Source organism: Neobacillus camarae (genome assembly GCF_054950115.1).
The window spans coordinates 55,900-162,500 of record NZ_JBUCKX010000004.1 but is presented as its reverse complement, the minus strand read 5'-3'; the positions used below and the strand labels follow the sequence as shown (position 1 = coordinate 162,500).

General features: G+C 44.7%; 81 protein-coding genes, 39 tRNA genes, 10 rRNA genes and 1 other annotated feature (2 of these 131 only partly in view). Of the genes, 25 read left to right on the top strand and 105 right to left on the bottom strand.

The genetic code is table 11. From position 1 onward, the window contains the following. The 11 genes from ACY8D0_RS22205 to ACY8D0_RS22155 all read right to left on the bottom strand — a co-directional run. Window positions 1-1,363, bottom strand: a 16S ribosomal RNA gene (locus ACY8D0_RS22205); it reaches 188 nt to the left of the window's first position. A gap of 110 nt (window positions 1,364-1,473) precedes the next feature. Further along, a tRNA-Gly gene (locus tag ACY8D0_RS22200) sits at window positions 1,474-1,547 on the bottom strand. 14 nt (window positions 1,548-1,561) lie between these two features. Further along, window positions 1,562-1,638, bottom strand: a tRNA-Pro gene (locus ACY8D0_RS22195). Window positions 1,639-1,642: 4 nt separating this feature from the next. Further along, a tRNA-Arg gene (locus ACY8D0_RS22190) sits at window positions 1,643-1,719 on the bottom strand. Between the two features lie 59 nt (window positions 1,720-1,778). Then, window positions 1,779-1,865, bottom strand: a tRNA-Leu gene (locus ACY8D0_RS22185). A gap of 61 nt (window positions 1,866-1,926) precedes the next feature. Further along, window positions 1,927-2,011 (bottom strand) — tRNA-Leu (locus ACY8D0_RS22180). 8 nt (window positions 2,012-2,019) lie between these two features. After that, window positions 2,020-2,094, bottom strand: a tRNA-Gln gene (locus ACY8D0_RS22175). A 61-nt stretch (window positions 2,095-2,155) separates the two neighbouring features. Then, window positions 2,156-2,227: transfer RNA gene (locus ACY8D0_RS22170), tRNA-Glu, on the bottom strand. A gap of 5 nt (window positions 2,228-2,232) precedes the next feature. After that, window positions 2,233-2,323 (bottom strand) — tRNA-Ser (locus ACY8D0_RS22165). A gap of 4 nt (window positions 2,324-2,327) precedes the next feature. Next, window positions 2,328-2,402: transfer RNA gene (locus tag ACY8D0_RS22160), tRNA-Asn, on the bottom strand. 112 nt (window positions 2,403-2,514) lie between these two features. After that, entirely contained in the window at window positions 2,515-2,985 is a 471-nt protein-coding gene (locus ACY8D0_RS22155) for a SprT family protein (protein ID WP_462412657.1), read from the bottom strand. A gap of 101 nt (window positions 2,986-3,086) precedes the next feature. On the opposite strand from ACY8D0_RS22155, the gene cmpA reads away from it, so the two are divergent. Beyond that, window positions 3,087-3,200 (top strand): cortex morphogenetic protein CmpA, encoded by a 114-nt coding sequence (gene cmpA, locus ACY8D0_RS22150; RefSeq protein ID WP_154663445.1) that lies wholly within the window; start codon window positions 3,087-3,089, stop codon window positions 3,198-3,200. Window positions 3,201-3,514: 314 nt separating this feature from the next. On the opposite strand, the gene ACY8D0_RS22145 is transcribed toward cmpA, so the two are convergent. The 6 genes from ACY8D0_RS22145 to acpS form a co-directional block, all read right to left on the bottom strand. Beyond that, entirely contained in the window at window positions 3,515-5,689 is a 2,175-nt protein-coding gene (locus ACY8D0_RS22145) for a Tex family protein (RefSeq protein WP_462412656.1), read from the bottom strand. Window positions 5,690-5,987: 298 nt separating this feature from the next. Then, the gene (locus ACY8D0_RS22140; protein ID WP_042454575.1) at window positions 5,988-6,338 is read right to left on the bottom strand and encodes a type II toxin-antitoxin system PemK/MazF family toxin; all 351 of its coding nucleotides are present in this window, start codon (window positions 6,336-6,338) and stop codon (window positions 5,988-5,990) included. Window positions 6,339-6,342: 4 nt separating this feature from the next. Next, window positions 6,343-6,624, bottom strand: a complete 282-nt coding sequence (locus ACY8D0_RS22135; protein WP_042454585.1) for a CopG family ribbon-helix-helix protein — start codon at window positions 6,622-6,624, stop codon at window positions 6,343-6,345. A gap of 196 nt (window positions 6,625-6,820) precedes the next feature. Next, window positions 6,821-7,978 (bottom strand): alanine racemase, encoded by a 1,158-nt coding sequence (alr, locus tag ACY8D0_RS22130; protein WP_462412655.1) that lies wholly within the window; start codon window positions 7,976-7,978, stop codon window positions 6,821-6,823. Window positions 7,979-8,102: 124 nt separating this feature from the next. Then, window positions 8,103-9,119, bottom strand: a complete 1,017-nt coding sequence (locus ACY8D0_RS22125; RefSeq protein ID WP_462412654.1) for a LolA family protein — start codon at window positions 9,117-9,119, stop codon at window positions 8,103-8,105. Between the two features lie 155 nt (window positions 9,120-9,274). Next, complete coding sequence (acpS, locus tag ACY8D0_RS22120) at window positions 9,275-9,631, bottom strand: holo-ACP synthase (RefSeq protein ID WP_462412653.1); 357 nt, start codon at window positions 9,629-9,631, stop codon at window positions 9,275-9,277. Between the two features lie 168 nt (window positions 9,632-9,799). Between acpS and ACY8D0_RS22115 the strand changes: the two genes are divergently transcribed. Next, window positions 9,800-10,528, top strand: coding sequence for a rhomboid family intramembrane serine protease (locus tag ACY8D0_RS22115; RefSeq protein WP_462412652.1), 729 nt, complete (start codon window positions 9,800-9,802; stop codon window positions 10,526-10,528). A gap of 26 nt (window positions 10,529-10,554) precedes the next feature. Here ACY8D0_RS22115 and uvsE read toward each other — a convergent pair whose 3' ends face one another. The 5 genes from uvsE to ACY8D0_RS22090 all read right to left on the bottom strand — a co-directional run bounded on the left by uvsE (window position 10,555) and on the right by ACY8D0_RS22090 (window position 16,786). Further along, on the bottom strand, window positions 10,555-11,517 hold the full coding sequence (gene uvsE, locus ACY8D0_RS22110) for a UV DNA damage repair endonuclease UvsE (RefSeq protein WP_462412651.1): 963 nt from the start codon (window positions 11,515-11,517) through the stop codon (window positions 10,555-10,557). Between the two features lie 252 nt (window positions 11,518-11,769). Further along, window positions 11,770-13,254, bottom strand: a complete 1,485-nt coding sequence (locus ACY8D0_RS22105) for a degradosome RNA helicase CshA (protein WP_462412650.1) — start codon at window positions 13,252-13,254, stop codon at window positions 11,770-11,772. 197 nt (window positions 13,255-13,451) lie between these two features. Next, complete coding sequence (locus tag ACY8D0_RS22100) at window positions 13,452-14,141, bottom strand: alpha/beta hydrolase (protein ID WP_462412649.1); 690 nt, start codon at window positions 14,139-14,141, stop codon at window positions 13,452-13,454. A 15-nt stretch (window positions 14,142-14,156) separates the two neighbouring features. After that, complete coding sequence (locus tag ACY8D0_RS22095) at window positions 14,157-15,533, bottom strand: UDP-N-acetylmuramoyl-tripeptide--D-alanyl-D-alanine ligase (RefSeq protein ID WP_462412648.1); 1,377 nt, start codon at window positions 15,531-15,533, stop codon at window positions 14,157-14,159. A 173-nt stretch (window positions 15,534-15,706) separates the two neighbouring features. Next, entirely contained in the window at window positions 15,707-16,786 is a 1,080-nt protein-coding gene (locus tag ACY8D0_RS22090; RefSeq protein ID WP_462412647.1) for a D-alanine--D-alanine ligase, read from the bottom strand. Window positions 16,787-16,987: 201 nt separating this feature from the next. Here ACY8D0_RS22090 and ACY8D0_RS22085 point away from each other — a divergent pair, with 201 nt between their 5' ends. Further along, window positions 16,988-17,656, top strand: a complete 669-nt coding sequence (locus ACY8D0_RS22085) for a HoxN/HupN/NixA family nickel/cobalt transporter (RefSeq protein ID WP_462412646.1) — start codon at window positions 16,988-16,990, stop codon at window positions 17,654-17,656. A 205-nt stretch (window positions 17,657-17,861) separates the two neighbouring features. Here ACY8D0_RS22085 and ACY8D0_RS22080 read toward each other — a convergent pair whose 3' ends face one another. Then, on the bottom strand, window positions 17,862-18,638 hold the full coding sequence (locus ACY8D0_RS22080; RefSeq protein WP_462413152.1) for a hypothetical protein: 777 nt from the start codon (window positions 18,636-18,638) through the stop codon (window positions 17,862-17,864). A 283-nt stretch (window positions 18,639-18,921) separates the two neighbouring features. Between ACY8D0_RS22080 and mgtE the strand changes: the two genes are divergently transcribed. The 3 genes from mgtE to uptA all read left to right on the top strand — a co-directional run bounded on the left by mgtE (window position 18,922) and on the right by uptA (window position 22,292). Next, window positions 18,922-20,280: a magnesium transporter gene (mgtE, locus tag ACY8D0_RS22075; protein ID WP_462412645.1), complete on the top strand. Its 1,359-nt coding sequence runs from the start codon at window positions 18,922-18,924 to the stop codon at window positions 20,278-20,280. 126 nt (window positions 20,281-20,406) lie between these two features. Further along, a complete protein-coding gene (locus ACY8D0_RS22070; protein ID WP_462412644.1) occupies window positions 20,407-21,606 on the top strand; it encodes an FtsW/RodA/SpoVE family cell cycle protein in 1,200 nt (399 codons plus the stop codon). Between the two features lie 92 nt (window positions 21,607-21,698). Further along, window positions 21,699-22,292, top strand: coding sequence for an undecaprenyl phosphate transporter UptA (gene uptA / locus ACY8D0_RS22065; RefSeq protein WP_462412643.1), 594 nt, complete (start codon window positions 21,699-21,701; stop codon window positions 22,290-22,292). A 19-nt stretch (window positions 22,293-22,311) separates the two neighbouring features. Here the strand turns inward: uptA and ACY8D0_RS22060 are convergent, their stop codons facing one another. From ACY8D0_RS22060 to argS, 5 genes are all read right to left on the bottom strand, one after another. After that, window positions 22,312-22,632 carry a hypothetical protein gene (locus ACY8D0_RS22060; protein WP_462412642.1) on the bottom strand — a complete coding sequence of 107 codons (321 nt, stop codon included), beginning with the start codon at window positions 22,630-22,632 and terminating at the stop codon, window positions 22,312-22,314. Between the two features lie 33 nt (window positions 22,633-22,665). Further along, complete coding sequence (locus ACY8D0_RS22055; RefSeq protein ID WP_462412641.1) at window positions 22,666-24,489, bottom strand: APC family permease; 1,824 nt, start codon at window positions 24,487-24,489, stop codon at window positions 22,666-22,668. A 253-nt stretch (window positions 24,490-24,742) separates the two neighbouring features. Next, entirely contained in the window at window positions 24,743-25,924 is a 1,182-nt protein-coding gene (locus ACY8D0_RS22050) for an MFS transporter (RefSeq protein WP_462412640.1), read from the bottom strand. Window positions 25,925-26,011: 87 nt separating this feature from the next. Beyond that, complete coding sequence (locus ACY8D0_RS22045; RefSeq protein ID WP_462412639.1) at window positions 26,012-26,479, bottom strand: DinB family protein; 468 nt, start codon at window positions 26,477-26,479, stop codon at window positions 26,012-26,014. A gap of 70 nt (window positions 26,480-26,549) precedes the next feature. Next, window positions 26,550-28,244 carry an arginine--tRNA ligase gene (gene argS / locus ACY8D0_RS22040; RefSeq protein ID WP_462412638.1) on the bottom strand — a complete coding sequence of 565 codons (1,695 nt, stop codon included), beginning with the start codon at window positions 28,242-28,244 and terminating at the stop codon, window positions 26,550-26,552. A gap of 46 nt (window positions 28,245-28,290) precedes the next feature. Then, window positions 28,291-28,504 (bottom strand) — a binding site (T-box leader). A 105-nt stretch (window positions 28,505-28,609) separates the two neighbouring features. On the opposite strand from argS, the gene ACY8D0_RS22035 reads away from it, so the two are divergent. Both ACY8D0_RS22035 and ACY8D0_RS22030 read left to right on the top strand, forming a co-directional pair. Further along, window positions 28,610-28,861, top strand: coding sequence for an alpha/beta-type small acid-soluble spore protein (locus ACY8D0_RS22035; RefSeq protein ID WP_462412637.1), 252 nt, complete (start codon window positions 28,610-28,612; stop codon window positions 28,859-28,861). A gap of 267 nt (window positions 28,862-29,128) precedes the next feature. Continuing rightward, window positions 29,129-29,488, top strand: a complete 360-nt coding sequence (locus ACY8D0_RS22030) for a hypothetical protein (protein ID WP_462412636.1) — start codon at window positions 29,129-29,131, stop codon at window positions 29,486-29,488. Between the two features lie 42 nt (window positions 29,489-29,530). Here ACY8D0_RS22030 and ACY8D0_RS22025 read toward each other — a convergent pair whose 3' ends face one another. From ACY8D0_RS22025 to ACY8D0_RS21990, 8 genes are all read right to left on the bottom strand, one after another. Continuing rightward, window positions 29,531-30,094, bottom strand: coding sequence for a TetR/AcrR family transcriptional regulator (locus ACY8D0_RS22025; protein WP_462412635.1), 564 nt, complete (start codon window positions 30,092-30,094; stop codon window positions 29,531-29,533). A gap of 153 nt (window positions 30,095-30,247) precedes the next feature. Further along, window positions 30,248-30,706, bottom strand: coding sequence for a (2Fe-2S)-binding protein (locus tag ACY8D0_RS22020; RefSeq protein ID WP_462413151.1), 459 nt, complete (start codon window positions 30,704-30,706; stop codon window positions 30,248-30,250). Window positions 30,707-30,720: 14 nt separating this feature from the next. After that, window positions 30,721-31,554 carry an FAD binding domain-containing protein gene (locus ACY8D0_RS22015; protein WP_462412634.1) on the bottom strand — a complete coding sequence of 278 codons (834 nt, stop codon included), beginning with the start codon at window positions 31,552-31,554 and terminating at the stop codon, window positions 30,721-30,723. After that, complete coding sequence (locus tag ACY8D0_RS22010) at window positions 31,555-33,873, bottom strand: xanthine dehydrogenase family protein molybdopterin-binding subunit (RefSeq protein ID WP_462412633.1); 2,319 nt, start codon at window positions 33,871-33,873, stop codon at window positions 31,555-31,557. A gap of 412 nt (window positions 33,874-34,285) precedes the next feature. Beyond that, complete coding sequence (locus ACY8D0_RS22005) at window positions 34,286-34,798, bottom strand: DUF3189 family protein (RefSeq protein WP_462412632.1); 513 nt, start codon at window positions 34,796-34,798, stop codon at window positions 34,286-34,288. Window positions 34,799-34,931: 133 nt separating this feature from the next. Beyond that, a complete protein-coding gene (locus tag ACY8D0_RS22000) occupies window positions 34,932-35,240 on the bottom strand; it encodes a hypothetical protein (RefSeq protein ID WP_462412631.1) in 309 nt (102 codons plus the stop codon). Next, window positions 35,225-36,241: an anti-sigma factor gene (locus ACY8D0_RS21995; RefSeq protein ID WP_462412630.1), complete on the bottom strand. Its 1,017-nt coding sequence runs from the start codon at window positions 36,239-36,241 to the stop codon at window positions 35,225-35,227. Before ACY8D0_RS21995 ends, ACY8D0_RS22000 begins: the two co-directional genes overlap by 16 nt. Further along, entirely contained in the window at window positions 36,234-36,731 is a 498-nt protein-coding gene (locus ACY8D0_RS21990; protein ID WP_462412629.1) for a sigma-70 family RNA polymerase sigma factor, read from the bottom strand. Before ACY8D0_RS21990 ends, ACY8D0_RS21995 begins: the two co-directional genes overlap by 8 nt. 287 nt (window positions 36,732-37,018) lie before the next feature. Between ACY8D0_RS21990 and ACY8D0_RS21985 the strand changes: the two genes are divergently transcribed. Beyond that, complete coding sequence (locus tag ACY8D0_RS21985) at window positions 37,019-37,474, top strand: hypothetical protein (protein ID WP_462412628.1); 456 nt, start codon at window positions 37,019-37,021, stop codon at window positions 37,472-37,474. A 135-nt stretch (window positions 37,475-37,609) separates the two neighbouring features. Here the strand turns inward: ACY8D0_RS21985 and ACY8D0_RS21980 are convergent, their stop codons facing one another. After that, on the bottom strand, window positions 37,610-38,983 hold the full coding sequence (locus ACY8D0_RS21980; protein WP_462412627.1) for a chloride channel protein: 1,374 nt from the start codon (window positions 38,981-38,983) through the stop codon (window positions 37,610-37,612). Between the two features lie 451 nt (window positions 38,984-39,434). Here ACY8D0_RS21980 and ACY8D0_RS21975 point away from each other — a divergent pair, with 451 nt between their 5' ends. From ACY8D0_RS21975 to ACY8D0_RS21965, 3 genes are read left to right on the top strand one after another with little or no spacing between them, the layout of a single operon-like run. Next, complete coding sequence (locus ACY8D0_RS21975) at window positions 39,435-40,355, top strand: selenium metabolism-associated LysR family transcriptional regulator (RefSeq protein WP_462412626.1); 921 nt, start codon at window positions 39,435-39,437, stop codon at window positions 40,353-40,355. Further along, window positions 40,342-40,917, top strand: a complete 576-nt coding sequence (locus ACY8D0_RS21970) for a CD3073 family putative ECF transporter S component (RefSeq protein WP_462412625.1) — start codon at window positions 40,342-40,344, stop codon at window positions 40,915-40,917. Before ACY8D0_RS21975 ends, ACY8D0_RS21970 begins: the two co-directional genes overlap by 14 nt. Then, complete coding sequence (locus tag ACY8D0_RS21965; protein WP_462412624.1) at window positions 40,907-41,371, top strand: CD3072 family TudS-related putative desulfidase; 465 nt, start codon at window positions 40,907-40,909, stop codon at window positions 41,369-41,371. The genes ACY8D0_RS21970 and ACY8D0_RS21965 overlap by 11 nt, the downstream gene beginning before the upstream one ends. A 66-nt stretch (window positions 41,372-41,437) precedes the next feature. On the opposite strand, the gene ACY8D0_RS21960 is transcribed toward ACY8D0_RS21965, so the two are convergent. Next, window positions 41,438-42,628, bottom strand: a complete 1,191-nt coding sequence (locus ACY8D0_RS21960) for a M14 family metallopeptidase (protein ID WP_462412623.1) — start codon at window positions 42,626-42,628, stop codon at window positions 41,438-41,440. Window positions 42,629-42,891: 263 nt separating this feature from the next. After that, a complete protein-coding gene (locus tag ACY8D0_RS21955; RefSeq protein WP_462412622.1) occupies window positions 42,892-43,440 on the bottom strand; it encodes a DJ-1/PfpI family protein in 549 nt (182 codons plus the stop codon). Window positions 43,441-43,622: 182 nt separating this feature from the next. On the opposite strand from ACY8D0_RS21955, the gene ACY8D0_RS21950 reads away from it, so the two are divergent. Beyond that, window positions 43,623-44,486, top strand: coding sequence for an alpha/beta hydrolase (locus tag ACY8D0_RS21950; RefSeq protein ID WP_462412621.1), 864 nt, complete (start codon window positions 43,623-43,625; stop codon window positions 44,484-44,486). An 82-nt stretch (window positions 44,487-44,568) separates the two neighbouring features. On the opposite strand, the gene ACY8D0_RS21945 is transcribed toward ACY8D0_RS21950, so the two are convergent. Then, window positions 44,569-45,435, bottom strand: a complete 867-nt coding sequence (locus ACY8D0_RS21945) for an EamA family transporter (protein ID WP_462412620.1) — start codon at window positions 45,433-45,435, stop codon at window positions 44,569-44,571. A gap of 221 nt (window positions 45,436-45,656) precedes the next feature. On the opposite strand from ACY8D0_RS21945, the gene ACY8D0_RS21940 reads away from it, so the two are divergent. Continuing rightward, window positions 45,657-46,241 carry a DUF421 domain-containing protein gene (locus tag ACY8D0_RS21940; RefSeq protein ID WP_462412619.1) on the top strand — a complete coding sequence of 195 codons (585 nt, stop codon included), beginning with the start codon at window positions 45,657-45,659 and terminating at the stop codon, window positions 46,239-46,241. Between the two features lie 298 nt (window positions 46,242-46,539). Beyond that, window positions 46,540-46,746 carry a hypothetical protein gene (locus ACY8D0_RS21935; RefSeq protein ID WP_462412618.1) on the top strand — a complete coding sequence of 69 codons (207 nt, stop codon included), beginning with the start codon at window positions 46,540-46,542 and terminating at the stop codon, window positions 46,744-46,746. A 69-nt stretch (window positions 46,747-46,815) separates the two neighbouring features. On the opposite strand, the gene glmS is transcribed toward ACY8D0_RS21935, so the two are convergent. The 19 genes from glmS to ACY8D0_RS21840 form a co-directional block, all read right to left on the bottom strand. Continuing rightward, window positions 46,816-48,618, bottom strand: coding sequence for a glutamine--fructose-6-phosphate transaminase (isomerizing) (glmS, locus tag ACY8D0_RS21930; protein WP_462412617.1), 1,803 nt, complete (start codon window positions 48,616-48,618; stop codon window positions 46,816-46,818). 471 nt (window positions 48,619-49,089) lie between these two features. Beyond that, entirely contained in the window at window positions 49,090-50,442 is a 1,353-nt protein-coding gene (glmM, locus tag ACY8D0_RS21925; RefSeq protein WP_462412616.1) for a phosphoglucosamine mutase, read from the bottom strand. A gap of 35 nt (window positions 50,443-50,477) precedes the next feature. Beyond that, the gene (locus ACY8D0_RS21920; RefSeq protein ID WP_462412615.1) at window positions 50,478-51,698 is read right to left on the bottom strand and encodes a CdaR family protein; all 1,221 of its coding nucleotides are present in this window, start codon (window positions 51,696-51,698) and stop codon (window positions 50,478-50,480) included. Further along, the gene (gene cdaA / locus ACY8D0_RS21915; protein ID WP_462412614.1) at window positions 51,691-52,518 is read right to left on the bottom strand and encodes a diadenylate cyclase CdaA; all 828 of its coding nucleotides are present in this window, start codon (window positions 52,516-52,518) and stop codon (window positions 51,691-51,693) included. Before cdaA ends, ACY8D0_RS21920 begins: the two co-directional genes overlap by 8 nt. A gap of 144 nt (window positions 52,519-52,662) precedes the next feature. Beyond that, on the bottom strand, window positions 52,663-53,274 hold the full coding sequence (locus ACY8D0_RS21910; protein ID WP_462412613.1) for a zf-HC2 domain-containing protein: 612 nt from the start codon (window positions 53,272-53,274) through the stop codon (window positions 52,663-52,665). A gap of 19 nt (window positions 53,275-53,293) precedes the next feature. After that, on the bottom strand, window positions 53,294-53,857 hold the full coding sequence (gene sigW / locus ACY8D0_RS21905; protein WP_462412612.1) for an RNA polymerase sigma factor SigW: 564 nt from the start codon (window positions 53,855-53,857) through the stop codon (window positions 53,294-53,296). Between the two features lie 260 nt (window positions 53,858-54,117). Continuing rightward, on the bottom strand, window positions 54,118-55,017 hold the full coding sequence (rocF, locus tag ACY8D0_RS21900; protein ID WP_462412611.1) for an arginase: 900 nt from the start codon (window positions 55,015-55,017) through the stop codon (window positions 54,118-54,120). Between the two features lie 194 nt (window positions 55,018-55,211). Then, window positions 55,212-55,284, bottom strand: a tRNA-Lys gene (locus ACY8D0_RS21895). Window positions 55,285-55,290: 6 nt separating this feature from the next. Then, window positions 55,291-55,365 (bottom strand) — tRNA-Gln (locus tag ACY8D0_RS21890). Window positions 55,366-55,412: 47 nt separating this feature from the next. Further along, window positions 55,413-55,497 (bottom strand) — tRNA-Tyr (locus tag ACY8D0_RS21885). 10 nt (window positions 55,498-55,507) lie between these two features. Continuing rightward, window positions 55,508-55,580: transfer RNA gene (locus ACY8D0_RS21880), tRNA-Thr, on the bottom strand. 10 nt (window positions 55,581-55,590) lie between these two features. Further along, a tRNA-Val gene (locus ACY8D0_RS21875) sits at window positions 55,591-55,666 on the bottom strand. 5 nt (window positions 55,667-55,671) lie between these two features. Continuing rightward, a tRNA-Glu gene (locus tag ACY8D0_RS21870) sits at window positions 55,672-55,746 on the bottom strand. Window positions 55,747-55,765: 19 nt separating this feature from the next. After that, window positions 55,766-55,838: transfer RNA gene (locus ACY8D0_RS21865), tRNA-Thr, on the bottom strand. Between the two features lie 28 nt (window positions 55,839-55,866). After that, a tRNA-Asn gene (locus ACY8D0_RS21860) sits at window positions 55,867-55,941 on the bottom strand. Window positions 55,942-55,969: 28 nt separating this feature from the next. Next, window positions 55,970-56,086, bottom strand: a 5S ribosomal RNA gene (gene rrf / locus ACY8D0_RS21855). A 279-nt stretch (window positions 56,087-56,365) separates the two neighbouring features. Continuing rightward, window positions 56,366-59,303: ribosomal RNA gene (locus ACY8D0_RS21850) — 23S ribosomal RNA — on the bottom strand. Between the two features lie 213 nt (window positions 59,304-59,516). After that, a 16S ribosomal RNA gene (locus ACY8D0_RS21845) occupies window positions 59,517-61,068 on the bottom strand. Together the 16S, 23S and 5S rRNA genes with 8 tRNA genes alongside form the textbook arrangement of a ribosomal RNA operon. Window positions 61,069-61,312: 244 nt before the next feature. Beyond that, window positions 61,313-61,543 (bottom strand): hypothetical protein, encoded by a 231-nt coding sequence (locus tag ACY8D0_RS21840; protein WP_462412610.1) that lies wholly within the window; start codon window positions 61,541-61,543, stop codon window positions 61,313-61,315. A 138-nt stretch (window positions 61,544-61,681) separates the two neighbouring features. On the opposite strand from ACY8D0_RS21840, the gene pdaB reads away from it, so the two are divergent. Beyond that, window positions 61,682-62,434 (top strand): polysaccharide deacetylase family sporulation protein PdaB, encoded by a 753-nt coding sequence (gene pdaB / locus ACY8D0_RS21835; protein WP_462412609.1) that lies wholly within the window; start codon window positions 61,682-61,684, stop codon window positions 62,432-62,434. A 34-nt stretch (window positions 62,435-62,468) separates the two neighbouring features. On the opposite strand, the gene ACY8D0_RS21830 is transcribed toward pdaB, so the two are convergent. Further along, the gene (locus ACY8D0_RS21830) at window positions 62,469-63,146 is read right to left on the bottom strand and encodes a KinB-signaling pathway activation protein (RefSeq protein WP_462412608.1); all 678 of its coding nucleotides are present in this window, start codon (window positions 63,144-63,146) and stop codon (window positions 62,469-62,471) included. 149 nt (window positions 63,147-63,295) lie between these two features. On the opposite strand from ACY8D0_RS21830, the gene gerD reads away from it, so the two are divergent. After that, complete coding sequence (gene gerD / locus ACY8D0_RS21825) at window positions 63,296-63,883, top strand: spore germination lipoprotein GerD (protein ID WP_462412607.1); 588 nt, start codon at window positions 63,296-63,298, stop codon at window positions 63,881-63,883. Window positions 63,884-63,984: 101 nt separating this feature from the next. On the opposite strand, the gene ACY8D0_RS21820 is transcribed toward gerD, so the two are convergent. The 3 genes from ACY8D0_RS21820 to ACY8D0_RS21810 all read right to left on the bottom strand — a co-directional run bounded on the left by ACY8D0_RS21820 (window position 63,985) and on the right by ACY8D0_RS21810 (window position 66,663). Then, on the bottom strand, window positions 63,985-65,034 hold the full coding sequence (locus ACY8D0_RS21820) for an Mrp/NBP35 family ATP-binding protein (protein ID WP_462412606.1): 1,050 nt from the start codon (window positions 65,032-65,034) through the stop codon (window positions 63,985-63,987). Window positions 65,035-65,277: 243 nt separating this feature from the next. Next, on the bottom strand, window positions 65,278-65,994 hold the full coding sequence (cwlD, locus tag ACY8D0_RS21815) for an N-acetylmuramoyl-L-alanine amidase CwlD (protein ID WP_462413150.1): 717 nt from the start codon (window positions 65,992-65,994) through the stop codon (window positions 65,278-65,280). A 225-nt stretch (window positions 65,995-66,219) separates the two neighbouring features. Continuing rightward, window positions 66,220-66,663 (bottom strand): YbaK family protein, encoded by a 444-nt coding sequence (locus ACY8D0_RS21810; RefSeq protein ID WP_462412605.1) that lies wholly within the window; start codon window positions 66,661-66,663, stop codon window positions 66,220-66,222. A 352-nt stretch (window positions 66,664-67,015) separates the two neighbouring features. Between ACY8D0_RS21810 and ACY8D0_RS21805 the strand changes: the two genes are divergently transcribed. Together ACY8D0_RS21805 and ACY8D0_RS21800 are read left to right on the top strand one after the other, a co-directional pair. Beyond that, the gene (locus tag ACY8D0_RS21805) at window positions 67,016-68,416 is read left to right on the top strand and encodes an MFS transporter (RefSeq protein ID WP_462412604.1); all 1,401 of its coding nucleotides are present in this window, start codon (window positions 67,016-67,018) and stop codon (window positions 68,414-68,416) included. Window positions 68,417-68,608: 192 nt separating this feature from the next. Next, a complete protein-coding gene (locus ACY8D0_RS21800) occupies window positions 68,609-69,793 on the top strand; it encodes an ROK family protein (RefSeq protein ID WP_462412603.1) in 1,185 nt (394 codons plus the stop codon). Window positions 69,794-69,867: 74 nt separating this feature from the next. On the opposite strand, the gene ACY8D0_RS21795 is transcribed toward ACY8D0_RS21800, so the two are convergent. The 8 genes from ACY8D0_RS21795 to ACY8D0_RS21760 all read right to left on the bottom strand — a co-directional run bounded on the left by ACY8D0_RS21795 (window position 69,868) and on the right by ACY8D0_RS21760 (window position 80,316). Further along, complete coding sequence (locus ACY8D0_RS21795; protein ID WP_462412602.1) at window positions 69,868-72,177, bottom strand: glycoside hydrolase family 2 protein; 2,310 nt, start codon at window positions 72,175-72,177, stop codon at window positions 69,868-69,870. Between the two features lie 132 nt (window positions 72,178-72,309). Next, window positions 72,310-74,058 carry a glycoside hydrolase family 3 protein gene (locus ACY8D0_RS21790; RefSeq protein ID WP_462412601.1) on the bottom strand — a complete coding sequence of 583 codons (1,749 nt, stop codon included), beginning with the start codon at window positions 74,056-74,058 and terminating at the stop codon, window positions 72,310-72,312. Window positions 74,059-74,073: 15 nt separating this feature from the next. Continuing rightward, window positions 74,074-74,913 carry an HAD family hydrolase gene (locus tag ACY8D0_RS21785; protein ID WP_462412600.1) on the bottom strand — a complete coding sequence of 280 codons (840 nt, stop codon included), beginning with the start codon at window positions 74,911-74,913 and terminating at the stop codon, window positions 74,074-74,076. 109 nt (window positions 74,914-75,022) lie between these two features. Beyond that, window positions 75,023-75,877 (bottom strand): SDR family oxidoreductase, encoded by an 855-nt coding sequence (locus tag ACY8D0_RS21780; protein WP_462412599.1) that lies wholly within the window; start codon window positions 75,875-75,877, stop codon window positions 75,023-75,025. Between the two features lie 25 nt (window positions 75,878-75,902). Next, window positions 75,903-76,949, bottom strand: coding sequence for a mannonate dehydratase (uxuA, locus tag ACY8D0_RS21775; protein WP_462412598.1), 1,047 nt, complete (start codon window positions 76,947-76,949; stop codon window positions 75,903-75,905). 12 nt (window positions 76,950-76,961) lie between these two features. Beyond that, complete coding sequence (gene uxaC / locus ACY8D0_RS21770; RefSeq protein ID WP_462412597.1) at window positions 76,962-78,380, bottom strand: glucuronate isomerase; 1,419 nt, start codon at window positions 78,378-78,380, stop codon at window positions 76,962-76,964. 44 nt (window positions 78,381-78,424) lie between these two features. Continuing rightward, window positions 78,425-79,069 carry a bifunctional 2-keto-4-hydroxyglutarate aldolase/2-keto-3-deoxy-6-phosphogluconate aldolase gene (locus tag ACY8D0_RS21765; protein ID WP_462413149.1) on the bottom strand — a complete coding sequence of 215 codons (645 nt, stop codon included), beginning with the start codon at window positions 79,067-79,069 and terminating at the stop codon, window positions 78,425-78,427. A 533-nt stretch (window positions 79,070-79,602) separates the two neighbouring features. Then, window positions 79,603-80,316, bottom strand: coding sequence for a GntR family transcriptional regulator (locus ACY8D0_RS21760; protein WP_462412596.1), 714 nt, complete (start codon window positions 80,314-80,316; stop codon window positions 79,603-79,605). 307 nt (window positions 80,317-80,623) lie between these two features. Here ACY8D0_RS21760 and ACY8D0_RS21755 point away from each other — a divergent pair, with 307 nt between their 5' ends. From ACY8D0_RS21755 to ACY8D0_RS21735, 5 genes are all read left to right on the top strand, one after another. Further along, window positions 80,624-81,340, top strand: a complete 717-nt coding sequence (locus ACY8D0_RS21755; protein ID WP_462412595.1) for an SDR family NAD(P)-dependent oxidoreductase — start codon at window positions 80,624-80,626, stop codon at window positions 81,338-81,340. Then, complete coding sequence (locus ACY8D0_RS21750) at window positions 81,340-82,356, top strand: S-adenosylmethionine:tRNA ribosyltransferase-isomerase (RefSeq protein ID WP_462412594.1); 1,017 nt, start codon at window positions 81,340-81,342, stop codon at window positions 82,354-82,356. Before ACY8D0_RS21755 ends, ACY8D0_RS21750 begins: the two co-directional genes overlap by 1 nt. A 15-nt stretch (window positions 82,357-82,371) precedes the next feature. Continuing rightward, window positions 82,372-82,716 (top strand): VOC family protein, encoded by a 345-nt coding sequence (locus ACY8D0_RS21745; RefSeq protein WP_462412593.1) that lies wholly within the window; start codon window positions 82,372-82,374, stop codon window positions 82,714-82,716. A 218-nt stretch (window positions 82,717-82,934) separates the two neighbouring features. Next, entirely contained in the window at window positions 82,935-84,047 is a 1,113-nt protein-coding gene (locus tag ACY8D0_RS21740; RefSeq protein WP_462412592.1) for a GAF domain-containing sensor histidine kinase, read from the top strand. A 12-nt stretch (window positions 84,048-84,059) separates the two neighbouring features. Further along, on the top strand, window positions 84,060-84,701 hold the full coding sequence (locus ACY8D0_RS21735) for a response regulator (protein ID WP_462412591.1): 642 nt from the start codon (window positions 84,060-84,062) through the stop codon (window positions 84,699-84,701). 73 nt (window positions 84,702-84,774) lie between these two features. On the opposite strand, the gene ACY8D0_RS21730 is transcribed toward ACY8D0_RS21735, so the two are convergent. The 3 genes from ACY8D0_RS21730 to ACY8D0_RS21720 all read right to left on the bottom strand — a co-directional run bounded on the left by ACY8D0_RS21730 (window position 84,775) and on the right by ACY8D0_RS21720 (window position 89,151). Beyond that, entirely contained in the window at window positions 84,775-85,635 is an 861-nt protein-coding gene (locus ACY8D0_RS21730) for a PRD domain-containing protein (RefSeq protein ID WP_462412590.1), read from the bottom strand. Between the two features lie 211 nt (window positions 85,636-85,846). Beyond that, window positions 85,847-87,250 (bottom strand): glycoside hydrolase family 1 protein, encoded by a 1,404-nt coding sequence (locus tag ACY8D0_RS21725; protein WP_462412589.1) that lies wholly within the window; start codon window positions 87,248-87,250, stop codon window positions 85,847-85,849. An 11-nt stretch (window positions 87,251-87,261) separates the two neighbouring features. Continuing rightward, entirely contained in the window at window positions 87,262-89,151 is a 1,890-nt protein-coding gene (locus ACY8D0_RS21720; protein ID WP_462412588.1) for a beta-glucoside-specific PTS transporter subunit IIABC, read from the bottom strand. Window positions 89,152-89,752: 601 nt separating this feature from the next. Here ACY8D0_RS21720 and ACY8D0_RS21715 point away from each other — a divergent pair. Then, window positions 89,753-90,958 (top strand): MFS transporter, encoded by a 1,206-nt coding sequence (locus ACY8D0_RS21715; protein WP_462412587.1) that lies wholly within the window; start codon window positions 89,753-89,755, stop codon window positions 90,956-90,958. 120 nt (window positions 90,959-91,078) lie between these two features. On the opposite strand, the gene ftsZ is transcribed toward ACY8D0_RS21715, so the two are convergent. The 31 genes from ftsZ to ACY8D0_RS21560 form a co-directional block, all read right to left on the bottom strand. Then, a complete protein-coding gene (ftsZ, locus tag ACY8D0_RS21710) occupies window positions 91,079-92,221 on the bottom strand; it encodes a cell division protein FtsZ (RefSeq protein ID WP_462412586.1) in 1,143 nt (380 codons plus the stop codon). Window positions 92,222-92,480: 259 nt separating this feature from the next. Beyond that, window positions 92,481-93,074 (bottom strand): hypothetical protein, encoded by a 594-nt coding sequence (locus tag ACY8D0_RS21705; RefSeq protein ID WP_462412585.1) that lies wholly within the window; start codon window positions 93,072-93,074, stop codon window positions 92,481-92,483. Window positions 93,075-93,821: 747 nt separating this feature from the next. After that, window positions 93,822-93,891: transfer RNA gene (locus ACY8D0_RS21700), tRNA-Arg, on the bottom strand. A gap of 11 nt (window positions 93,892-93,902) precedes the next feature. Then, window positions 93,903-93,993, bottom strand: a tRNA-Ser gene (locus tag ACY8D0_RS21695). Window positions 93,994-94,002: 9 nt separating this feature from the next. Beyond that, window positions 94,003-94,077 (bottom strand) — tRNA-Asn (locus ACY8D0_RS21690). Between the two features lie 17 nt (window positions 94,078-94,094). Further along, window positions 94,095-94,171, bottom strand: a tRNA-Ile gene (locus ACY8D0_RS21685). Between the two features lie 4 nt (window positions 94,172-94,175). Further along, a tRNA-Gly gene (locus tag ACY8D0_RS21680) sits at window positions 94,176-94,249 on the bottom strand. Window positions 94,250-94,254: 5 nt separating this feature from the next. After that, a tRNA-Cys gene (locus ACY8D0_RS21675) sits at window positions 94,255-94,328 on the bottom strand. 7 nt (window positions 94,329-94,335) lie between these two features. Further along, window positions 94,336-94,410, bottom strand: a tRNA-Gln gene (locus ACY8D0_RS21670). A gap of 16 nt (window positions 94,411-94,426) precedes the next feature. After that, a tRNA-His gene (locus tag ACY8D0_RS21665) sits at window positions 94,427-94,502 on the bottom strand. A 313-nt stretch (window positions 94,503-94,815) separates the two neighbouring features. Next, window positions 94,816-94,892 (bottom strand) — tRNA-Asp (locus ACY8D0_RS21660). Between the two features lie 2 nt (window positions 94,893-94,894). Beyond that, a tRNA-Met gene (locus tag ACY8D0_RS21655) sits at window positions 94,895-94,968 on the bottom strand. Window positions 94,969-94,989: 21 nt separating this feature from the next. Continuing rightward, window positions 94,990-95,082: transfer RNA gene (locus ACY8D0_RS21650), tRNA-Ser, on the bottom strand. A 12-nt stretch (window positions 95,083-95,094) separates the two neighbouring features. After that, window positions 95,095-95,160 (bottom strand) — tRNA-Ile (locus ACY8D0_RS21645). A gap of 28 nt (window positions 95,161-95,188) precedes the next feature. Next, window positions 95,189-95,261, bottom strand: a tRNA-Ala gene (locus ACY8D0_RS21640). 25 nt (window positions 95,262-95,286) lie between these two features. Next, window positions 95,287-95,363 (bottom strand) — tRNA-Pro (locus tag ACY8D0_RS21635). Window positions 95,364-95,369: 6 nt separating this feature from the next. Further along, a tRNA-Arg gene (locus ACY8D0_RS21630) sits at window positions 95,370-95,446 on the bottom strand. 14 nt (window positions 95,447-95,460) lie between these two features. Beyond that, window positions 95,461-95,549, bottom strand: a tRNA-Leu gene (locus tag ACY8D0_RS21625). Between the two features lie 5 nt (window positions 95,550-95,554). After that, window positions 95,555-95,629, bottom strand: a tRNA-Gly gene (locus tag ACY8D0_RS21620). A 35-nt stretch (window positions 95,630-95,664) separates the two neighbouring features. Further along, window positions 95,665-95,749: transfer RNA gene (locus ACY8D0_RS21615), tRNA-Leu, on the bottom strand. Window positions 95,750-95,782: 33 nt separating this feature from the next. Next, window positions 95,783-95,858, bottom strand: a tRNA-Lys gene (locus tag ACY8D0_RS21610). Between the two features lie 20 nt (window positions 95,859-95,878). Then, a tRNA-Thr gene (locus tag ACY8D0_RS21605) sits at window positions 95,879-95,954 on the bottom strand. A gap of 6 nt (window positions 95,955-95,960) precedes the next feature. After that, a tRNA-Val gene (locus ACY8D0_RS21600) sits at window positions 95,961-96,036 on the bottom strand. Between the two features lie 5 nt (window positions 96,037-96,041). After that, window positions 96,042-96,116 (bottom strand) — tRNA-Glu (locus ACY8D0_RS21595). Between the two features lie 43 nt (window positions 96,117-96,159). Then, window positions 96,160-96,276 (bottom strand): 5S ribosomal RNA (rrf, locus tag ACY8D0_RS21590). Window positions 96,277-96,360: 84 nt separating this feature from the next. After that, window positions 96,361-99,286, bottom strand: a 23S ribosomal RNA gene (locus ACY8D0_RS21585). Window positions 99,287-99,452: 166 nt separating this feature from the next. Continuing rightward, a 16S ribosomal RNA gene (locus ACY8D0_RS21580) occupies window positions 99,453-101,006 on the bottom strand. A gap of 305 nt (window positions 101,007-101,311) precedes the next feature. Further along, window positions 101,312-101,428 (bottom strand): 5S ribosomal RNA (rrf, locus tag ACY8D0_RS21575). A gap of 83 nt (window positions 101,429-101,511) precedes the next feature. Continuing rightward, window positions 101,512-104,447, bottom strand: a 23S ribosomal RNA gene (locus ACY8D0_RS21570). 171 nt (window positions 104,448-104,618) lie between these two features. Further along, window positions 104,619-106,163 (bottom strand): 16S ribosomal RNA (locus ACY8D0_RS21565). A gap of 396 nt (window positions 106,164-106,559) precedes the next feature. Next, window positions 106,560-106,601: the final stretch of a hypothetical protein gene (locus ACY8D0_RS21560; protein WP_462412584.1), read on the bottom strand. The gene runs 189 nt beyond the window's last position; only the last 42 of its 231 coding nucleotides appear in the window; the start codon falls outside the window, past its right edge — the gene reads right to left on this strand; it ends in the stop codon at window positions 106,560-106,562.

The following is a 106,601-nucleotide window of genomic DNA, read 5'->3' as shown; positions in this document are numbered from 1 at the left end:
GCGATTACTAGCGATTCCGGCTTCATGCAGGCGAGTTGCAGCCTGCAATCCGAACTGAGAATGGTTTTATGGGATTGGCTTCACCTCGCGGCTTCGCTGCCCTTTGTACCATCCATTGTAGCACGTGTGTAGCCCAGGTCATAAGGGGCATGATGATTTGACGTCATCCCCACCTTCCTCCGGTTTGTCACCGGCAGTCAGATTAGAGTGCCCAACTGAATGCTGGCAACTAATCTCAAGGGTTGCGCTCGTTGCGGGACTTAACCCAACATCTCACGACACGAGCTGACGACAACCATGCACCACCTGTCACTCTGTCCCCCGAAGGGGAAATTCCTATCTCTAGGAGTGTCAGAGGATGTCAAGACCTGGTAAGGTTCTTCGCGTTGCTTCGAATTAAACCACATGCTCCACCGCTTGTGCGGGCCCCCGTCAATTCCTTTGAGTTTCAGCCTTGCGGCCGTACTCCCCAGGCGGAGTGCTTAATGCGTTAGCTGCAGCACTAAAGGGCGGAAACCCTCTAACACTTAGCACTCATCGTTTACGGCGTGGACTACCAGGGTATCTAATCCTGTTTGCTCCCCACGCTTTCGCGCCTCAGCGTCAGTTACAGACCAGAAAGCCGCCTTCGCCACTGGTGTTCCTCCACATCTCTACGCATTTCACCGCTACACGTGGAATTCCGCTTTCCTCTTCTGCACTCAAGTCCCCCAGTTTCCAATGACCCTCCACGGTTGAGCCGTGGGCTTTCACATCAGACTTAAAGGACCGCCTGCGCGCGCTTTACGCCCAATAATTCCGGACAACGCTTGCCACCTACGTATTACCGCGGCTGCTGGCACGTAGTTAGCCGTGGCTTTCTGGTTAGGTACCGTCAAGGTACCGGCAGTTACTCCGATACTTGTTCTTCCCTAACAACAGAGCTTTACGACCCGAAGGCCTTCATCGCTCACGCGGCGTTGCTCCATCAGACTTTCGTCCATTGTGGAAGATTCCCTACTGCTGCCTCCCGTAGGAGTCTGGGCCGTGTCTCAGTCCCAGTGTGGCCGATCACCCTCTCAGGTCGGCTACGCATCGTCGCCTTGGTGAGCCGTTACCTCACCAACTAGCTAATGCGCCGCGGGCCCATCTGTAAGTGTCAGCTAAAAACCGACTTTCAACCTTTCCTCATGTGAGGAAAGAAATTATCCGGTATTAGCATCGGTTTCCCGATGTTATCCCAGTCTTACAGGCAGGTTGCCCACGTGTTACTCACCCGTCCGCCGCTAACCAAAAGGCGCAAGCACCTTAAGATTCGCTCGACTTGCATGTATTAGGCACGCCGCCAGCGTTCGTCCTGAGCCAGGATCAAACTCTCCAAGAAAGTTGATATAGCTCATAAAAGTTAAAACGTTGGCTTCGTTTCGTTAGAAACGAATGTTTATTGTTGACGTATTCGTTTGTTTAGTTTTCAAAGAACAATCATAGTAAATATGGAGCGGGTGATGGGAATCGAACCCACAACAACAGCTTGGAAGGCTGTGGTTTTACCACTAAACTACACCCGCATATAAATTATAAATGGTCGGGAAAACAGGATTCGAACCTGCGACCCCTTGGTCCCAAACCAAGTGCTCTACCAAGCTGAGCTATTTCCCGTTTATGGCGCGCCCGAAAGGAGTCGAACCCATAACCTTCTGATCCGTAGTCAGACGCTCTATCCAATTGAGCTACGGGCGCATCTTATAAAAGCAACTTTTACATCGTATCACATTAAAAGTAGCTTGTCAATACTTTTTTGGTGCGGCCGAGAGGACTTGAACCTCCACGGTGTTGCCACCACTAGGCCCTCAACCTAGCGCGTCTGCCGATTCCGCCACGACCGCATGTTAACAGCAACAGAGATAATCATATCAAATTACCTTGATGGTTTCAACAGGTAATTTTTGGTGCGGGTGAAGGGAGTCGAACCCCCACGCCGTAAGGCGCCAGATCCTAAGTCTGGTGCGTCTGCCAATTCCGCCACACCCGCAAATATAGTGGCTGGGCTAGCAGGATTTGAACCTACGAATGACGGAGTCAAAGTCCGTTGCCTTACCGCTTGGCTATAGCCCAACAAATTTACTTTTTTAGAGAGAAGAAACAGGAAATGAAAAAATTCATTCCCCATCCCTGATGACCCCTACGGGATTCGAACCCGTGTTACCGCCGTGAAAGGGCGGTGTCTTAACCGCTTGACCAAGGGGCCGTTAATGGCGGAGAAGGAGGGATTTGAACCCTCGCGCCGCTCACGCGACCTACACCCTTAGCAGGGGCGCCTCTTCAGCCTCTTGAGTACTTCCCCATTATGGCTCCGCAGGTAGGACTCGAACCTACGACCGATCGGTTAACAGCCGATAGCTCTACCACTGAGCTACTGCGGAATAATTCAATTAAGTCTATCAACAGGTCTATCACCTTGTCGACTCTTTACATTATAATGACCAGCGATAGGAAAGTCAACACGATTTTTAAAGTAAATAAATGGGAGCCTTTTTAAGCTGAGTATTCTTTTGCCAAGACTAATTTACCTCTGCATTTCCCGCAAACATATCGGCCGGTATCAATCTTTCGTTTTCTTTGATAGGCAAGATTACAGTTTGTACATTTGTATATTAAGATTTTAGATGCCCTTCTTTTGTGTTTTTGCTCAGGAAGCTGGTTGCAATACCGGGGGGCCCGCACTCTTTTTAATAAGGTCTTGAAATCAGCATCCCGGTGCTGGTAGCCTCTGCCTTCGAGATGAAGATGATAGTGGCAAAGTTCATGCTTGATGATTCCGATTAATTCCTCTTTTCCCAGCTGCTCCAAATACTTTTTATTGATTTCGATATTATGGGTTCCCAGAAGGTATCTTCCTCCTGTTGACTTTAACCTAGGATTAAAACTGGCCTTATGCTTAAAGGGTTTGCCGAATAGTTCAATGGATATAGCCTCTACCAGCAACTGCAGTTCTTTGTTCTCCATTTTGCCCCTCCCCCGCTTTCTTTGGTGAACGTGACAACCTATTATAGCATATATTGTATATACCCTTATCTGGATTGACTTACTATCAGGGAGGTTTCATTATGCCAACTTGGTTTCAAAACCAAATGAAGAGAGCTTTTTATGAGAAAAACCTCTATCAAATAAAAATGCTGAACCAATGCTGGTTTTTTTACAGAAAAAAACACTGCTCATAGAAAAGCGGAAGCGCCTTGACCAGGGGCGGCAGGCAAGACAAGCCGGCATGAAGGTTGTATTTTAACCTTCCGGACGGATTGGCTTATGACCTGCGCCCCTAGGCGCTGTAGCTGGACCATTCTAGGAAGCAGTGTTTTTTATTCAAAGGCACTGTTAAATAAGTCTGTTGTTTTCCGCTCCAATCAACAGAGTGTAAAAATCAACAATATCGTATAACAAAGCTAATTCAAAAGAGACGAAGTTATAACTTCTACTTTGAGAACAGCTTTTTGGAGGAGGCCATTTTGCGCTGACCAGGTTGCTTACGTTTTTCCTATTCTGACGGAGGCAGCATAGTTAAGGCTACCCGGCCTTTTTTCATGTCAACGGAATCCACCCAAACGGTGACGACGTCCCCGACTGACACAATGTCGAGTGGATGTTTGACAAACCTTTTGCTTAATTTCGAAATATGGACCAAACCATCCTGTTTTACACCGATATCGACGAATGCTCCGAAATCGACGACGTTTCGGACCGTCCCTTGTAATTCCATCCCCGCCTTCAAGTCTTCAAGCTTTAAGACATCTTTCTTCAGCAGAGGCTGCGGCAGTTCATCACGAGGGTCCCGTTCCGGTCTTACCAAAGCATCGACAATATCCTTTAAAGTCAGTTCGCCAATGGACAGCTCTTCCGATACAGTTTTTAGCTCAAGACCGCCTAACGCGGTTTTTAACTCCTCGGTCCCCAAATCCTTCGCTGTAAAGCCCAGGTTGGTCAGTAGTTTTTTTACTTCGTCATAGTTTTCCGGGTGGATTGCCGTGCGGTCAAGCGGCTGTTTGCCGTCCAATACCCGCAAGAATCCAATCGCCTGTTCGTACGTTTTCGCACCAAGCCTTGGCACCTTTTTCAACTGTGCCCGGCTGGTGAACTTTCCTTCTTCTTCCCGCATTTTAACAACATTGTTGGCTGCGGTTTTGGTAAGTCCAGCTACATACTGCAGCAGTGAAGATGAAGCGGTGTTCACATTTACACCGACTTGGTTAACCGCGGTTTCGACCACGAAATGCAGCGATTCAGAAAGCCGTTTTTGTGCGACGTCATGCTGGTATTGACCGACACCGACGGATTTAGGGTCAATTTTCACGAGTTCAGCCAAAGGATCCTGCAGGCGGCGGGCGATGGATACGGCACTTCTTTCTTCTACATGCAGATTCGGAAATTCTTCCCTTGCCAAGTCAGAAGCGGAATAGACACTCGCACCCGCCTCATTGACAATTAGGTAATAGATTTCTTCGTCCATTTCTTTTAAGATGTCCGCCACGAATTGTTCCGTTTCCCTTGAAGCAGTTCCGTTTCCGATCGCAGCCATTTCCACTTTATACTCGCGGAGAATATTGATAAACTTCTGTTTTGCTTCTTTTGTCTTGGATACAGGAGGGTGCGGGTAAATCACGTCGATTTTTAACACCTTTCCTGTTTCATCAACAACTGCCAGCTTACAGCCTGTCCGATAGGCAGGGTCGACTCCGATCACCACTTTGCCCTTTAACGGTGGCTGCAACAAGAGATTCCGCAGGTTTTCCGAGAAGATATGAATGGCCTGTTCTTCGCCTTTTTCGGTCAATTCGTTGCGGATTTCCCGTTCGATTGATGGCTGGATTAATCTCTTATAACTGTCCTCGATGGCTTCTGTTACAATCGGAGCGGCAGGCGAATGTTCCTTGGCAATCCATTTTCTTGATAGATAGTTAAGCACTGTATCTGGATTGACTTTTACAGAAACCCGTAAAATATCTTCCTTTTCGCCACGGTTTAAAGCCAAGATGCGATGGGGAACAATTTTGTTCACAGGCTCTTCGTATTCATAATACATTTCGTATACGTTTTTCTCGTCTTTATCCGCCTCTTTTACTGCAGATACCACAGTGCCTGTTCTAAAAGTCTGCTGGCGGATCCATTTACGCCCTTCGGCATCATCAGAAACCATTTCGGCGATAATGTCCTTTCCGCCTGCTATGACCTCTTCTACGGTTAGGACTTCTTTTTCTTCTGATAAAAATTCCTTTGCTTTTTCAGCCGGGTTATCCGGAGAAAAGGTCAACAGCCACTGGGCGAATGGTTCTAACCCTTTTTCTTTTGCTATCGTTGCTTTTGTGCGGCGTTTTTGCTTATAAGGGCGATATAGGTCCTCTACCTCTTGGAGCTTTTCCGCTTTGGTGATCTCACGTTTGAGTTCCTCAGTCAATTTACCTTGTTCTTCAATAATCCGGAGGACTTCTTCTTTTCGTTGTTCAAGGTTTTGGATATATTGCCAGCGCTCCTGGATATCTCGAATCTGGACTTCATCCAGCGCACCGGTCATTTCCTTGCGGTACCGGGCAATGAACGGAACGGTGTTCCCATCGTTCAATAACCCAATGACATTTTTAACTTGTTTGTATGTAACTGCTAGTTCCGCAGCAATTTTGCTTAATAGTTGGTCGTCTTTTACTAATGTTTCTGTCACAAAAATCCTCCTATTCCTTTTCCTAATTGTATCAATTATCTTAGGAGTTTTCATTGATAAGAATGGTTCATTCCACGGCCCAAGGTTATAGGCCATTTTTCATTTTTTATTCTGTTTTGTCCTTCACCTGGCAAATGATAGACAGTATGAAATGCTCCCTTCAGAATTTGTCCATCTTTGAGCATCCTCATGTAATCTTAATCAATCAAAAGAAAAGGCAAGCTGACAGGAGCTTGCCTTTTGGTCATATGGGCAGAATATGTATGAAAACACGCTCTTCGCCAAGAGCGTGTTTAATTTAAAATTCGATGAGACCTAAACTCACTTGCAAGGCTTCATCCACTCGTTCCATCATTTCGTCATCGAGATGGGTGATTTTATCGGTTAACCGCTGCTTATCAATTGTACGAATCTGCTCCAATAGTATGACTGAATCCCGTTCAAACCCGTAGCGCTTCGCATCAATTTCAACATGAGTAGGGAGCTTTGCTTTTTGAATTTGCGCTGTAATCGCTGCAATGATCACTGTGGGACTAAACCGATTCCCGATGTCGTTTTGGATGACAAGTACTGGCCGGACACCGCCTTGTTCAGAACCAACAACTGGGGATAGGTCCGCAAAATAGACGTCACCACGCTTGACAATCAAAGGATTATCCTCCGCTTACAAGACGTTCCACAGTATGCTCTGCCTCATACTCCGCTTGAAATGATTCTGATGCAATTCTTAAATTGATCTTCGCCATTTCCATGTATCCACGTCTCATGGACTCGCGAATTTGTCTCTTTTTTCGTTCGCGTAAATACATTTTGGTTGCTTGGTAGATAAATTCACTGCGGTTTACATTTTCTTGTTTAACGAAACCATCTAATTCAGTAACAAGATGTTGCGGTAATTTCACTAAGATCTCCGTAGTTGCGCTGGGTTCAGACACAAACATACACCTCCACCATCACTACACACCAATTTTTTTATCTATACCACTTTTTATAATAACACCAATCAAGCCCATTGCATAGACTAATTATCATTCCTATTGTATTATAAGCCAACTAAACAACCTTTTATGCACAAAATCAACCGCAATATCATAAATATGTTAAATAGTGATGATTTAGGTCTTACTGCCATTATAAAAGATAATTTTTTATCTCGACAATTTTTCCGTCACGTTTATAAAGCCTTGGGACACGGTTCGTGATGATACACGGCACTTCATAATTAATCGTATCAAGCTTGGCGGCAATTTCATTCACCGATATCATTTGATCGCCTTGTTTTCCGATTAAGATGACCTCTGTACCAAGAGGAGCTTCCTCGTCCAAATGGACCATGCATTGGTCCATACAGATTCTTCCGACAATCTTAAAACGTTTGCCGCCAATCAGCACTTCCTGGCCTTGGAGCTTGCGGATCCAGCCGTCCGCATAACCTATTGGTACCGTTCCAATCCATTCATCGCCCTTGCTTTCGTAAGTAGCCCCGTAGCTTACTTTATCTCCCGCATGCAGCTTCTTGACATGGACAAGCCTTGATTTTAAGGAAAATGCTTCTCTTAAAGGGAATGGTATTTCCTTCTCCATTTCCGGTGATGGGGTTAACCCGTACATGGCGATTCCAAGCCTTACGGCATTAAAATAAGCCTTCGGGAACCGGATGGCGGCAGCGCTATTGCTTGAATGTATATACCGCGGCCGGCGGGCCAATGCACCGATCATTTCCTCAAACTTGGCCAGCTGCTGCTGAAAATAGGTGGTATCCAATTCATCGGCCGTCGCAAAATGAGTAAACACGCCTTCAAGTTTGAAACGTTCATCCTTCTCAATCAGCCGTTCCACTTCTTGTAATTCTTCTCTGCTCCGGACCCCAATCCGCCCCATACCGGTATCCAGTTTCATGTGGACCTTGAGCCTGTCCTGTGAACCCAAATGGCTTTGGGCTTCCTTGAGCCAATCTATTTGAAACACAGTTAAAGTAATATTCATTTTAGCAGCCATCTTGGCATCGCTGGGCCTTGATGCCCCAAGTATTAAAATGGGAGCTGTGATTCCCTTCTGTCTTAAGGCAATCGCCTCATCCAAAAAGGCAACCGCCAAATATTTGGCTCCGGCCTCCAATGCCGTGTTCGCTACTTGAACATCCCCGTGGCCATAGGCATTCGCTTTTACGACCGCAAATATGTCCACCTCGTTCGGCAGCCGGTTTTTAATAGACATGATATTCTCCTCGATACAATCCAAGTCAATTTCGGCCCATGTATCCCGAAAGAAATACCCTTCGTTTTCCATGATTACACTTCCTATTGAAAAAGTATCTAACGGCTTATATTTTACCATATTAACAGTCAGGATGCTTTTTTCAAAGCAGGCCTAAAAAAACAGGCTCTCCACTTAGAGCCTGTTTAAAGATGATTTATTTTATGGCTTCACCTTGGACCGATTTCGCCACTTCTACCATTTCCTCTTTCGTTAAATTTTTGGAGGCAATCATGTAGTCGACTCCTTCATGCGACCAGGTGAGTGAATGATCCGAGATGGCCCCGATGGTCATGCCGAGATCAACCAGGTCCCCTTCCACGTAGGTCGGATTAGCAGATGCCACTTTGGCTTTAACTTTTTCCTGCACGAGCGTGAAGGATTTTTTGCCCTCATACGTGAGAACAACTCGCTTGCCATCTTCAATCTTGACTTGTTTTTCGCCAATCAGCTTGGCCCCTTCTATTTCTGCGGTTGGGTACTTCACCGTAAACGACTGGTCTTTTTCGCTATTGGCCATGGCAGGCAGGTTCAGCTGGGCACGGGTCATATTCTTTTTCATATCAAAGTCGTCTTTGTCAAAGTTGGTATTAAATTTCACATTGGAAAACTCAACCGTTACCAGCGCATTGCGGTCCGTATCCATCACCTTGACTACAGCCGGTGATAAATCTTTTTTATTTAACTTAATTTCTTGGGTTGGAAGCATGCTATTATTTTGATAGCGGGTTTTGGTTTCAAAAATATAATAATCCTTGGTACTGGAGAACTTGGCCTCTTTATCCGCCGCTATATCCTTGATTAGCGATTCATACAAATAAGCCTGGCTGCTGTTTTGCGGCCAATCACTTTGGAACCTGAAGCTCTTATTAAGGGCGGGTGTCAGGACAAAGACCCCTTCATCATTTCGTAAAATCATCTGGCTTTGGTCTTTTTCGGCATTTTTCAAATTGACCCTATAAAAAGTTGGATCCTTATGCCAGATTTCCACATTGTACACTTGCGAATCTGTTCCCATTTTCAAGGTCATTTTGGCATTCGCTTTATAGCTGGTTAAATCGCCGAGTTTTCCCTCTAACTCCTTGACCACATCTTCTTGTGATTTAGTGCCACAGGCAGCCAGTACAAAGATGACCATCAGCCCTGTAAGAAGCAAAAATAACTTTTTCCTCATTCCTTCAACCCCTTCTTGTCTCATTTCATTTAAGTTTTGGGAAGAGAAAGGCAGGGATCAGGGTTTATATGACCATAGCTGACCTTGTCTCTCCTTTTTCCCTATGAATATATGAGACAACCTTAGGGTTTATGATAAGAGAAAAGCCAAGCTGTCTAAAAATCTTCCATCTCGATGATCACGTGGGCAACGGCATATTCTCTGCTGTGTGAAATCGATAGATGTGCCTGGCCCTCCGGTTTTATAAAAAACGGCTTTCCCGATGGGGCCGTGCCAATTTCGATATCTAAAAAAGAAAGTTCCTTTCCAATACCGGTGCCCGCCGCTTTTGAATAGGCTTCTTTTGCGGCAAATCGGCCTGCCAAAAATTCAACTTGCCGATTGGGAGATAAACCGTCAAATTTTTGTTTTTCATTGAGGGTAAGCACCCGCTCTGCAAATTTGGGCTGCTTTTGAAGCAAATTTTCAACTCTCGAAATTTCAATAATATCGGTGCCAATTCCTTTTATCACAACGAATCTTCCTTCTATTTAAAATTTACCGCGCATAATAGTGTACAGAGAAAAGCGGAAGGCGTCTCGCCGCTGGGCACTGGAGCTGGACCATTCTCAAAGTAATGAAATTAACTAGTGTACAAAACACTATATAAGTCTATGATGAAGTTGAGAGGAGGTTAATCCATGTTTACCAGAACAGAAAGCTTCCGCGAATTTATTCGCTTTTATCCTATCGTTTCGATCATTACAGCGATTCATATTATCCTTTACCTGTGTACCATTCTACCAGTATTTCCAAACTATTGGTTTTACGAAAACCTCTCCGGTGTAAATATTTATATTATGGAGGGGGAATATTGGAGACTCATTACACCGATCTTTATGCACAGCGGCTTTTCACATATGTTGTTTAATAGTATTTCACTTATTTTGTTTGGTCCCGCGCTGGAGCGGTTGCTTTCCGGCGGCCGATTTTTATTCATTTATCTTATTTCAGGATTTATCGCCAATGTGGCCACCCTGTTACTGGAACCGTTAACGTATACGCATGTGGGCTCAAGCGGTGCGATTTTTGGATTGTTCGGATATTATTTGGCGGTTATCATCTTCCGGAAGCATCTGCTTTCCAAGCAAAACTCGCAAATTATCATGACCCTTTGCGCCATTAGCTTGATAATGACCTTTTTGGAGCCAAACATTAATATCACGGCCCATATCTTCGGGCTGCTGGGCGGCTTTTTACTAGGGGCGATTCCTTATTATAATAAAAAAGATGTCACCGATACTTTTCAAGGAGTGGCCGGATGGGCAAAAAGCCGGAGGGGGAACCTTTCCACCCATTCGCCGATTAGAATCCTGATTTGGGGATTCATTATCCTGATTAGCATTATTGGGCTGCTAAGCCGTTTTTAAGGGATGTTGACCACAACATCCCTTTTTTATATTATCTCAAAACTGGATTGGTCCATTTTCCGGAGATTCGGCTCCGCCTGCAAATCGCGGGAAAGCTGAAACAGGGCCCCGTCCTTTTGTTTCGCTTCAATCATGCAGTGAATTTCCGGTACCGTCCCTTTGATTTCCTGCAGAAAGTTCAGGAACATTTGCGGGTCCACGTGGTCGGCATGGGCACGGAAATCATGGTCGGAGCGCGGGCTGGAGATATGCATTTTGATAGGCAGTTTTGAATGGGCCCATGTTGCTTTGACCCTGTCCCAATCCTCCTGCCAATCCGGCTCTTCATGATTGGCCAAATGGTGATGGTAATCAAACACCATCGGAACCCCCAGCTTTTCGCAAAGGTATAAGGTTTCTTTTACCGTAAAGGTGGTGTCATCGTTTTCCAGCATAATCATTTTTTGGATGGATGCCGGGACGAACGCCCAGTTATGAATAAACTGCTCCAACGCCTTTTCCTTATCATCATAACCTCCCCCAACATGTAGAACGCAGCGGTGTTCCGGATCAATATCCATTCCTTTGAGAAGATGCTGGTGCATCTGCAAGGTCTTTAAGCTGTTTTTTAATATTTCTTTATCCGGCGAGTTGAGCACCACAAAGTGGTCGGGATGGAAGTCCACCCGCATGGGATGCTCCTTTAGATAATCCCCTATCCGTTTGAGCGGTTCTTTTAGTGCCTCCATATAATCCCAGTCTGGTAATTCCGGATGGTTGGCCAGCGGGATCAGCCGGGAACTGAACCGAAAAAAATGGATTTCATTGGCGACATTATGTTTTAGGAGCCTAAGGCAATTGTCGAGGTTGGATTCAGCAACCCGTGCCAATTTGCGGATTGCGGCTTCCCGATCCTTGATTCGGCTGAACTGGGCAAAGGTCATGGTCTGCGAAGGCGATGCATTCTGCAGCTCCATGCTCATGGCCACATAGCCAAGACGAACAATCATGAAAATTCACTTCCAAAGCTTGCAATTTTTATCTATTATTCCCTTGTTTCGGGAAAACCCATCCCATCTATTAACGAAGGATCATGAACAGTTTTTTACATAAATTTAGGGATTCGGAATATTTTATTTGTGAATTTCCCAGTTTTATTTTTCGAACCCATCCATCCAATGCCTGAAATGAACGGCACGGCACGCCACGCCTAATGGCAAAAAAAGCATGGATGCGTCATCCATGCTTTTTTCTATATATGATTAATGATTAAAGCTTCTAGATTTACCGCCAGATCTTTTGTCTCCGTTTCTGGAGGATTTGACTGGTGCTTTTTTGCGGCGGTCAGAGTTGTATCCGCGTGAATCGTCTCTGCGGCGGCGGTCGTTTCGGTCATACGGCTTTCTTTCCCGTTTCGACGGAAGCGGTGCCTCCTCTGTCAACTTGACAGGAGTCGTGTCCGGCTCTTTGGTCAGCATCTTTAATACCGCAGCTACAACAGTCGAAGCATCATTGGCTTCCAAAAGCTCTTCCGCAGCTGCTTTGTAATATTGTAAATTGTTCGATTCAATGGTTGCCAAAATTTTATCAACCACTGCACGCTGTTGTCCTTCCAGCGCTTCATCAAGGGTTGGCGGCTTCATCCGCTCCATTTTGCGTTTGGTTGTTTTTTCAACTACAGCCAAATACGGTTTTTCCCTTGGAGTAATAAAGGTCATGGCGACACCAGTGTTTCCAGCACGTCCAGTACGGCCAATCCGGTGTACATAGCTTTCTGGATCCTGTGGGATATCAAAATTGTATACATGGGTAACGCCGGAAATATCCAAGCCCCTTGCCGCAACGTCGGTTGCAACTAAGACATCAATGTTGCCTTCTTTAAACTTGCGCAGAACAGAAAGGCGCTTTGCTTGGCTTAAGTCGCCATGAATTCCTTCTGCTGTGTAGCCGCGCAAATTCAATGCTTCCGATAATTCATCAACCCGGCGTTTGGTTCTTCCAAATACAATCGCCAATTCAGGTGCTTGAATATCGAGTAGTCTTGTCAACACATCAAATTTGTTTCGTTCTTGAACTTCAATGTAGTATTGTTCAATGGAAGGAACGGTCATTTCCTTTGCTTTTACCCGGACAACAGTTGGGTCCTTCATGAACTTTTCCGCAATGCGCTGAATCGGGCCAGGCATGGTGGCTGAGAATAGCAAGGTCTGGCGCTCTTCCGGAGTTTCCGCCAAGATTGCTTCAATATCCTCAATGAATCCCATGTTTAGCATTTCATCGGCTTCATCTAAAATGACAGTACGAACATGATCTAAATGCAGCGTCTTGCGGTTGATATGGTCAAGAACACGTCCTGGTGTTCCTACAATAATATGGGGTGCCTTCTTTAATGAGCGAATCTGGCGGCCAATGTCCTGTCCACCGTAAATCGGCAGCACGCGAACTCGTTTCCCAGATCCAATTTTATAAAGCTCCTCTGACACTTGGATAGCAAGCTCGCGTGTAGGGGCAATAATGATACCTTGAATCGCTTCTGATTTGATATCCACTTTTTCTACCAATGGAATTCCAAATGCAGCGGTTTTTCCTGTTCCTGTTTGAGCCTGCCCAATGACGTCTTTATTCTCCAGGCTTAATGGAATCGTTTCGGCCTGAATGGGTGTAGCCTCTTCAAATCCCATTTTCAGAACAGCCTTTAACGTCGCCTGGCCTATACCTAATTCTTCAAACTTCGTCAATGTTTTCATTCTCCTTCATCTATTATAAAAATATTTTTAATAATTAGCGTCGAATCTATTCTCTAATAAGAGTAAAATTGATATGTTTATTTTACCAAAAAAAAGACATTCTCCAAAGGAGTATGCCCTTATTCCATCAATCTTTAGACACATTGATAATAATATTATCATTAACAGGAATAGATTGCAATTTTATCTTGTGTTTTTTAATCCTCATTCAAAAACTTTAGCACTTGCAAAAACAATTCTTCTTTTTCTTCACAGTAACAAATATGGTGTTTGGAATTGCTGATCACCACGAGTTTCTTTTTACTGGAACCAATGGTCCGGTAAAGGTATTCTGCGCTTTTCGGGGGCACAATTCCATCCGCTTCCCCTTGTGCGACCAATGTGGGTGCCATAATTTTCGGCAAGTCGGGTCTAATGGAGGAAACCAGCCTGTGAAATTGCAGAACCGCACTCATCGGTGTTTCGATTACTTTTTTTCTATAACGGAAGAACAATTGGTTTTCAGCCAGTTGGCCGCCCATCAGGTCCTTCATGACTTGTTTGATATCTTCCGCAAGCTGTCGGGGATGGATGTAATAAGCAGCAGCGCTTAATAAAATGAGCTTGTCCACCGGATGGTTGGCAGCAAGAAAGCTGGCAATCATCCCGCCCATCGAAAAGCCGATCACATACACCTTATCACATGTCTCCATCAGAGCCTTCAGCTCTTGTTCGGCAAAATCCAGCCACTCTTGATGGCGGATTCCTTTCAATGACAGGGTTTCCCCTTGTCCCGGCAGGGTCGGGACGCGAAACTCCCAGCAGGTTCGTTCCTGTAAATACGTTACAAGCGGTTCCACCTCATAAGGGGCACCTGTGAAGCCGTGCAGGCATAAACAGCCAATCATCGTGTTGGTCTCCCGCTATTTTTGCAATGCCTTTACAATATCTTCTAGCTTCATCCCGCGCGAAGCTTTAACAAGGACCAGTGTGTTCTCTCCCAATTGAGGCTCGAGTTCCTTAATCAGACTCTGTTTATCGGTGAAGGCAAACACCCGCTCTTCACCCAGCACTGAAGCCGCTCCTTTGGCAATGTGCTTGCCAAGTGTTCCGTAAGTAAACACCAGGTTAATTTTGTCGGAATTTAACCTTTCGCCAACTTGCAGGTGGTACTGCTCCTCCTGCGGCCCTAATTCGAGCATGTCACCCAGCACGAGGATTCTCCGGTCATATCCTTGCAGGTTGGAGACCAGTTCAATGGCTGCCATGACCGATGTCGGGCTGGCATTATACGCATCGTTGATAATGGTTTCACCATGGCGGCCTTCCACAAGCTCCATCCGCATATTGGTGAGCTTAACCCCTTTTAGTCCCTCATTCATTTCTTCGAACGGAATGGAAAAGTAATGGGCAATCAACATCGATGCCAGGGCATTCATAATATTGTGCGTTCCTAAAACTGGCAATTCAAAGTTTTTGTCAGAGACATTCAGTCTAAACCGGCTTCCTTGCTGCAACTGGGTAATTGCAACAGGATACAAATCATTGGTTTCATTTCGGCCAAAGGTTTGGACCTCAACATTTCCTTTAAACTGATGAATCCGCTCCATTAATAATGGTTCATCACCGTGAAGGACCGCCAATCCACCGTCTTTTAATCCTTGAAGAATCTCTAGTTTTGCCTCGGCAATGGCCTCTCTTGAACCCAAGTCAAGCAGATGGGATTCACCAATATTCGTGATGACCACTGCATCCGGGCAAGCCAATTTGGTCAAAAATTCAATTTCGCCTCTTCCGCTCATGCCCATCTCCAAAACGGCCACTTCCGTATCTTCATTAAGATTTAACACGGTTAACGGGAGGCCAATATGATTATTAAAATTGCCTTCCGTTTTTTGAACCTTATATTTTAATGATAATAACGAAGCTGTCATATCCTTTGCTGTCGTTTTCCCGTTACTCCCCGTAATCCCAACCACGCGGATTGGCAGTTCTTTCCGGTACTCGCGGGCAAGCTCTTGCAAGGCAGTCAGGCAATTATCGACTATAATAATGGGCAAACCTTGGGGCGGATTAGGGACATCCTCTTGCCAAAATGCTGCCGCCGCCCCCTTTTTGATCGATTCCTCCACATATTTATGACCGTCCACATGCTCTCCAACTAACGGAACAAACAAGTTTCCTGCCGCTATTTTTCGGGAATCAATGGTAACCCCCTCGATGTTGATGTCAGCGAAAGGGGTAACGTCATTTATTGCAGAAACTATTTCGGCTACCACTTTTATAGATCGTTTTATCATGTTTTCCTCCTTAACTATTACTAGGCGATTCCTGTCAGCAGCGGGCCTTACCTTTCCGTTAAGCGTGATATAGAAAACGGACACGGCTTATAAGCCGTGTCAATGCGGTTCCTGCTTGCCGGCTAAAAAATTTCAAAAGTTCTTTTGCCTAAAATTAGAGAATTCTGATGTGATTAAATGGTGTACTTGATTTGCTGCTTTTCCGCATGCCTTTCCTCCGCCAATCGGACGAGACGCTCGATCAATTGCGGGTATTCCACACCAGTATGCTTCCATAATAGCGGGAACATACTGAACGGTGTAAATCCTGGCATGGTATTTACCTCGTTAATTAACGCTTTGCCGTCCTTTGTTAAAAAGAAATCCGCACGAACCAGTCCCGAACAATCCAATGCTTTGAACGCGCGAATAGCCATGTCTTTAATTTGGTAGTATTCATCCTCGGTTATATCAGCAGGAATTATTAACGCAGTTTCCCCATCTTCATATTTCGCCTTATAGTCATAAAAATCCTTTTTTGGAACAATTTCTCCTGCGACAGAACACTCAGGTTCATCGTTGCCTAAAACACCGACTTCGATTTCACGGGCAACGACACCCTCTTCAATAATGATTTTACGGTCAAATTGGAAAGCTTCCGCAAAAGCTGTTTCCAATTCCTGACGATTGCGGCATTTGCTGATGCCGACACTGGACCCAAGATTGGCTGGTTTGACAAAGCAAGGGTAACCCAATTCTTCTTCCACTTTGGCATAAGCTGCTTCTTTGGCCTTTTCCCACTCACTTCTTAGAAACGCCACATAGTCGACTTGCGCCAAACCCGCCTGGGCAAAGATATTTTTCATAATGACTTTATCCATGCCAGCAGCTGAGGCCAATACCCCGTTGCCGACATAAGGAAGATTTAATAATTCCAATAAACCTTGAACCGTTCCGTCTTCCCCGTTAGGACCATGCAAGAGCGGAAAAATGACATCAAGGGATGCATCGTTTTGCTGATCTCTTTGGAAAAGGGCAGGTGCCAACGCGGCAGGCGCCGTTTGGTTATCTGCGGAAAATTCGAGTTGTTTGACCGTTTCAGCCGGTTCCTTTAGTTGCGGCCCTTTAATCCATTGACCTTCCTCGTTTATGTAAATGGGATGGATATCAAACTTTTCTAGATCCAGTGCTTTAATCACAGCTAAAGCCGTTTGTAATGATACTTTATGCTCAGCGGATTTTCCTCCGTATAATAAACCTAGTTTTGTTTTCATGGTGTAACCTCCATATACTCAATCATATTTATTTTACCACTTTACCAAAGCAGAAAGGAAATGAGATAAACGTTTTTTCTATTTTATGTTGGGCACCGCCCACTTGAAACCAAATCTGCTAAATTTGTCACGAATCAGCCTCTTTAGTTCGTTTTTTTTCGGTAAGATTAGCTTATAACCAAATTATGGAGGTGCTCTTAAATGACTGGTTCCTTTATATCCATCTTATTGATTGGCTTTTTACTCGGCATCAAACATGCGATTGAACCCGATCATGTGATTGCCGTATCTGCCATTGCCAGTGAATCAAAAAATATAAAAAAATCAGCTTTCGCCGGGGTATACTGGGGCATTGGCCATACAACCACCCTGTTTATTGTCGGGATGTTCCTGATTTTGGCTAAAAGCACCTTTACCGACACCGTTGCCATGAGCCTCGAGTTTTTGGTTGGAATTATGCTCGTTACCCTAGGCATCTCCAGCCTCCGTACCATCCGCACGCACGTCCATTCACACCCGCATCTATCAGCTAAACACGCCCATAACAAACACCATCGTCAACATATGAAGTCTTTTTGCATCGGGTTCGTTCATGGGCTCGCCGGCAGTGCCGCCATGGTCCTGCTCACCATGAGCACGGTATCAACTGTTTGGCAGGGTGCCCAATATATCCTGATTTTTGGGTTAGGGACGGTCATCGGAATGCTCAGCTTTTCTACAGTCATCGGCATCCCTTTTGTCCTTACCTCCGGAAAACAGTTGAATAAAACGTTAAACCATGTCACAGGCGTCATCAGCATCCTGTTTGGTATCTATTATATGTATCACTTGGGCGTTAATGAGGGCCTATTTTCGGTTTGGTTTTCATAGATTCGATTGGTTCCGGCCAGCTCATTTCCATCCGCTTTTTGCGGATAACCTCGACTCCTGCGAGAGTACAGGGCTGAGGAGACCGGCAAGTATCAAGCGCCGAATACCCTCCCCAGCACGCCCGCGGGTTTGCTGAGTTGCTGAAGTGGAAATCAATTTTAACATAGACTCAAAAATAAATCCCTCCTGTTACGGAGAGATTTGATTATAAAACATTCAGTTTCCACTCTTTTGTTTTTCTATCAAATATCAGTTTGGCATGGTGTGGCTCACGGGAAATGTCCTGATAGGCCTCATACATATCGTCCATGTCCGCATAGTCGCCCATCACCCAAATCGGAATTTCGATGCGGGTGCGCTGGACATCGGCATCCCGAAACGAAAAACAAATCCCTTCCTTGATAAACGGGGTTAAAGAAAGCAAAATTTCCTTATTCACCGGCGGATAGGCACGCTTTTTCCGCAGTCCCAGCACGGACTTTTCCGGCTTCAATTCACTTAACTTCGAAGAAATCACTTCGCTTAGCAACGAAAAGAAATCCTTAAAGCTTCGATAGTAAGTTTTATTAAACCAGCCGTCATCAGTGGCGAGATAAACGAAACGGTTGCCCAGTTTATTATAAAACGGCAGCTTTAAATGCTGTTTATGATGTCCCAGGTACAGTAACTCTGCCATTTCCTGGCCTGATAATTCGTTTAAGACATCTTCCTCGGTAAAGTCAATCCAACAGAAATTCCCATAGCCATAAACATCTTCTTCCGCCAATTGGACAATCCGATCCTCTGGGCAGTATTCGAGGAGCGTATGCATATTAAAATCAGCATCATCAAAGCGGTGCTTTAATAAAAGCAAATGATTTAATGTACCTGAAAAAGCCGTTGCAAACTCTTCAAATTCAATTCCATAAGATAACACATACTGGTCTGTTTGATTTAAATGGACATAAATTAAATCACGTATGTCTTGATGATGCTTTTTCACCAAACCAAACCCTCCGTTCACCCGCTATATTAAAAAAGGTTTTCCAAAACTTTGGAACCTGTGTCCATACTTACTCATTTTATCAAAAAATAGCTGATAGTTTATTTCAATTCTTTTACAAATAATATACTTAAATAAGTCCTAGCCCTCTTAAAAAAGATCAGGGGGGAAAATCACAGGCATTGTAACACATACTATATAGTAGCACTGACGACTATTATTTGTTTCCGGGCTATTTTTATGAGATGGAAAGACCGCACCATATGGAGGAGTGTGGATATAGATGATAAAAAACATGACGGAAGATGAGATAAGTCTACATATTATTAAATCCCTGAAGGAAAACAAACATTCTGACTTGGAAGAGATACTCGAGGAACTCCAGCCTTATGATGTGGCAAAATTTTATATCGATCTTCCGGAAAAACACAAAGGCCGGTTTCTGCATTTCTTACAATTTGATGTTTTGGCAGACCTCATGCAGGAGCTGGATAAACCGGAACAGATTGATGTTTTGAACCGGCTTGGGGCCGAAAAGTCATCAAAAGTCCTCGATTTAATGGACAACGACGATTTAGCTATGCTGCTCCATGACTTATCTCCCGAAAAAATAGAATCCCTGCTTTCCGATATGCAAGCGGAAGAATCGAACGCCGTAAAGGATATCATGAAATATCCGGTGGAAACGGCCGGCCGGATCATGACCAACCGCTTCGTTTGGATCCGGACCTATTACACGGTGAGGGAAGCCGTGGATAAGCTGAAAACCTTCGCGGAATATGCCGAATCAATCCAATATCTTTATGTCATCGATGAGGACCGAAGACTGGTCGGTGTCGTCTCGTATCGGGATTTACTTTTGGCCGAACCCGGTGAAAAGATCAGCAGCGTGATGTACGAAAGGGTTATTTCCGTGAAAGTCACGACAGACCAGGAGGAAGTCGCCAAGACCGTTGAACGCTATGATTTTATTGCCGTTCCGGTCGTCGATGAGCAGGATTGCCTCGTTGGCATCATTACCGTGGATGATGTCATTGATGTCGTGATCAGAGAGGCCAATGAAGACATTGAAAAGTTATCCGCTTCCGGAAAGGCGATCGACTTTGACACCAAAACGCTGACCGCCGCCGCACGAAGGCTGCCTTGGTTAGTTCTTCTGCTGTTTATCGGTCTAGTTTCGGGGAGAATCATCAGCGGATACCAAGATACTTTGAACAAAGTAGTGGCCTTGGCCTTCTTCATGCCGATGATCTCCGGAATGACCGGCAACACAGGCACGCAGTCTCTTGCCGTCGTGGTCCGCGGACTAATTTCCAATGATATAGATGCCAAAGTGGTCTACCGGTTGATTTTGCGGGAATTTGGCGTGGGGATCACCATCGGGATTACCTGTGGGGTTTTAATTTCACTGATTGCCTTCATTTGGCAGGGAAATGGGATTTTAGGGCTCGTGGTGGGAGTGTCCTTATTATTCACCCTGATTATAGGAACCCTTGCCGGCACCGTCATTCCACTGATTTTGTATCAGCTAAACGTTGACCCTGCTGTGGCATCAGGGCCATTAATCACCACGTTAAATGACATTTTTTCATTATTCACCTATTTTGGGATTGCGACCATGTTTTTGAATTACCTAATGTAACGAAAGACGGAATTCTTTTTAAAAATATGAAACCTTTCATGGGGTAAAATCGTTTAGTAATAAAGGGACATTTCTTCCCAATGGTTTATGTATCTTTAAGACACGGTTAGCATGGATGTGGGACCTATGGATAAGCAGATAAAAAAAGCGGAACGCTTTGATTGGACGCTGACATTGTTTTTATTTCTCTTTTTCTTAATCAGCTGTGCGGCGATTTATAGCGCCCAAGGCACCGACCAATACGGGCAGAATTTTCTCATCATGCAGGTATTTTGGTATGTTGTCGGTACGGTCATTATTCTGGTTTCCCTATTATTCGACAGCTATCAGTATAGAAAGCTGTCATGGGTATTCTATGGATTCGGGCTGATTTTGCTGATTGCATTATTTTTGGCACCGGCCTCGATTGCCCCTGAACGAAACGGGGCCAAGAGTTGGTTCATCATCGAAGGGTTTGGGTCCATCCAGCCGTCAGAATTTGTGAAAGTCTTTTTAATTTTAGCGTTGAGCCGGGTGATGGTGGCGCATCATGAAAAACATGTGGACAAAACTATTTCCACCGACTTTTTCCTGTTTTTAAAATTGGGAATGGTCACGGCCGGTCCGTTTGGTTTGATTATGCTGCAGCCGGACCTTGGCACCGGAATGGTCATCATCTCCATATTGACCGGAATCATTCTTGTTTCCGGCATTTCGTGGAAAATTATCCTGCCGGTCTACGGGCTGGGAGCCTCCCTGGCAGGGGGGATCTTTTATCTCGTGTTGAAAAAACCAGAAATCCTGCAGAGGTACTTGGGTGTTGAAACGTACCAATTCAACCGGATTTATGCCTGGCTGGACCCACAAGGACACGCAACGGATTCCAGCTACCATTTATTGAAATCGCTTATGGCGATTGGGTCCGGCTTGATTTCAGGGAAGGGGTTGGGCCATGGCGAGGTTTATATTCCCGAGGCCCATACCGATTTTATATTCAGCGTCATTGGGGAGGAATATGGGTTTATCGGCGGAAGTGTCGTCATCGGTCTCTATTTCATGCTGATTTACCATTTAATTAAGACTGCTCTGGATACGAAGGATTTGTTCAATACTTATGTCTGTACCGGAATCATCAGCATGATTACGTTCCACGTGTTTCAAAATATCGGGATGACCATACAAGTCCTGCCGATCACCGGCATTCCTCTCCCGTTCATTAGTTACGGCGGGAGCTCTCTGATGGGGAATATGTTTGCGATGGGTCTCGTCTACAGCATTCATTACCATCACAAAACCTACTTATTTTCATCTGAGGAGACGGACCATCCGCTCAACATGCCGGAATAAGGCGTTTTCCAGATAAGTGTCCATTTATATTTCTTTATCAGGCAAACTATTATAAACTAAAGAAAATGTCATTACATAAGTGTAGGTGTAGCATGAGCGATTTTATTTATTCAATCTTAGAGTTCTTGGCACAGTTAGGGTACTTCGGAATAGCTCTCGGTTTAATGATAGAAATTATCCCCAGTGAAATTGTATTGGGCTATGGCGGTTACATGATTTCTCTGGGACATATCAATTTCGTTGGAGCTGTGATTGCCGGGACCATTGGCGGTACGATTGCCCAATTGTTCTTATATTGGGCCGGTTATTATGGCGGCAGGCCTTTCTTGGAAAAGTACGGTAAATATGTGTTCATTAAAAAGAAACAGATTGATGTGGCCGAACAATGGTTTCAAAAATATGGAGCAGGCGTGATTTTCAGCGCACGGTTCATTCCCGTGGTACGCCACGCGATTTCCATTCCTGCCGGCATTGCCAAAATGTCCCCAGTCCGATTTACTTCTTATACCGTGGCAGCCATTATTCCTTGGACAGTTCTGTTCCTTTACTTAGGGTCGGTATTGGGGAAAAATTGGTCTCATATTAAAGAATATGCCCAGCCCTATGTCATGCCCATTATCATTGCCGCAGTCGTATTGATTGCCATCTATTTTTTATTCAAAAGAACAAGAAAAACCACCAAGTAAGGTGGTTTTTTTGCGCTAATCAGGACTCCTGCTTAGCAAATTTTTTCTTCGCCCATTCATCGAGCTTTTTGACATGTTTTTTCCCAATCGTAAAGCCATAGACGATAAGCAGAACAATGATCAGGGTAAATAGATCGATTTTTCTGGTCGAAATGAAATTGACAATGCCCATTAAAACCTGCGGGATGACTCCTGTTAAAGCGAATAATACGGTCGCCACCTTAAACCAAAAGTCTGATTTCAGACCGTACCTGGCATAGAGCAGAAAAAAAGTGGATGACCAAGCCAAAACTTCAAGGCTGACCAGTATCACCCATTTATTTGCAACTAAAAAATCCATAGTCCTCTCCCCCCCAGGCCTTCCGTTCCTCGTTTACTTCACAAAGTGGTATGGCAGTGTTGAAACGATCACATTCTTTTTGTAAAGTAAGTACGCTCGAATCAAGACACTGGATTGGTTGTGCAACACATGATGCCAGTTCTTCTTTGGAATAAATTGCGGTATCAGCACGGTTACCTGATAATTATTTTCTTTTGCCTTATGGTCAATTATATCAATAAATTTTGACAATGGCTGCAATACACTGCGATATTGCGACTGCAAGGTCACTAACCGGACTTCCGGGTGCAATTGGTTCCATTTTTCTTCAAATCGTTTCTCATCTTCTCTGTTAAACGAAACATATACCGCATAGGTTTGCTCTGTAATCGACTTGGCGTAGTTAATGGAGTTCTCCACAACCTTCGTAAAACCGGCAACAGGAACGATAATCACATTGCCTTTAATTTCTTCCGCCATTTGTTCAGGATCAATTCTGAGCTGCTCCCCTACAGCTTCATAGTGCCTGTAAATTCTCATGAACAATAAAACGATCAACGGCAGGAAAATGACAACAAACCAAACCTGGGCAAAACGAGTGATAAACAGAATGATGAGCACGGTTAAAGTGATTAAAGCACCAATTAAATTGGCACTTAACTTCGCTATCCAACCTGCAGGCTTTTGCCGGACCCATTTCAGAATCATTCCCGTTTGCGACAAGGTAAATGGGATAAATACCCCAACCGCGTATAACGGGATAAGATGTTCCGTCTGTCCACGAAACGCAATAATCAATAGGATGGATCCAATCCCCAGCGATAGGATTCCGTTTGAATAGCCTAAACGGTCGCCTCTCATCGTGAATTGTCTAGGCATAAACTTATCTTTCGCCAAGTTGTAGGCCAATTGCGGAAATGCTGAATAGCCCGTATTGGCTGCCAACACCAGAATCAGTGCAGTGGTACCTTGGATAAAAAAGTAGAGATAGCCGCGGCCAAATGTGGCTTTGGCAATTTGAGATACAACCGTTTCATCAGGTTTTGGAGCAATTCCATAATAATATGCCAAATAGGTAATCCCGGAAAAAAGGATGGCTAACAAAGTGCCCATCAACACGAGTGTCTTGGCTGCATTCTTTGGAGCGGGATCTTTAAAATTAGGAATCGCATTGGAAATGGCCTCAACCCCGGTAAGAGCCGAACAGCCTGATGCGAATGCCCGTAAAAGCAAAAATAAGGTGATGCCCGAAACAGGTGTTCCGAGGGCAACGTGGTTGGCAGCAGGAACATGGCCAGTTGCCATTTTGAACAAGCCGGCCCCGATTAAAACAAATAGACCGATCACAAACATATAAACCGGATACGCCAAAACAGTGGCCGATTCTGTGATTCCTCGCAGATTTAGAACCGTAATAAATGCTACTAAAATACACGCAATCAAGACGGTATAGGGATGTAATGCGGGAAACGCGGATGTAATGGCATCCGTGCCCGCGGACACACTAACGGCAACCGTCAAGATGTAATCGACTAATAAAGAGCCGCCGGCAATCAGCCCGGCCTTTTCACTGATATTTTCTTTAGAAACAAGATAAGCCCCGCCACCTTGGGGATAGGAAAAAATGATTTGCCGATACGATAAAATCAGTGCTGCCAAAAGGAATAAGACAGCAACGGCAATCGGTACGGAATACCAAAAGGCGATGGTCCCGATGGTCGCGAGCACGATCAAAATTTGCTCGGTTCCATAGGCCACTGACGATAGGGCATCAGAAGACAAAATCGCCAGTGCTTTAAAAATATTCAACTTTTGTTCGCCCAGCTCTGTGGATTTTAGAGGCCGGCCGATTAATAATCGCTTAAAGGATGTAAGCAAAGCTGTCACCTACCTGAAGAGTAAAATACCGATTGATTTTAACACATGTCCGGTGAAAATGTAGACAATTAATTCAACAATATAAAGACAAAACTTCATAGGTATATTCTTTTCTGTTTACAAAAAAAGGTGTCATCCTATTTATGCCAATAAAAAAAGCGCGGGAGCAGGACCATTCTCAAAGACTGTATAAGACTTCAAATGCAGCAAAAAAGCCGTGCAGGCCTCATGCCCGCACGGCTTTTTGTAAAAATCAGCGCCCTTGCTCCACGTATCCTACATGTTCCTTAAACATAAAAAACACATAAAGCAAAATAGAAATTAGGACCGATACAGCCGAAGTCCAGTAAATGGCGCTATAACCAAACATCTGGCCAATTTGCCCAAACGTCATGGCACCAATTCCGACTCCCAAGTCAAAAAATGAAAAGAATGTCGCATTGGCCAATCCCCGGCGGGTCATTGGGGCCTTTTCAATCGCCCATGCCTGCAAGGCTGGCTGAACGGTACCAAACCCCAGCCCGTACAGGACTGCAGCCGTATAAAGCGTCATGCTGTTAGGAAGCCAAGCCAATAAGAACATGGCAATTAAAACCAGAAGGCTTCCGGGCACAAATACGGCTATATGGCCTCTGCGGTCATATAGCTGTCCGGCAAAGGCCCTTGTTGCCAATGTGGCCAAGGCATACAGAAGAAAGTACAATTGGATGCCGGCCACATGCTTCTCGGCAGAGTATAACGGAAGAAACGTCGCAATTCCGCCAAAGGTAACCGTCAGAAAGAACAATAGAACGGAAGGTTTTAAAGCACTTTTTTCGTAAACCGCAAGTTTCGCCTTCACCTTTCCGGGCTCGGCTTTTTTGTATTTAATTCTCGATGCCAGCAACAAAGCCAATAGGCCCAATCCCGAACTAATCAAAAATAAATGCTTGAACGGTAAAAACCCGGATAAAGTAAGACCGAGGGATGGTCCGATGGCCATGGCAATATTACCCGATAACCCATAATAGCCCAACCCCTCGCCGCGTCTGGTTGGAGGAATTAAGTCCGTTGCAATCGTGCCTGAAGCAGTGGTTGAAAATCCCCAGCCGACTCCTTGAACCACCCTCATCATAAATAATAAAGCGATGCTGGCCATAAACCCGAACGAACCAACGGAGATGACGAATATCGCCAATCCCGATAAAAACACAATCCCCCGTCCCTTTGTTTCCAGCCAGTTTCCCGCGAAAGGCCTCAGCAACAAGGCCGAAAAGGTAAAAATTCCGACCACGACTCCAATTAGCTGATTATTTCCCCCTAATTTCTCCACATACAGTGGAATGGTGGGAAGAGTCATTTGAAATCCTAAAAATATAAAAAAATTGGCACACACGATAAAAATAAACTCTTTTGTCCATATTCTCTCTTTCGGTTTTCCTATTTGTTGGTCCATTTAACTTCCTCACTTTTTGTGTAGTTTACCCAGATGATGAAAAAAAAGCAAAAACGTCTCTACGATGTAGAAACGTTCATTAGGTCATTACTTAACACTCGCAGCCGCAACCACGCGCTTCATTGCCTGAATTTGGCCCAAGTGCATCGTTTCGTGGAATAAGGCAAAGCTAGTCAGTTCCCCAAAGGTTTCTTGGCCCAGAAACGGAGTCTTGAGGCGTTCATTAAAACTCTCAGCCGGAATTTCTTTCATGCGTTGCAACTGGTCTTGCAGCTGGGCAACCAATTCCTGGACGGACGGAACCTCTCCCTTCCAGTCTGCTGGTTTCGTTCCAGTTGCAAACCACTCCATATACTGCTCCGTTAATTGAGTTGATTTTTTTGGAAAACCAAACATAAACTGCTCGGTAACGGTTAAGACGTGGCCGATGTGCCAATGGATATTATTGTTGAATCCGTCCGGCTGCACATCCACGATTGTTTCGTCCAGCCCTTTAACCGTTTTTAAAAAGTAATTCCTTGTCAGTTCCATCGTTTTGAATATTTGCTCACTCATCCCAATACCTCCCCATTCTTAATCCAAAACCATTTTATACCATTTTATCCTTTGTTTGAAATAAAATGACTTACATTTCTTCGGGTGCAGAAATACCCAATAGGCGCAAGCCTTCCTTCAGGACGACAGTCACACTGTAAACAAGGGCTAAACGGGCTTCTTTCTCCGGACTTTCCTCCAATACTTTGACCTCGGCATAATATTTATTGAATACTTGCCCTAAGTCGATGATATATTTGGCCACTTGGGACGGGTCATAATTTTCGCAGGCCCGCTTAATGCTTGTTGGAAACTCCATTAGCATGCTGACAACCTTCCATTCCTTTTCCCAAGATGATTCATATGTTTGCAATGATGCCGCTCCCTGCCAACCGGCTTTCCGCAATATGGAACAAGCTCTTGCAAAGGTATATTGGACATAGGGGCCAGTTTCACCCTCAAAACGGAGCATTTCCTCGAAGGAAAATTCGATATCATTCATCCGGAAATTTTTTAAATCATGGAAAATAACCGCGCCGACGCCGACTTGCTTGGCTACTTCATGCTTGTTTTGGAGTGATGGATTTTTTGCCTCAATATTGGAGCGGGCCAAATCAATCGATTCTGCCAACACTTCTTCCAATAGGACGACCTTGCCTTTACGGGTCGACATTTTCTTTCCGTCCTTCAGCATCATCCCGAATGGAATATGGACCATTTGGTCTGCCCAGGCAAAGCCCATTTTTTTCAACACCGAGATTAGCTGTTTAAAATGCAGGCTTTGTTCGTGACCCACTACGTAGAGGGATTGGGCAAAGTCATAATGCTCTTTGCGGTAAAGCGCAGCGGCCAAATCACGGGTAGCATAAAGCGTCGCCCCATCCGATTTTTTGATGAGGCATGGCGGCAGCTGTTCTTCTGTCAACTCCACCACCTGTGCCTGGTCGGACTCGACAAGCAGCTGTTGATCCTCTAGCAAATCGACAATCCGGTCCATTTTATCATTGTAAAAAGCTTCACCGGCAAAGGAATCAAACTTCACTCCCATTAAATCGTAAATCCGTGAAAATTCTTTTAGTGATTCATCGCGGAACCATTGCCAAAGTTCCAGCGCTTCTTCGTCACCGTCTTCGAGTTTTTTAAACCAGCTTCTTCCCTCATCGTCCAAGGCTGGGTTTGTCTCTGCTTCGGCGTGGAACTGAACATACAGGGTCAACAATTCCTTAATCGGATTTTGTTGGACCTTTTCGGCATCACCCCAGCGTTTGTATGCACTGATGAGTTTGCCGAATTGCGTGCCCCAATCGCCAAGATGGTTAATTCTAATCGGCTGATACCCGCATTTTTCTACTATCAGAGCAAGAGCGTTTCCGATAACCGTAGACCGCAGGTGGCCCATGGAAAACGGCTTGGCAATATTGGGCGAGGACATATCGATCGTCACCTTGCCGCCATCCCCCGTATTTTGCGCCCCGTACTCCCCCTGCTGGGTAATGATTTGATTCACGATATCTGACGCCACTTGCTGTTTATTTAAAAACGCGTTTACGTAAGCCCCAACGGCTTCTATTTTTTCAAACATCGGCGATTGAATTTTTCCGGAGAGCTCTTGGGCAATTAGATTCGGGGCTTTCCGTTTCATTTTTGCGAGTGCAAAACAAGGGAACGCCAAATCTCCATGCTGTAGGCTTTTAGGTTTTTCTATCAGCTGCGCCAGTGCGTCAATCTCTAATTCTCCACCAAGAGCTGCGGCCAATTCCTCCGCAAACACTTTCTTATACGTCATCTCTTTTTCCTCCCTTTTAAAAAATAAAAAACTCCCGCCTCTTATGTAAAGAGACGAGAGTTACAGTTTCCCGCGGTACCACTCTAATTGTTCGAATTGAACCAGCTTTCCTGCATAACGGAGTAGTCTCCGGCGTGCCCTACTTATTTTCAGGCAGGCATCTCCAAAGTGCGGTTCATTATCCGGTTAACATCAGGCTTGCACCGTCCCTGATTCGCTTTAGCTTCCGGGATAACTACTCTCTTTGTCATTGATTTTTAATTGTATGAATTACCAGATATTATACTGGAAACATACGGCTTTTGCCAGTGACGTTGATGAATTTTTTTAGTTCGGAAATTCTAAAGAGTAAAGGAGGGATATCGATGGCCAGACGAAATAAAATTCTTGTTCCAGAAGCCAGAACCGGCTTGGACCAATTGAAAGCAAGGGTTGTTCAAGCGCAGAGCCCCGAGAATGCCAAGTTTGAAGCCGCCCAGGAAGTGGGTGTTCCGCTTAAAAAAGGCTATAACGGACAGTTGACATCGGAACAGGCCGGAAAGGTCGGCGGCCGGCTTGGCGGAAGCATGGTCCGCGAGCTGGTCAAGATGGCTCAGCAGAACCTAACTAAACAGTAGGTATTCGAAAAGGACCTGTGAAGCGGGTCCTTTTTCTAAGAGACAAAACTGATGGAAGAACAGGCCAAACTGTCTCATATAAAGCCTTTATGGGACAAAACCGGTGTAGGAATTGGCCAAATTGTCTTATATAAGGCCTCTATGAGACAAAACCGATGTAGGAATACACCAAATTGTCTAGTATAAAAAATTCAATAACTTTTTTTAAAAAAGTTTGACAATTTTGTGAAAATTGATGGTAAAATATTCAAAAAGGGGTGAAAGGGTTTGCAAAAAAGACATTTACAAGCACTATTGTTCATGAAAAAAACAGCTGGCTATGCAAGCTGCCTCGGTCTCATTCTTTTAGTGACAGGATTTCTAACCAACGGTGTTGTGAACTACTTTCTAACAGGTTTAGGATTGGGAATTCTTTTCGGCTCGTTTCTGGCCATCTTGATGGGAACCTTTTTATCTCTGATGTCGGAACAGGCTCAACATAGCAAACGGGGACAGTTTATCGTTTTATCGACTGGTAAGTATACTAACCGTAAATTTGCCAAAAGAGAGGGATCACCCTCATTGACCCTGATTCAAGGCGGCTCACGAAGCAGCCGGAAAGCGGGACAAAAAAGAATCGCTAAATAAAAAGAAGAGGTAAGGGATCCTCTTCTTTTTATGTTGCCTCCATTATGAACGCAACAAAAAACCTTTCATCAGTTCAGCAATCTCATCCGAGCTTAATGGTTCATGATTCCTTTCCCAATCGGACAAAAGGGCGACATACATTTTCAGCAGCAAAAAGCTGGTAATTTCCGGATTGATTTTGGGAATAGCCCCTTTAGTCATGGCCGCTTCGACTTTTTGTTTTATATAGGCAATAATTTCGTCCTCTACATGCTGGAGCATGTCCGAAACGGCAATGGTCCCCATTTCCTTTTCTTCTTGGGCAAGTTTTATCATCAGCTGATGCCGGGAACGGAATTCTAAAATTCGGTACAGCCCGCGATGAACATTCTCCGTAAACGGCAAATCGGGTTGCAATACGGCTTCTGCTTCCGAAATCATTTCTTTTACAAGTGAAGACATAATCTCCTCAAACAGCTCTTCCTTGTTTTTAAAAAAGGTATAGATTGTCCCTTTTCCCACATTGGCCAGCTTTGCCACTTGGTCCATCGTTGTGGCTTTATAGCCGAACAAGGAAAACGATTTGGTTGCCGCATCGACAATCATTTTTCTGCGATCGGGCGCCACTCGGGTCCCTCCTTTTTGACTAAATTAGTTCTATAGTCAATTGATCTTACTTTTACTCTACCATATATTAACCGCGATTTGCAATCCGGCTCAATAAAGACCATGGACAGGAAGTGTCCATGGTCTAGTTTGCCGATTCTATTGGTTGGGTGATTATTCCCGCTTATGGACTACCGACATCACCGCTTCCTGTATTTCCTCATAGCATGTGCATCTGCAGATATTGGAGGAAAGCCATTCCTTGATGACTTCAAATGTTGGCTGGGGATGGTTTTTCAGCAGTGCCTGACAATTCATAATAAAGCCTGGTGTGCAATAACCGCATTGAAAGGCAAAGTTTTTAACGAAAGCTTCTTGAATAGGAGAATCCTTTAAGCCCTCTATCGTGGTCACTTTGGAACCGACCGCTTCAACCGCAAGCATAATGCATGATTTATAAACCGTGTCGTTTACCATAACCGAACATGCGCCGCAATCCCCGTTAAGACAGCCGGGTTTTGCTCCTGTTAAGCCAAGTTGTGACCGCAGGACATAGAGAAGCGTGTCCGCCGGCCGGATTTCCACTTGACGGGTTTCTCCATTGACCTCTAAAGTGACGGTTATTTTTTTCATTGGCGTTGCGGCCACTATCTTCCCCCCCATTCTACTATTATTTCATGTAAAGTATTTTCGAGGACGAATAAACGGTACTCGCTTGACCCCTCGACATCATGAAGCACTGGGCCAGGGATATGGCCGATGGCTCTTTTGATTCTTTCAGGCAGCGACAAGCCGGCAGAATTCAATTCATCCTCCAATTCTTTGGAGCGGAAGGGAAATGGGCACAATCCGCTGAAGGCAAATCGCAGTTGGTTCTCAACCTTAATAGCCGCTACGGTCAGCAACGGATATCCTGTCTCCCATTGCTGACGTTTTTTTATGCTAACAAAAGGAAGATTGATATATTTCCTTTCCGTCAGGAGCTGGGTAATAAACTGCCCTTGTGCAAGATGAAAGGTTTGATTAAAAATTTGCTGGATTGGGAGCTGTTCTGCTCCATTTGGCCCGGCCAGGGCGACCAAACTGTCGCACAAAAGAAAGGGCAGCACGGCCTCACGGTAAAATATTTGCCCGCACAAATTTCCGCCAAGTGTGATTTTATTTCTTGCCGTATGATCGGCAATCCCCATGGATGTGGCACTCAGCAAGGGAAATAGGTTCGCATCCTCGATAAAAGTTAACGGAAGAGCTGCGCCAGTCAGCAGGTAGTTGCCGTCAAACTCCAAAGGCAGGCATTCTCTTATGGCTTTTATATCAATCAACGCACCGGTCTGGACTAACCCCAGCCTGCCTAGCGTTAAGATTTCGGTACCGCCCGAATAATAAATCGGATGCTTCTTTTCTCCTTTTAAGGAAAAGAATAGGTCGGTGGCTTCTTTAATGGTTGCTGGCCGATAATACTCGATATCCGCAGACAGCACTTATCTACCGCCTCCTTTTATTTTCCATAATAATTCGGGGATCAGCGGCAGATAGTTGACTTCGGCTGACAATGCGGCCGATAAACTATTTCCGAGTGCAGCCGGCATTCCTAATAAACCATGCTCGCCTGCCCCTCTTGCGCCAAAGGGGGCTTCCACATGCGGGGTTTCCACAAAAGCGACCTCATACTTTGGATGTTCCCCAAACCGGATCGGCCGGTATGTCCGCAATTGCGGATTTAATACGTTGCCCTGGGAATCAAAGTAAAATGTTTCTCTCGCTGCAAAGGACAGCCCCATGCTCATCGCACCCTTTACCTGTCCGGTAAGTGTTTTCTCATTCAGTACCTTGCCTACATCAACCACCGTGACTGCCTTGAGAATTCGATAGCGATATTCCCTCGTATCCAGTTCAATTTCTACTCCTTGGGCGGCCACTTCCCATTCCGGCCCTGGCTTTCCTGCCCCCGTTTCTTTGTCTAGATACGTAATGCCCGGCATCATGTAATGGCCCCTGCCGATGATTTGCCCTCCGATGGAATTTCCATTGGGAAAGGTGTATCCGTAGGCTATGTCCTTAATCGGAATCGATTTGCTTGGTTCACCTCTTAAAAAGACCTTTCCATAGCCCACCTCCACATCCTCAATGGGGGCACGCAAAATAAATGACGCTAAACTTTTTAATTGGCTGATGACATCTTCTGCAGCCGCCAAAACGGCCCTTCCTGCCATGTAAACTCCCCTGCTTGCCACTGTCTTCCAATGTTCTGGAGTATTGACTGTATCCACATGCATTTGGACATGGATGTCTTTGATGTCCATTTTTAATTGTTCGGCAAGGATTTGGGCAAGAACCGTCTTGGTTCCCGTTCCGATTTCAACGACGCCGGAAATGAGATTAATGCTTCCGTCGGGATTGTAGGTGAGAATAACTCCGGAACTGGCATTGGGATCAATGGTAGAGGTTTTCCAGGTACAGGCAATCCCTTTTGCCCTCACCATATGTTGGCCAAGGTTAGTGACCTGCCCTTCCTGCCAATTCATTAACTCCCTCAATTTTTCAATGCATTTGGGCACATTTCCAACCGTGCTGGCATTTAAGCGGAATTGGGTGGGGGTTGTATGCCCCGGCAATATGGCATTTTTATAACGCAGCTCAAGCGGGTCCATGTTCAATTTTTTTGCTAGAACATCCATGGTTCTTTCAAACGCGAAATGCACCTCCGAATGGCTGAATCCTCTAAACGGGGCTGCATACGGATGGTTCGTATACATGCATAGCGAATCACACCAAATGTTTTCAATATGATAGGGACCCGTGCAATCAACCGCTCCCGCTCTGCTCAAATCAATCGATTTATCAGAGTAGGCGCCGCCATCCCATAGGTAGAGAAGTTCAGCCACTTTCAGGACCCCATCTTTTGTGCCGCCCAGTTTTACTTGGGCTTCAAGCCCAATATGGCCTGGGGAGGTGAGCATATCATCTTCACGGGTATTCATGATTTTCACTAATCGTCCGCCCACTGCCTTGGTGGCAAGGTAGGCCAAGATTTCCAGCTGGACAGAAGCTTTTCCTCCATACGCCCCGCCCACCAGAGGGGTATTAACTTTTATGGTGCCAGGCTGAATTCCAAAATATTGTCCGATCAGTTTTTTTATCATAAATGGCGCTTGGGAGGAGGAAGTGATTTCAATGGTTCCTCCCGGATGTATTCGGGCGAGGGAACACCTCGTCTCCATGGCAGCATGGTCGGATGTCCGGAAGGCAAACTTCTCCTCGACCACGACTTCGCTTTCAGCCCATCCTTTCGTTCGGTCACCCTTGCGGATTTTTGTGCGGGTGGCAATATTGGTGCCAGGCTCCGGGTATACCCCTTGGATTTTTTCATATTGATCCAGATTGGGGTGAAGCAGCGGCGCTTCAGGCTTTAGTGCTTCTGATGGGGAATTGACGACAGGGAGCTGCTCATATTGAACCTTTATCGCCTCTACCCCTCTCATAGCCAAATAGGGGGTGTCTGCTACGACGATGGCTACAACCTCCCCGTGGAACAGGACCCGGTCCACGGCAATTGGCGGGCGATCCCGCAATTCTTCTCCTGTAAGCGGAAGATGATCCCCTGTAACAATGGCTCTTACCCCTGGAATTTGTTGAGCCTCCGTTAGATCTAACCGTTTAATCAGCGCGTGCCCAAAAGGACTTATGACAGTCCGGGCATGGAGCATCTCCTTTGTCTCAAAATCGGCAGTGTATTTCGCATGCCCGGTTACCTTTTCAAAAGCATCTTTACGGGTAATGCCTTTACCGATGATGTGCAAACATAGTTCCCCCTTTCACTAAAAGCGAATCCTACTAACTAAAATCTCTATCAATCATAAATACTAGCAATTTAATTTGGCTCTACCGCAGTGACGCATTACCATATTGGGGGACAGGCCCCCGTTGCGGTGACGCATTACCATGTCGGGGGACAGGCCCCCATTGCGGTGATGTATTACTGTGCAGGGTGGATGGATGTAGGGTGAGGTGTTTTGAGTTATTTTTTGGTGGAGTACAGTAGTTTGTTTTCTAGTGAGGTTTTAGGAACGGAAAATGTTTTACTTCTCTTTATGGCTTAGGCACTCGATTTAGTTGTATGAATGAAAAGCCAAGAAAATGCCCTTTGAGGAGAGGATTTGCCCTAAAAAGTCAGCTTTAAGACAGGAGTTTTTATAAAACTCAAAAAGGAATTTAGGCTTGAAACTTATGATTATTAATCAAAATAATCTGTGTTTCTGTTTCCTTCGCCATTTTCTTTGTCCGGTCAACTAGTTGATAAATGTGTTTGCAACATTGTTGTGCCCCTTTTACCAGCAGGGGTACACCGATGAAGTCAATGCCCAATCCTCTGGAGAAAAACCCGCCAAGAGTCATGGCAAGCGGGACAACGGGAGATGTATTGGAAAAAATGATTTTCTCGTTTATGCCATAACGGTCCGTCATGATTTCACTTAAGTGATAGATGGAGGGAAGCACAAGCTTGTCTGAACGTTTTCCTATTGTATATACAGGATTCCCCTCCTCGTCTTCACCGTGAAAAATAAATTTTCCCGCATCTTGTTTCTTCAATTTATTGAAATAAGGTACGGCTAACACCTCCTCTTTACTTAGAACCTTGGAGGGATCGTTCAAGAGGTTAAGATGATAAGCAGCCGCCAAGGAAGTCGTATGCGTACCTCCGAAATCATGATATATATAAATCATTTGGATCCTCCCTTTTATTAACGTGTTTTTTCTATTAGAATCCCCATATGCCGGTCCATTTATGAGATTTCATAAAAAAATCCCTCCATGTTATGGAAGGATAAATGTTTGCAACGCCTCTATGACCATCTATTTATGGTTTGTAATTAATTCCCAACGATAAAATAATCATTAAAAACGCAAACACCAGTAAGAAGAGACATAATGAGAATCCCCAGATGGCAAAAAGCCGGGAACGTTTCTCCGTGAACAGCCCGACAATCCCCAAGAAAAAGCCGACAAACGGCAACTGGAACACAAACAATCCAAAAAATACACTTCCTTGAATCAAAAGCCCCACATTTAACCCGGCTAACGCAATCAAAGCCGAAAGAAAAGATAAAAATCCGAAAATTGCCGGGATGCGCCGAAAAAAGCCTTTATCTTTTATTCCCAATTCCATAATTTCACTTCCCCTATCTTTATAGCACGAATGTCTTCCCGGTCGTGGAGCTTCCGTAATTCCTCTGTTGGGCCAGTAATGACCGCACCATACACCTTAATTCCATGTTTTTTTATATAAGCCAGCCGGCTGCTAATGGATAACGATTTTGCTCTGGCCACCTTTTCTGCAACAGCCTCGTTTTTCTTAAGCTGGGACAAAATATCAAGGAAAGCCTGCTGATTGTCTCCGTCTTTAAACGGCGACCATGTTTCTTGGTCAGGCTGTACCGGATACCCTAATGGAGTAATCGGCACCCCCTCTTTGTCCACCTGTACCTTTTCCAATCCCGTGTCTACTGCCACCCAGCGCAGCTCCATATTTTGCGGCAAACTTTTTTCCAACTGTTGCGGGTCCATCAAGTGATCGAACGATACATAGATTTCCGACACCGTTCCGTCTGGCAGTTTATTTAATGTATCCCAGCCGTCTTTGGCTGAATATGGCATAATGGCGTCCGGATGAAACAAAACTCCTGTCTCTTTGCTAGGATTTTCCGCCAAAGGGCGATCTAGCAAAAGATTTTTTTTAGGGAATTCTGCTTGGCCTAACAGAAAATGAATATCGTAGTCGCCAGCCTTATAATCCTCTTTTCCGATCCGTTTAAAAACATCAAACGTGATATTCATCGAAAAAAAGCCGATATCGTCTTCAACGTCTAATTTTTTCAGGCTCATATTCGGCTCTGTGACATAAATCGTGTCCGTTGCCACTTCAATCAGCCGGTCTGCCCTGCTGTCAGTCCCGTAGTACAAATAGGTCGCCAATGTCATGATCGGAACAATCAGGAGCAGCACCGCAAGACTGATCATGATATTTGTTTTCCGTGCCATGCTCTTTCCAATCTTTACAAATTCAGTTTGCTTCTTTTCTGGATAACTTGGTATCTGATCCATGCCATCTAATGATTCCTTCAGATAAACTTCGTATTCTTGGTCCACTTGGTTTTTATCCTCAGTCATTGGCTTTCTTCCTTTCCTTTACCCGGTCCATCACTTTTTTCCTTCCCCTATGTAACAAGCTTTTTAACGTATTGACATTTATATCAAGGATGGCTGAAGCTTCCTTGTAGCTGAGTTGGTGAAAATCACATAATAGGATGACATGCCGCTCCTGTTCCTTCAATGAATGAATATCCCCCAGCAATAATTGAAAACTTTCCTTCTCCAAAAGCCGGCCTTCTGGTGTCTCTTTTGTAAAGCCGGTTCCCTCTAATGGGTCTTCCCTGACCACTAAGCGTTTACTCTTTCTTTGAAAATCAATAAATGCATGATAAGCTACTTTAAAAAGCCACGCCCGTATGTTCGAAATCTGATAATCCTCTAGCTGTACATATGCACGATAAAATGCTTCTTGAACTAGGTCTTCTGCAATAAAATGATCCTTTGAAAGAGAGAATAGATAACGATATAAGTCATTCACATATGCTCGATAGGCCTGATCAAGTTCCACTATCGCTCCCCCTTTTCACTATAACCACGTTTTACCATATCAAAAAGTTGCACGTGTTGAAATATTTTTCGTTTATAGGATAAATTACCTATATCAATTCTTCTTTGAATGGAGCTTGTGGTTTCTAATCATAGTTTTTATTTTCGGCGAAATACTATCTTTATCTTGATTCGAGACCTTTTGAAAGATCTATTAAGGAGCGGGGCGTGAATATGATGGCAAACCAAATTTTGCGGCAACCACCTATCAGTGCAAATCGAGAAAACTTGGCAAAGGACTAGAAGAATGTGCGGAACGGACTTGAAGCATTATTGTGGAGTATAGCCCTGCCTGGATTCGGGCAATTTTTAAATGGCAAGTGGATTAAGGGGATTGTCTTTGTCATTTTAGAAATTTTGATTAATGTACAAGCGAAGTTTAATTTAGCCATTATTTCAAGCTTTCATGGCGAGATTGAAAAGGCCATTCAGCAGATTGATTTCCAGTGGCTGATGTTTTACCCTTGTGTGTACTTCTTTGCCATGTGGGATGCCTTTAAAGACGCAGGAGGGGGAAAGAAAAAGAATTCTTTTTTGCCGTTTGTTTTTTCAGCCTATTTCGTAACAGTCGGATTAATTTTTTCAACTATTTTCAAGCCCTTTGGCATTTTCTTTGGACCGATTTGGCTGCCCATGTTATCTGTCATCCCTGGGTTGATTGTTGGTTTTCTTATAAAATTGATTATGAACAATGCCGCCAAATAAAAAAACTCGCCGATTAGGGCGAAGACAAAGTCGTTGTCGCACATATGCTGAAGGGCAAGTTTTATACTTTCCTTTCGGCCAAAAGGAGCATTAAAAAGTGCTCCATTTTACTGTACGGGCCGTTGTTATAACGGCCTATTTTTTGTGCATCCGGGCAAACCTTTTCTTTTGCCGGTACTCCCACCGTTTCATTTTTCGCAACAATCCATAGGATACATGGATTTTTTCTTTTTCTAATGAAAGCCCCGGAGTTAAATACATCCACATGGATTTCGGATAGGCTACAAGCTGGTCCGGGTAGACACTTCTATGGCCAATCGTAATATAGGCCGTTATGCAGGCCCCGACCAGATAGACCCCTGCTGTGCCCCCAAACAACTCCAAGCCCATAAAGATGGCAGCAATTGGCGTATTGGAGGCTGCAGCGACCACGGATGCCATCCCTATCGCCGCCCCCAAAGCAGGATTAATACCCATCAAATGGGCTAATACATTTCCCGACAAGGCACCAATTACAAACTGCGGCGTTACGACACCACCATAAAATCCCGAACCAAGCGTAATCGCAACAAACAGTGCCTTCCAAAGAAAACCTAATGCCGGCACCTCCGCTCCACTTAATGCGCGGTCCATCAGCGGCAGGCTAAGTCCCAAGTAATCCACCGGCAAAACCAAAATCAGACCTGACAAAACAAGTCCGCCAATGAAAGGCAAGAACGGTTTGTGAATATGAAACTGTTTTCCGATATATTGAAAAAATGTCCGGGCTTGTACAAATAATTCTATGAACAGCCATGAAACCAATCCGCAAAGGATTCCAAACAAGATCATCTTAAGGAACAGCACGCCTGAAAATTGGGAAGGAAGTTCAATGGGAAAATATTTATAGGAGATTCCCCACATCTTGCTTACCTGATAAGAGGCAACTCCTGCAATAATGGCCGGGAAGATCACATCGTGGCGGAGCCTGCCAATTGTCAATACCTCGATTCCATATATGGCACCTGCAATTGGGGTGCCAAATACACTCGCAAAGCCGGCACTCACCCCGCAAGCAACCAGCCGTCTCTGTGTTTCAGCGTTTAACCGGAACAGTTGGCCAAATAAAGAGGCAAGTGATCCCCCTATATGGGAGCATGGCCCTTCTTTTCCTGCAGACCCGCCAAAGCTTAAGGTAATAATGGCCGTAAGCGGCTTGACCCACATCGTTTTGACCGGCAGGATTCCTGCCTGTTCATGGACTGCTGTGATTGTAGAGTCCTTAGTCGCTGATGCATTCCGGTATCCATAAGCTAAAATAAGTCCGTTTAACATCCCGCCGATCGGCAACAGCAGCATTTGCAGCCATAATGGAATCGTGGATGTTTGACCTGTAGAGTAATTTAACGCCAGTAAAAATAAGCTTGTTCCAGTCCCAACAATGCCTCCCGTTATGGTGGATAATAACAGCCAGCGGATGAGAGTTGCGATCATGACAAGCGGTTCAACAAAATAGATTCGTGAAAACACCCCGATTCACCCCCCATCGAAGATAGCACTCTGTGACGGGAATGTCTAATCAACGTTTATTTTTATTGTGTTAAACAAACGTTTGATTAAACTCGGTGGAGCCAGCTATATCGCTTTTATTCGTTTTTTAATTAAACGTTTGTTTGATTTTTAGACTATTTTTAATCAAACGTTTGATTAAATTCAGAACTTATTTAAACAAACGATTAATTAAACCTGAATGAGTCAGTTATACCGGCCGTTAAATGGCATTTAATTAAACGTTTATTTAATTTTTGGTGTGTTTTTAATCAATCGTTTGATTTATTTATCTATTGACCCCCACTAGTAAAATCCTGCAAGACGGATTACAATATGAATTAGCAGATGAAAATTCTGTTATTTTTTTGAATACCTCATAAATATTTTTTATATTATCTATAAAAATTTATAATATCAACGGAGAAAGCATATGAATCTTAATAAACTGGAAGCATTTATTATGGTTGTGCAAAAAGGGAGTTTTTCTGAAGCTGCCGCTGTTCTCAACAGTTCGCAGCCAGCCATTTCGCTTAAGATTAAGAGTTTAGAAGAGGACCTTGGATTTGAACTATTAGACCGGGGGATGTCGGGAATTCAGCCTACCCCAGCCGGTACATTGGTTTATCAAGCAGCAATAGAAATGACAACTAGATGGCAGCGGCTTTGTGATGACCTGCATGGATTTAAAAATACTCTAACCGGTAACTTGACCATTGGTGCCAGTACCATTCCCGGTACTTATCTACTACCAGGACTGGTCAAAAAATTCCGCGACCAGTTTCCAAAGGTACATATCACGATTGAAATCAGTGATTCGGAAGACACTCTCAAGAAACTTCTCAATCAACAAATTGATGTCGCCATTGTTGGAATGCAACCCGCTTCTGCAAAATTGAGTTCCCGGCAGCTGACGGATGACTCGCTGGTCGTCATTACTCCGAATCATCATCCACTCGTTGACAGCATCGACTCGGATGTGAGAGGGCTGCATCCATATGAGTTTGTTGTGAGAGAGAAAGGTTCGGGCACAAGAAAGAAAATGGAAGAATACTTGGCCGCACATGGCCTGGTACTGAGTGATTTGTCCTTTAGCTTAGCTATCGGAAACACAGAGGGGGTGATTGCCGCCGTTGAAGCCGGACTTGGAATCAGCTTTATTTCAAAGCTGGCCGCACAGCCTGCCGTGAAAGCAAATCGAATCCGAATCATTGAACATATTGACCCCATCCAACGCAGTTTTTATTTCACCACCCTGAAGGATGCGGAAAACCGGCCGATTATCAAAGAGTTTGCTAAGGTTTTATTATTCACATTAAGTTTATCGAGGAGAGGAAAACATGAAAGCAAGTAAAACCATGATTTTAACCTATTCAGCGATGGGGATCGCCTTAAACGTCATTTTGGGCACTGTCGTGTCGTCTTTTAAAATTCCGCTATTATTTCTTGATACCATCGGCACCGTGCTGGTGGCCGTGGTATTTGGCCCCTGGTGGGGAGCTTTGGCCGGCCTGTTAACCAATGTGGTGCTTGGCGTGACAACAGGTCCATCAGCTATCTTCTTTGGCCTTGTAAATGTAGCCATTGCACTGGTCGTTGGCTATATGGCGAAAAAATTTGACTTTACCAAATGGTACGTCGCGCTGATTACAGGGCTCATTCTATCGATTGTGGCCCCGTTAATCGGCACTCCGATTGCAGTTGCCGTCTACGGGGGATTAAACGGCAGCGGCATGGATGTGGTGGTGTTATGGCTAAGGGCAGCAGGTGAAAGTGTATTTACCTCCACGTTTATCTCAAGGATTACCGGTAACTTTGTCGATAAAATCATCACCTGTCTGCTGGTCATGTTCATGGTCACCCGGCTGCCCAATTTTTCAAAACTAGTAAAGAAGGATAAACGCCATGCAGCGTAGTAAAAAGATCCTGATTGTTTCTCATTGCATTTTAAATCAGAACACGGTCATTGCCGAGGAGGCAAGGGCGGAGGGGGCTATCCTGTCGGCTGTGGAATGGGCCATGAAACAAGGCTACGGATTTTTACAGCTTCCCTGTCCGGAATTTACTTTTCTCGGATTGAATCGGCCGTCTATGACTTACGAGCAATACAATACCGCGAACTACCGGAAGCATTGCCGTGAAATCCTCAAGCCTGTCCTGTTTCAGGCCGAAGATTACCAAAAAAACGGCTATGAGATTGACGGAATTCTTGGCATCCAAAGCAGCCCGTCCTGTGACCCGATCCGCGGCATTTTTATGGAGGAGCTTGCAGCCATGTTCGCGGAGAATGGAATTCCTCTTAAGACCCTTTGGTATCTGCCCAATACAGCGGAACCTGTTTTTAACAGTGAGGAACATTATATAAAGTGACGAACCATACATAAAAGAGCCAGCTCAAATGACCCTGAGCCGGCTTTTTTATTTGCATAATTCTCCTTACATATATAGTGCTGCAAGGAAGATTCCCAATGTTTCCTGGTAGATTTCATCAAATTGTGAGATGGGGAGAGGGTTTGTTCCCGTTCCCAGTTCCACCGTAAATCCAGGCCTGCGCCAGTCTTGGATAAACCAGTCTTTAAATCCAGCCCAGCTATCAATTGTCCGTTCCGGTTTATAGCCGCTCACCCGGCCGAACTCTTTAACCAGGACTTCCGATTCCGGCGGTTCCATATTTTCATACCCCCAATAAATGACCTCCCCTTGAGTATGAAAGGCCAAAACCCGGGCAAAATCCCTTTTTCGTGCCAGGTCTGCCATGGCGATGGCCTCCGGCTCCTGTAACGGTTTTTCTCCGCCATAATCCCTCGGTCCCGGCTGTTTCGGATTGCGGGCCCGCTCATCCTCCCACTTTGCCGGGAACTGGTCGTTCAAATCCACTCCGTGAATATTGGCCTTCCAGCCGGAAAAATCCGTGCTGCCCTTATTGTATTGGATGACTCTTGCCCGCCACGTTTCATTTTCCGGCGGACCATTGAGAACCAGACTCACGCCATCGGGGTTTACCATTGGAACGGTGGATAACATGGTTTGCTGGTACAAAGTGTCCATCGCAATTCCGCGGATGGGAGTGGAATTCGTTACTGCCAATAAATAGTCGTTGATAAATGTCATCAATACCGGCGTTGTGATCCATTCATTCGCATGGAAAGAAGCATTATAGTGAACTCTTTTGCTCCCGTTTCCAATCAACAGCTCGGGAATCTGTTTGCCGAGTACTGTATTCCCAATTGAATTCATTTGGATAAAGGGGTATACCGTTTGCAGTCGTGTAATATCATTCACCATTCGGCTGTAATCATAATTTTGCCGCCCTTGGACCAATCTCCATGTAATCCTTAAGGGAACTTTCACATACTGCCCGACGAGCAGCCGGTTCGGGTTTACTCCAGGGTTTACCAGAAGCATGGCATCAACGGGCAGATTCCGGGAACGGGCGATAGAATAAAAGGAATCACCTGGGTTAAGCCGATACTCCTGCGCGACAAAACCGGGAATCTTGATACGTTGTCCGGCATGGATCTGATTGGGGTTAATCCCCCGATTAGAGTCCAGGATGAGCTGCAGGCTCATGTGAAACATCTGGCTATAATACCATAAAGAATCACTCGATCGAACGATTATATCCATGGAGTTCCTCCTGAAGTTTAAAACTTATTACTAATATGTATGCGGCCAATCCAGAAATATTTTAAAGAACCGCCAATCACATGGATTTGTGATGATTTCCCCAAACTGGGGGCCTTCTTTCAGTGACCGTTTTCTCTCTTTTCCCCCTTTGGGCACTGACAGCCTCTCCCGCACCACTCCCCCAACCACATGCATAAACCAGTTCTATTAAAAGAAAAAAAGGAACCCGAAGCAGCAGCTGCCTCGATTCCTTTTTCCTTTTGCTATTTTAATAACTGAATAAACTCTCTCATAAAGCCAGGCAGATCGGGCCACGCATGGCCTGATACGAGATTGCCCTCAACATGAAGGGTCTTTTCAATATAAGTGGCACCGCATGCTTCAACGTCAGGCTTGCAGGCGATATAAGCAGTCATCTCCCTGCCTTCCAAGTACTGGCGGACAGAGGTTAAAACTTGCGCCGCATGACAAATCGCCCCCACCGGCTTGCCTGCTTCAAAGAAATGGGCGACAATTTTAGGGACATTCTCATTTAACCGGATATATTCGGGTGCCCTGCCCCCAGGAATAATTAATCCGTCATACTCTTCCGGGTTAACGTCCTCAAACGCCACCTGCGCCTCAATTAAATAACCTTTTGTTTCTGTATACGTATCCCAGCCGATGAAATCATGGACAACGGTTTGCAGCTTCTTTTTCGACGGTGCGGCGATTTGCACATCAAAGCCCGCCTCCAAACAGCGAAAATACGGATAATAAATCTCTAATGCCTCCACTGCATCACCGGAGATGATTAATACTTTTTTTGACATAGTGAATACCTCCTCTTAAAAATTAGACAACTCCTATATGAATATATTCGCAAAATTCCTTTTATTCCCTTCTAAAAAAATAAAATTTTCCAGAGTTTGCTAATAATTTTATCCTTTCAGGAAAAAATAACAGATACCTCATTTATACAAACGTTTGATTAAAACAGGGAAAGGAGCTCCCGATGGCAAACTTTCGGCTCAACAAATCAGGTTTTCGCGCATTTGTCACCTTATTCCTTGTCTTCATGGTTGTCACATCCATCCATCAGCCTGCTCAGGCTCAAGACTTCAAACAGGTCCATGTCATGTACGGCAGTGATTCAAAGCAAGGAATGGACATCTACACACCTCTATCCGGGGCAAAAGTGGCCCACCCGGTGATTATCTATGTACACGGCGGCGGCTGGATGCATGGTGACAAATCCAATGTCGCGGAAAAGCCAGCTTTTTTTACAAACAAAGGCTATGTCTTCATTTCCGTTAACTATCAATTGTCCCCCCGCGTTTCTTATAAGGAAATGGCCAAGGACGTTGCCGATGCCATCCAATGGGTCTTTCATCAAGCCCCTTCCTACCATATCGATACCGCCAAAATAAACTTAATGGGCCATTCAGCCGGAGGGCATTTAGTGACACTGGTTGGAACCAATCCTTACTATCTGGCATCAGCAGGCATGCCTCTTCAAATGATTAACACCATAGTTAACTTGGATGGGCCAATTGATTTAATGGATTTTATACCTAGAAACACCACCTATATGGAAGTGTTTGGCGGCAAAAGGGAAACTTGGGCGGATGCCTCTCCCCTCACCTATGCTGCCAATAAACATTTGCCGCCCATTTTGTTAGTCGGGAAAGACCAAAAAGCCTTCACCACTTTTGCAGAGAAGGCAGGATATGCCGGAAATAACGTTGAACTGTTTTTTAACCATACCCTGACACACCGGGAAATTACCAAATTGCTCGGCGCCGGGAGCGACAACGTTGAAGCCATTAACATGACGAATACAGTAGCTGGATTTTTAGAAAGGAATAATTCATGGTAATCCCTGCCCTCCCTTAAGAAGGCAGGATTTTTTTTAGCTTTAAGAGGCTCACAAGAGGGTTGAGCCTGAAAAGATTCATGTTTCACAACTTCACCAGCAATAACAAAGTGCCCGCAACAATTAAAACTAATCCTGCTGTTGATTTTCTTGAAAGCTTTTCTTTTAAAAAGAGATAAGCAAACAAGACCGTCAACAATATGCTCAGTTTATCAATCGGCACCACAATGCTGGCCTGCCCATCCTTTAAGGCCCGATAATAGAACATCCAGGACAACCCTGTGGCGAGGCCGGAGAGGACAAGGAACAGCCAGCTCTTCTTGTCAATTTTCCCGATGCCCCGTTGGTTCCCTCTTGCCAAGACAATCCCCCACGCCATGATGAGCACCACAATCGTGCGGATTGCAGTTCCGAGATTAGACTCAACATCTTCAATACCAATCTTACCAAGTATCGAGGTTAATGCGGCAAAAATGGCCGAAAGCACGGCATAAAGAAACCAGCTCCCGCTAGTCATATCTTTCCTCTCGAGTTTCTTCTTTTCAATCATCAGATAGGTACCTATAGCAATGCCCACCATGCCGATTAACTTGCCCTTTGTCAATGGCTCCTGTAAAAAGATAAACGCCATGATCATCGACAACACCGTACTCGATTTATCAATCGGAACGACTTTATTCACATCTCCCAATTGCAAAGCTTTGAAATAACAAATCCAGGACAGCCCTGTCGTTAACCCAGAGAGGAGCAAAAATAGTAAACTTTTCATGCTAATCGCTGTTATCGTTGTTTGGGAACCAACAAAGAAGACAATCACCCATGCAAAAATGACGACCACAACGGTCCGAAGCGCTGTAGCCAAATTGGAATCGATCTCTTTAATGCCGATTTTCGCTAGAATGGACATAATTCCGGCAAATAAAGCAGATAAAAATGCATATATCACCCACATAATGTTTTATCCCTTCTAATCCCTGATTATATAGAACCCACTATTATTATTTGTTTTATATCCTAAAAATAAAAAAAGCCCTGCTTATTACAGCAAATCTCAACACTAGACCAATTGACAGACTATTCTTTAAAATTGTTTCCCGTGAAACAGTATATCCCTATAATAAAATGGGAAATTTATAATCGACGCTTATTATTCTGTTAAAATTGAGGGCTGAAATGAATTACATTTGGGAAACAGTGGCTATTTTATTTACTGGCTTTTTCTTGCTCCGGATTGCTGGCAAAAAAACGGTCGCGGAAATGTCCGGACTAGAAATCATTACCGTGTTAGCAATTGCCTCCACGACAGGACATGCGATTTCTGAGAAAGGTTTAACGAAAACCATTCTCGCACTTTGCACCTTGGTATCCGTTCAAATATTAATCCAGTTTTTGACCATAAAATTCACAAGTATGGCAAGACTGTTTATCGGCAAGGGTACCTCCATAATCAACGATGGAAAGGTGATGACAAAGAATTTAAAAAAGCTCCGTATGTCTGAAGAGCAGCTTGAGGCCAAATTGCGTGAAAAAGGAATCTCATCCGTCACCGATTTGAAATACGCCTCCATTGAAAGCACGGGACAGCTTGGATATGAATTAAAGAAACACTTGAAACCCGTCACACAGGAAGACTTAGATAAACGAATAGAACAACTGCTTCTTGCGCTCCAGCAGTCAGGCCTTACCCCCAATCAGGCTAATCCCGGAAGCGTACCTAATTATGAGGAGGAGCCATCAAACAATCATCCCATCCACTAGGTTACTTTGGTTGCGACTCCCTCGTCATTCTATTGACGCGATTCTTAGGGGCTATCCTCTTTAACTCCCCGGTTGGGGCGTTTTTCTTCAAAGGTCTATTAAACGATATTGTTGATATAACGCACCTTTCTCCGCTTTTAATCAAACGTTTAATTAAATATCCCCCCTGTTTTTAATTAAATGTTTGATTAATAAAAAAGGCTGTTTTCTTAGATTTTGTTGTTTTCCTACTCACGTTTATCATAGAATAATACGCACAAAAAAATGAAGCGTATCTTCAATAAGGGGTTTCCGTAAGATGTGTAAGCGACCGTCAGGCGCCTTTTCTGAGCGTACAGTCGTTAATAAATCGCTATTAACAACCGTACTGGTGACTTTTCTGAGTGAACGGTCGCTAATAAAGGCTATTAACGACCGTACCGGTAAATTTTCCAAGCGTTCGGTAGTTTATCCTATTATATCTTCCCAGCAGTCTATTAATGTAGAAAAGGCAACACTCCTTTAGAAAAGTGCCATAAAAAAAGAACCGAGATGTTGTACTATCGGTACAATTCTCGGTTCATCTTTGCAATTTTTACTCGACTGTTACCGACTTCGCGAGGTTACGCGGTTTATCCACGTCACAATCGCGGTGCAGAGCGGCATAATAAGCCAGTAACTGTAAGGGTACAACAGAGATAAGTGGTGTTAATAAATCGTGTACTTCCGGAATTACAAAGCTGTCTTCTTCCATGTTGAGGCCTTCCATGGAGATGATGCATGGGTTCGCTCCACGGGCAACCACTTCTTTCACGTTTCCACGGATACTTAGGTTCACGCTCTCCTGTGTGGCCAGCGCAATGACTGGTGTTCCATCTTCAATCAACGCAATCGTTCCATGCTTTAATTCTCCGCCGGCAAAACCTTCAGCTTGAATGTAGGAAATCTCTTTCAGCTTTAGCGCTCCTTCTAAACCAACGTAGTAATCAATCCCACGGCCGATAAAGAAAGCATTGCGGGTAACTGATAAGAATTCCCTTGCCATCATCTCGATGATTTCCTTAGAGTCGCAAAGAACTTCCATTGCGTTGGCAGCCAAGCCAAGCTCGTGGATTAAATCAAAACTGACTTCTAAGCCGCGGCTTTTTGCTGTGACTTCAGCCAAAATGGCTAAAACAGCTAACTGAGCTGTATACGCCTTTGTCGAAGCCACTGCAATTTCCGGACCAGCGTGCAAGAGAAGCGTATAATTCGCTTCACGCGAAAGTGTGGATCCAGGAACATTGGTAACTGTTAATGCCGGATAGCCCATTTCTTTCACTTGGACAAGAACCGCACGGCTGTCGGCTGTTTCTCCACTTTGAGAAATGAAGATAAACAAAGGCTTTTCGGACAATAACGGCATATTATAGCCAAATTCACTGGAGATATGAACCTCCACCGGAACTTTGGCCAATTTTTCAATGAACTGCTTGCCAACAAGACCAGCATGGTAGGACGTACCCGCAGCAATGATATAGATACGATCCGCTTGATTAACCGCATTAATAATGTCTGCATCAATCTCAAGTTTTCCTTGATCATTTTGATACGCCTGAATAATTTTACGCAGCACGGCCGGCTGTTCGTCTATTTCCTTCAGCATATAATGGGAGTAGGTTCCCTTTTCAATGTCGCTGGCATCCAATTCCGCCGTGAACGGAGCACGGTTGACCGTTTCTCCATCAAGGTTTTGGATGGTGACTCCATCCCTGGTGACAATGACAATTTCTTTATCCATTAGTTCCACAAATTGATTGGTTACCTGCAGCATGGCCATAGCGTCACTTGCCACGACATTAAAACGGTCCCCAAGGCCGACTAAAAGCGGGCTCTTATTTTTTGCCACATAAATCGTCTCATTGTCTTGTGCATCTAATAAGGCAAGTGCATAAGAACCGTGGAGCAGTTTTAACGTTTTACGGAAAGCATCCAGTGTATTGAAGCCTTCATGGGCAAATTTTTCAACCAATTGGACAATGACCTCTGTATCGGTTTCACTTTCAAAGCGAACATCAGCCAGATATTCCCGCTTTAAAAGGTCATAATTCTCGATAACCCCGTTATGAACCAATGTAAATCGTCCAGACTCACTTTGGTGCGGGTGGGAATTCACCTTGCTTGGCACGCCGTGGGTAGCCCAGCGGGTATGGCCAATCCCGACCTCAGCAATCACATTCTGGTTGACGATTCCGCGCAAATCAGCAATCCGGCCCTTTGCTTTAAATACATGGATTCCGTTCTCGTTTCTTAACGCAATCCCCGCTGAATCATAGCCTCTATATTCAAGTTTTTCTAACCCTTTTAGTAAAATCTCTTTCGAGTCATGGTTTCCAATATATCCAACAATTCCGCACATATAATTTCTTTTCCTCCCTGAAAGACAGGGGGCAAGAAGGCTTGGAGGCATACTTGCCCCCTTATCTCTGTTTTAGGTATCTGTCTATACCTGTTTTTAAACATTATTTGTAGTATGCGCATTTTCTTCCCTTTGTGCACAAAGTTGCCTCTGTGTTTTAAAGAAGAAATTTCGGTTGTGCGTAACAGCCGGGAGGTATCCGCCGAACACTTCGATACTCCTCCTCCTCGTCAACTAATCACTCGTCACGGATTAGTTCGGGCGCTTTAATTATAGGTTTTCCTACTGCCCTCCTTTCAAATACTCAAATAACCAAGCTGCTCTAAAAAATTTAAAGCAAGTTAATACTACATGATTAGAAAGGGGTACGTCAATGAAAATTTCATAAATTTACTATATTTTCCAATAATAAATCTACAAAATAAAATATGCATAAGGGAGCGTGAATGTTCCCTTATGCATATAGGTTCCTTATTCTTCTTTTAGTCCCATTTCTGCTTCCACTACTGCCACGATGCGATCCACATAGGTTTCGCAAAGTTCCTCTGTCGGAGCTTCCGCCATTACACGGACAAGCGGTTCCGTACCTGAAGGACGGACAAGAATCCGGCCATTGCCGGCCATTTCTGCCTCCACTGCTTCGATGACTTCCTTTACCTGCCCATTGTCGGTGACATGGTGCTTGTCGGTGACTCTGACATTCACAAGTTTCTGCGGGAATTTTTGCATTTCCCCGGCCAATTCGGACAATGGTTTCTTGGTCAATTTCATGATATTCACCAATTGTAAACCGGTCAATAGCCCGTCTCCAGTCGTATTGTAATCCAAGAAAATGATATGGCCCGATTGCTCGCCGCCAAGATTATAGCCATTTTGCTTCATTTCCTCCACGACGTAGCGGTCACCCACAGCGGTCGGGATACTTTGAATTTGGTGATTTTCCAAGGCCTTGTAAAATCCAAGGTTACTCATTACTGTTGAAACAACGGTATTATGTTTAAGCCGTCCCGTTTCCTTCATATATTTACCGCATATATACAGGATGTGGTCCCCATCGACGATATTCCCATTCTCATCAATGGCAATCAACCGGTCCCCATCCCCGTCAAAGGCCAAGCCGACATCAGCGCCTTTTTCTTTTACCAAGGCAGCCAGTGCTTCTGGATGGGTAGAACCGACTCCGGCATTGATATTTAAACCGTTTGGTGCTGCACCCATAGTGGACAGGTCCGCATCCAAGTCAGCAAATAAGTGCGGAGCCAACGAGGATGTCGCGCCGTGTGCGCAATCCAAGGCAATATGAATACCGGAGAAATCTTCGTCAACGGTATTTTTCAAGTATTGCAGATACTTTTGACCACCTTCAAAATAATCCATCACCAGACCAAGATCGGCACCCGTTGGACGCGGCAGCTGATCTTCTGGCATATCCATTAGTTTCTCTATTTCAAGTTCCTGCTCGTCAGACAATTTAAAGCCATCCGGCCCAAAAAATTTAATGCCGTTATCGGCAACCGGGTTATGGGAGGCGGAAATCATGACACCCGCCTGCGCGCCTAGCGCCTTTGTTAAAAAGGAAACCCCTGGAGTGGAAATCACTCCGAGGCGCATGACCTCAGCACCGATGGAAAGGAGCCCCGCAACAAGCGCGCCCTCTAACATATGCCCGGATATCCGTGTATCGCGTCCAATTAACACCTTTGGACGTGGTTTATCTTCAGTTAAAACATATCCCCCAAATCGGCCAAGTCTAAAGGCAAGTTCAGGTGTCAGCTCGCTGTTTGCGACTCCGCGCACACCGTCAGTACCGAAATATTTACCCATTTTAAAATCCGCTCCTTCAATATGTTATTGCGATGTTATGCATTATTTGTAATTGTCACTTTTGCGGTAGTTCGATCAGGAGTCCAATTTATGTTTGGCGGCCCCTCCACCTGAATATTGACTTCGTGGCTTCCCTCGGAAAGGCTGCTTAGATCGATAAAAACCTTAAAATCGCTCGTCCCCAATGCCGTCAGCGCTGAACTTGGACCGCTGACTGTCAGATTAATCTGCTGGCTTGCCGGGTCGTTAATGACCGCCTTGTATTGTGTTCCTAATCCCGTTATGTTGATGGGGATGCCCGAGATCGTTTTCTTCTCTTGCTTCGTAACTGTGACCGTAGCTTTTACCAATTGCGGTGTGACCTTTGTGATTCCATTCGAAATGATCACTGGCAATTCCAAGGTGGTGTTATCTGTGATTTTACTTAGGTCAACCTCAACCCTTACGCTGTCAGCGTCCTTTAATACCTCTTCACTACCGGAAATAACCGCTTCTTTTGTATCAATTGTGATATCGTCAATCGTGATGCCTGACGGAGGTGTACCCTTTCTCACGATATCAATAGGCACTGTTTTGGTATTCTTTTTAATTGGGATGGTCACTTTCGCAGTAGCCGGTTCCACCGTCACATTCAGCTTATTTAAATCGTGGTCCAAGACTTGAATATTGGCCTCTGCTGTGGTGGTTTCTTTTAACTTGTCATCGCCCCCAATAACCGCCTTTACAAAAGCGATGCGGTCCATTTCACTTTTGGCACCCGTGATTTTAACCTTTTTCGGATCAACCACAGGTTGTCCTACCGAATAACCATCTTCGATGATGTCATCATCAAATTCCGGTTCTACACTATATTGTTTTGAAATCTTCTCTTGTACCGTAACCGACACGCTTGACGGTTTAATAGTCGCTTTTAGTTTATCCGACAGGTCTTTGATTTGAATTTTTGCTTGCTGCCTGCCAATTTTGGCCCCTGTCAAATTCACATACACTTCAAAGTTTCGTAATGCTTTGGCTGACTGTACATGGGTGATGGGTCCTTTTAACGTCACGTCAACTGTATTGGGGATACCTGATACTACCAGGTTTTCAGTATCGTAGTAAACTTTTACCGGGACATCCTGAACCACAGCTGTTGATTGTTGACTAGGCACATTAACGTCCTGATCACTTTGATTGTGTACAGATGAATATAATAAAAATGCCAATAATAAGGCGAGAATTTTGATAAACCAGGGATTATCCATTAATTTATCCATTACTTTTTCCCCTCCAGTTCCAGCGGGCTGAAGAAGCTTGCTTCGTTTTTGCAGGGTCCAGCAGTTCATTTGACAGCAGTTCTCTAAATTCTTCTGCTTTTAAGTCGCGATGAAGTTCCCCGTTTTTAGTTAACGAAATACTCCCAGTTTCTTCGGAGACTACAACCGTAATACTGTCGGTTACTTCACTGATTCCTAAAGCAGCCCTGTGCCGTGTTCCTAACTCTTTTGAGATAAACGGGCTTTCAGATAAAGGCAGGTAACAGGCGGCGGCTGCGATGGTATTTTTTTGCAGAATCACGGCCCCATCATGCAGTGGCGTATTTGGAATAAAAATATTAATCAAAAGCTCAGATGATATTTTTGAATTTAACGGAATCCCGGTTTCGATGTAATCATTCATACCCGTTTCCTGCTCGATAGAAATCAGCGCTCCAATTCGTCGCTTTGCCATATAGTCTGCAGCCTTGATAATCGCCTCCACGGCTTTCTCTGGGTCATCATCCCCCTGATTGGCGCTTCTCGAAAAGAACTTGCCGCGCCCGAGCTGCTCTAAGGCTCTTCTCAACTCCGGCTGAAAAATGATAATGATGGCCAGGAATCCGTACGTTATCACTTGCTCCATAATCCAGCTTAACGTCCGAAGTCCGAAAAAATCACTGACAACCTTAACAATCAGAATAACAAAGATCCCTTTCAATAGTTGTACAGCCTTTGTGCCTCTAATAATATTGATTAACTTGTAAATGACATACCAGACGACGGCAATATCCACAATACTCGATATATAATCCAAAAATGTCCAATCGGCAAACGGCATTGTTTTTCCTCCGTAACTTTGCTTTAAAAAACACATGTACAAACAACTCATTTATTATACCATAAAACAGCCTTGTCCTTATTATATGTAACTGTTTAAAAAAACAAATCACCCATGTTATGAGTGATTTGTTTTACGACATTTTTATGGGTCAATGACATTTACAATTTGTTTTCCTGTCTTCTTCATGTGATACCACATCCAGTCAAAAACTTCATTCACTTCTTCAATATCGCCTGTCACGTGACCTGCTGAAGCCAAATATTGTTTACCATGAATGACGGTGGCATCCCCTTGAATTTCACCCTCAATTTTCAAATTGCCATTATGGACAACTACGTCACCCTTCACGACTTCCCCTTCTGGCACTATGACCGTATTGTCTTTCACAACCAGATTTTTTTGCCTGGAAACGGAAAACTCCTCGTCCTGGTTCCAGGTTGACACTAAACTGCCCAGCATTAAAACAACAAACACGGAGGCTGCCGAAAGAATCGGATGGCTTTTCAGCAAGCGGGACATCCAAATCCTTTTGTTCTCTTTGGGCAGCCTTGCTAAGACCTGCGCCGTAAAATCATCAGGCGCCTGCATATGGGATATGCTCTGAACGAAGGCCACCGTCTTGTTTAGCTCATTAAAAATCATTTGACAATCCTTACAGCTTTGGAGGTGTTTTTTGAGGACTTGTTCCTTTTCTGGGTCTAATTCATCGTCCAAGTAGTCATGCATTAGTTCAATTATTTGTTCCGGACACATTGGATTATTCACCTCTTAATTAAACGTACCGTAATTGCTGCCTCAAGGCTTCCCTGCCGCGGTGAATCCTGGTCTTGACCGTCCCTAACGGCAGTTCCAAGATTTCACTGATTTCATTTAATGACAAATCCTCAATGTATTTCAATACAATCGCTGAGCGGTATTTTTCAGGCAGTTTTAAAATTTCGTTATGAACAGTTTCTTGAAGCTCGAGGCTTTCGACTTCCGTTTCTGGAAGCGGGGTACCGGATGGGATTTGCGAATACATGGTTAACCCTTCTGTCCCGGCCACTTCGGCATCCAAATAGTAGTCCGGTTTCTTTTTTCGCAGCCGATCGATGCATAGGTTTGTGGCAATCCGGTAAAGCCAAGTGGTAAATTTTAAATCCTGGTTAAACGATTTGATATTCACAAATGCCCGAATAAACGCTTCCTGAGCGATATCTTCTGCTTCATGACGGTTCCCAAGCATTCTAAAGCAAAGCTGGAATATGCTATTTTTATATAGTTCGACAATATCGCCAAAAGCGTCATGGTCACCTTTGATGACTTGTTTAATTCTCTTTTTTACTAGTTGGTCCATTAACTTACCTCAGCTCCATTGCTGCTACCGATAATACGAATCGTTAGCAAAAAAGTTTCGCCCTAGACGAAAAAAGTTCCCAGTACCTATAATTTTAACAAAATATTACTAAAAATTGCTAATAAGAATTGTCTAATGGTTCTAAATACCGGAAGAGAGTAGTTAATTTTAGGTCTCGAACCATTCCTATTGTTTACCGGCACTTTAATCTTTACTATAAATAAAAGCCAGGCAGCAGCCTGGCTTTTCTATTATCAACTTTATAACAACTTTTCTCCAAACAATGATCCCATTAATCCAACCGCAATAGCGGCTGTTTTATTTCTCTCATCCAAGATAGGGTTAACTTCTACAAATTCAGCCGATGTGATGATTTTTGCCTCTTCCAGCATTTCCATGGCCAGATGGCTTTCACGATAGCTAATCCCCCCCATTACGGGTGTTCCAACACCTGGTGCCTCACGTGGGTCCAGGCCGTCCAAATCTAGGGAGAGATGGACACCATCTGTTCGGTCTTTCAAATAAGCAATGGTCTCTTCCATCACCTTCGTCATGCCCAGCCTGTCAATTTCATGCATGGTATACACTTTAATCCCTTTATCTTTAATCAGCTTCTTTTCTCCTTCGTCCAATGCCCGTGCCCCGATGATCACCACATTCTCAGGTTTTACTTTAGGAGAATACCCGCCGATTTCCGTTAACAAAGGGTGCCCCATCCCGAGGCTGACGGCAAGCGGCATGCCATGGATATTACCGGATGGGCTTGTTTCTGCTGTATTTAAGTCGCCATGTGCGTCGTACCATATTACCCCGAGGTTTTGGTAGTGCTTGGCAACCCCTGCCAAGGTTCCAATTGCGATACTATGATCTCCACCGAGCACTAAAGGAAGTGCACCAGACTGGATCACTTCGTCTACTTTTCGAGCCAGTAATTCACTTTTCTCTGCTACTAAATCTAAATTTCTAAGATTGGATTCCCGGTCAATCACGACTTCTGGTCGGCCAATAGGAATATCTCCCAAATCTGCAACCTCAGAAAATAGCGCTTTCATTTTTTCGTTAATCCCGGCATAACGCATGGCACTTGGACCCATGTCCACACCACGCCGCATTTGCCCCAAATCCATCGGCATACCAATAATAGCAAGCTTATCGTTCATCACTAACCCCTCCCTATAGCTCTATTTTAATGGCAGATGCTGAAATGACTCAACCTGGCAATATTTTGCATATATATACAGAGCCTGCGTTTTCAAGAAAATTTGGCTTGAAGTATGGAAGGATGTGTAGCACCAAGGCAATAAAAAAACACAAGGACCTTAATGGCCCTTGTGTTTTTTTGAATATTTATTTATGAGCCATGAAGGACTCGAACCTTCGACCCTCTGATTAAAAGTCAGATGCTCTACCGACTGAGCTAATGGCTCTAAAGATGGCTGGGCTAGCAGGATTCGAACCTACGAATGACGGAGTCAAAGTCCGTTGCCTTACCGCTTGGCTATAGCCCAATATTTTTACATTTAATAGCATGTCCAATTAAAAGGAAAAATATAAGTGGTGGAGGGGGACGGATTCGAACCGCCGAACCCTGAGGGAGCGGATTTACAGTCCGCCGCGTTTAGCCACTTCGCTACCCCTCCAAAAAAAAAGTGCCGGCTAGAGGACTTGAACCCCCAACCTACTGATTACAAGTCAGTTGCTCTACCAATTGAGCTAAACCGGCAAAATATATATGGTGGAGGATGACGGGATCGAACCGCCGACCCTCTGCTTGTAAGGCAGATGCTCTCCCAGCTGAGCTAATCCTCCAAAAATGGTGACCCCTACGGGATTCGAACCCGTGTTACCGCCGTGAAAGGGCGGTGTCTTAACCGCTTGACCAAGGGGCCTCTTATATTTAGTTTGGTAAGCTCCCAAGCGGGCTCGAACCGCTGACCTCTTCCTTACCATGGAAGTGCTCTACCTACTGAGCTATGGAAGCATGACTGAAATGGTTTTAAACATAAAAATGGCTCCGCAGGTAGGACTCGAACCTACGACCGATCGGTTAACAGCCGATAGCTCTACCACTGAGCTACTGCGGAATAATCATAACTTAAAGATTCATAATCAGCCTGGCAGCGTCCTACTCTCACAGGGGCTTTCGCCCCAACTACCATCGGCGCTGAGAAGCTTAACTTCCGTGTTCGGGATGGGAACGGGTGTGACCTTCTCGCCATCGCCGCCAGACTAATTACTGACACTATTATATTATAGTGTGTTTTTAATAAATTTCAAGAGGAATTTTTTATTTTTTTCATTCCCTCAAAACTGGATAATTAGAAGAAAAAGAAGTAAAACGAGTCTGCTTTATTAGTGTTGTCTAGCTCCAGCGCACAGCGTCTAGAATCCTTCGCTCATCTCCCTGCGATAAGTCAACATCGAATCGCTACGCTCTCCGTGTTTCCTTTATCTCAGTCAATGTGCTCCAGGCCATATGCCGCTAAACGTGCGCTTCCGCTTTTCTTATTGGTTAAGTCCTCGATCGATTAGTATCAGTCAGCTCCACACGTCACCGTGCTTCCACCCCTGACCTATCAACCTGATCATCTTTCAGGGATCTTACTAGCTTGACGCTATGGGAAATCTCATCTTGAGGGGGGCTTCATGCTTAGATGCTTTCAGCACTTATCCCGTCCGCACATAGCTACCCAGCGATGCCTTTGGCAAGACAACTGGTACACCAGCGGTGCGTCCATCCCGGTCCTCTCGTACTAAGGACAGCTCCTCTCAAATTTCCTGCGCCCACGACGGATAGGGACCGAACTGTCTCACGACGTTCTGAACCCAGCTCGCGTACCGCTTTAATGGGCGAACAGCCCAACCCTTGGGACCGACTACAGCCCCAGGATGCGATGAGCCGACATCGAGGTGCCAAACCTCCCCGTCGATGTGGACTCTTGGGGGAGATAAGCCTGTTATCCCCAGGGTAGCTTTTATCCGTTGAGCGATGGCCCTTCCATGCGGAACCACCGGATCACTAAGCCCGACTTTCGTCCCTGCTCGACTTGTAGGTCTCGCAGTCAAGCTCCCTTGTGCCTTTACACTCTGCGAATGATTTCCAACCATTCTGAGGGAACCTTTGGGCGCCTCCGTTACTCTTTAGGAGGCGACCGCCCCAGTCAAACTGCCCACCTGACACTGTCTCCCATCCCGATAAGGGATGCGGGTTAGAATTTCAATACAGCCAGGGTAGTATCCCACCGACGCCTCCACCGAAGCTGGCGCTCCGGCTTCTCAGGCTCCTACCTATCCTGTACAAGCTGTACCAAAATTCAATATCAGGCTACAGTAAAGCTCCATGGGGTCTTTCCGTCCTGTCGCGGGTAACCTGCATCTTCACAGGTACTATAATTTCACCGAGTCTCTCGTTGAGACAGTGCCCAGATCGTTACGCCTTTCGTGCGGGTCGGAACTTACCCGACAAGGAATTTCGCTACCTTAGGACCGTTATAGTTACGGCCGCCGTTTACTGGGGCTTCGATTCAGAGCTTCGCTTTGCAGCTAACCCCTCCTCTTAACCTTCCAGCACCGGGCAGGCGTCAGCCCCTATACTTCGCCTTGCGGCTTCGCAGAGACCTGTGTTTTTGCTAAACAGTCGCCTGGGCCTATTCACTGCGGCTTACCGAGGCTATTCACCCCAGTAAGCACCCCTTCTCCCGAAGTTACGGGGTCATTTTGCCGAGTTCCTTAACGAGAGTTCTCTCGCTCACCTTAGGATTCTCTCCTCGCCTACCTGTGTCGGTTTGCGGTACGGGCACCTTTTATCTCGCTAGAGGCTTTTCTTGGCAGTGTGGAATCAGGAACTTCGGTACTCTATTTCCCTCGCTGTCACAGCTTGAGCCTTACGGTGAACGGATTTTCCTATTCACCAGCCTAACTGCTTAGACGCACATAACCAGCAGTGCGCTTACCCTATCCTCCTGCGTCCCCCCATCACTCAAACGATAAAGAGGTGGTACAGGAATATCAACCTGTTGTCCATCGCCTACGCCTTTCGGCCTCGGCTTAGGTCCCGACTAACCCTGAGCGGACGAGCCTTCCTCAGGAAACCTTAGGCATACGGTGGATGAGATTCTCACTCATCTTTCGCTACTCATACCGGCATTCTCACTTCTAAGCGCTCCACCAGTCCTTACGGTCTAGCTTCAACGCCCTTAGAACGCTCTCCTACCACTGACATCGAAGATGTCAATCCACAGCTTCGGTGATACGTTTAGCCCCGGTACATTTTCGGCGCAGAGTCACTCGACCAGTGAGCTATTACGCACTCTTTAAATGGTGGCTGCTTCTAAGCCAACATCCTGGTTGTCTAAGCAACTCCACATCCTTTTCCACTTAACGTATACTTTGGGACCTTAGCTGGTGGTCTGGGCTGTTTCCCTTTTGACTACGGATCTTATCACTCGCAGTCTGACTCCCACGGATAAGTCTTTGGCATTCGGAGTTTGTCTGAATTCGGTAACCCGATGGGGGCCCCTAGTCCAAACAGTGCTCTACCTCCAAGACTCTAACTTCGTGAGGCTAGCCCTAAAGCTATTTCGGAGAGAACCAGCTATCTCCAAGTTCGATTGGAATTTCTCCGCTACCCACACCTCATCCGCGCACTTTTCAACGTGCGTCGGTTCGGGCCTCCATCCAGTGTTACCTGGACTTCACCCTGGACATGGGTAGATCACCTGGTTTCGGGTCTACGACTGCATACTATTTCGCCCTACTTAAGACTCGCTTTCGCTGCGGCTCCGTCTCATCAACTTAACCTCGCATGCAATCGTAACTCGCCGGTTCATTCTACAAAAGGCACGCCATCACCCATAAACGGGCTCTGACTACTTGTAGGCACACGGTTTCAGGATCTCTTTCACTCCCCTTCCGGGGTGCTTTTCACCTTTCCCTCACGGTACTGGTTCACTATCGGTCACTAGGGAGTATTTAGCCTTGGGAGATGGTCCTCCCTGCTTCCGACCGGATTTCACGTGTCCGGCCGTACTCAGGATCCACTCAGGAGGGAACGAAGTTTCAACTACAGGGCTGTTACCTTCTATGGCTGGCCTTTCCAGACCGCTTCATCTACCCCGTTCCTTTGTAACTCCATGTTGAGTGTCCTACAACCCCGAAAGGCAAGCCTTTCGGTTTGGGCTGTTCCCGTTTCGCTCGCCGCTACTCAGGGAATCGCGTTTGCTTTCTCTTCCTCCGGGTACTTAGATGTTTCAGTTCCCCGGGTATGCCTTCAATACCCTATGTATTCAGGTAAAGATGCTGCCCCATTACGGGCAACGGGTTTCCCCATTCGGAAATCTCCGGATCAAAGCTTACTTACAGCTCCCCGAAGCATATCGGTGTTAGTACCGTCCTTCATCGGCTCCTAGTGCCAAGGCATTCACCGTGCGCCCTTTCTAACTTAACCTAAATGGTTTAAAACCTAAAATGGCGATTACTCGGTTTTACTTGGTTTCTTCTATATTACGATTATCCAGTTTTCAAAGAACGAATTCTTGAGAGAATTGTTTCAAATTAAACCTTACGGTCTAATCCACACAAAAAAAGATTGCTCCCTCAAAACTAAACAAACAACAGAGGTCAACGTCTTATCAGTCCGTAAGGACTGCATATTCCTTAGAAAGGAGGTGATCCAGCCGCACCTTCCGATACGGCTACCTTGTTACGACTTCACCCCAATCATCTGTCCCACCTTAGGCGGCTGGCTCCTTACGGTTACCCCACCGACTTCGGGTGTTACAAACTCTCGTGGTGTGACGGGCGGTGTGTACAAGGCCCGGGAACGTATTCACCGCGGCATGCTGATCCGCGATTACTAGCGATTCCGGCTTCATGCAGGCGAGTTGCAGCCTGCAATCCGAACTGAGAATGGTTTTATGGGATTGGCTTCACCTCGCGGCTTCGCTGCCCTTTGTACCATCCATTGTAGCACGTGTGTAGCCCAGGTCATAAGGGGCATGATGATTTGACGTCATCCCCACCTTCCTCCGGTTTGTCACCGGCAGTCAGATTAGAGTGCCCAACTGAATGCTGGCAACTAATCTCAAGGGTTGCGCTCGTTGCGGGACTTAACCCAACATCTCACGACACGAGCTGACGACAACCATGCACCACCTGTCACTCTGTCCCCCGAAGGGGAAATTCCTATCTCTAGGAGTGTCAGAGGATGTCAAGACCTGGTAAGGTTCTTCGCGTTGCTTCGAATTAAACCACATGCTCCACCGCTTGTGCGGGCCCCCGTCAATTCCTTTGAGTTTCAGCCTTGCGGCCGTACTCCCCAGGCGGAGTGCTTAATGCGTTAGCTGCAGCACTAAAGGGCGGAAACCCTCTAACACTTAGCACTCATCGTTTACGGCGTGGACTACCAGGGTATCTAATCCTGTTTGCTCCCCACGCTTTCGCGCCTCAGCGTCAGTTACAGACCAGAAAGCCGCCTTCGCCACTGGTGTTCCTCCACATCTCTACGCATTTCACCGCTACACGTGGAATTCCGCTTTCCTCTTCTGCACTCAAGTCCCCCAGTTTCCAATGACCCTCCACGGTTGAGCCGTGGGCTTTCACATCAGACTTAAAGGACCGCCTGCGCGCGCTTTACGCCCAATAATTCCGGACAACGCTTGCCACCTACGTATTACCGCGGCTGCTGGCACGTAGTTAGCCGTGGCTTTCTGGTTAGGTACCGTCAAGGTACCGGCAGTTACTCCGATACTTGTTCTTCCCTAACAACAGAGCTTTACGACCCGAAGGCCTTCATCGCTCACGCGGCGTTGCTCCATCAGACTTTCGTCCATTGTGGAAGATTCCCTACTGCTGCCTCCCGTAGGAGTCTGGGCCGTGTCTCAGTCCCAGTGTGGCCGATCACCCTCTCAGGTCGGCTACGCATCGTCGCCTTGGTGAGCCGTTACCTCACCAACTAGCTAATGCGCCGCGGGCCCATCTGTAAGTGTCAGCTAAAAAACCGACTTTCAGCCTCCCCTCATGTGAGGGAAGAAATTATCCGGTATTAGCATCGGTTTCCCGATGTTATCCCAGTCTTACAGGCAGGTTGCCCACGTGTTACTCACCCGTCCGCCGCTAACCAACAGGAGCAAGCTCCTATTGATTCGCTCGACTTGCATGTATTAGGCACGCCGCCAGCGTTCGTCCTGAGCCAGGATCAAACTCTCCAAGAAAGTTGATATAGCTCATAAAATTTAAAACGTTGGCTTCGTTTCGTTAGAAACGAATGTTTATTGTTGACGTATTTGTTTGTTTAGTTTTCAAAGAACAATCCGCCGCTCTGAAAGCGACTTTTAAATCATATCACCCGAAGACTTCCCTGTCAACACCTTTTTAAGATGTTAACGTTTGTCATCAGCGACGGTTATTACTATAACAAGATTATAAATAAAAGTCAACGTTATCTTCAAAAAAAATTCAGCTCTTTTTGATACTCTTTTTAACGGTTCTAATATACTTCATGCATTCTTGATGGGAAGCGACCCTCTTAAATAGAGCAAATAAGATTTTATAGCGTTCCTCCATTGCTCTTTTGACTATATGGTCAATCCGTTCATCGCTTAAATCAAATAAAATTTCATCCATTTCCCGTTTTATTAAATACTCCATTTCTTTTACTTCTTTCTCATTGATTAATAGTCCAAACATATACTACCTCCGATAAAATGGTGTGTTGTAGTATTGTTTTCCATTTCGTCCAATTTTATAATCCATCTTTTTTCACATATTTTTCATTTCATTGCATAAGTATGAGACAAGGAATGGTATTGGACGAGGTGGGAGAAGATGAACTTTTTTGTTGTGCTAAACGGGAATGCATTAAAAAGGATTGCCTTAATATTAATTGCCGCATTTTTTACAGCATGGTTTATTTACATTGAAAACTTGGCCCAAATCCCTGTTTTTTCAATGAAGGAGGATCCAAGAGCTATTTATCGGGGAGAAAAAAATGTAGCACTTACCTTCAATATTGGTTGGGGGGATGAAAAAGCGGCACCGATTTTGGATAGCTTAAAAAATGAGAACGTAAAATCCGCGACTTTTTTCCTATCTGGCTCATGGGCCGAAAGACACCCTGACCTAGTGGACCGAATTGTTAAAGAAGGTTTTGAAATTGGTATCCTTGGATACAACTATGTAGACTATTCAGAATTGGAAGAGGCCAAAATTGCTAAAGATCTCTCAAAGGCTCAAGAGGTTTTTCAAAAGCTAAATGTAAAAGAAATCAAGCTGTTGCGGGCACCCACCGGACATTTTGACGAGCGAACCTTAAAAATCGCCAAAAGGTATGGCTACACGGTGGTTCATTGGAGCTTGGACTCCCAGGATTGGGAAAACCCCGGCGTAACGAAGATAGTCGAAAATGTGGGAAAAGCCGATAAAGGTGATATTGTACTGCTTCATGCCTCTGACTCGGCCAAGCAAACGGCAAAAGCGTTACCGCAAATTATCCAAGAAATCCGTCAGAAGAACTTAAAGATTGTAAGTGTCTCCGAAATGATTGCCAACGGAGAAGCCCATTCCAGTGAAATCAGATGATAAATTTAATCTTCGGATTACAAAAGCCGTCAGGTTAGACTGACGGCTTTTTGACTTTTTTATTCGTTTTCGCAGCCTGCTTGTTTTGGCTCATCTTTGCCATGCGTTCTTGTTCTGATTTAGCATTCAATTTATGAAGAATTAATAATTGATAGGCATTGCATGCCAATAAGGAGAGAACCATAAGATAAAACCAGTTCCGATCATTTACCGTAAGTACCGGGACCCATTCGATAATGGTTACCACAACCATAAAAAAGACGGCCGGTATAAATGCTTGACGGTTGGTTTGCTTCATTTTGAACCAACCTGTTATTAACCCAGCCGCCAGCAGCACAATAGCTGGGATTAAATAGGAAATAACCGATTCCCCAGATTTTGCAAAGTTTTCATACCTTAAATAAACTAAATCAAATAAGGAAAAAAGAATAAGGACTACTTGTACACTGTTCCAAAGGGAAACAGATTTAAATATTCCAAGGCCGAAGCGGTGGATGGTTAGGTACGCAAAAAATCCCATTTGGCTGATTGCACTAAATAGAAATCCCATAAAAAATAGCCAAATGAAGGTGGAGGCAATATCAACTAATTTTAATTCGACAAAATATGGCTGAAATTCATCCCAGCGGACGATAAATCCGACGAGGGCTGTTATAAAACCGCCTACTAATAATGTATTTATAAATAGTCTCACCAAATTGCGGCTTGTCACACTATATACCTCCAAATGAATTATTGGTCCATACTGATTGTATCAACTCATTTATGAAAAATCCATAAATTGCGTAATCCCTTAACGAATAATCCCCCTGATTTTTCTACATTATAATGTTAAGGATTTTATGTGAAAGGGGCTTTGACATGAATTTAAAGCATATATTGCTCCTCCTGTCGGTTTCACTGATATTAGTAAGCTGTTCCGCATCTGATGCAAATGATATCAGTGGGGGGCAACTTGATTATGACCAGACAAAGAAAATGGTTGTCGATATACTGAAAACAGATGACGGGAAGAAAGCCATTCAAGATGTAATGACCAGTGACGGAGTGAAAGAAAAGCTAGTGATGGATCAACAGGTTGTGGCTGACACCATTCAACAAACCTTGACATCTGATGCCGCAACTGACTTTTGGAAAAAAACATTTAGTGATCCAAAATTCGCCCAAAGTGTGGCGAAAAGCATGAAATCCGAAAACCAACAATTATTGAAAAATTTAATGAATGACCCTGAATATAGAGCCATGATGGTAGAGGTTTTTAAAGAACCCGAAATTCAAAAGGAGATGACGGATGCTTTAAAGAGCAAGGAATACAGGGAACATCTTCAGCAAGTCATTACCGATACCGTCAATAGTCCCCTGTTTAGAACTAAATTGGAAGAAATTTTAACCAAGGCTGCACAAGAAACAGTCAAAGCACAAACAGGAAGCGGAAAAACAGGCAGCTGATGTTTCTTATGAAATGGCTAAAGAACACCATTACTGACATGTAAAAGCCCCTTCCGGCAGGAAGAGGCTTTTTTCTATGGCTTGCGCCTATTGCATAAGATTTATTTCAGCAGGCTGACGACACTTTCGGCAATACCCAGATAGATTTTTCCCAGCTTATGATCTTCCTGATAAATCGATGGAGCAAAGTCCTCTTCATTCCAGTCAGGCTGATCGAGTGGCAGGCGTCCCAGGACTTCTGTGTTTAATTCCTCGGACAGTTTGTCACCACCGCCGCGGCCGAATACATACTCTTTCTCCCCGGTAACCTTGCTTTCAAAATAAGCCATATTTTCAATAACACCAAGGACTTCATGATTGGTGCGAAGCGCCATGGCTCCTGCGCGGGCGGCAACAAAAGCGGCCGTTGGATGCGGAGTCGTCACGATAATTTCCTTGCAAGACGGCAGCATCGTATGTACATCCAGTGCCACATCCCCTGTTCCCGGCGGTAAGTCTAACAGCAAATAATCGATATCTCCCCATTCTACCTCATTAAAGAAGCTGTTCAGCATTTTACCCAACATTGGTCCGCGCCAGATAATAGGGGCATTGTCCTCGACGAAAAATCCCATCGAGATTACTTTTACCCCAAAACGTTCAACAGGGATGATTTTTTCTCCGCGGACAACAGGGCGTTGGGTAATGCCCATCATATCAGGAACACTGAAGCCATAAATATCGGCATCAATCAAACCGACTTTTTTGCCCAAGCGTGCCAGTGCTACGGCAAGATTGACGGATACCGTTGATTTACCGACTCCGCCTTTGCCGCTGGCAATCGCAATAAAAGTGGTGCTGGCTGAGTTCAGGAGATTTTCCCCCTGTGCAGGCTCCGGCTGGCGATTGGCCGCCAACACCTCTTCTGGCAGCTGCCCAAACCGAATCCCCACCGATTCCGCTCCTGCTTCCTTCAACAAGTTGACCACTTGTGTCTGTAATTGAAGCTGTTCGCTGGTCCCCGTTCTGGCTATATCAATTTTGACACTCACATGATTTTTCTCTGGTTTAATTTTGATTTCCTCAATGGCGTTTATCTCCGCCAATGTTTTATGTAAAAATGGCTCTTTGAGACCTCCAAGGATCTCTCGCACCTGTGTTTCAGTTAACATGCCAACTCACACCTCACCTATTGAATTCGTTTCCAACTCCTAGTATATCATAAACAACATTGAAAACTGTTATATCAATCACATCGACTCACCTTAAAAAAATGACTCTGTTGATTTCCGTTCCAGTCGCTTTAGCGACCCGCAGGAGTCGAGCGCCTTCCGCTCTAATCAAAAGAGTTTTATAAAATAATACGTTTCACAGAGCCTAAAATGTAAAAATGGAAGGTGTGGATTCGCCTTCCATTAATCTTCTTCTTTTAGTTCCTTTTCATAAGTAAAATAGCGGTTGATTCCGCGATAGATGGATTCGGCTATTTTTTCCTGATAGGATTCCTTTGTTAAATTGGCCCGTTCCTGCGGATTGGAAAGGAACCCGACCTCGACCAATACTCCCGGCTTTTTCGCATGTTTCAGAATGTAAACCGAGTTGATTGGTTTTGCTTTTCTATTAGTATTCCCCAAATTTTCCCTTAACTCGTCTTGGATGAATTTGGCCGCCCTGGCGTTTTCCTTATAATGTGGAGCATAGAAGGTTTGGGCGCCGCTCCATTTGGAGGAGGGGATGGCATTTAAATGAATGCTGACAAAGAAATCATTATCTTGATTGATCATTTCCAATCTCTTTTTTAAATCTTCCACTTTACGGCGGCTATAGCCCCTTGTCCCTGAGTCCGCTAGATCCGTATCCGTGTCCCGCGTCATGACCACCAAGGCACCTTGCTCCTGCAAATAATCCCGTACCATCAAGGTGATATCGAGGGCAATATCCTTTTCCAACGCATCCTTCGGACCGGCGCCGCCATCTGGTCCGCCATGTCCCGCATCCAATAGGATGATTTTCCCTGATAAAGGAAGATTCCAATTCTTCCATGAATCATTATTAGAGAAATCATATTGCAAGATGAAAAATAACACGGTTAATCCAACCGTAAAGGCGATGATTTTCAACCTATTTGACAGCACGCCGATCATCCTTCCCGCTCGTCCCTTGTTCAATAAACTATATGGGACAAGAAAGGGAAATAGAACCGAGATTATCAGGTTGAAAAGCGGAAGATCACTAGTCAGCGTTTTGACATGCCTCCTCCAAAAAGCTATCGCTTTTTGTTCGTGCAATGTGGATGCTGCCGAGGCTTTCCTTGTGGAGCTGGACAGTTCTCAAAGTCTTTTTTTACTTTCTTACTGTTAATGCAGACGGAGTTTATGGCGTCTCCGGCCTTTTTCATAGCCCTCTCGCCACCAGTCGTACACATATTGTTCGCATAAATAATAAAGCGATTCGCTCATGGTTCCCTCGTCGCCGCTTCCCCAAAACAGCAGGAAATTAAATAGCGTATCCGACAAGTGCTTCTCTTCTCGATCGCAGCGCATGCGCACTTTTTCCATATCTTCACCATGATAACCAAACTTGCTGAATTTTGCTCCTAATAAATAGGCCTCAAGCGCCACATCATAACAGGCTTCTTCGACACCAGCATTCATCATCACACTTTGTGCCATTCTCGTTGAGCCAAAATAATGCTGAACCCGCTCCTTTAATCTATTGAGTGAGAGGTCGCGAAGTACGGACCGCTCATATTTAATCTGTTTTTCACGCCGTTTTTCTCTAAAAGTAGTAATAACAGTCACTTCAATTTCACCTCTTAGGACTATTCTTTATCCGCCACTACTAAGAAATGCAACGACATGCATGTTTTCCCGTTGCCAATTTTTATCCTGCATGAAACCACTGGATACCGTTTTTTAAACGTTCCCATCAGCTTTATACCGTGGTATTTGTAACAATTTGTTCAAAGGTGCACAAACTTTTTTTAGCGTTTTCAAACTTTTTGTTGACGGTTTCATTTTACCGGTGTTATTCTAAATTCACAGTAATTAGTTTGTTGGTTAAACCAATTAATTACCCAATCTCGAGATGACATGATTAAAGCAATTCATTAGCCTTAGGATTTATTTTTATATTGATTTGGAGGGAACCATAATGGCTCAACCTATTGTAAAAACTTCTTCTCCTGTATCGCAATCACAACATCGTCCTTTTGGAATGAAAGACAAGCTTGGTTATTTGTTTGGTGATTTTGGAAACGATTTCTTTTTTATCTTTGCCGCATCGTTTTTGATGGTCTTCTATACTGACGTCTATCATCTTAGTCCTGCATTGGTTGGTACCCTCTTCTTAGTTGCAAGACTATGGGATGCAGTGGCCGATATTACTTGGGGACGCTTTATTGATACAAGAAAGGCCGGAAAAAATGGTAAGTTTAGACCTTGGATCTTTAGGATGTCATTCCCGCTTGTTATTTCCGGTGTGTTAATGTTTGTTCATATCCCTGGCATGTCCAATGGATTTTATATCGCCTATGCTTACGCAACGTATATTCTTTGGGGGACTTTGTATAGTACGGTTAATATCCCCTACGGCTCAATGGCTTCTGTTATTTCCAGCGATCCTGTAGAACGCACAACGCTTTCCAGCTGGAGATCTTTAGGTGCTTCACTTGCCGGGTTAGTCATCGGCGTTGCTGGCCCAATGATTCTGTTTGTTAATAACCATGCAGATGCAAATCGCTTCATAATGGGCGCAGTAATCTTTGGTGTTTTAGCGATTTCTTGCTATATGGCATGTTATACCATGACAGTAGAACGAATTGTGTTGGATGAATCAGAAAAGCCAAAAGTTAACCTTGGAAAAACCTTAAAAGGCCTTGGCAAAAACAAACCGTTGATTTGGTTCTTAATTGCAGCGCTTCTTTTCTTAATTTGCTTCATGTTGATTGGTGCCGTTAACACTTACTTGTACAAAGATTACTTTGGAAATGCAAAAGCTTTAAGCCTTGTAAACCTGGTTCAAGCTGTTACCGTATTTATTGCTATGCCAATGATTAAGCCGCTTGTTGCAAAATTTGGTAAAAAGGAAGTTGCCTCTGGCGGAATCCTGCTTGCCGCAACTGTTTATTTCCTACTATATCTATTGCCAAATTTAACTGGCATGCAATTCCTTGGAATTTTATCCATCGGCATGTTCGGTTATGGTATCTTTAACCTAGTCATCTGGGCGTTTGTTACTGACCTTGTCGACTATCATGAATATGTAACCGGTCTTCGTGAAGACGGTACGATTTACTCACTCTATTCTTTTGCCCGTAAAGTCGGACAAGCTGTTGCCGGCGGAGTTGGGGGTGCTGCACTGGGAATGGTTGGTTATAACCCAGCGTTAAAAGCCCAAACTGCAAATACGCTTCATGGAATTCATACACTTGGTACCTTGGTGCCTGCCATCTTTTTAATCATCGTTTTCGCTGTCATCGCATTTGGATATCCATTATCCAAAAAACGCACCCTTCAGCTGGCTGAAGATTTAGCTGCAAAAAGAATTGCCTAAATTTATAAAGAAGATAACTGCTGCACATACAGATAAAGATAGCCAAAAGTTGGCTATCTTTTTTTCTAAAATAATATCGAGGCTGATAGGTCAGTGTATTTTTGCTATAATATTAATGCTTATTTATATACGTAAACGATTTCTAGAACGAACTTTAATATCTAGTTACAATATAGTCTAGGAGGATGCAATGTGGTTACAGGTGATGGTGCCTATATAAAAAAAATCAATAGGGGGATCATCCTCGAGAAAATTATCGAACACGGGATGATTTCACGCGCGGATTTATCTAAAATCACCGGTCTTAATAAAGCCACTGTTTCTGCTCAAGTGGTCGATTTATTAGATGAAGGCCTAGTGATTGAGACACAAATGGAACACCATAATGTAGGCAGAAAGCCCATTATGCTGTCCATCAACCATGAAGCTGGCTATACATTGGGAATTGATTTGGATTATGAAGTGATTCATTTTACGCTGGCTGATTTACAAGGAAACCCGAGGCACAGTCACATGGAGTTCCCAGCCTCCCATGAATACGAAAATATTGTCAGCGTGCTAATTAAACAAATTAAGAAGTATCGAAAAAAATGCCCCGACAGCCGTTATGGATTGGTTGGTGTGGTGCTTGGTGTACACGGAACTGTCAGTAAAGATGAAAGCATCTACTTCATTCCAAAATACGGCTGGCGCAGCAAAAATCTTAAACAAGACTTACAAGATAAACTTGATTTGGAAATTTACATTGAAAACAATGCCAATTTGTCTTCTTATGCAGAAAGGGTATTTAAATTCCACTCCAGTAATAATCTCGTAAACATCATTTTATCATCCGGTATTGGCGCAGGAATCATTGTGGATGGGGAAATTCATCGCGGTTACCACGGCTACGCAGGTGAGATGGGGCATATGATCGTGTCGTTAGATGGAAAAACATGCAGCTGTGGAAACAAAGGCTGTTGGGAACTTTATGCTTCCGAGCCCATTCTGATTAAACAGCTTTCAACTGCTTTAGGCGGGGAACCGCTGAAACGCGATCAGGTGTTAGCGTTGATGGCACAAGAAAACACCGCGGTTTACGAGCAAATAAAGCAGTTTATTCCCTATGTGTCCATTGGCCTTAACAATATCATCAATTTATATAATCCGGAAATCATTGTGATTAATAGTGAGATTCTGGCCAATTTTCCTGACGCCGTTAAGTGGATTGAAAGCCATCTGCATTCCTCCGTCAGTCAATACTCCCAAATTGTCCTGTCCGGACTGGGGGATAAGGCTTGTATCATGGGGGCTTGTGCGTTTGCCCTTCAGCGCTTCTTGGACGTGCCAAAGCTGACTCTTCAAACCGCACAAGAAACAAAATCAATGGCGATATAGCAGTCAAGGGCTGTCCAAAAAGCAAAGGTCTAGGCGTGGAGTCATACCCCTTAATGGACAGCCCTATTTTTGAATTATGATCTCTTGATCTTCGTTAACTCTTTATTCAATCGATACAATACTTTCTCAGTCAGGACATCCTCGGCCATCGTCGCCAGTACATCCAGCTTCATCGACTTCATCATCTCAAAGGAAGGGCTATCGATAAATTTCGTGCCTAGATACTTTTCAAGTACAGCCTTAGCCTCTTCATTTTGCAAAAGTTTTTCGATGGTGTCACGAGTTGAATATACATCCTCGGTAATCATCAGTTCTTCTACTTCTATGTCATCGTCGAGTTCCGGCATCGTAAACCAGTTGCCGACAATTCCACCTTTATCTGCCTCAGGCGCTTCGTAGCTTGGATTTGGTTCAGCGGCCTTATTGAATCTAGCCACATCCGTCAAGACAGCACCATCTTGATTGGAAACCGCTTTAATCTCATTGATTCCTTCATTTAAAGCAACACTTTCAAAAATAAACACATGGTTGTCACTCGATTTCGTTCCTGCTTCCGCTCCATTCACATAAAGGGTCACTTGGTCACAGTTGGAGTATACTTTTACGGTAATCACACGATCCGGCCTGTCCACAAATCGTTTACTTGTGATATGAACAAATTTTTCATCTGACCAGTTGGCTTTATACAAATAAAAGGCGTCTTTTTTGATTTTACGATCGTACGTGATCAGGCCTTTATTATTCCTGCCCTTTACGCCGCCTTCATCACGGATATTAGCACCAAAGTCAAACATGTTCCACACATAGGTGGCCCAGAGATAGGGACGTTTTGAAAAAATTCCCCAAACGGTTTCATGATACAGGGCGTGATATTCTTCCGAATAGTCTTTTACCTGTGGAACATTGGTATGGTACTGAAGAATCCCTTCCGCTCCATATTCGGAGATACCCAGGCAAACATTTGGATTCGTTTTATGATATCTGTCCATCCATGGACCAAAGTCCTCAGATTTACCGGTATACCAGCCATAGTATTTATTATAGCCGACAATATCGGTTATGAAGTTGTACTCATCCTCTTCTTCCACGAACATCACATTGGCCATCGTCGATAGTCTTGTCGGGTCTTCCTTCTTTGTCAGCTCGTTTAATTCTTTGACAAGCCTTCTGACTTCCGGACGGTCGCCGCCAATTTGAATCTCGTTTTGGATGCCCCAAAACATAATCGATGGATGGTTAAAGTTCTGGCGGATTAATTCTGTCATTTGCTGTTTTGGATTGATGCCCTCTAATTCCGTTTTGGACATGATTGAAATAAACGGAATTTCTGCCCAAACCACCATCCCTTCTTGGTCACATAAATCATAGAAATATTGATCATGCTGGTAGTGTGCCAAGCGAATCGATGTGGCGCCAATCTCTTTAATCAATTCCATGTCTTCTGTATGCTCTTTTTTGGTAATGGCCCAGCCCATGTCTTTACGGTCCTGGTGCCGGGAAACACCATACAATGGAAGATGTTCGCCATTCAAGTAAAAGCCTTGCTCTGGGTCGACATTAAAGTACCGGACACCGAAAGGGATATCCACCTCATCGATTGTGTCATTAAAGCTGGTTAAGGTTACTTTTGCCCGGTACAGATAAGCATTTTTTCTACCGTTCCATAAAGTTGGATTTTCGATAACAGCTGGTATTTCGACTACTTGGGTCTCACCTGGAGCCAAGAAGACTTCCTTTGCAGCATAGGCCGCGCTGTTCCCTTGTGCATCCAGCAGGTCCGCCCATAGTCTTACTTTTTTGTCTTCAACTTGGTCATTGGTTATTCTTGCACGGACCGTCATTGAGGCTTGTTGATCCGAAACTTGATCCTGCACAAGATAGACCCCTTGTGTCCCATAGTCCAACAAGTCAAAATGGACCGGATTGCTGATAACTAAATTGACATCTCGGTAAATCCCGCCATAAAACGTAAAGTCCGCCATTTGTGGATAAACGTCTTCATATACGGTATTGTCAACTTTGACTGCCAGCGTGTTCTTTTTGCCAAACTCAACAGCCTCTGTAATATCAAAACGGAAAATGGAGTAACCGCCCCTATGCTGGCCAAAATGCCGGCCGTTTACATAAACATCTGTCACACTGTTAGAACCGTTAAATTCAATAAACACCTTATTGGCCTGGTCCTTTGTTTCAACCGTAAACTCTTTGCGGTACCAGCAAGCCCCTTTATAATAATCAAATCCGTTGGCGCCATCCATCGCATTCCATGTATGCGGGACATGAACGACTTCCCAATTATCATCATCAAAAATTTTGTCCATGGCATTGGCCACATCTTGTCTAATGAAATTCCATCCTTGATTTAGGTTGATTTTCTTCCGCATGTTTCATCCTCCTCCTATCAATCTCTTATACGACTTAAGGGCATTCAAACTTTCCGGCAAACGCCCCTATATAAAAAACCCCCAAGCGCCGTTGATGGTTCAAAACGGCGTTGGGTTTGCTATATGCATTTCTTAAAGCCGGGTCTGCCACTTGTTGCACCAGACATTTTCGTTTGGAGTTCCTTTGAATTCGGATTCTCCCATCAGTTTATCTATGGTTGTTGAGATCGTGATTTCATCATTATTGTAGGCATTGATATAGCCTTTCACCATTGGCACGTCTGTTAAATGAGTCGTGAAGTTTAGTGATACAAACACCGTCGGAACTTCATGGACATACCAAGGGACTTCATTACTCATGGCAGTTTTCCATTGGATGCGGTAGTTGTTTTGCGCCCCATAGCCAATCACATCTGCAAAGATAAGGGCTGCATCTACTTCTTCACGGTATTTCAATGTCGATCCTTTAATACGGGTCGTACCGTCATTTACGGTTACTTCAAAACCACGTCTTTCTAGCTCTTCCACAATGAAATCTAGAACTTTGGAGTTTGCCTCGTAGATACCGCCTTTTTCACCTTCTAAGAAATACAGGCGAATTCGTTTATGAGTTTCTGGACGAATTGGCAGCTGATCAAAGGTATTTTTAACCAGGGTAATCCCTTTATCTGCTGCTTCTTTCGCACGGCTAACATGGTCCTCACAGCCGACTACTTTTAACTCCTCTTTTGACCGCAATAAGGTGCCTTCTTTTTGGGCTTTATGAAGGCCAATTGCCGCTTTCAGTCCTAAAATTCTTTCTAGGGCATCCTGAAGCCGTTCTGCCGTAATGATCCCATTTTTATAGCCGTTTAACATAAAGTTATAATCTTCATCAATATCATTAAAGAAGAGGAACATATCACAGCCGGCAGAAATCGCTTGCGGTACATAATCTTCACGGCGCATGGCTGAAGACATCCCTAACATATGAGTCGCATCTGTAACAACCAAACCATTAAAGCCCAATTTACCTTTTAAAAGTCCATTAATTAATTCCGGAGCTAATGTGGCAGGTAAAACATCTTTATCTTCTAATCCCGGAACCAACTGCTTTTGATATTCAGGCAAAGCAATATGGCCAGCCATGATGGAATGGACGCCATTTTCAATGTGGTTGCGGTAAACTTGGCCAAAAGATTCTTCCCAATCCTCCACCGATAATTCATTCACACCTAATACAAGATGTTGGTCACGTTCTTCTGTTCCGTCCCCTGGCCAGTGTTTAATACAAACCCCTACATTGCTCTCCCGTAACCCTTTAATGTAGGCATTCGTATGCTTAATGACAGTTTCCGCCTTGGTGCCATAGCCCCTCGTATTGACAATAGTATTTCTCCAGTTTTTAAGGATATCGACACAAGGGTCGAAATTCCAGTTCACACCGATGGCCACTTCTTCACGGCCGCTTACATAGCCGGCGTCAAATGATACCTGTTCATCACCGGAAGCTTCACACATAGCAGCCTTTGCAACGTAAGTGCCGTCTTTCATAGCCCCATTACCGCCTGAATCACAGTTAGCGGCCACTAATAGAGGAACCTTAGAATACGATTGCAATTCATTAATTAAATCTTGAACCTGTTCGGCTGTTCCGTTCATATAACGCGCACCGCCGATATGGTATTTCTTCAGGATATCTTCGTTGGTCAATTGGTTTCCACTAAACTGATCCCCGCCAAAGAAAAACAGATTCACGAATAATTGGCCGATTTTTTCTTCATCCGACAGGCCTGCAATCGTATCTTTTACCCATCGGATCTCTTCATCGGAAAGATTGTAGGGCTTTGCTTTTAAATCAACCTTGGGCATAGGAATGTTTGTTGCTATTTTTGGTTTCATTACAGCTGCCTCTCCTTATTTCAAGTTATCATTAAATTCGTCGATTAATTGCTGCTGATAGTCTCCAGCAAAGCTGCCATCCAACAATTTCCCCAGAGCCTCATGCTTGAAGCGTTCCCAAGAGAATTTTTCTTTGCCAACTAGGATTGGATAATACAAGACGCCGTTCTTATTGGCCGCATCCAAGTCACCAGGGGCGTCTCCAACCATAAGGACTTGAGTATTTTCGTAGCCGAACTTCTTCAATTCGGTAATGCAATGTGCCTTTGTTCCAGCTTCTTGACCAAGCATAACAGACACATTAGGAGCCAACTCATGTCTTGTCCATTCGTCTAAAACTGCTCCGCCATTGGCCGACGATACAATTGCCAAATCAGCAACCCTAGCTGCCGCCTCTAGGCCTTCCCTGGCTCCTTCAAACGGATGGTCTTCTCCAGATAATTGTCCGATTGCTCGGTTTACCGCATGGCTCCACTCGAGTGCCTGCTTTAACTGTGGGTCATTGGTCTTTTCAATTTCCCGCTCGAGGGCAGGATTGGATAATTCGGGTGTAGTTTCCGTCCATTTTTTAAAGGAAGAGATGTCAGGCATCGAAATGCCTTCTGCCTCAAGGGCTTCAAATGTGGTGACAACCCCTTTAAAGCGGTTGATGCCCCTTGTTTTTGTATATAAATTGATATCATTCCAGACTTTCAGAAATCGTTCTTCAATAGAATGGAGGTTCCATACCTTTACGGCCTCCGGACCAAAGCATTTGTAATGTTTAACATCCATCGTGTCCATGGCGCATCCGTCAGAATCCACACAGACTAAGAACTCTTTTGTTTTCTGAAAATCTTCAATCTTATTTTTCATTGATAACACCTCTTTATTTGGGCTCAACAACGTTGCCGGAAAGTAAATTTTAAGGCTGCTAATCCACTAAAAGTTAGACTAGCAACCTTTCTATTTGAGTTATTGTCTATTACACTCCTGTGTAAGATGAGAATCCACCGTCGATTGGAAGGACAACGCCTGTCACAAAGCTTGCTGCTTCTTGGCTGGCAAGGAACAATAAGCCGCCGATTAATTCCTCCGGCTCACCAAACCGTTCCATTGGTGTGCTGTTAAGAATTTTTCCGGTTCTTGCCGTTGGGGTTCCATCTTCGTTAAACAGTAATTTTTCATTTTGTTTTGTTGCTAAAAATCCTGGTGCGATGGCATTGACACGGATGCCAGCTTTGGCAAAGTAGACAGCCAGCCATTGGGTAAAGTTACTGATGGCAGCTTTCGCTCCGCTGTACGCAGGAATTTTGGTTAAAGGCGTGTAAGCATTCATCGATGATACATTGATAATGCAGCAACCCTCTTTCTCAATCATCCCCTTAGCAAATACTTGAGAAGGAAGCAGTGTGCCAAGGAAGTTCAAGTCAAATACAAAGCCAACTCCCTTTGGATCGAGTTCAAAGAATGTTTTTAGTTCCGGATTTTTCTTCACTGCTTCTGCATTGTAGAATTCATCATCGGTCGTTCCGCGCGGATTATTTCCGCCGGCACCGTTTAGAAGAATGTCACATGCGCCAAGTTCTGTTTCGACAATCGCTCTGGCTTGTTCCAAAGCTTCTCGGTCTAAGACGTTAGCCGCAACACCAATGGCGGTTCCGCCAGCCGCTTTTATTTCATTTGCTACATTGTCAGCAGGCTCTTGATTTAAATCCAAGATTGCTACTTTTGCACCGCATTCTGCCAAAGCTTTTGCAAAATAAGAACCTAATACACCGCCGCCGCCAGTTACAACGGCTACTTTCCCCGTTAAATCTACTTTAAATGGAACTGTCATGATTCTGCCTCCTCTAAGTTAGCTATTATTTTCTATTTTTCTGTTCCGCTTCCCATAAACCGTTGAGATAAGTTGCACCCAATGCACGGTCAAATAATCCGTAACCTGGTTTTCCAGTTTCGCCCCAAATCATTCTTCCGTGGTCTGGGCGAATTGGACCCGTATAGTCAAAGTCCGCCATCGCGTGGATGACTTCGTACATATCGATGGAGCCGGCACTGGACAGATGGGCAGATTCCTCGAATGACATACCTCCGGTCAGCTTCACGTTACGGGCATGAACGAAGTTAACCCGGCCCTTTTTACCGAAATAGCGAAGCATTTCCGGAAAGTCATTGTCAGGATTTGACCCAAGAGAACCGCTGCACATGGTCAAGCCATTATACGGGCTGTCATAAAGATTGATAAATCTTTCAAGATTTTCTTTGTTTGTAATGACGCGTGGTAGTCCAAAGATGTCAAATGGCGGATCATCTGGATGTATGGCCATTTTTACACCGGCTTCTTCGGCCACAGGAATAATTTCCTTAATAAAGTATCCGAGGTTTTCCCACAGTTTTTCATGATCCACCTTTTTATAATGGTCAAATAGAACTTGCAAGTCTTCTTTCTTATAGCTGGAATCCCAACCCGGGAGGGATAGCTCACCTGTCAGCGGGTCCATTTTCTTTGCCACTTCTTCTTCAAAAATAAGCGCGGTGGAACCATCTGGAAGACGATATTCTAAATCAGTACGGGTCCAGTCAAAGATTGGCATAAAGTTATAGCAGACCACCGGAATCCCGACTTTGCCAAGATTGCGAATGGTTTCTTTATAGTTTTCAATATATTTGTCACGGGTTGGCAGGCCGATTTTGATATCTTCATGAACAGGTACGCTCTCAATCACCGATATTCTTAAACCAGCTTGTTCCACTGTATTTTTTAATTCTTCAATTTTATCCAAAGGCCATGCTTCCCCAACCGGGATATCATAAATAGCAGTGACGATTCCTTTCATCCCAGGGATTTGACGAATGTATTCCAATGAAATCGAGTCGGTTTTACCATACCAGCGAAAAGACATTTCCATATATAGTTCCTCCTAATTGTGTAATTCGATATTAAAATAGTTCTTTGCGTTGTTGAAACAGATATTTTCCACCAGCTTCTGCAACAAAGCTTGGTCATTCGGGATCTCGCCTTCTTCGACCCAGTTGCCGATTACATTGCAAAGGATACGGCGGAAGTATTCATGACGGCTGTATGAGATAAAGCTTCGGGAATCGGTCAGCATTCCGACAAAGTGCATTAGCAGTCCCTGATCGGCCAAAGCGGTCAGCTGCCGAATCATCCCTGGTTTTGTATCATTAAACCACCAGCCGGATCCGAATTGGATTTTGCCTTCTACGCCCGGCTCCGATTGGAAGTTTTGAATCGTGCTTCCAATCAAATCGTTATATATAGGGTTAAGATTGTACAGAATCGTTTTTGGCAGTTGATTTTCCCGGTCGCAGGCATCAAGCAGGGCATTTAACGGTGCCGCCACTTCCCCTTGGTCATTAATCGAATCATAACCTGCATCCGGGCCTAGTTTTCTGAACATTCTTGTGTTGTTGTTCCGAATGGCACCAAAGTGAATTTGCATCGCCCAATCTCTTTCCTTATAGCATTTAGCAAGGAAGAGCAAAATGGCCGTTTTGAACTTCATTTCAGCTTCTAAACTTACTTTCTGTCCGTTTCTTCCTTCCGCAAAAATCGCATCCAGCTCACTTGGTTCAAACTCTGCATATGGAATTTGCCCTAAGCCATGGTCGGAAATCCGGCATCCTTTTTGATGGAAGTATTCAACCCGCTTTTCTAGTGCCTGCAAGTACTCCTCAAAGGAAGAAATGGTTTGATGGTTTACTTGTTCAAGCAACTGTACAAACGGAACAAATGTGTCCTTATTAATCTCTAAACCCTTATCCGGCCGGAATGTTGGCAGAACTTTCACGGGGAAGTCCTCTTGTTTAGCGATTTGTTCATGGTAGGATAAATCATCTGTCGGATCATCCGTTGTGCAAATCACCTTGACGTTGGAACGCTTGATTAATCCTTGTACCGAATAGTCATCCTGCTGAAGCAGTTCGTTACATTGGTTCCAGATTTTTTCGGCCGTCTCCTCATTTAATAGTTCTTCAATGCCAAAATATTTTTTCAACTCCAGATGAGTCCAGTGATAAAGGGCATTCCCAAGCGTATAAGGGACTGTTTTCGCCCATGCCATGAACTTGTCTTTATCGCTGGCATCACCGGTAATATAGCGCTCGTCCACACCATGGGCCCTTAGCGCTCTCCACTTGTAATGATCGCCGGAGAGCCAGAGTTCTGTCATATTATGAAACTTTCGGTTTTCAGCAATCTCTTTAGGAGATAGGTGACAATGATAGTCGTATATAGGCATGTCTTTGGCATACTGATGGTATAAATCTATCGCTGTCTGATTATTTAACATGAAATTTTCATGAATAAATGTTCCCATACCAAACTTCCTTTCCTGTTAGATTGAACGGTGTACTCTTCCGATTACTGCCCGGCCTTTATCGATTCGATACGGTCCATGAACTCGCGTGCGGCCCGTTCCACCGAACTGTAATCTCCGTTGGTCACGCCTTTTGTCAGCGCACTGCCCATTCCAACAGCAAAGGCGCCATTTTTCATCCATTGGTCCACATTGTCGATACTAACACCGCCTGAAGGCATTAATTGCGCATGTGGAATCGGACCTTTGACATCTTTAATAAAAGATGGACCCATTAAGCTGCCTGGGAATAGTTTAATAACATCTGAGCCGTAAGTAAGGGCCTCCATGATTTCTGTGACAGAGCCACAGCCTGGCAAATATGGCACCGTATAGCGGTTACACATTAACGAAATTTCCTTATCAAAATGTGGGCTGACAATGTAACGGGCCCCGTTTAAAATTGCTATTCTAGCGGTTGGAGCATCCAAAACGGTGCCAGCCCCAACAATCATTTGCGATTCTCCCAATTGGGCCAGTTCACGGATCGCTTCTTCGGCACCAGGTGTGGTAAATGTAACTTCAAGTGAACGGATTCCGCCTTTAAAAGCATGTTTGGAAATTTCAACGGCATCCTCTTTGTTTTTACCTCGAATAACAGCCACTGCGTAACCTTTGTGCATTTCGCTTAATACTTCAAACTTTTGCAACATATGAATCACCTCATCAGATTTCTCTTTCAAAAGATGCTGGTTTAGTTTTTTAGCTAGTTAATTCCAATTACTATACGAATAGACAAGGGGTCAACTCCCAACACTAGGGAGACGTTATTTCTATTACTTAGTGCCCTCATTTATCCGCCTTCTCTTGCATACTTGTATACTAGCATACTTTTTGAGTGGTGACAATATCTAGTTCATGAAATAGCAAAAGATATTATAGCGTTTTCAAAATTGTTGTTGATGTTCGAGTAGGTATGAGAATTCATAGGCGGAAATTTTCCGGCTAATCTATTTAAAGGAAGCTTAAGGACCAAATATAAGCGGAGATATTTCGGTTAACTGCTCTAAATAAGACAAAATCCAACGATTAGGACAATATAAACGGAAAAGCTCCCCTTATAATTAAAGAAATATGGGTATTTTCCAATTTAAACGGAATTCTTCCGTTTATTTTTTAAACACAATGGAATCAACATTCAGTTATTACAGAGACAAATAAAAAAACCGGTATTCCGATTGAATCAGAATACTGGCATTTTATTAGTATGATCAAAGTAATCTCGATACGGGCTATTATCTTTGTACAAGTCTTCCCAGAGCTTAATCGGCTCGATAATATGCTGTCTGATGATTTGTTCGACCTTTTCCGTTTGTTGGTTTTCAATGATTTCAATAAATTTTTTATGCTGCATGATGGCCTCATCAAAACTATGTTCCATCTCGGAGAGCAGCCTCATCCGGTTGTAATGGGTACTTAATCGGGTAATCGCTTCCCAGGCATTCTCTTTATTGTTTCCAGCAAATATAATAAAGTGAAATTCTTTGTCTAATTGATGAAACTTCCACTCCATCTCTTTATTGCCCAACAGCAATTCCTGTTGTGCTACATTGCCCTTTAACTCGAGTAGCTTATTGTCTGGAAAAGAATCACATGACAATCTCAGTATCTCTTTTTCTAATGTAATCCGGACAAAAGCCGCTTCCTCAATTAACTTGGGCTTAATTTTTGAAACATATGTCCCTACTTGGGGAATCACTTCCACCAAATGCTCTTCCCTTAGTTTCGCCATTACTTCCCGAATCGGTGTACGAGAAAGTTGCAGTGCTTCAGCAAGCTCAATTTCACTGATTGTTTGACCTGGCTTTAATTCTAACGACATAATGGCCTCTTTAATGATTCTGTATGCATAATCCCGATTGTTCTCACCAGGCAGTTTTGCCTTTACTGTAAACATGTGCGTTACACTCCCATATGAACGATAAAAGTTTCTGTTTATTCCATTATAATATAGCTCTTTTTATTTACATATAGAGCAAACGTTTTTCTTATCGTTCACTCGCCTTTGCATACTAGTATACTAGAACAGATTGAAAAGAAAAGCTATTTATTTTGGAAGCCCTAACAAAAAGTTCATCTTATGTTAAGGCCTGTGTTTTCCGTACCTCGGTCAAAAGTTATAGAAAAAATTCAAGCTTTTTCCCGAGTGGGAAACTTCCATAAATAGCTATTCTTATAGTAACAAGAAAAAAGGGGAGATCAAAATGAAGCAAAAAACAGTTATGATCACCGGTGCCTCCAAAGGATTGGGCAGAGCTTTAACCTTGGCGTTTGCTAAGGTCGGAGCAAGGCTTGCGATTTGCTCCAGAACGGAGGAAAGCCTGTTAAAAGTAAAGCAAGAAGCAGAGGACTTGGGGGCTGAGGTGCTGGCGGTTACGGCGGATATCTCTTTCTCCAGGGATGTAGAGAGGTTTGTGTCAGTAGCTGAGGCAAAGTTTGGCCGTATCGATGTTTTAATTAATAATGCCTCGATATTGGGTCCAAGTCCAATGCCATTGCTGCTGGATTACCCTGAAGAGGAATTTGCTGAGGTACTGCGGGTAAATGCCATTTCCCCATTTCTCGTTACCCGCAGGGTTCTGCCAGGGATGTTAACACGAAATGAAGGGTCGATTATCAATGTGACATCTGAAGCGGGACATATTGGTTATGCCGGCTGGGGGGCCTATGGGATATCGAAGTTTGCCATTGAGGGCGTTACCCAAACATGGGCAGACGAATTGAGCGAAACCAATGTCCGGGTCAACATGGTCGACCCGGGAGAAATGGATACCGAAATGCATCGGCTGGCAGTACCTAATTGTGATTATCCGCTCGCTAAGCCGGAGGATGTTGTCCCAATCTTCTTGCATCTTGCATCTGATCAGTCCTATGGAACAAACGGGCAACGGTTCGAAGCCCAGGCATGGGAGGAATTATAATGGCTGGCGACGCATTGAATTTTTATGTTCCAGATGAACTTAATGCCTCCCTTCCCCCGGAAAAGCGGGGTTTGAGACGGGATCACGTCCGGATGATGGTCCTCGATCGTTTGACCGGGAAGGTCCGGCATGACTTTTTTTATAACCTGCCCGACTATCTGCAGACCGGCGACCTGGTCCTATTAAATAACAGCCGGACGATTCCCGCGGTCCTGCGAGCAGCCACCGACCCTGCCGGAACAGCATTTGAAGTCCGCCTTGCCCGACGGCAAAGTGAGGATATTTGGGAGGCATTGATAGTAACCTCGCCTGTTTATACAGATGATATCTTGTTCTTTTCGTCTGACTTATCTGCCATTGTGATTGGTGAAAAAAACAACTCACCATTAAAATTGATTCAATTCAATAAAAAAGGAATGGATTTATATAATTGTATCTATTCTCTTGGGGAGCCGGTCCGCTACGAATATATTGATGTTCCTTGGAGCCTGGACTACTACCAAACGGTGTTTGCCAGCCATCCCGGTTCTGTGGAAATGCCCTCTGCCGGCAGGGCCTTTAGCTGGGAGCTGTTATTCAAGCTGCAGCGTAAAGGGATCCAAGTAGATTTTATCCAATTGCATACAGGGTTAAGCTATTTGCTTGATGACAAGTGGCACCAGACACCTGAAGAAAATGATGAAGAATACCACGTTTCAGCATCCACCATGGACCGGATTTGCAAGACGAAAGCTTCCGGTAAAAGGGTGATTGCCGTGGGCACAACCGTGGTCCGCGCTCTTGAAACGGCAATAGCGGCAGGATCATTGTCGGGGGTAACCAATTTGTACATTGATTCGAAGTATCCTTTAAAAATGGCCGATGGTATCCTTACGGGCTTTCATGAACCGAAGGCCAGTCACCTGGATATGCTGTCCGCCTTTGTCCCCGAACCGCAGCTCCTCCACGCGTACCAGCAAGCGATTGCTTCACGTTATTTATGGCACGAGTTTGGAGACATGAATTTAATTATTTGATGGGAGGTTTACTTCATGAGGTTCCATCACTTTGCCCTTGAAGTGCGTGATTTGCATAAGTCAGTTGCATTCTATCAAAATTTTCTTGGATTCCAGGAGGAAGACCGGATGAGTTTTATGGGGGAAGAGATTGTGTTTCTTATTTTAGAAGATATTCGGCTGGAGCTGATTCTTTCAACTAAGGAAATACCTGTAGAGAGAAACGTTCACTTGTGCTTTGAGGTTAGCGATCTTGAGGAGGTCCTATCCCGATTTAAGGCAAGCCGATTAATAGAGGGACCCTACAATCTTGATAACGGCTGGAAGACTGCCTTTTTTGAAGGACCCGATTACGAGGTGCTGGAATTTTTGAAAACATAGCTGCATGGTTTAAGGATGAAGGACATTTCCTCCCCGTTTGTTCTGAGTTTTGTCCTTCATCAGCCAAATGAAAAGCATTTTACCCTATTCACCGTGAACTTTGTCCTTCATCTAAGTGATCGGCGAGTTTGTTAATAGTTTCCAAACTATTAACAATTTTTTAATAAATATGAGCTATAATGATAGTGATAGCTGCCTGGACGGAGGAGGATGAAAACATGTCCGTTGAATTTGAAGAAATCAGCATTCTCAAGGAAATCGCTGAGCTGTTGAATGAAGGAATTGACACCACCACCGTGTTGTCCGGTGTATTGAAAAAACTCCTCCATGTTACAGGATTGCAAACTGGCTGGATTTTTCTAATCGATGGGACCGGCACGCATCATTTGGCTGCGGAAGAAGCCCTTCCCCCTGCCCTTGCAAGTGACAACAAGCGGCGGATGTGCCGTGGCAAGTGCTGGTGTGTCAATAAATACAACAACCGAACATTGAATAAAGCAACAAATATTATGGAATGCAAACGCATCGAGGAAGCCCTTGAGGAAAATGCAGGGGAAACCTGCGGCCTCACCCACCATGCGACCGTCCCACTAAGGGCAGGGAATGAACGGTTTGGTATTTTAAATGTCGGGTCTCCCCATAAAACCCATTTTGAAAAAAATGAATTGGCCTTGCTTGAGGCCGTTGCCTATCAAATCGGAACCGCCCTTAAACGGATCAAATTGACGCAACAGGAGCAGGAAAATGCCCTTGTTGCCGAACGGAACCGTCTGGCACGGGACCTGCATGATTCCGTCAATCAGCTGTTATTTTCCTTGAGCCTTACCGCACGGGCGGGAGTCGAAATGACCGAAGATGAAAATATGAAACAAACGTTTGATTACATCCAAGATATGGCCCAGGAGGCACTCGGCGAAATGCGGGCCCTCATTTGGCAGCTGCGGCCCCAAGGTTTGGAAAATGGACTTATCAGTGCGCTCAGAAGTTATGCGGATATGCTTGGCTTGTCCATTCTAACAAAAGTAACCGGTGCCGCCAGCATTCCCAGTAAAGTAGAAGAGGCCCTCTGGCGCATCGGACAGGAGGCACTGGCCAACTGCAAAAAGCATGCCCAAACAACAGATGTGTCCCTCCTGTTTCAAGCTTTCAGTGATCACGTCATGTTAACCATCAAAGATGCCGGCTGCGGTTTTCATTACGAGGACAATGTGGAGATCCCTTCTTTAGGATTAAAAAATATGAAATTACGGACGGAAAGCTTACATGGCCAGTTCCAGTTACATAGCGAACCTGGGAGAGGGACAGAAATCCATATCCGCATTCCGTTTTAGGGGGAACATGGAATGAATATACGAGTATTGATCGCGGACGACCACCATGTGGTCAGAAGAGGACTGGTTTTGTTTCTTCGGACCCAAAAGGACATGGACATCGTCGGGGAAGCTGCGAATGGCAAAGAAGCCGTGGAACTGGCCATGCTTTTAAAGCCAGAAGTCATCTTAATGGATCTAGCCATGCCAGAAATGGACGGGATTGAGGCGACCCGGGCCATTATCCAGGAGCACCCGGATATCAAAATCATGATGCTCACTAGCTTTTCCGACCAGGACCATGTCATCCCTGCACTAGAGGCTGGTGCTTCCGGATATCAGCTCAAAGATATCCAGCCTGATGAACTGGTGTTATCCATCAAAAAGATGGTGAGTGGTGAGAATCAACTCCATCCTAAGGCCACTTCCCACTTACTGACCATCCTTTCCAATAAAAGCAAACCTCAGAAAAATCCTCTTGGCGAATTAACGAAGCGTGAATTGGATGTTTTAAAAGAAATAGCCAAAGGAAAAAGCAATAAGGAAATAGCAGCATCCCTCTTTATAACGGAAAAGACGGTAAAAACCCATGTATCCAATGTGTTGGCCAAGCTTGAACTGGCTGACCGGACACAGGCCGCGCTATACGCGGTGAAACATCATCTAACGGATTAAAATAAAAGACCCTCAGCTTAATTAGCTGAGAGTCTTAAAACTCAAATGTAAAGCTGGACAGACAGCACTTGGATTATTGAAAATCCGCCCTGTTTTTTATCTCGCCCATAATACGGTGAATGTGTATTATCAAATATATTTTTTCTTGCTTAGTAAGATCAATGGAATATTTCTGCTTTACAAATTGACTGATACTATCAATAATTTCACCTTCAAGGATCATGCTTTGACTTAATTGGTCATAAACCATATCCGAGTCTTTGTCTTCAAAAACTCGATTCTCAATAATTCTCTCAGCGAAGTAATTTAAATGGGTAACAAACCTTGAGTAAGAAAAGCTTTCCTTGTCAAATATAATGTTGGATTTTCTAGATACAATAGCTTCTATGTTATTAACAAGTTTCACTATTTCCTTTTGTTTATTGTAAGACTTTGAATTTAGGCTGGCATTGATGAAATGTAAACCAATAGCTGATGCTTCGCTTTCCGGTATTTGAATTCCTAACTTTTTATTGATTAAGTTTACAGCATATTTGCCTACTTCATATTCACTTTTGTGGTATTTTACTACATCGATATAATTGAAGTTTTCCCCCATCATACCTTCTTTTACCCTGCTCACTACAAAAGCAATATGGTCTGAAAGCGAAAGATATAAATAGTCCATTACCTCTATGCCATAATGTTCACTAGCATATTCAATGATTTCTTTTACGATATTAAAATAAATATCGTCTAATTCACTCGCCAATTGAACGAAATTTTTTAACATCGCCTTATCTTTTAATATGAAGGTTTTTTGAATTTCAGACAGTTCAACATCGTTCCCAATTGACTTTTTGTACCCAATTCCTTTTCCCATCAAAATGCATTCGTTTCCAGAATCATTTATGGCTAGAACTAATGAATTATTCATTACCTTTAGTATCTGCATATGCTGTTACCCTTTAATTGTTTTATTTTGGCTCTGTAAACAAGGCTGTTGATTGCAGCGAAAGAAGCTCAGCAAACCCGCGGCTGGGGAGCCTCCCTGGCGCTAAAAGCGCCTGCGGGGTCCCCCCAGCCGCGTACTCCCGCAGGAGTCGAGCTTATCCGCTCCTATCAACAGAGTTTTAAAAAATCAATACTATCGATTAACAGTGCCTTTATTTTAAGCCGTTATTTTTAATAACATCCTGATACCAATAAAAACTGTCTTTTTTAATACGGCGCAAATCTTTCAAATCATGATCTTCCCGGTTGATGTAGACAAATCCATATCTCTTTTTAAAGCCTTGATGTGAACTTAATAAATCCATAACGGACCATGGACAATATCCGAACAGCTCTACACCGTCTGCAATCGCATCATTGCAAGCTGCGATGTGACTTTTCAGATAATCAATTCGATAATCATCATGAACTTGTCCATCCTCTGTTAGTTCATCTGCCGTTCCTAAACCATTTTCTGTGATAATGAGCGGTAATCGGTATTTCTGATAATAATCATTCAGTACCAATCTTAAGCCCATCGGATCAATTTGAGCACCGTACTCCGTTGCTATTAAATTAGGATTTTTTTCATTTTTAAAATACCCATACAAATCAAAATCGATATCATTTTGTTTCGTGCCAACTGGATGGCCGTCATCTGCAGGAAGATAGCTGGCCACCAGGGTCCGATAATAATTCAGCGCTATAAAATCCGGTTTCGCCGCCTTTAAAACCTCTTCATCCTCAGGCTCCGTTTCAGGATATAAATCGCACTTTGTTAGGTATTCCTTATAATAGCCAGGATATTCTCCAAAGCAATACATTTCTAAAGCATAGTTTGTTTTAAAATTGTCGTTCATTCTGGCCGCCCAAACATCTTCGGGACGGTTTGAACTTGGATAGGTCATGGTAGATGAAACGGCAGGACCCATTTTTCCATCTGGAATCATTTCATGGCAAGCCACTGTGGCACGTGCATGAGCGACAAACATATTGTAATCCATTTGCGCGCGGACCTTTTCAATGTTCTCACTTGGAACATTGTACATATTCATTCGTTCATTAACTCGAATCATTAAGTTTTGTTCATTATTTGTCTGCCAATTTTTCACCCGGTCACCAAAGGCTTCAAAGCAAACTTTTGCGTACCGTTCAAAAGCATCGATACACTCCCTGCTTTCCCATCCATTATACTTTTCAACTAAAGCATACGGCAAATCAAAATGGTACAAGGTGACAAAAGGCAGGATGTCGTTTTCCAACAGCAGATCGATGACTTTATTGTAAAAATCGATCCCTTTTTGATTCACCTCGCCATCGCCATCAGGAATAATCCTTGACCAAGCGATGGAGAACCGATACGTTTTTAGCCCTAGTTCCTTCATTAACAAAATATCTTCTTGAAAATGATGATAAAAGTCGCTGGCTGTTTTTGTATCTGCTTGTACCGCTGATTTTTTAAACGAATTAAAATCAGCAACGGTCATTCCTTTTCCATCTTCATCCCAAGCTCCTTCTATTTGAAAAGCCGAGGAGGATGCACCCCATAAAAAGTCTTCTTTGAAGAAGTTTTTCATTCTTAACACTCCTAATTTTTAATCAATAATAAATCGTCTTCACAAGATGCTTGTTCATTTTCTACACTTGAGACTATATCGTATTGTGCCGTATTTGTAATAATAATGGAAGTGGTCAGATCATAGCCTTTGGCTTCAATGGCTTGTATATCAAATGAAACAATCTTCGTTCCTTGTTTGATGTGGTCGCCAGCTTTTACATAGGCTTTGAATCCATCACCACTTAATTCTACAGTATCTATTCCAATATGGATTAACATTTCCACGCCGTTATCAAGCTGCAGGCCAATTGCATGCAAAGTAGGATACAATACGGAAACCGTACAATCTAAAGGAGCTACAACCTCCCCTGTCTCTGGATAGACAGCAATACCTTCACCCAGGGCACCGGATGCAAACACTTCATCTCTTACTTGAGCAAGTGGCATGATCTCTCCTTTAATTGGAGACGGAATCTTAATATCCGCATCTAGGGCTTCTAGAGCAGGTGATGCTTCTGCAAGAGATTTTTCTTTGCTTTTTTCCTGTTTTCCTTCTTCACTCGGTAAATCTTCAAAACCAAGAACAACTGTTAGTAAACAAGCACCGAAGAACGCAATGGCAATACCGATTAAATAGCATAAGAAAGCTTTCGTTCCCGCTTCCATATAGACCGGTATGGTTAATACCCCTTGATTGGCAAAGGCTGTTCCGTACGATCCGCCCCATCCCATCAAGGCTCCACCAAGTGCACCACTAATGACCGCATATACCATTGGTTTTTTGAGACGAAGGTTTGCCCCATAGATAGCTGGCTCCGTAATTCCAAAAAGGGCCGTGATGGTTGCCGACGCGGCTACCGTTTTTAATCCTTTATTTTTCGTTCTTAGGAAAACCCCTAACGCTGCCCCTGCTTGAGAGAAATTCGCTGCTCCTGCAAATGCTAATAGGTTCTGCCGTCCAGTTTGGGCTACATCATTGATCCCGATTGGCAGGATGGTTTTATGGGCACCAAAAATAACGAGCACACACCAAATGCCGCCAATGAAGGCCCCTAATAAAATCGGACTAAAATCCATTATCAAATAATAAATCCAGTTCACAAAGTTTCCAATATAAATCCCGATGGGTCCAAATACGATTAAGGTTGCTGGGACCATGACTAGTAATGAAAGAGTCGGTACCATGATAATTTTTAATACTTCTGGAACGACCTTTTCCAGGTAACGCTGAACATATCCAAGAATAAATACAGCTAGAATGATTGGTATAATTGATGAAACATAATTTGCTTTTGTTATGGTTAATCCAAATAATGTGACTGCCTTTTCTCCTGTCATCAGAGTAACGATATCAGGATAACATAGTGTAGCCGCTATAATCATGGCAATAAATTCGTTCGCCTTAAAAACTTTAGCAGCCGCATAGCCTAAAATAATGGGAAAGAAATAAAATAGTGCGTTTGAAGCCGCATTCAAAATGATATAAGTATTATTTGTCTTGATATCCGTTCCCCAGAAAGAGGCGGCTATCATGACAGCGATCGCCAAAATTCCTTTTAGCATACCGGAAGCTGCGATAGCGGGAATCGTTGGAGTGAAAATTCCTGTTACCGTATTCAAAATTTTATTTCCAAGCGAAAGTTTTTCTCCCTCAGCTGCTTCCCCTTTAGCCAAGCCATCTAAAACCAGCATGAGTTGATCATAGACTTTAGTGACTTTATTTCCTATAACAATTTGGTATTGTCCACTATTCTCAACAACGGAAATAATGCCTTCCAGTTTGAGTATTTTTTCTTTATTGGCTTTTTTATTATCCTTTAGTATAAAACGCAGTCTGGTATAACAATGTGTTAACCCTGATACATTCTCCTTGCCGCCGACATGATCTAAAATGTCTTGGGCGATTTGCTTGTAGTCCATTTTCATGCTCCCTCTGTTCGTTTTGTTATAGTCTCCATTGGCCATTGGAAAAGAGATACAGTGACAAAAAAAAGATCAAACGCACTTAAATAACCCTGTGAGAAGGACATACTTTCCCCACATGAATCATTTAGGTACATTTGATCTTGCCTGCATGACCAGTAACACGTCAAACTGTATCCAGCTATTTAGCTTTGACAATAATGTAACACGCTTTCATAAACTTAACAACCATTTTTGTCACAAAAAATTAAAAATTATTTTATGAAAGTATCTTGTGAAATCAAACTTTCAAAATAAGACCATACAGTTTTTGAAAAAAATGAAGCCGGTTCGCTAAAAACGATAAAAAAAGTCTTGTGGATTTTATCAAAGAGTGATAGATTATAGCCAAAGATGAATAGAACGGTGAACTTGACGTGTTACTGGTGGAGCAGGCAAGATCAAGTGTACTTAAAAGACAATGTGGGAGAAGTGTACCCTTCACACATTGTTCATTAAGTACGCTTGATCTTTTTTTGTGGTTTGTTTTTCTCCTAATTTAGCCGTATTCATCCCGTCCGTTTTGTACCTTTGCAATTTGAAAGGAAGCATAATAACAATGAATATCATGAGAAACCATCAAAAAACTCTTATCTTAATCATCGTCGTATTTTTCTGGTTTGCCCAATATGTGTATATTCCCTATCAAACGCCCTACTTAAATCTCGTTCACGTATCAAGCAATTTGATTGGTACCATTGTTGGCGCTTATGGAATTTCTCAACTAGTACTCCGCTTGCCTGTCGGAATTATGGCTGATATCAGCAGTAATCATAAGTTCTTTATTCTAATCGGTACCCTTTGTGCCGGTCTTGCTTCGCTTTTCCGAATTTTTTTATCTCCTGGTATTGGATTTTTTATCGGGAATATTTTATCCGGAATTGCCAGTGCTACTTGGATTTCATTTATGGTTTTATATATGGGCTATTTTTCAAAAGGGAAACAAGCCATCGCCACTAGTAACATCATTTTAGCGAATAATCTCGGAATGTTGTTAGGATTTGTTACGAGCACCTTTTTGTATGATATCGTTGGCATGAGGATGGTTTGTGTTTACAGTTTCATCGCTGGCATGATTGGCTATACTCTGTCTTTTTTCCTCAACCCAACCATACCTGCGAATGGACAAAAATTGACGATTCTTGATTTATTAACTGTGGGCAAAGATAAAAATTTATTGGTCTTTTCATTTTTGGCTTTAATTCAACAAGGCGTTCAGATGTCATCCACGATGTCTTTCACAAACCAAATTATTAAAGGACTTGGCGCCAATAATACAATGGTGGGTTTATCATCGATTATCTATATGTTATCGGCCGTTTTATTTGCGAAAGCCGCTTCGACCCGTTTCATCGAAAAAATAGCAACTAAACATTGGATTTATAGTATCTTCTGCTGCCTTGGATTTTATTGCTTTCAAGTTTCCCACACTTCTTCCATTGGCACGATCTCTCTTTTACAAATCATTCCTGGAATGGCTACAGGTATCTTATTTTCATTAGTCACTTCTGAAGCGATGCAAACCATTGATCCTCATAAACGCTCTACCGCAATGGGATTTTTTCAAGCCATTTATGCCATTGGCATGACGGTCTTCCCTATCATTAGCGGCATCCTTTATCAAAGAATATCGATACAGGCTACCTATTCTTTTCTCGCCCTATCTTGTCTTATTGCAGTAATCCTTAGCGCTTTGTATTTTCATTCTGCTGCACGAAAAACAAAATTGCCTAAAATGCCCCTTCGAAATGTCAAAAGCATATAGAGCTGCACCTGGCAGAGACAATGATAGTCGTATACTCAGCTAGAGTAAGATGAAAAGCACAAAAAAGACCCCAATCAATCATCCAAAAAGATTGAGGGCCTATGAAACGCCGGTCTATTATTAAAATTCTCTTCTTTTCCTACGTAAAAACGCTGGTATATCAAAAGGTTCTTCCGATTGCGTTGAGTCCCGGTCATATTCTGGAACCCGTTGTCTTTTGATTTCCCGTTCCTCTTGTGTATGCTGTTCCTTCGGTTCAGACATCTCTTCCTTCGATGGGTCAGAAGGGGTTTGTGATGGTACAGCCTGATGCTCATTGAATCCTGTAGCAATGACCGTTACGATGATTTCCTCTTTTAAGTTATCATTAATAACGGAACCAAAAATCATATTTAAATCCTCATGACAAGCGGAAGAAACGATTTCAGCTGCCTCCTGTACCTCAAATAAACTTAAATTGCGGCCTCCGGTTATATTCATAATCACGCCTTGGGCTCCAGTAATCGAGGTTTCTAATAAAGGACTATTTAGGGCTTTTTTGGCAGCTTCGACTGCACGATTATCACCTTTTGCCACACCAATACCCATCAGGGCTGTTCCTTTATGCGACATAACCGTTTTCACATCGGCAAAGTCAAGATTGATTAACCCTGGAACAGCAATCAAATCAGAAATCCCTTGAACACCTTGTCTCAGCACATTATCTGCTTCATGAAAGGCCTGTACCATCGGTGTTTTTTTATCAACTATGTCTAATAGGCGGTCATTGGGAATAATAATTAAGGTGTCTACAGCATCCCTCATATCGTTAATTCCTTTAAGCGCATTTGCCGCACGCTTATGGCCTTCGAACTTGAATGGACGTGTGACAACCCCAATGGTCAGGGCGCCAATATTACGGGCGATTTTGGCAATGGCAGGAGCGGCGCCTGTTCCTGTTCCCCCGCCCATTCCGGCTGTAACGAAAACCATGTCGGCTCCCGTTAGTACTTCTTCAATCTGCCGTTTACTTTCTTCCACAGCCCTTTTACCTATTTCCGGATTTGCCCCTGCTCCTAAACCTCTTGTTAATGTGGCGCCGATTTGCATTTTGATTTCTGCACTTGATTGTTTAAGGGCTTGTGCATCTGTATTAGCAGCGATAAATTCTACTCCGCCGACTCCGGCCTCAATCATTCGGTTTACGGCGTTGTTTCCCCCGCCGCCAACACCAATCACCTTAATGGCAGCGTATTGATCTATATTAGTATCAAAAAAATCCAACTTGGCGTTCCTCCTCATTCATTCGTTTATCTAAATATTCAATCTAAAAAAGCTTGTACTAAAAGAAATTCATTATATTATTCGAATTTAACTTCTGGTTTCTATAGGTACTAGAGTAGGAGGAATGGTGGATATTTTCACTTCTTTTCATGAGCTATTTATATCAGAATTTGTTTTAAAATAAACCTTTGTATTCTTCATTGTTGCGGGCTAAGTGCAACCATGCAACCTCTTGTATTTGAAAAGATTCAAACTTGTTTTAATGCCTTAGACGGTAATTTGTATCACTAACATCAGTTTCGATACTGCTTAATCTATCTTCAAGGTAGTCTATATTATTATTTATAGCTTCCATTACGGCCATAGACTCTAAATGACGTAAATTTTCGTTATAAAGCCTGATGCATTCTTGGAGAGTGCTTGCTTGCATGGATTCTATGTAATGAATAAACGAGTTAATTGCCTCACGATAATGATAATATTCAGGAACAACTCCTATTGATTTCATGTTGTTTTGACATTCAAGTTTAATTTTTTCAAGTTTTGTCTCTTCAATTTGTATTTTCTTTTGCATTTCCATTTTTCTTTTACTAACCTTTAGGGTCCAAAAGGCATAAATTATTGCGGCTGGAATTGTCACCATGCCTAATAAACCATAACCCCCATATTTTTGTTCGAAATCGATATGAAAAATAGTTTCAATCAAGACACTAACAAAAACACCAGAAAGGAATGAAACAATCAAGCGTGTCCAAAAACCCGTCACTATTGGAAGGCCTGGAATTTTACTTTCTTGATCTGCTATTTTATCAGTCTCCTTTTTGTATAATCTCAATACTTCTAATAAATCCATTTATTAATTAGCCCCATGTTCTATATGATATGTATAATTTTAGTCCTGTTACCAAATATTTATCAATAATAATACACTGGTTAAAGTAAAATTTTTATGCATGAAGAGAAAAATCTTTTGGCTGCCAAGTTGGGGCTTTTAGCTGACGTTACTCACATGACTATTTGGAGGATTGAGGAGGGAAATCTTAGAGTATAACGCCGGTTGTGCTTGATAACTTGATCAATGGGGTTACAGTAAGCAACAGCTTATTGTGGATTTTAAATATAAGTAGCGGATTAAGCAAAAATTAAAAGATCAATACAAAAGATATTTACGGGGTAAAAATGTGGTCAAAGCAGTTGTCATCAACAAAAAAGACCCCCAACCAGAACGGTTGAGAGCCTTCGAAATGTTGATAATTAACGTTTTTGAGAACTGAGGTGCACGACGAGCGTCTTTAAGACCGTATTTCTTACGCTCTTTTATTTTTATACCTAATATGAAGCAACCTAAAATAAATAGATTTACTAAAAGCCTGATTTACAGGGCTTTTTTTCTTTCTAATAGAGCCTAGAAATAATAGCTTTATATATGTTTAGTGGTCAAATGTGGACAAAATAACCTATACTTGTTCAACTAATTCACCCACTAGTTTTGGTATAATCCTTCACAATCTTTTTTTGGGGAACCAAATTCAGATTCCCTTTTTGTCGATAAAAAAAAACGCTAATTTAAGCGTTATTATAACTTTTAACTTTTTTTACATGCCTTATAGGATTCAAACCTCTGGCCATACGCTTAGAAGGCGTATGCTCTATCCAGCTGAGCTATAGGCGCATATATCAATGGCGGAGGAGGAAGGATTTGAACCCTCGCGCCGGTTACCCGACCTACACCCTTAGCAGGGGCTCCTCTTCAGCCTCTTGAGTACTTCCCCATATAAAAATGGCTCCGCAGGTAGGATTCGAACCTACGACCGATCGGTTAACAGCCGATTGCTCTACCACTGAGCTACTGCGGAACAAAAATAAATTATTATGGTGGGCCTAAATGGACTCGAACCATCGACCTCACGCTTATCAGGCGTGCGCTCTAACCAGCTGAGCTATAGGCCCATATTGGAGCGGGTGATGAGAATCGAACTCACAACATCAGCTTGGAAGGCTGAGGTTTTACCACTAAACTACACCCGCATTTTTGGAGGCAACACCCGGATTTGAACCGGGGATAAAGGTTTTGCAGACCTCTGCCTTACCACTTGGCTATGCTGCCTTAAGAATGGCTGGGCTAGCTGGATTCGAACCAACGAATGTCGCAGTCAAAGTGCGATGCCTTACCGCTTGGCTATAGCCCAATAATTTATAAAAAAATGGGGCGGCTGATGGGAATCGAACCCACGAATGTCGGAACCACAATCCGATGCGTTAACCACTTCGCCACAACCGCCATATTCTTTTATCTGGCAGGGGTAGTAGGAATTGAACCCACACCAAAGGTTTTGGAGACCTTCGTTCACACAAACTATACCCAAAATAATATGGCGGGGGCGGATTTCGGTCCGCCGAACCGGAGCGGTTTACAGTCCGCATTCTTGTAACTTGCCGCACCCTCACATTTTAAAAGCATACTTAAAAAAAGGCTCAGACGGAAATCAACCCGCTGACTGGGGCGTTTTCAGTCCTTTGCTCTACCGACTGAGCTACTGAGCCACACAAAGAATATATCTATATCAACAGCAGGTTTACCTACTGGGATAAAATGGCGGTCCGGACGGGACTCGAACCCGCGACCTCCTGCGTGACAGGCAGGCATTCTAACCAACTGAACTACCAGACCAATTGCGGGGGCAGGATTTGAACCTGCGACCTTCGGGTTATGAGCCCGACGAGCTACCGGACTGCTCCACCCCGCGATAATAATAATTGTGTTTTTATGGAGGAGGAAGAGGGATTCGAACCCCCGCGCGGTATGACCCGCCTGTCGGTTTTCAAGACCGATCCCTTCAGCCAGACTTGGGTATTCCTCCGTGTAAATAAAATGGACGATGTAGGACTCGAACCTACGACCGGACGGTTATGAGCCGTCTGCTCTAACCAGCTGAGCTGCACCGCCATTTTCTTAATTAATATAAATGGAGTCTAGGGGGATCGAACCCCTGACCTCCTGCGTGCAAAGCAGGCGCTCTCCCAGCTGAGCTAAGACCCCATGTTTATTAATATTAACTCTCGACTGGTCGGGAAGACAGGATTCGAACCTGCGACCCCTTGGTCCCAAACCAAGTGCTCTACCAAGCTGAGCTACTTCCCGTTATAATGGCGCGCCCGAAAGGAGTCGAACCCATAACCTTTTGATCCGTAGTCAAACGCTCTATCCAATTGAGCTACGGGCGCACAATTTTCTTAAGTGGTGCCGAGGACCGGAATCGAACCGGTACGGTAGTCACCTACCGCAGGATTTTAAGTCCTGTGCGTCTGCCAGTTCCGCCACCCCGGCAACTATGGAGCGGAAGACGGGATTCGAACCCGCGACCCCCACCTTGGCAAGGTGGTGTTCTACCACTGAACTACTTCCGCATTATAGTAAATTATTTTGCTATTGCAAAAAACTTTGGTGCGGGTGAAGGGAGTCGAACCCCCACGCCTTGCGGCGCCAGATCCTAAGTCTGGTGCGTCTGCCAATTCCGCCACACCCGCAATATTGAACGTTATTTGCTAGTGAAAAAGATATGGTGAGCCATGAAGGACTCGAACCTTCGACCCTCTGATTAAAAGTCAGATGCTCTACCGACTGAGCTAATGGCTCAATAAAAAGCAAAAAATAAATGGTGCCGGCTAGAGGACTTGAACCCCCAACCTACTGATTACAAGTCAGTTGCTCTACCAATTGAGCTAAACCGGCATAATATGGTGGAGGATGACGGGATCGAACCGCCGACCCTCTGCTTGTAAGGCAGATGCTCTCCCAGCTGAGCTAATCCTCCAAAAATGGTGACCCCTACGGGATTCGAACCCGTGTTACCGCCGTGAAAGGGCGGTGTCTTAACCGCTTGACCAAGGGGCCTGAATATAATTTCTGCAAAATAATAGCCCCAAAAAGGGGCTTAGCCTGGCAACGTCCTACTCTCACAGGGACTTGCGTCCCAACTACCATCGGCGCTGAGAAGCTTAACTTCCGTGTTCGGGATGGGAACGGGTGTGACCTTCTCGCCATTGCTGCCAGACTATTTTGCTTGAGAGATCATTCTCTCAAAACTGGGTAATCAGAAGAAACTTTGGTAAAACGAGTTTGCATTTTCAAATATGACTTGGTTAAGTCCTCGATCGATTAGTATCAGTCAGCTCCACACGTCACCGTGCTTCCACCCCTGACCTATCAACCTGATCATCTTTCAGGGATCTTACTAGCTTGACGCTATGGGAAATCTCATCTTGAGGGGGGCTTCATGCTTAGATGCTTTCAGCACTTATCCCGTCCGCACATAGCTACCCAGCGATGCCTTTGGCAAGACAACTGGTACACCAGCGGTGCGTCCATCCCGGTCCTCTCGTACTAGGACAGCTCCTCTCAAATTTCCTGCGCCCACGACGGATAGGGACCGAGCTGTCTCACGACGTTCTGAACCCAGCTCGCGTACCGCTTTAATGGGCGAACAGCCCAACCCCTTGGGACCGACTACAGCCCCAGGATGCGATGAGCCGACATCGAGGTGCCAAACCTCCCCGTCGATGTGGACTCTTGGGGGAGATAAGCCTGTTATCCCCAGGGTAGCTTTTATCCGTTGAGCGATGGCCCTTCCATGCGGAACCACCGGATCACTAAGCCCGACTTTCGTCCCTGCTCGACTTGTAGGTCTCGCAGTCAAACCCTTGTGCCTTTACACTCTGCGAATGATTTCCAACCGATTCTGAGGGAACCTTTGGGCGCCTCCGTTACTCTTTAGGAGGCGACCGCCCCAGTCAAACTGCCCACCTGACACTGTCTCCCATCCCGATAAGGGATGCGGGTTAGAATTTCAATACAGCCAGGGTAGTATCCCACCGACGCCTCCACCGAAGCTGGCGCTCCGGCTTCTCAGGCTCCTACTATCCTGTACAAGCTGGCCGCAAAATTCAATATCAGGCTACAGTAAAGCTCCATGGGGTCTTTCCGTCCTGTCGCGGGTAACCTGCATCTTCACAGGTACTATAATTTCACCGAGTCTCTCGTTGAGACAGTGCCCAGATCGTTACGCCTGCGTGCGGGTCGGAGCTTACCCGACAAGGAATTTCACTACCTTAGGACCGTTATAGTTACGGCCGCCGTTTACTGGGGCTTCGATTCAGAGCTTCGCTTTGCAGCTAACCCCTCCTCTTAACCTTCCAGCACCGGGCAGGCGTCAGCCCCTATACTTCGCCTTGCGGCTTCGCAGAGACCTGTGTTTTTGCTAAACAGTCGCCTGGGCCTATTCACTGCGGCTTACCGAGGCTATTCACCCCAGTAAGCACCCCTTCTCGAAGTTACGGGGTCATTTTGCCGAGTTCCTTAACGAGAGTTCTCTCGCTCACCTTAGGATTCTCTCCTCGCCTACCTGTCGGTTTGCGGTACGGGCACCTTTTATCTCGCTAGAGGCTTTTCTTGGCAGTGTGGAATCAGGAACTCCGGTACTCTATTTCCCTCGCTGTCACAGCTTGAGCCTTACGGTGAACGGATTTTCCTATTCACCAGCCTAACTGCTTAGACGCACATAACCAGCAGTGCGCTTACCCTATCCTCCTGCGTCCCCCCATCACTCAAACGATAAAGAGGTGGTACAGGAATATCAACCTGTTGTCCATCGCCTACGCCTTTCGGCCTCGGCTTAGGTCCCGACTAACCCTGAGCGGACGAGCCTTCCTCAGGAAACCTTAGGCATTCGGTGGATGAGATTCTCACTCATCTTTCGCTACTCATACCGGCATTCTCACTTCTAGCGCTCCACCAGTCCTTACGGTCTAGCTTCAATGCCCCCATAGAACGCTCTCCTACCACTGACATCGAAGATGTCAATCCACAGCTTCGGTGATACGTTTAGCCCCAGTACATTTTCGGCGCAGAGTCACTCGACCAGTGAGCTATTGCACTCTTTAAATGGTGGCTGCTTCTAAGCCAACATCCTGGTTGTCTAAGCAACTCCACATCCTTTTCCACTTAACGTATACTTTGGGACCTTAGCTGGTGGTCTGGGCTGTTTCCCTTTTGACTACGGATCTTATCACTCGCAGTCTGACTCCCACGGATAAGTCTTTGGCATTCGGAGTTTGTCTGAATTCGGTAACCCGATGGGGCCCCTAGTCCAAACAGTGCTCTACCTCAAGACTCTTGACTATCGTGAGGCTAGCCTAAAGCTATTTCGGGAAGACCAATATCTCCAAGTTCGATTGGAATTTCTCCGCTACCCACACCTCATCCGCGCACTTTTCAACGTGCGTCGGTTCAGGCCTCCATCCAGTGTTACCTGGACTTCACCCTGGACATGGGTAGATCACCTGGTTTCGGGTCTACGACTGCATACTATTTCGCCCTACTTAAGACTCGCTTTCGCTGCGGCTCCGTCTCATCAGCTTAACCTCGCATGCAATCGTAACTCGCCGGTTCATTCTACAAAAGGCACGCCATCACCCATAAACGGGCTCTGACTACTTGTAGGCACACGGTTTCAGGATCTCTTTCACTCCCCTTCCGGGGTGCTTTTCACCTTTCCCTCACGGTACTGGTTCACTATCGGTCACTAGGGAGTATTTAGCCTTGGGAGATGGTCCTCCCTGCTTCCGACCGGATTTCACGTGTCCGGCCGTACTCAGGATCCACTCAGGAGGGAACGAAGTTTCAACTACAGGGCTGTTACCTTCTATGGCTGGCCTTTCCAGACCTGCATCTACCCCGTTCCTTTGTAACTCCATGTTGAGTGTCCTACAACCCCGAAAGGCAAGCCTTTCGGTTTGGGCTGTTCCCGTTTCGCTCGCCGCTACTCAGGGAATCGCGTTTGCTTTCTCTTCCTCCGGGTACTTAGATGTTTCAGTTCCCCGGGTATGCCTTCAATACCCTATGGATTCAGGTAAAGATGCTGCCCCATTACGGACAACGGGTTTCCCCATTCGGAAATCTCCGGATCAAAGCTTACTTACAGCTCCCCGAAGCATATCGGTGTTAGTACCGTCCTTCATCGGCTCCTAGTGCCAAGGCATTCACCGTGTGCCCTTTCTAACTTAACCTAAAATGGTTTAAAACCTAAAATGGCGATTACTCGGTTTTACTTGGTTTCTTCTATATTACGATTATCCAGTTTTCAAAGAACGATTTGATTGAAATTGCTCTCTCAAAACTAAACAAACAAATAGGTCAACGTCTTATCAGTCCGTAAGGACTGCATATTCCTTAGAAGGAGGTGATCCAGCCGCACCTTCCGATACGGCTACCTTGTTACGACTTCACCCCAATCATCTGTCCCACCTTAGGCGGCTGGCTCCTTACGGTTGCCGACTTCGGGTGTTACAAACTCTCGTGGTGTGACAGGCGGTGTGTACAAGGCCCGGGAACGTATTCACCGCGGCATGCTGATCCGCGATTACTAGCGATTCCGGCTTCATGCAGGCGAGTTGCAGCCTGCAATCCGAACTGAGAATGGTTTTATGGGATTGGCTTGGCTTCACCTCGCGGCTTCGCTGCCCTTTGTACCATCCATTGTAGCACGTGTGTAGCCCAGGTCTCTTAAGGGGCATGATGATTTGACGTCATCCCCACCTTCCTCAGTTTGTCACCGGCAGTCAGATTAGAGTGCCCAACTGAATGCTGGCAACTAATCAGGGTTGCGCTCGTTGCGGGACTTAACCCAACATCTCACGACACGAGCTGACGACAACCAACCATGCACCACCTGTCACTCTGTCCCCCGAAGGGAAAATTCCTATCTCTAGGAGTGTCAGAGGATGTCAAGACCTGGTAAAGGTTCTTCGCGTTGCTTCGAATTAAACCACATGCTCCACCGCTTGTGCGGGCCCCCGTCAATTCCTTTGAGTTTCAGCCTTGCGGCCGTACTCCCCAAGGCGGAGTGCTTAATGCGTTAGCTGCAGCACTAAAGGGCGGAAACCCTCTAACACTTAGCACTCATCGTTTACGGCGTGGACTACCAGGGTATCTAATCCTGTTTGCTCCCCACGCTTTCGCGCCTCAGCGTCAGTTACAGACCAGAAAGCCGCCTTCGCCACTGGTGTTCCTCCACATCTCTACGCATTTACCGCTACACGTGGAATTCCGCTTTCCTCTTCTGCACTCAAGTCCCCCAGTTTCCAATGACCCTCCACGGTTGAGCCGTGGGCTTTCACATCAGACTTAAAAGACCGCCTGCGCGCGCTTACGCCCAATATTCCGGACAACGCTTGCCACCTACGTATTACCTGCGCGGCTGCTGGCACGTAGTTAGCCGTGGCTTTCTGGTTAGGTACCGTCAAGGTACCGGCAGTTACTCCGATACTTGTTCTTCCCTAACAACAGAGCTTTACGACCCGAAGGCCTTCATCGCTCACGCGGCGTTGCTCCATCAGACTTTCGTCCATTGTGGAAGATTCCCTACTGCTGCCTCCCGTAGGAGTCTGGGCCGTGTCTCAGTCCCAGTGTGGCCGATCACCCTCTCAGGTCGGCTACGCATCGTCGCCTTGGTGAGCCGTTACCTCACCAACTAGCTAATGCGCCGCGGGCCCATCTGTAAGTATCAGCCGAAACCGACTTTCAGCTTTCCCTCATGTGAGGGAAAGAATTATCCGGTATTAGCATCGGTTTCCCGATGTTATCCCAGTCTTACAGGCAGGTTGCCCACGTGTTACTCACCCGTCCGCCGCTAATCAACAGGAGCAAGCTCCTATCGATTCGCTCGACTTGCATGTATTAGGCACGCCGCCAGCGTTCGTCCTGAGCCAGGATCAAACTCTCCAAGAAAGTTGATATAGCTCATAAAAGTTAAAACGTTGGCTTCGTTTCGAAAGAAACGAATGTTTATTGTTGACATATTTGTTTGTTTAGTTTTCAAAGAGCAATTTCAGCTTCCTTTAGAAGCGACATTTAATATATTATCACAAGTCGCAATCTGAAGTCAACACTTTTTTATTACATGTTTGTCTAATTACACTCTTTCACAAGAGTGACTTTCCTATCGTAACGTTTTTACTTACAATAGGCAAGTGATAGTTTTACCTGTCGCTAAAAAGCGAAGTAAAAGACAGAAACGAAAATTCCTGTCTCTCGCCTGGCAGCGTCCTACTCTCACAGGGACTTGCGTCCCAACTACCATCGGCGCTGAGAAGCTTAACTTCCGTGTTCGGGATGGGAACGGGTGTGACCTTCTCGCTATCGCCGCCAGACTATTTCATTGAGAGTTCATTCTCTCAAAACTGGGTAATCAGAAGAAACTTTTGTAAAACGAGTTCGCATTTTCAAATATGACTTGGTTAAGTCCTCGATCGATTAGTATCAGTCAGCTCCACACGTCACCGTGCTTCCACCCCTGACCTATCAACCTGATCATCTTTCAGGGATCTTACTAGCTTGACGCTATGGGAAATCTCATCTTGAGGGGGGCTTCATGCTTAGATGCTTTCAGCACTTATCCCGTCCGCACATAGCTACCCAGCGATGCCTTTGGCAAGACAACTGGTACACCAGCGGTGCGTCCATCCCGGTCCTCTCGTACTAAGGACAGCTCCTCTCAAATTTCCTGCGCCCACGACGGATAGGGACCGAACTGTCTCACGACGTTCTGAACCCAGCTCGCGTACCGCTTTAATGGGCGAACAGCCCAACCCTTGGGACCGACTACAGCCCCAGGATGCGATGAGCCGACATCGAGGTGCCAAACCTCCCCGTCGATGTGGACTCTTGGGGGAGATAAGCCACCTGTTATCCCCAGGGTAGCTTTTATCCGTTGAGCGATGGCCCTTCCATGCGGAACCACCGGATCCACTAAGCCCGACTTTCGTCCTGCTCGACTTGTAGGTCTCGCAGTCAAGCTCCCTTGTGCCTTTTTACTCTGCGAATGATTTCCAACCATTCTGAGAGGAACCTTTGGGCACTCCGTTACTCTTTAGGAGGCGACCGCCCCAGTCAAACTGCCCACCTGACACTGTCTCCCATCCCGATAAGGGATGCGGGTTAGAATTTCAATACAGCCAGGGTAGTATCCCACCGACGCCTCCACCGAAGCTGGCGCTCCGGCTTCTTGAGCTCCTACCTATCCTGTACAAGCTGTACCAAAATTCAATATCAGGCTACAATCAAGCTCCATGGGGTCTTTCCGTCCTGTCGCGGGTAACCTGCATCTTCTAAGGTACTATAATTTCACCGAGTCTCTCGTTGAGACAGTGCCCAGATCGTTACGCCTTTCGTGCGGGTCGGGGCTACCCGACAAGGAATTTCGCTACCTTAGGACCGTTACTTGGTTACGGCCGCCGTTTACTGGGGCTTCGATTCAGAGCTTCCTTTGCGGCTAACCCCTCCTCTTAACCAGCACCGAGGCAGGCGTCAGCCCTATGCTTCGCCTTGCGGCTTCGCAGAGACCTGTGTTTTGCTTCGAAGCAGTCGCCTGGGCCTATTCACTGCGGCTTACCGAGGCTATTCACCCAGTAAGCACCCCTTCTCCCGAAGTTACGGGGTCATTTTGCCGAGTTCCTTAACGAGAGTTCTCTCGCTCACCTTGAGGATTCTCTCCTCGCCTACCTGTGTCGGTTTGCGGTACGGGCACCTTTTATCTCGCTAGAGGCTTTTCTTGGCAGTGGAATCAAGGAACTCGGTACTCTATTTCCCTCGCTGTCACAGCTTGAGCCTTACGGTGAACGGATTTTCCTATTCACCAGCCTAACTGCTTAGACGCACATAACCGAGTGCGCTTACCCTATCCTCCTGCGTCCCCCCATCACTCAAACGATAAAGAGGTGGTACAGGAATATCAACCTGTTGTCCATCGCCTACGCCTTTCGGCCTCGGCTTAGGTCCCGACTAACCCTGAGCGGACGAGCCTTCCTCAGGAAACCTTAGGCATTCGGTGGATGAGATTCTCACTCATCTTTCGCTACTCATACCGGCATTCTCACTTCTAAGCGCTCCACCAGTCCTTACGGTCTAGCTTCAACGCCCTTAGAACGCTCTCCTACCACTGACATCGAAGATGTCAATCCACAGCTTCGGTGATACGTTTAGCCCCGGTACATTTTCGGCGCAGAGTCACTCGACCAGTGAGCTATTACGCACTCTTTAAATGGTGGCTGCTTCTAAGCCAACATCCTGGTTGTCTAAGCAACTCCACATCCTTTTCCACTTAACGTATACTTTGGGACCTTAGCTGGTGGTCTGGGCTGTTTCCCTTTTGACTACGGATCTTATCACTCGCAGTCCTGACTCCCACGGATAAGTCTTTGGCATTCGGAGTTTGTCTGAATTCGGTAACCCGATGGGGGCCCCTAGTCCAAACAGTGCTCTACCTCAAGACTCTTGACTATCGTGAGGCTAGCCCTAAAGCTATTTCGGAGAGAACCAGCTATCTCCAAGTTCGATTGGAATTTCTCCGCTACCCACACACCTCATCCGCGCACTTTTCAACGTGCGTCGGTTCAGGCCTCCATCCAGTGTTACCTGGACTTCACCCTGGACATGGGTAGATCACCTGGTTTCGGGTCTACGACTGCATACTATTTCGCCCTACTTAAGACTCGCTTTCGCTGCGGCTCCGTCTCATCAACTTAACCTCGCATGCAATCGTAACTCGCCGGTTCATTCTACAAAAGGCACGCCATCACCCGCAAAAACTGGGCTCTGACTACTTGTAGGCACACGGTTTCAGGATCTCTTTCCTCCCCTTCCGGGGTGCTTTTCACCTTTCCCTCACGGTACTGGTTCACTATCGGTCACTAGGGAGTATTTAGCCTTGGGAGATGGTCCTCCCGCAAGCCGACCGGATTTCACGTGTCGGCCGTACTCAGGATCCACTCAGGAGGGAACGAAGTTTCAACTACAGGGCTGTTACCTTCTATGGCTGGCCTTTCCAGACCCTTCATCTACCCCGTTCCTTTGTAACTCCATGTTGAGTGTCCTACAACCCCGAAAGGCAAGCCTTTCGGTTTGGGGGCTGTTCCCGTTTCGCTCGCCGCTACTCAGGGAATCGCGTTTGCTTTCTCTTCCTCCGGGTACTTAGATGTTTCAGTTCCCCGGGTATGCCTTCAATACCCTATGGATTCAGGTAAAGATGCTGCCCCATTACGGACAACGGGTTTCCCCATTCGGAAATCTCGGATCAAAGCTTACAGCTCCCCGAAGCATATCGGTGTTAGTACCGTCCTTCATCGGCTCCTAGTGCCAAGGCATTCACCGTGCGCCCTTTCTAACTTAACCTAAAATGGTTTAAAACCTAAAATGGCGATTACTCGGTTTTACTTGGTTTCTTCTATATTACGATTATCCAGTTTTCAAAGAACGATTTGATTGAGAGAATTGCTCTCTCAAAACTAAACAAACAAATAGAGGTCAACGTCTTATCAGTCCGTAAGGACTGCATATTCCTAGAAAGGAGGTGATCCAGCCGCACCTTCCGATACGGCTACCTTGTTACGACTTCACCCCAATCATCTGTCCCACCTTAGGCGGCTGGCTCCTTACGGTTACCCCACCGACTTCGGGTGTTACAAACTCTCGTGGTGTGACGGGCGGTGTGTACAAGGCCCGGGAACGTATTCACCGCGGCATGCTGATCCGCGATTACTAGCGATTCCGGCTTCATGCAGGCGAGTTGCAGCCTGCAATCGAGCGCAGAGAATGGTTTTATGGGATTGGCTTCACCTCGCGGCTTCGCTGCCCTTTGTACCATCCATTGTAGCACGTGTGTAGCCCAGGTCATAAGGGGCATGATGATTTGACGTCATCCCCACCTTCCTCCGGTTTGTCACCGGCAGTCAGATTAGAGTGCCCAACTAAATGCTGGCAACTAATCTCAAGGGTTGCGCTCGTTGCGGGACTTAACCCAACATCTCACGACACGAGCTGACGACAACCATGCACCACCTGTCCTCTGTCCCGAAGAAGGAATTCTATCTCTAGGAGTGTCAGAGGATGTCAAGACCTGGTAGGTTCTTCGCGTTGCTTCGAATTAAACCACATGCTCCACCGCTTGTGCGGGCCCCGTCAATTCCTTTGAGTTTCAGCCTTGCGGCCGTACTCCCCAGGCGGAGTGCTTAATGCGTTAGCTGCAGCACTAAAGGGCGGAAACCCTCTAACACTTAGCACTCATCGTTTACGGCGTGGACTACCAGGGTATCTAATCCTGTTTGCTCCCCACGCTTTCGCGCCTCAGCACGTCAGTTACAGACCAGAAAGCCGCCTTCGCCACTGGTGTTCCTCCACATCTCTACGCATTTCACCGCTACACGTGGAATTCACTTTCTCTTCTGCACTCAAGTCCCCCAGTTTCCAATGACCCTCCACGGTTGAGCCGTGGGCTTTCACATCAGACTTAAAAGACCGCCTGCGCGCGCTTTACGCCCAATAATTCCGGACAACGCTTGCCACCTACGTATTACCGCGGCTGCTGGCACGTAGTTAGCCGTGGCTTTCTGGTTAGGTACCGTCAAGGTACCGGCAGTTACTCCGATACTTGTTCTTCCCTAACAACAGAGCTTTACGACCCGAAGGCCTTCATCGCTCACGCGGCGTTGCTCCATCAGACTTTCGTCCATTGTGGAAGATTCCCTACTGCTGCCTCCGGCGAGGTCTGGGCCGTGTCTCAGTCCCAGTGTGGCCGATCACCCTCTCAGGTCGGCTACGCATCGTCGCCTTGGTGAGCCGTTACCTCACCAACTAGCTAATGCGCCGCGGGCCCATCTGTAAGTGTCAGCTAAAAACCGACTTTCAGCCTTTCCTCATGTGAGGAAAGAAATTATCTGGTATTAGCATCGGTTTCCCGATGTTATCCCAGTCTTACAGGCAGGTTGCCCACGTGTTACTCACCCGTCCGCCGCTAATCAAAAGGTGCAAGCACCTTTTGATTCGCTCGACTTGCATGTATTAGGCACGCCGCCAGCGTTCGTCCTGAGCCAGGATCAAACTCTCCAAGAAAGTTGATTAGCTCATAAAAGTTACGTTGGCTTCATTTCATAAGAAATGAATATTATTGTTTGTTGACGTTATTGTTTGTTTAGTTTTCAAAGAACAATATATCACTTTTATTAGCGACAGCGAAATCAAATATTAGATTTAGCTTTTTAAAAGTCAACTTCTTTTTATATTAACTTCTCCGTCCTAAGCGACGAAAAATAGTATACCAAATAATTTATGTGTAAGTCAACATCTTTTTGCGAGAAATTTCCCCCTAATATCATAATGAAAAAAATTTTGTACTGCATACCACTGATCACTACTTTGATAGAACATATTATACAAATGAAAAATTTATCGTAATATAATATTGAACACAAAAAGGGCTTCCTTGTGGAAGCCCCTTTTATTTATAAACTAACCAAATATTTTAGCCAAGGAAAGACCGGCAGACGAAGT

Coding starts and splice junctions, on each gene's coding strand:
- ACY8D0_RS22155 (WP_462412657.1), bottom strand. CDS start 2,985: ATGGAGAACAAAGAACTGCAGTTGCTGGTAGAGGCTATATCCATTGAA.
- cmpA (WP_154663445.1), top strand. CDS start 3,087: ATGCCAACTTGGTTTCAAAACCAAATGAAGAGAGCTTTTTATGAGAAA.
- alr (WP_462412655.1), bottom strand. CDS start 7,978: ATGGAAAACGAAGGGTATTTCTTTCGGGATACATGGGCCGAAATTGAC.
- ACY8D0_RS22125 (WP_462412654.1), bottom strand. CDS start 9,119: ATGAGGAAAAAGTTATTTTTGCTTCTTACAGGGCTGATGGTCATCTTT.
- ACY8D0_RS22115 (WP_462412652.1), top strand. CDS start 9,800: ATGTTTACCAGAACAGAAAGCTTCCGCGAATTTATTCGCTTTTATCCT.
- uvsE (WP_462412651.1), bottom strand. CDS start 11,517: ATGATTGTTCGTCTTGGCTATGTGGCCATGAGCATGGAGCTGCAGAAT.
- ACY8D0_RS22105 (WP_462412650.1), bottom strand. CDS start 13,254: ATGAAAACATTGACGAAGTTTGAAGAATTAGGTATAGGCCAGGCGACG.
- ACY8D0_RS22100 (WP_462412649.1), bottom strand. CDS start 14,141: ATGATTGGCTGTTTATGCCTGCACGGCTTCACAGGTGCCCCTTATGAG.
- ACY8D0_RS22095 (WP_462412648.1), bottom strand. CDS start 15,533: ATGATAAAACGATCTATAAAAGTGGTAGCCGAAATAGTTTCTGCAATA.
- ACY8D0_RS22090 (WP_462412647.1), bottom strand. CDS start 16,786: ATGAAAACAAAACTAGGTTTATTATACGGAGGAAAATCCGCTGAGCAT.
- ACY8D0_RS22085 (WP_462412646.1), top strand. CDS start 16,988: ATGACTGGTTCCTTTATATCCATCTTATTGATTGGCTTTTTACTCGGC.
- mgtE (WP_462412645.1), top strand. CDS start 18,922: ATGATAAAAAACATGACGGAAGATGAGATAAGTCTACATATTATTAAA.
- ACY8D0_RS22070 (WP_462412644.1), top strand. CDS start 20,407: ATGGATAAGCAGATAAAAAAAGCGGAACGCTTTGATTGGACGCTGACA.
- uptA (WP_462412643.1), top strand. CDS start 21,699: ATGAGCGATTTTATTTATTCAATCTTAGAGTTCTTGGCACAGTTAGGG.
- ACY8D0_RS22060 (WP_462412642.1), bottom strand. CDS start 22,632: ATGGATTTTTTAGTTGCAAATAAATGGGTGATACTGGTCAGCCTTGAA.
- ACY8D0_RS22050 (WP_462412640.1), bottom strand. CDS start 25,924: ATGGACCAACAAATAGGAAAACCGAAAGAGAGAATATGGACAAAAGAG.
- ACY8D0_RS22045 (WP_462412639.1), bottom strand. CDS start 26,479: ATGAGTGAGCAAATATTCAAAACGATGGAACTGACAAGGAATTACTTT.
- argS (WP_462412638.1), bottom strand. CDS start 28,244: ATGACGTATAAGAAAGTGTTTGCGGAGGAATTGGCCGCAGCTCTTGGT.
- ACY8D0_RS22035 (WP_462412637.1), top strand. CDS start 28,610: ATGGCCAGACGAAATAAAATTCTTGTTCCAGAAGCCAGAACCGGCTTG.
- ACY8D0_RS22020 (WP_462413151.1), bottom strand. CDS start 30,706: ATGAAAAAAATAACCGTCACTTTAGAGGTCAATGGAGAAACCCGTCAA.
- ACY8D0_RS22005 (WP_462412632.1), bottom strand. CDS start 34,798: ATGATTTATATATATCATGATTTCGGAGGTACGCATACGACTTCCTTG.
- ACY8D0_RS22000 (WP_462412631.1), bottom strand. CDS start 35,240: ATGGAATTGGGAATAAAAGATAAAGGCTTTTTTCGGCGCATCCCGGCA.
- ACY8D0_RS21995 (WP_462412630.1), bottom strand. CDS start 36,241: ATGACTGAGGATAAAAACCAAGTGGACCAAGAATACGAAGTTTATCTG.
- ACY8D0_RS21975 (WP_462412626.1), top strand. CDS start 39,435: ATGAATCTTAATAAACTGGAAGCATTTATTATGGTTGTGCAAAAAGGG.
- ACY8D0_RS21970 (WP_462412625.1), top strand. CDS start 40,342: ATGAAAGCAAGTAAAACCATGATTTTAACCTATTCAGCGATGGGGATC.
- ACY8D0_RS21965 (WP_462412624.1), top strand. CDS start 40,907: ATGCAGCGTAGTAAAAAGATCCTGATTGTTTCTCATTGCATTTTAAAT.
- ACY8D0_RS21960 (WP_462412623.1), bottom strand. CDS start 42,628: ATGGATATAATCGTTCGATCGAGTGATTCTTTATGGTATTATAGCCAG.
- ACY8D0_RS21955 (WP_462412622.1), bottom strand. CDS start 43,440: ATGTCAAAAAAAGTATTAATCATCTCCGGTGATGCAGTGGAGGCATTA.
- ACY8D0_RS21950 (WP_462412621.1), top strand. CDS start 43,623: ATGGCAAACTTTCGGCTCAACAAATCAGGTTTTCGCGCATTTGTCACC.
- ACY8D0_RS21945 (WP_462412620.1), bottom strand. CDS start 45,435: ATGTGGGTGATATATGCATTTTTATCTGCTTTATTTGCCGGAATTATG.
- ACY8D0_RS21940 (WP_462412619.1), top strand. CDS start 45,657: ATGAATTACATTTGGGAAACAGTGGCTATTTTATTTACTGGCTTTTTC.
- ACY8D0_RS21935 (WP_462412618.1), top strand. CDS start 46,540: ATGTGTAAGCGACCGTCAGGCGCCTTTTCTGAGCGTACAGTCGTTAAT.
- glmS (WP_462412617.1), bottom strand. CDS start 48,618: ATGTGCGGAATTGTTGGATATATTGGAAACCATGACTCGAAAGAGATT.
- glmM (WP_462412616.1), bottom strand. CDS start 50,442: ATGGGTAAATATTTCGGTACTGACGGTGTGCGCGGAGTCGCAAACAGC.
- ACY8D0_RS21920 (WP_462412615.1), bottom strand. CDS start 51,698: ATGGATAAATTAATGGATAATCCCTGGTTTATCAAAATTCTCGCCTTA.
- cdaA (WP_462412614.1), bottom strand. CDS start 52,518: ATGCCGTTTGCCGATTGGACATTTTTGGATTATATATCGAGTATTGTG.
- ACY8D0_RS21910 (WP_462412613.1), bottom strand. CDS start 53,274: ATGTGTCCGGAACAAATAATTGAACTAATGCATGACTACTTGGACGAT.
- sigW (WP_462412612.1), bottom strand. CDS start 53,857: ATGGACCAACTAGTAAAAAAGAGAATTAAACAAGTCATCAAAGGTGAC.
- rocF (WP_462412611.1), bottom strand. CDS start 55,017: ATGAACGATAAGCTTGCTATTATTGGTATGCCGATGGATTTGGGGCAA.
- ACY8D0_RS21840 (WP_462412610.1), bottom strand. CDS start 61,543: ATGTTTGGACTATTAATCAATGAGAAAGAAGTAAAAGAAATGGAGTAT.
- pdaB (WP_462412609.1), top strand. CDS start 61,682: ATGAACTTTTTTGTTGTGCTAAACGGGAATGCATTAAAAAGGATTGCC.
- gerD (WP_462412607.1), top strand. CDS start 63,296: ATGAATTTAAAGCATATATTGCTCCTCCTGTCGGTTTCACTGATATTA.
- ACY8D0_RS21820 (WP_462412606.1), bottom strand. CDS start 65,034: ATGTTAACTGAAACACAGGTGCGAGAGATCCTTGGAGGTCTCAAAGAG.
- ACY8D0_RS21805 (WP_462412604.1), top strand. CDS start 67,016: ATGGCTCAACCTATTGTAAAAACTTCTTCTCCTGTATCGCAATCACAA.
- ACY8D0_RS21795 (WP_462412602.1), bottom strand. CDS start 72,177: ATGCGGAAGAAAATCAACCTAAATCAAGGATGGAATTTCATTAGACAA.
- ACY8D0_RS21790 (WP_462412601.1), bottom strand. CDS start 74,058: ATGAAACCAAAAATAGCAACAAACATTCCTATGCCCAAGGTTGATTTA.
- ACY8D0_RS21785 (WP_462412600.1), bottom strand. CDS start 74,913: ATGAAAAATAAGATTGAAGATTTTCAGAAAACAAAAGAGTTCTTAGTC.
- ACY8D0_RS21780 (WP_462412599.1), bottom strand. CDS start 75,877: ATGACAGTTCCATTTAAAGTAGATTTAACGGGGAAAGTAGCCGTTGTA.
- uxuA (WP_462412598.1), bottom strand. CDS start 76,949: ATGGAAATGTCTTTTCGCTGGTATGGTAAAACCGACTCGATTTCATTG.
- uxaC (WP_462412597.1), bottom strand. CDS start 78,380: ATGGGAACATTTATTCATGAAAATTTCATGTTAAATAATCAGACAGCG.
- ACY8D0_RS21760 (WP_462412596.1), bottom strand. CDS start 80,316: ATGTTTACAGTAAAGGCAAAACTGCCTGGTGAGAACAATCGGGATTAT.
- ACY8D0_RS21755 (WP_462412595.1), top strand. CDS start 80,624: ATGAAGCAAAAAACAGTTATGATCACCGGTGCCTCCAAAGGATTGGGC.
- ACY8D0_RS21750 (WP_462412594.1), top strand. CDS start 81,340: ATGGCTGGCGACGCATTGAATTTTTATGTTCCAGATGAACTTAATGCC.
- ACY8D0_RS21745 (WP_462412593.1), top strand. CDS start 82,372: ATGAGGTTCCATCACTTTGCCCTTGAAGTGCGTGATTTGCATAAGTCA.
- ACY8D0_RS21740 (WP_462412592.1), top strand. CDS start 82,935: ATGTCCGTTGAATTTGAAGAAATCAGCATTCTCAAGGAAATCGCTGAG.
- ACY8D0_RS21735 (WP_462412591.1), top strand. CDS start 84,060: ATGAATATACGAGTATTGATCGCGGACGACCACCATGTGGTCAGAAGA.
- ACY8D0_RS21730 (WP_462412590.1), bottom strand. CDS start 85,635: ATGCAGATACTAAAGGTAATGAATAATTCATTAGTTCTAGCCATAAAT.
- ACY8D0_RS21725 (WP_462412589.1), bottom strand. CDS start 87,250: ATGAAAAACTTCTTCAAAGAAGACTTTTTATGGGGTGCATCCTCCTCG.
- ACY8D0_RS21720 (WP_462412588.1), bottom strand. CDS start 89,151: ATGGACTACAAGCAAATCGCCCAAGACATTTTAGATCATGTCGGCGGC.
- ACY8D0_RS21715 (WP_462412587.1), top strand. CDS start 89,753: ATGAATATCATGAGAAACCATCAAAAAACTCTTATCTTAATCATCGTC.
- ACY8D0_RS21705 (WP_462412585.1), bottom strand. CDS start 93,074: ATGGATTTATTAGAAGTATTGAGATTATACAAAAAGGAGACTGATAAA.